The organism is Phytobacter sp. RSE-02 (assembly GCF_040578655.1).
Classification (GTDB): domain Bacteria; phylum Pseudomonadota; class Gammaproteobacteria; order Enterobacterales; family Enterobacteriaceae; genus Phytobacter; species Phytobacter diazotrophicus.
In genome coordinates, this window is record NZ_JBEULY010000009.1 from 1 (window position 1) to 115,343 (window position 115,343).

Annotated in this window: 104 protein-coding genes, 1 tRNA gene and 1 riboswitch (1 of these 106 running past the window's edge); of the genes, 58 read left to right on the forward strand and 47 right to left on the reverse strand. The window is 53.5% G+C overall.

From position 1 onward, the window contains the following. Positions 1 to 378 precede the first annotated feature (378 nt). Positions 379 to 1,740 carry a lysine-sensitive aspartokinase 3 gene (lysC, locus tag ABU190_RS18095; protein ID WP_071194369.1) on the reverse strand — a complete coding sequence of 454 codons (1,362 nt, stop codon included), beginning with the start codon at positions 1,738 to 1,740 and terminating at the stop codon, positions 379 to 381. 114 nt (positions 1,741 to 1,854) lie between these two features. Next, a riboswitch (Lysine riboswitch) is annotated at positions 1,855 to 2,050 on the reverse strand. 243 nt (positions 2,051 to 2,293) lie between these two features. Here lysC and pgi point away from each other — a divergent pair. The 5 genes from pgi (at position 2,294) to ABU190_RS18120 (ending at position 8,108) form a co-directional block, all read left to right on the forward strand. Continuing rightward, positions 2,294 to 3,940, forward strand: a complete 1,647-nt coding sequence (gene pgi / locus ABU190_RS18100) for a glucose-6-phosphate isomerase (RefSeq protein WP_039077930.1) — start codon at positions 2,294 to 2,296, stop codon at positions 3,938 to 3,940. Between the two features lie 388 nt (positions 3,941 to 4,328). After that, on the forward strand, positions 4,329 to 4,571 hold the full coding sequence (gene yjbE / locus ABU190_RS18105) for an exopolysaccharide production protein YjbE (RefSeq protein ID WP_039077929.1): 243 nt from the start codon (positions 4,329 to 4,331) through the stop codon (positions 4,569 to 4,571). Positions 4,572 to 4,636: 65 nt separating this feature from the next. Continuing rightward, positions 4,637 to 5,275 (forward strand): YjbF family lipoprotein, encoded by a 639-nt coding sequence (locus ABU190_RS18110; RefSeq protein ID WP_354692058.1) that lies wholly within the window; start codon positions 4,637 to 4,639, stop codon positions 5,273 to 5,275. Next, positions 5,272 to 6,012, forward strand: coding sequence for a capsule biosynthesis GfcC D2 domain-containing protein (locus ABU190_RS18115; RefSeq protein ID WP_354692059.1), 741 nt, complete (start codon positions 5,272 to 5,274; stop codon positions 6,010 to 6,012). Before ABU190_RS18110 ends, ABU190_RS18115 begins: the two co-directional genes overlap by 4 nt. Next, positions 6,012 to 8,108 carry a YjbH domain-containing protein gene (locus tag ABU190_RS18120; RefSeq protein WP_354692060.1) on the forward strand — a complete coding sequence of 699 codons (2,097 nt, stop codon included), beginning with the start codon at positions 6,012 to 6,014 and terminating at the stop codon, positions 8,106 to 8,108. Before ABU190_RS18115 ends, ABU190_RS18120 begins: the two co-directional genes overlap by 1 nt. Before the next feature lie 509 nt (positions 8,109 to 8,617). Here ABU190_RS18120 and ABU190_RS18125 read toward each other — a convergent pair. Both ABU190_RS18125 and ABU190_RS18130 read right to left on the reverse strand, forming a co-directional pair. Beyond that, positions 8,618 to 9,076, reverse strand: coding sequence for an acyltransferase (locus ABU190_RS18125; RefSeq protein ID WP_354692061.1), 459 nt, complete (start codon positions 9,074 to 9,076; stop codon positions 8,618 to 8,620). Between the two features lie 9 nt (positions 9,077 to 9,085). Beyond that, positions 9,086 to 9,598, reverse strand: coding sequence for a GNAT family N-acetyltransferase (locus tag ABU190_RS18130; protein ID WP_354692062.1), 513 nt, complete (start codon positions 9,596 to 9,598; stop codon positions 9,086 to 9,088). A gap of 144 nt (positions 9,599 to 9,742) precedes the next feature. Between ABU190_RS18130 and psiE the strand changes: the two genes are divergently transcribed. After that, complete coding sequence (psiE, locus tag ABU190_RS18135) at positions 9,743 to 10,156, forward strand: phosphate-starvation-inducible protein PsiE (protein ID WP_039077938.1); 414 nt, start codon at positions 9,743 to 9,745, stop codon at positions 10,154 to 10,156. 338 nt (positions 10,157 to 10,494) lie between these two features. On the opposite strand, the gene malG is transcribed toward psiE, so the two are convergent. From malG to malE, 3 genes are all read right to left on the reverse strand, one after another. Continuing rightward, positions 10,495 to 11,385 carry a maltose ABC transporter permease MalG gene (gene malG / locus ABU190_RS18140; RefSeq protein ID WP_079497729.1) on the reverse strand — a complete coding sequence of 297 codons (891 nt, stop codon included), beginning with the start codon at positions 11,383 to 11,385 and terminating at the stop codon, positions 10,495 to 10,497. 14 nt (positions 11,386 to 11,399) lie between these two features. Beyond that, positions 11,400 to 12,944 carry a maltose ABC transporter permease MalF gene (malF, locus tag ABU190_RS18145; RefSeq protein WP_039077923.1) on the reverse strand — a complete coding sequence of 515 codons (1,545 nt, stop codon included), beginning with the start codon at positions 12,942 to 12,944 and terminating at the stop codon, positions 11,400 to 11,402. 189 nt (positions 12,945 to 13,133) lie between these two features. Then, entirely contained in the window at positions 13,134 to 14,324 is a 1,191-nt protein-coding gene (gene malE, locus ABU190_RS18150; RefSeq protein ID WP_354692063.1) for a maltose/maltodextrin ABC transporter substrate-binding protein MalE, read from the reverse strand. Between the two features lie 369 nt (positions 14,325 to 14,693). Here malE and malK point away from each other — a divergent pair, with 369 nt between their 5' ends. The 5 genes from malK (at position 14,694) to ubiA (ending at position 19,852) form a co-directional block, all read left to right on the forward strand. Continuing rightward, complete coding sequence (gene malK, locus ABU190_RS18155) at positions 14,694 to 15,803, forward strand: maltose/maltodextrin ABC transporter ATP-binding protein MalK (RefSeq protein ID WP_039077921.1); 1,110 nt, start codon at positions 14,694 to 14,696, stop codon at positions 15,801 to 15,803. A gap of 109 nt (positions 15,804 to 15,912) precedes the next feature. Continuing rightward, a complete protein-coding gene (locus ABU190_RS18160) occupies positions 15,913 to 17,220 on the forward strand; it encodes a maltoporin (protein ID WP_354692064.1) in 1,308 nt (435 codons plus the stop codon). Between the two features lie 108 nt (positions 17,221 to 17,328). Next, a complete protein-coding gene (gene malM, locus ABU190_RS18165) occupies positions 17,329 to 18,294 on the forward strand; it encodes a maltose operon protein MalM (protein WP_354692065.1) in 966 nt (321 codons plus the stop codon). A gap of 179 nt (positions 18,295 to 18,473) precedes the next feature. Next, positions 18,474 to 18,971: a chorismate lyase gene (gene ubiC / locus ABU190_RS18170; protein WP_039077918.1), complete on the forward strand. Its 498-nt coding sequence runs from the start codon at positions 18,474 to 18,476 to the stop codon at positions 18,969 to 18,971. An 11-nt stretch (positions 18,972 to 18,982) separates the two neighbouring features. Then, complete coding sequence (ubiA, locus tag ABU190_RS18175) at positions 18,983 to 19,852, forward strand: 4-hydroxybenzoate octaprenyltransferase (protein WP_354692066.1); 870 nt, start codon at positions 18,983 to 18,985, stop codon at positions 19,850 to 19,852. 117 nt (positions 19,853 to 19,969) lie between these two features. On the opposite strand, the gene plsB is transcribed toward ubiA, so the two are convergent. Then, positions 19,970 to 22,390 (reverse strand): glycerol-3-phosphate 1-O-acyltransferase PlsB, encoded by a 2,421-nt coding sequence (plsB, locus tag ABU190_RS18180; RefSeq protein WP_354692067.1) that lies wholly within the window; start codon positions 22,388 to 22,390, stop codon positions 19,970 to 19,972. Between the two features lie 130 nt (positions 22,391 to 22,520). Between plsB and ABU190_RS18185 the strand changes: the two genes are divergently transcribed. After that, positions 22,521 to 22,889, forward strand: coding sequence for a diacylglycerol kinase (locus tag ABU190_RS18185; protein ID WP_079497650.1), 369 nt, complete (start codon positions 22,521 to 22,523; stop codon positions 22,887 to 22,889). Between the two features lie 108 nt (positions 22,890 to 22,997). After that, complete coding sequence (lexA, locus tag ABU190_RS18190) at positions 22,998 to 23,612, forward strand: transcriptional repressor LexA (protein ID WP_039077914.1); 615 nt, start codon at positions 22,998 to 23,000, stop codon at positions 23,610 to 23,612. Here lexA and ABU190_RS18195 read toward each other — a convergent pair. Further along, positions 23,587 to 23,775 carry a hypothetical protein gene (locus ABU190_RS18195; RefSeq protein ID WP_354692068.1) on the reverse strand — a complete coding sequence of 63 codons (189 nt, stop codon included), beginning with the start codon at positions 23,773 to 23,775 and terminating at the stop codon, positions 23,587 to 23,589. The two genes, lexA and ABU190_RS18195, sit on opposite strands and share 26 nt — an antisense overlap. Positions 23,776 to 23,872: 97 nt before the next feature. Between ABU190_RS18195 and ABU190_RS18200 the strand changes: the two genes are divergently transcribed. Continuing rightward, entirely contained in the window at positions 23,873 to 24,082 is a 210-nt protein-coding gene (locus ABU190_RS18200) for a CsbD family protein (RefSeq protein ID WP_039077936.1), read from the forward strand. Between the two features lie 100 nt (positions 24,083 to 24,182). Here ABU190_RS18200 and zur read toward each other — a convergent pair whose 3' ends face one another. Then, complete coding sequence (zur, locus tag ABU190_RS18205) at positions 24,183 to 24,704, reverse strand: zinc uptake transcriptional repressor Zur (protein ID WP_354692069.1); 522 nt, start codon at positions 24,702 to 24,704, stop codon at positions 24,183 to 24,185. 272 nt (positions 24,705 to 24,976) lie between these two features. Here zur and traF point away from each other — a divergent pair, with 272 nt between their 5' ends. The 3 genes from traF (at position 24,977) to pspG (ending at position 27,769) form a co-directional block, all read left to right on the forward strand. Then, complete coding sequence (gene traF / locus ABU190_RS18210) at positions 24,977 to 26,293, forward strand: conjugal transfer protein TraF (RefSeq protein WP_354692070.1); 1,317 nt, start codon at positions 24,977 to 24,979, stop codon at positions 26,291 to 26,293. Positions 26,294 to 26,376: 83 nt separating this feature from the next. Beyond that, a complete protein-coding gene (gene dusA, locus ABU190_RS18215) occupies positions 26,377 to 27,375 on the forward strand; it encodes a tRNA dihydrouridine(20/20a) synthase DusA (protein ID WP_354692150.1) in 999 nt (332 codons plus the stop codon). Positions 27,376 to 27,526: 151 nt separating this feature from the next. Then, positions 27,527 to 27,769 (forward strand): envelope stress response protein PspG, encoded by a 243-nt coding sequence (pspG, locus tag ABU190_RS18220; RefSeq protein WP_039077907.1) that lies wholly within the window; start codon positions 27,527 to 27,529, stop codon positions 27,767 to 27,769. 276 nt (positions 27,770 to 28,045) lie between these two features. Here the strand turns inward: pspG and ABU190_RS18225 are convergent, their stop codons facing one another. After that, entirely contained in the window at positions 28,046 to 29,029 is a 984-nt protein-coding gene (locus ABU190_RS18225; protein WP_039077906.1) for a quinone oxidoreductase, read from the reverse strand. Between the two features lie 58 nt (positions 29,030 to 29,087). Here ABU190_RS18225 and dnaB point away from each other — a divergent pair, with 58 nt between their 5' ends. From dnaB to ABU190_RS18255, 6 genes are all read left to right on the forward strand, one after another. Next, positions 29,088 to 30,494 (forward strand): replicative DNA helicase, encoded by a 1,407-nt coding sequence (gene dnaB, locus ABU190_RS18230; RefSeq protein WP_039077905.1) that lies wholly within the window; start codon positions 29,088 to 29,090, stop codon positions 30,492 to 30,494. 124 nt (positions 30,495 to 30,618) lie between these two features. Continuing rightward, a complete protein-coding gene (gene alr, locus ABU190_RS18235) occupies positions 30,619 to 31,698 on the forward strand; it encodes an alanine racemase (RefSeq protein ID WP_354692071.1) in 1,080 nt (359 codons plus the stop codon). A 220-nt stretch (positions 31,699 to 31,918) separates the two neighbouring features. Next, on the forward strand, positions 31,919 to 33,112 hold the full coding sequence (gene tyrB, locus ABU190_RS18240; RefSeq protein WP_354692072.1) for an aromatic amino acid transaminase: 1,194 nt from the start codon (positions 31,919 to 31,921) through the stop codon (positions 33,110 to 33,112). A 183-nt stretch (positions 33,113 to 33,295) separates the two neighbouring features. Beyond that, positions 33,296 to 34,000 (forward strand): acid phosphatase AphA, encoded by a 705-nt coding sequence (gene aphA / locus ABU190_RS18245; RefSeq protein WP_108702192.1) that lies wholly within the window; start codon positions 33,296 to 33,298, stop codon positions 33,998 to 34,000. Positions 34,001 to 34,103: 103 nt separating this feature from the next. Further along, positions 34,104 to 34,520 carry a secondary thiamine-phosphate synthase enzyme YjbQ gene (locus tag ABU190_RS18250; RefSeq protein WP_354692073.1) on the forward strand — a complete coding sequence of 139 codons (417 nt, stop codon included), beginning with the start codon at positions 34,104 to 34,106 and terminating at the stop codon, positions 34,518 to 34,520. 2 nt (positions 34,521 to 34,522) lie between these two features. Continuing rightward, on the forward strand, positions 34,523 to 34,891 hold the full coding sequence (locus ABU190_RS18255; RefSeq protein WP_039077900.1) for an MmcQ/YjbR family DNA-binding protein: 369 nt from the start codon (positions 34,523 to 34,525) through the stop codon (positions 34,889 to 34,891). Positions 34,892 to 34,905: 14 nt separating this feature from the next. Here ABU190_RS18255 and uvrA read toward each other — a convergent pair whose 3' ends face one another. Beyond that, entirely contained in the window at positions 34,906 to 37,731 is a 2,826-nt protein-coding gene (gene uvrA / locus ABU190_RS18260) for an excinuclease ABC subunit UvrA (protein ID WP_039077899.1), read from the reverse strand. A gap of 251 nt (positions 37,732 to 37,982) precedes the next feature. On the opposite strand from uvrA, the gene ssb1 reads away from it, so the two are divergent. Continuing rightward, entirely contained in the window at positions 37,983 to 38,519 is a 537-nt protein-coding gene (ssb1, locus tag ABU190_RS18265; protein WP_354692074.1) for a single-stranded DNA-binding protein SSB1, read from the forward strand. Between the two features lie 173 nt (positions 38,520 to 38,692). Here ssb1 and ABU190_RS18270 read toward each other — a convergent pair whose 3' ends face one another. Then, a complete protein-coding gene (locus tag ABU190_RS18270) occupies positions 38,693 to 38,974 on the reverse strand; it encodes a YjcB family protein (protein ID WP_039077897.1) in 282 nt (93 codons plus the stop codon). Positions 38,975 to 39,528: 554 nt separating this feature from the next. Here ABU190_RS18270 and ABU190_RS18275 point away from each other — a divergent pair. Next, complete coding sequence (locus ABU190_RS18275) at positions 39,529 to 40,932, forward strand: sensor domain-containing diguanylate cyclase (RefSeq protein ID WP_354692075.1); 1,404 nt, start codon at positions 39,529 to 39,531, stop codon at positions 40,930 to 40,932. 340 nt (positions 40,933 to 41,272) lie between these two features. Further along, on the forward strand, positions 41,273 to 42,844 hold the full coding sequence (locus ABU190_RS18280) for an EAL domain-containing protein (RefSeq protein ID WP_354692076.1): 1,572 nt from the start codon (positions 41,273 to 41,275) through the stop codon (positions 42,842 to 42,844). Positions 42,845 to 42,859: 15 nt separating this feature from the next. Here the strand turns inward: ABU190_RS18280 and soxS are convergent, their stop codons facing one another. Continuing rightward, the gene (gene soxS / locus ABU190_RS18285; RefSeq protein WP_039077894.1) at positions 42,860 to 43,183 is read right to left on the reverse strand and encodes a superoxide response transcriptional regulator SoxS; all 324 of its coding nucleotides are present in this window, start codon (positions 43,181 to 43,183) and stop codon (positions 42,860 to 42,862) included. 80 nt (positions 43,184 to 43,263) lie between these two features. On the opposite strand from soxS, the gene soxR reads away from it, so the two are divergent. From soxR to ABU190_RS18305, 4 genes are all read left to right on the forward strand, one after another. After that, positions 43,264 to 43,722, forward strand: a complete 459-nt coding sequence (gene soxR, locus ABU190_RS18290; RefSeq protein WP_039077893.1) for a redox-sensitive transcriptional activator SoxR — start codon at positions 43,264 to 43,266, stop codon at positions 43,720 to 43,722. A 310-nt stretch (positions 43,723 to 44,032) separates the two neighbouring features. Beyond that, positions 44,033 to 44,701, forward strand: coding sequence for a glutathione S-transferase (locus tag ABU190_RS18295; protein ID WP_354692077.1), 669 nt, complete (start codon positions 44,033 to 44,035; stop codon positions 44,699 to 44,701). A gap of 306 nt (positions 44,702 to 45,007) precedes the next feature. Beyond that, complete coding sequence (gene ghxP, locus ABU190_RS18300; protein WP_354692078.1) at positions 45,008 to 46,357, forward strand: guanine/hypoxanthine transporter GhxP; 1,350 nt, start codon at positions 45,008 to 45,010, stop codon at positions 46,355 to 46,357. A 141-nt stretch (positions 46,358 to 46,498) separates the two neighbouring features. Beyond that, on the forward strand, positions 46,499 to 48,145 hold the full coding sequence (locus ABU190_RS18305) for a Na+/H+ antiporter (protein WP_354692079.1): 1,647 nt from the start codon (positions 46,499 to 46,501) through the stop codon (positions 48,143 to 48,145). Between the two features lie 210 nt (positions 48,146 to 48,355). Here ABU190_RS18305 and ABU190_RS18310 read toward each other — a convergent pair whose 3' ends face one another. Next, positions 48,356 to 49,276, reverse strand: coding sequence for a LysR family transcriptional regulator (locus tag ABU190_RS18310; RefSeq protein WP_039077889.1), 921 nt, complete (start codon positions 49,274 to 49,276; stop codon positions 48,356 to 48,358). A gap of 103 nt (positions 49,277 to 49,379) precedes the next feature. Here ABU190_RS18310 and ABU190_RS18315 point away from each other — a divergent pair, with 103 nt between their 5' ends. Both ABU190_RS18315 and ABU190_RS18320 read left to right on the forward strand, forming a co-directional pair. After that, a complete protein-coding gene (locus ABU190_RS18315; RefSeq protein ID WP_039077888.1) occupies positions 49,380 to 49,790 on the forward strand; it encodes a CidA/LrgA family protein in 411 nt (136 codons plus the stop codon). After that, positions 49,783 to 50,472, forward strand: coding sequence for an LrgB family protein (locus ABU190_RS18320; protein ID WP_039077887.1), 690 nt, complete (start codon positions 49,783 to 49,785; stop codon positions 50,470 to 50,472). The genes ABU190_RS18315 and ABU190_RS18320 overlap by 8 nt, the downstream gene beginning before the upstream one ends. Here ABU190_RS18320 and ABU190_RS18325 read toward each other — a convergent pair. Next, on the reverse strand, positions 50,469 to 51,767 hold the full coding sequence (locus tag ABU190_RS18325) for a Gfo/Idh/MocA family oxidoreductase (RefSeq protein ID WP_354692080.1): 1,299 nt from the start codon (positions 51,765 to 51,767) through the stop codon (positions 50,469 to 50,471). The two genes, ABU190_RS18320 and ABU190_RS18325, sit on opposite strands and share 4 nt — an antisense overlap. Positions 51,768 to 51,814: 47 nt before the next feature. Here ABU190_RS18325 and ABU190_RS18330 point away from each other — a divergent pair, with 47 nt between their 5' ends. Further along, entirely contained in the window at positions 51,815 to 53,380 is a 1,566-nt protein-coding gene (locus ABU190_RS18330) for a hypothetical protein (protein ID WP_354692081.1), read from the forward strand. Positions 53,381 to 53,452: 72 nt separating this feature from the next. Continuing rightward, complete coding sequence (locus ABU190_RS18335) at positions 53,453 to 53,602, forward strand: hypothetical protein (protein WP_354692082.1); 150 nt, start codon at positions 53,453 to 53,455, stop codon at positions 53,600 to 53,602. Here ABU190_RS18335 and actP read toward each other — a convergent pair. The 3 genes from actP to acs all read right to left on the reverse strand — a co-directional run bounded on the left by actP (position 53,599) and on the right by acs (position 57,650). Beyond that, the gene (gene actP / locus ABU190_RS18340; protein WP_039077884.1) at positions 53,599 to 55,248 is read right to left on the reverse strand and encodes a cation/acetate symporter ActP; all 1,650 of its coding nucleotides are present in this window, start codon (positions 55,246 to 55,248) and stop codon (positions 53,599 to 53,601) included. The two genes, ABU190_RS18335 and actP, sit on opposite strands and share 4 nt — an antisense overlap. Continuing rightward, positions 55,245 to 55,559 (reverse strand): DUF485 domain-containing protein, encoded by a 315-nt coding sequence (locus ABU190_RS18345; RefSeq protein ID WP_039077883.1) that lies wholly within the window; start codon positions 55,557 to 55,559, stop codon positions 55,245 to 55,247. Before ABU190_RS18345 ends, actP begins: the two co-directional genes overlap by 4 nt. A 132-nt stretch (positions 55,560 to 55,691) precedes the next feature. Beyond that, positions 55,692 to 57,650 (reverse strand): acetate--CoA ligase, encoded by a 1,959-nt coding sequence (gene acs / locus ABU190_RS18350; RefSeq protein ID WP_354692083.1) that lies wholly within the window; start codon positions 57,648 to 57,650, stop codon positions 55,692 to 55,694. Between the two features lie 413 nt (positions 57,651 to 58,063). Between acs and gltP the strand changes: the two genes are divergently transcribed. Then, complete coding sequence (gltP, locus tag ABU190_RS18355; RefSeq protein WP_354692084.1) at positions 58,064 to 59,377, forward strand: glutamate/aspartate:proton symporter GltP; 1,314 nt, start codon at positions 58,064 to 58,066, stop codon at positions 59,375 to 59,377. Positions 59,378 to 59,418: 41 nt separating this feature from the next. On the opposite strand, the gene ABU190_RS18360 is transcribed toward gltP, so the two are convergent. Next, positions 59,419 to 60,189 carry a DeoR/GlpR family DNA-binding transcription regulator gene (locus ABU190_RS18360; protein ID WP_354692085.1) on the reverse strand — a complete coding sequence of 257 codons (771 nt, stop codon included), beginning with the start codon at positions 60,187 to 60,189 and terminating at the stop codon, positions 59,419 to 59,421. A 105-nt stretch (positions 60,190 to 60,294) separates the two neighbouring features. Here ABU190_RS18360 and ABU190_RS18365 point away from each other — a divergent pair, with 105 nt between their 5' ends. The 3 genes from ABU190_RS18365 to ABU190_RS18375 all read left to right on the forward strand — a co-directional run bounded on the left by ABU190_RS18365 (position 60,295) and on the right by ABU190_RS18375 (position 61,814). After that, positions 60,295 to 60,681 carry a VOC family protein gene (locus ABU190_RS18365; protein ID WP_354692086.1) on the forward strand — a complete coding sequence of 129 codons (387 nt, stop codon included), beginning with the start codon at positions 60,295 to 60,297 and terminating at the stop codon, positions 60,679 to 60,681. A 159-nt stretch (positions 60,682 to 60,840) separates the two neighbouring features. After that, positions 60,841 to 61,317 (forward strand): hypothetical protein, encoded by a 477-nt coding sequence (locus ABU190_RS18370; RefSeq protein WP_354692087.1) that lies wholly within the window; start codon positions 60,841 to 60,843, stop codon positions 61,315 to 61,317. Next, positions 61,317 to 61,814 (forward strand): hypothetical protein, encoded by a 498-nt coding sequence (locus ABU190_RS18375; RefSeq protein ID WP_354692088.1) that lies wholly within the window; start codon positions 61,317 to 61,319, stop codon positions 61,812 to 61,814. Before ABU190_RS18370 ends, ABU190_RS18375 begins: the two co-directional genes overlap by 1 nt. Positions 61,815 to 61,891: 77 nt before the next feature. On the opposite strand, the gene fdhF is transcribed toward ABU190_RS18375, so the two are convergent. Then, positions 61,892 to 64,039 (reverse strand): formate dehydrogenase subunit alpha, encoded by a 2,148-nt coding sequence (gene fdhF, locus ABU190_RS18380; RefSeq protein ID WP_296433586.1) that lies wholly within the window; start codon positions 64,037 to 64,039, stop codon positions 61,892 to 61,894. 269 nt (positions 64,040 to 64,308) lie between these two features. Here fdhF and ABU190_RS18385 point away from each other — a divergent pair, with 269 nt between their 5' ends. Beyond that, the gene (locus ABU190_RS18385; RefSeq protein WP_354692089.1) at positions 64,309 to 65,040 is read left to right on the forward strand and encodes a response regulator transcription factor; all 732 of its coding nucleotides are present in this window, start codon (positions 64,309 to 64,311) and stop codon (positions 65,038 to 65,040) included. A gap of 5 nt (positions 65,041 to 65,045) precedes the next feature. Here ABU190_RS18385 and ABU190_RS18390 read toward each other — a convergent pair whose 3' ends face one another. From ABU190_RS18390 to ABU190_RS18415, 6 genes are all read right to left on the reverse strand, one after another. Then, the gene (locus ABU190_RS18390) at positions 65,046 to 66,053 is read right to left on the reverse strand and encodes a carbohydrate kinase family protein (protein ID WP_354692151.1); all 1,008 of its coding nucleotides are present in this window, start codon (positions 66,051 to 66,053) and stop codon (positions 65,046 to 65,048) included. Beyond that, positions 66,050 to 66,910, reverse strand: a complete 861-nt coding sequence (locus ABU190_RS18395; protein WP_039077872.1) for a ketose 1,6-bisphosphate aldolase — start codon at positions 66,908 to 66,910, stop codon at positions 66,050 to 66,052. The genes ABU190_RS18390 and ABU190_RS18395 overlap by 4 nt, the downstream gene beginning before the upstream one ends. A 10-nt stretch (positions 66,911 to 66,920) precedes the next feature. Beyond that, a complete protein-coding gene (locus ABU190_RS18400; RefSeq protein WP_354692090.1) occupies positions 66,921 to 67,607 on the reverse strand; it encodes a D-lyxose/D-mannose family sugar isomerase in 687 nt (228 codons plus the stop codon). A 155-nt stretch (positions 67,608 to 67,762) separates the two neighbouring features. Further along, positions 67,763 to 68,704, reverse strand: coding sequence for an ABC transporter substrate-binding protein (locus tag ABU190_RS18405; protein ID WP_354692091.1), 942 nt, complete (start codon positions 68,702 to 68,704; stop codon positions 67,763 to 67,765). Positions 68,705 to 68,743: 39 nt separating this feature from the next. Then, the gene (locus tag ABU190_RS18410; protein ID WP_039077869.1) at positions 68,744 to 69,754 is read right to left on the reverse strand and encodes a ribose ABC transporter permease; all 1,011 of its coding nucleotides are present in this window, start codon (positions 69,752 to 69,754) and stop codon (positions 68,744 to 68,746) included. Further along, positions 69,747 to 71,270 (reverse strand): sugar ABC transporter ATP-binding protein, encoded by a 1,524-nt coding sequence (locus ABU190_RS18415; protein WP_193794917.1) that lies wholly within the window; start codon positions 71,268 to 71,270, stop codon positions 69,747 to 69,749. The genes ABU190_RS18410 and ABU190_RS18415 overlap by 8 nt, the downstream gene beginning before the upstream one ends. A 222-nt stretch (positions 71,271 to 71,492) precedes the next feature. Here ABU190_RS18415 and ABU190_RS18420 point away from each other — a divergent pair, with 222 nt between their 5' ends. Next, complete coding sequence (locus ABU190_RS18420; RefSeq protein WP_354692092.1) at positions 71,493 to 74,057, forward strand: ATP-binding protein; 2,565 nt, start codon at positions 71,493 to 71,495, stop codon at positions 74,055 to 74,057. Between the two features lie 30 nt (positions 74,058 to 74,087). Here the strand turns inward: ABU190_RS18420 and ABU190_RS18425 are convergent, their stop codons facing one another. Both ABU190_RS18425 and ABU190_RS18430 read right to left on the reverse strand, forming a co-directional pair. Then, a complete protein-coding gene (locus tag ABU190_RS18425) occupies positions 74,088 to 74,417 on the reverse strand; it encodes a phosphotyrosine protein phosphatase (RefSeq protein ID WP_039077866.1) in 330 nt (109 codons plus the stop codon). Then, positions 74,395 to 74,640, reverse strand: a complete 246-nt coding sequence (locus ABU190_RS18430) for a hypothetical protein (RefSeq protein WP_071194333.1) — start codon at positions 74,638 to 74,640, stop codon at positions 74,395 to 74,397. The genes ABU190_RS18425 and ABU190_RS18430 overlap by 23 nt, the downstream gene beginning before the upstream one ends. A 318-nt stretch (positions 74,641 to 74,958) precedes the next feature. Between ABU190_RS18430 and ABU190_RS18435 the strand changes: the two genes are divergently transcribed. The 3 genes from ABU190_RS18435 to yjdP all read left to right on the forward strand — a co-directional run bounded on the left by ABU190_RS18435 (position 74,959) and on the right by yjdP (position 79,532). After that, on the forward strand, positions 74,959 to 76,803 hold the full coding sequence (locus ABU190_RS18435; protein WP_354692093.1) for an ATP-binding protein: 1,845 nt from the start codon (positions 74,959 to 74,961) through the stop codon (positions 76,801 to 76,803). A gap of 1 nt (position 76,804) precedes the next feature. Continuing rightward, positions 76,805 to 79,120, forward strand: coding sequence for a hypothetical protein (locus ABU190_RS18440; protein ID WP_354692094.1), 2,316 nt, complete (start codon positions 76,805 to 76,807; stop codon positions 79,118 to 79,120). 91 nt (positions 79,121 to 79,211) lie between these two features. Then, a complete protein-coding gene (yjdP, locus tag ABU190_RS18445; RefSeq protein ID WP_354692095.1) occupies positions 79,212 to 79,532 on the forward strand; it encodes a DDRRRQL repeat protein YjdP in 321 nt (106 codons plus the stop codon). A 23-nt stretch (positions 79,533 to 79,555) separates the two neighbouring features. Here yjdP and ABU190_RS18450 read toward each other — a convergent pair whose 3' ends face one another. Next, positions 79,556 to 79,891 (reverse strand): zinc ribbon domain-containing protein YjdM, encoded by a 336-nt coding sequence (locus tag ABU190_RS18450; protein WP_354692096.1) that lies wholly within the window; start codon positions 79,889 to 79,891, stop codon positions 79,556 to 79,558. A 611-nt stretch (positions 79,892 to 80,502) separates the two neighbouring features. Here ABU190_RS18450 and crfC point away from each other — a divergent pair. Then, positions 80,503 to 82,848 (forward strand): clamp-binding protein CrfC, encoded by a 2,346-nt coding sequence (gene crfC, locus ABU190_RS18455; protein WP_354692097.1) that lies wholly within the window; start codon positions 80,503 to 80,505, stop codon positions 82,846 to 82,848. A 2-nt stretch (positions 82,849 to 82,850) separates the two neighbouring features. Continuing rightward, on the forward strand, positions 82,851 to 83,729 hold the full coding sequence (locus ABU190_RS18460; protein WP_354692098.1) for a diguanylate cyclase regulator RdcB family protein: 879 nt from the start codon (positions 82,851 to 82,853) through the stop codon (positions 83,727 to 83,729). A 101-nt stretch (positions 83,730 to 83,830) separates the two neighbouring features. Here ABU190_RS18460 and kdgT read toward each other — a convergent pair whose 3' ends face one another. Further along, complete coding sequence (gene kdgT / locus ABU190_RS18465; protein WP_354692099.1) at positions 83,831 to 84,829, reverse strand: 2-keto-3-deoxygluconate transporter; 999 nt, start codon at positions 84,827 to 84,829, stop codon at positions 83,831 to 83,833. Between the two features lie 684 nt (positions 84,830 to 85,513). On the opposite strand from kdgT, the gene proP reads away from it, so the two are divergent. Further along, positions 85,514 to 87,016: a glycine betaine/L-proline transporter ProP gene (proP, locus tag ABU190_RS18470; protein ID WP_039077934.1), complete on the forward strand. Its 1,503-nt coding sequence runs from the start codon at positions 85,514 to 85,516 to the stop codon at positions 87,014 to 87,016. Positions 87,017 to 87,053: 37 nt separating this feature from the next. Here proP and ABU190_RS18475 read toward each other — a convergent pair whose 3' ends face one another. Further along, the gene (locus tag ABU190_RS18475; RefSeq protein ID WP_354692100.1) at positions 87,054 to 88,010 is read right to left on the reverse strand and encodes a nickel/cobalt transporter; all 957 of its coding nucleotides are present in this window, start codon (positions 88,008 to 88,010) and stop codon (positions 87,054 to 87,056) included. 629 nt (positions 88,011 to 88,639) lie between these two features. Beyond that, positions 88,640 to 88,715 (reverse strand) — tRNA-Phe (locus ABU190_RS18480). Positions 88,716 to 88,896: 181 nt separating this feature from the next. Here ABU190_RS18480 and ABU190_RS18485 point away from each other — a divergent pair. Together ABU190_RS18485 and ABU190_RS18490 are read left to right on the forward strand one after the other, a co-directional pair. Then, positions 88,897 to 89,742, forward strand: a complete 846-nt coding sequence (locus ABU190_RS18485; RefSeq protein ID WP_354692101.1) for an AraC family transcriptional regulator — start codon at positions 88,897 to 88,899, stop codon at positions 89,740 to 89,742. A gap of 44 nt (positions 89,743 to 89,786) precedes the next feature. Continuing rightward, entirely contained in the window at positions 89,787 to 90,383 is a 597-nt protein-coding gene (locus ABU190_RS18490) for a LysE family translocator (protein WP_354692152.1), read from the forward strand. Here the strand turns inward: ABU190_RS18490 and ABU190_RS18495 are convergent, their stop codons facing one another. The 5 genes from ABU190_RS18495 to aspA all read right to left on the reverse strand — a co-directional run bounded on the left by ABU190_RS18495 (position 90,384) and on the right by aspA (position 95,943). Continuing rightward, entirely contained in the window at positions 90,384 to 90,959 is a 576-nt protein-coding gene (locus tag ABU190_RS18495) for a transcriptional regulator (RefSeq protein ID WP_039077853.1), read from the reverse strand. Positions 90,960 to 91,007: 48 nt separating this feature from the next. After that, entirely contained in the window at positions 91,008 to 92,723 is a 1,716-nt protein-coding gene (locus tag ABU190_RS18500; RefSeq protein ID WP_354692102.1) for a protein-disulfide reductase DsbD, read from the reverse strand. Further along, entirely contained in the window at positions 92,699 to 93,022 is a 324-nt protein-coding gene (gene cutA / locus ABU190_RS18505) for a divalent cation tolerance protein CutA (protein ID WP_354692103.1), read from the reverse strand. The genes ABU190_RS18500 and cutA overlap by 25 nt, the downstream gene beginning before the upstream one ends. 81 nt (positions 93,023 to 93,103) lie before the next feature. Further along, on the reverse strand, positions 93,104 to 94,405 hold the full coding sequence (locus ABU190_RS18510; protein WP_354692104.1) for an anaerobic C4-dicarboxylate transporter: 1,302 nt from the start codon (positions 94,403 to 94,405) through the stop codon (positions 93,104 to 93,106). 101 nt (positions 94,406 to 94,506) lie between these two features. Further along, positions 94,507 to 95,943 carry an aspartate ammonia-lyase gene (gene aspA / locus ABU190_RS18515; RefSeq protein WP_039077849.1) on the reverse strand — a complete coding sequence of 479 codons (1,437 nt, stop codon included), beginning with the start codon at positions 95,941 to 95,943 and terminating at the stop codon, positions 94,507 to 94,509. A 337-nt stretch (positions 95,944 to 96,280) separates the two neighbouring features. Between aspA and ABU190_RS18520 the strand changes: the two genes are divergently transcribed. After that, positions 96,281 to 96,745, forward strand: a complete 465-nt coding sequence (locus ABU190_RS18520) for an FxsA family protein (protein WP_039077848.1) — start codon at positions 96,281 to 96,283, stop codon at positions 96,743 to 96,745. A gap of 37 nt (positions 96,746 to 96,782) precedes the next feature. On the opposite strand, the gene yjeH is transcribed toward ABU190_RS18520, so the two are convergent. After that, positions 96,783 to 98,030: an L-methionine/branched-chain amino acid transporter gene (gene yjeH / locus ABU190_RS18525; protein ID WP_165159358.1), complete on the reverse strand. Its 1,248-nt coding sequence runs from the start codon at positions 98,028 to 98,030 to the stop codon at positions 96,783 to 96,785. Positions 98,031 to 98,295: 265 nt separating this feature from the next. Between yjeH and ABU190_RS18530 the strand changes: the two genes are divergently transcribed. The 4 genes from ABU190_RS18530 (at position 98,296) to ABU190_RS18545 (ending at position 102,910) form a co-directional block, all read left to right on the forward strand. Next, positions 98,296 to 98,589 carry a co-chaperone GroES gene (locus ABU190_RS18530; RefSeq protein ID WP_007372708.1) on the forward strand — a complete coding sequence of 98 codons (294 nt, stop codon included), beginning with the start codon at positions 98,296 to 98,298 and terminating at the stop codon, positions 98,587 to 98,589. 44 nt (positions 98,590 to 98,633) lie between these two features. Continuing rightward, complete coding sequence (gene groL / locus ABU190_RS18535) at positions 98,634 to 100,280, forward strand: chaperonin GroEL (RefSeq protein ID WP_071194324.1); 1,647 nt, start codon at positions 98,634 to 98,636, stop codon at positions 100,278 to 100,280. A 254-nt stretch (positions 100,281 to 100,534) separates the two neighbouring features. Then, on the forward strand, positions 100,535 to 100,888 hold the full coding sequence (locus ABU190_RS18540) for a DUF4156 domain-containing protein (RefSeq protein WP_039077845.1): 354 nt from the start codon (positions 100,535 to 100,537) through the stop codon (positions 100,886 to 100,888). A 375-nt stretch (positions 100,889 to 101,263) separates the two neighbouring features. After that, the gene (locus tag ABU190_RS18545; RefSeq protein WP_354692105.1) at positions 101,264 to 102,910 is read left to right on the forward strand and encodes a methyl-accepting chemotaxis protein; all 1,647 of its coding nucleotides are present in this window, start codon (positions 101,264 to 101,266) and stop codon (positions 102,908 to 102,910) included. Positions 102,911 to 103,003: 93 nt separating this feature from the next. Here ABU190_RS18545 and yjeJ read toward each other — a convergent pair whose 3' ends face one another. Together yjeJ and epmB are read right to left on the reverse strand one after the other, a co-directional pair. Next, entirely contained in the window at positions 103,004 to 103,882 is an 879-nt protein-coding gene (gene yjeJ / locus ABU190_RS18550) for a YjeJ family protein (protein WP_354692106.1), read from the reverse strand. 228 nt (positions 103,883 to 104,110) lie between these two features. Continuing rightward, on the reverse strand, positions 104,111 to 105,139 hold the full coding sequence (epmB, locus tag ABU190_RS18555) for an EF-P beta-lysylation protein EpmB (protein WP_354692107.1): 1,029 nt from the start codon (positions 105,137 to 105,139) through the stop codon (positions 104,111 to 104,113). A 41-nt stretch (positions 105,140 to 105,180) separates the two neighbouring features. Between epmB and efp the strand changes: the two genes are divergently transcribed. The 3 genes from efp (at position 105,181) to ecnB (ending at position 106,312) form a co-directional block, all read left to right on the forward strand. After that, positions 105,181 to 105,747 carry an elongation factor P gene (efp, locus tag ABU190_RS18560; RefSeq protein WP_039077842.1) on the forward strand — a complete coding sequence of 189 codons (567 nt, stop codon included), beginning with the start codon at positions 105,181 to 105,183 and terminating at the stop codon, positions 105,745 to 105,747. A 176-nt stretch (positions 105,748 to 105,923) separates the two neighbouring features. After that, complete coding sequence (gene ecnA / locus ABU190_RS18565) at positions 105,924 to 106,058, forward strand: lipoprotein antitoxin entericidin A (protein WP_039077841.1); 135 nt, start codon at positions 105,924 to 105,926, stop codon at positions 106,056 to 106,058. 107 nt (positions 106,059 to 106,165) lie between these two features. Further along, positions 106,166 to 106,312 carry a lipoprotein toxin entericidin B gene (ecnB, locus tag ABU190_RS18570; protein ID WP_039077840.1) on the forward strand — a complete coding sequence of 49 codons (147 nt, stop codon included), beginning with the start codon at positions 106,166 to 106,168 and terminating at the stop codon, positions 106,310 to 106,312. A gap of 36 nt (positions 106,313 to 106,348) precedes the next feature. Here ecnB and ABU190_RS18575 read toward each other — a convergent pair whose 3' ends face one another. Then, positions 106,349 to 106,972: a LuxR C-terminal-related transcriptional regulator gene (locus tag ABU190_RS18575; protein WP_271848617.1), complete on the reverse strand. Its 624-nt coding sequence runs from the start codon at positions 106,970 to 106,972 to the stop codon at positions 106,349 to 106,351. Positions 106,973 to 107,235: 263 nt separating this feature from the next. Here ABU190_RS18575 and sugE point away from each other — a divergent pair, with 263 nt between their 5' ends. Further along, positions 107,236 to 107,553, forward strand: a complete 318-nt coding sequence (gene sugE / locus ABU190_RS18580; protein WP_039077838.1) for a quaternary ammonium compound efflux SMR transporter SugE — start codon at positions 107,236 to 107,238, stop codon at positions 107,551 to 107,553. Here sugE and ABU190_RS18585 read toward each other — a convergent pair. From ABU190_RS18585 to frdA, 5 genes are all read right to left on the reverse strand, one after another. Further along, positions 107,550 to 108,080 carry a lipocalin family protein gene (locus tag ABU190_RS18585; protein ID WP_039077837.1) on the reverse strand — a complete coding sequence of 177 codons (531 nt, stop codon included), beginning with the start codon at positions 108,078 to 108,080 and terminating at the stop codon, positions 107,550 to 107,552. The two genes, sugE and ABU190_RS18585, sit on opposite strands and share 4 nt — an antisense overlap. 83 nt (positions 108,081 to 108,163) lie before the next feature. After that, entirely contained in the window at positions 108,164 to 108,523 is a 360-nt protein-coding gene (gene frdD / locus ABU190_RS18590) for a fumarate reductase subunit FrdD (protein ID WP_354692108.1), read from the reverse strand. An 11-nt stretch (positions 108,524 to 108,534) separates the two neighbouring features. Further along, positions 108,535 to 108,930: a fumarate reductase subunit FrdC gene (gene frdC / locus ABU190_RS18595; RefSeq protein WP_039077835.1), complete on the reverse strand. Its 396-nt coding sequence runs from the start codon at positions 108,928 to 108,930 to the stop codon at positions 108,535 to 108,537. Between the two features lie 10 nt (positions 108,931 to 108,940). Then, positions 108,941 to 109,675, reverse strand: coding sequence for a succinate dehydrogenase/fumarate reductase iron-sulfur subunit (locus tag ABU190_RS18600; protein ID WP_354692109.1), 735 nt, complete (start codon positions 109,673 to 109,675; stop codon positions 108,941 to 108,943). Further along, complete coding sequence (gene frdA, locus ABU190_RS18605; RefSeq protein WP_039077833.1) at positions 109,668 to 111,458, reverse strand: fumarate reductase (quinol) flavoprotein subunit; 1,791 nt, start codon at positions 111,456 to 111,458, stop codon at positions 109,668 to 109,670. The genes ABU190_RS18600 and frdA overlap by 8 nt, the downstream gene beginning before the upstream one ends. A 309-nt stretch (positions 111,459 to 111,767) precedes the next feature. Between frdA and epmA the strand changes: the two genes are divergently transcribed. Then, positions 111,768 to 112,745: an elongation factor P--(R)-beta-lysine ligase gene (epmA, locus tag ABU190_RS18610; protein ID WP_354692110.1), complete on the forward strand. Its 978-nt coding sequence runs from the start codon at positions 111,768 to 111,770 to the stop codon at positions 112,743 to 112,745. Between the two features lie 129 nt (positions 112,746 to 112,874). On the opposite strand, the gene mscM is transcribed toward epmA, so the two are convergent. Next, positions 112,875 to 115,343, reverse strand: the 3' portion of a protein-coding gene (gene mscM, locus ABU190_RS18615) for a miniconductance mechanosensitive channel MscM (protein WP_296433626.1). 864 nt of this gene lie beyond the right edge of the window; 2,469 of the gene's 3,333 nt are visible here — the last part of the coding sequence; its start codon lies off the right edge, out of view — the gene reads right to left on this strand; the stop codon is at positions 112,875 to 112,877.

Genomic DNA, 115,343 nt, shown 5'->3' on the forward strand with positions numbered 1-115,343 from the left:
CGAGTTACTCGCCCCATCCCTGGGGCTCGCCCTTCGGGCCAACGCGTTGCGTTGTTCAAAATCGTTCCGGACGATTTTGTCCTGTCTCGACAAACCTCAGTCCGCCATCCCTGGCGGCCTGACCTTGCCATCGGGTCTTCGTCTCACCGATTTCAGCGGGGACTCAACCCCCTCGCTGCACGCTCTGCGCCAGGGGGGCACAAAGATGTCGCTGTGGTTGTCATGCGGGAAAACGAGTCAGCCATGGCTAAAAAGGTTGAAGGCGTTCACAGTATCTACGGCTGGTTGCTTCGGTAAATTACGGTTGCCCCGGATGCGGCGTAGACGCAGTCCGTAGCCCCGGTAAGCGTAGCGCCACCGGGGAAACAACGCCTGCGATTACTCGAACAAATTATGATGCAGCTTCTGCACCACCTGCTCAGCTTCGGCGCCCGGCACCAGGAAACAGAGGTTGTGGCTGGACGCGCCGTAGCAAATCATGCGGATATTGAACGGGTCCAGCACGCCGAAGACCTCTTTGCCAACACCGCAGGCTTTCGACAGGTCATTACCAATTATCGCTATCAGCGCGAGGTTCTCTTCCACTTCCACACGACAGAGTGACGAAAGCTCGGTCAGCAGACCCTGCGTGAGCAACGTATCGCCGGTTGACGTGGACCCGGTGGTATCCAGCGTCAGCGCCACGCTCACCTCCGAGGTGGTGATCAGGTCAACCGAAATGCTGTGGCGCGCCAGAATGCCGAATACCTCCGCCAGGAAGCCACGAGAGTGCAGCATATTCAGGCTGTGTAGCGTCAACAATGTCTGCCTGCGACGTAACGCCAGCGCGCGGAACAGCGGCGGGTTACTGGTTTTGTTGCACACCAGTGTACCGCCGGCTTTGGGATCTTTGCTGGAACCGACAAACACCGGGATATCGCTACGAACGGCAGGCAGCAAGGTTGCCGGGTGCAGAACTTTCGCGCCGAATGTCGCCATCTCAGCCGCTTCTTCAAAGGCAATCTCGTCAATGCGTTTGGCGGCAGGCACCACGCGTGGGTCGGTGGTGTAAATGCCGGGGACATCGGTCCAGATATCAACGCGGGTCGCATGCAGCGCTTCGCCGAGCAGCGCGGCGGTGTAGTCACTACCGCCACGTCCCAGCGTGGTGGTGCGGCCTTTCGCTTCACTGCCAATAAAGCCCTGCGTAATAACGATGGTGTCGGCCAGGCGCGGCGCGAGCTGCTGGGTCGCCAGTTCTGACAGGGCTGCCACATCGGGCTCGGCGCGGCCAAAGCGATCGTTCGTACGCATCACTTTACGCACGTCAAACCACTGCGCCTGCACATTGCGTTCACGCAGAATTTCAACAAACAACAGGGTGGACATCAGTTCGCCGTGGCTGACCAGCTCATCGGTCAATGCATTAGAGGTTGCCAGCGAAGCGGCTTCTGCCAGAGTGGTGATATTTTCCAGCAGACGTTCGATCTCTTCACGAATAACGTTTGGATTCGCCAGACGCTCCAGAATATCGAACTGAATTTTGCGAATCGCATCGAGCTTAACGAAACGCTCGCTAGCCTCAAGCCCTTCGGCAAGCGCGACCAGCAAATTGGTAATACCGGCAGAGGCGGAAAGCACGACCAGACGTACGCTCGCATCGGAAAGCACCACGTCCGCACTGTGGTTCATTGCATCAAAATTTGCCACGCTGGTACCGCCGAATTTGGCGACGACGAGCGGGGAAACGGAGTGACTCATTGTTATAACCTCGTGTCAGGGAAGCCTGGCGTGTGACGTCAGACAAAATTATTCAGCCATGGCACAAGGGAAGAGCGAAAAGGGGTAGGCGCAGAGCAAAAGACAACTACGATTACACCCAGAAGTGCTCCACCACTTGTGAAACGCCCGACTGCGAACGTTTCTGGTGACAACTCAAGGGATTCAGCCCCTGTAGCCGATGATGAATGCCGCCATGCACTTCACCACCTCGGCGTTACTCCCCCTCAGGTGTTTTCTTTAGATTGGCTCTTCCAACACCGTACCTGGGTAACGCGCCTCTTCTGGCCCGCGCACGCGCGGGTAGCGCCCTAATAAATAAAGGCTAGCGGCACCGCTGTCAATGTTACGATTATGCGGATTTTTCATGCAGACGAATCGATTAGAAAAACGTCTTATGTTAGACATATTTATCGCGTAAAAAAGGCCGTTTTAGCAGCGCTGCTGGACAGCGACACAAAAACCATCACAATTTTCATTCGCAGGCGCTACAATCGACCGCAGTCACAATTCTCAAATCAGAAGAGTATTGCTAATGAAAAACATCAACCCAAAGCAGACCGCTGCCTGGCAGGCATTACAGAAACACTTCGATGAAATGAAAGACGTTACTATCGCGGATCTGTTCGCGAAAGATGCCGATCGTTTCTCTAAATTCTCCGCGACCTTCGATGACTTAATGCTGGTGGATTTCTCCAAAAACCGCATCACCGAAGAGACCCTGAGCAAACTGCAGGATCTGGCCAAAGAGACCGCTCTGGCGGATGCGATCAAGTCCATGTTCTCCGGTGAGAAAATCAACCGTACCGAAGATCGCGCCGTGCTGCACGTGGCGTTGCGTAACCGTAGCAATACCCCGATTATTGTTGACGGCAAAGATGTGATGCCGGAAGTCAACGCGGTGCTGGAAAAAATGAAAGCGTTCTCGGAAGCGATCATTTCAGGTAGCTGGAAAGGCTACACCGGCAAAGCGATTACTGACGTGGTGAACATCGGTATCGGCGGTTCCGACCTCGGCCCGTTCATGGTGACCGAAGCGCTGCGCCCGTACAAAAACCATCTGAATATGCACTTCGTTTCTAACGTCGATGGTACCCACATCGCCGAAGTGCTCAAGAAAGTAAACCCGGAAACCACACTGTTCCTGGTAGCGTCTAAGACCTTCACCACTCAGGAAACCATGACCAACGCCCATAGCGCGCGCGACTGGTTCCTGAAAACCGCTGGCGACAACAAGCACGTGGCGAAACACTTCGCGGCGCTCTCCACCAACGGCAAAGCGGTTGGCGAGTTTGGTATCGACACGGCGAACATGTTTGAGTTCTGGGACTGGGTCGGCGGCCGTTACTCTCTGTGGTCCGCAATCGGCCTGTCTATCATCCTGTCCGTTGGCTTCGACAACTTTGTTGAGCTGCTCTCCGGCGCGCACGCGATGGACAAGCACTTCTCCACCACGCCGGCTGAGAAAAACCTGCCGGTGCTGCTGGCGCTGATCGGTATCTGGTACAACAACTTCTTTGGTGCGGAAACCGAAGCGATTCTGCCGTACGACCAGTACATGCACCGCTTTGCCGCTTACTTCCAGCAGGGCAACATGGAATCCAACGGTAAATACGTTGACCGTAACGGCAACGCGGTGGATTACCAGACGGGCCCCATCATCTGGGGTGAGCCGGGTACTAACGGCCAGCACGCGTTCTATCAACTGATTCACCAGGGCACCAAAATGGTTCCTTGCGATTTTATCGCTCCGGCGATTACCCACAACCCGCTGTCGGATCACCATCCGAAACTGCTGTCTAACTTCTTCGCCCAGACCGAAGCACTGGCGTTCGGGAAATCCCGCGACGTGGTTGAGCAGGAATATGCGGACCAGGGCAAAGATCCGAAGTCGCTGGAACACGTTGTGCCGTTCAAAGTGTTCGAAGGCAACCGTCCGACCAACTCCATCCTGCTGCGCGAAATTACCCCGTTCAGCCTTGGGGCGTTGATCGCACTGTATGAGCACAAAATCTTTACTCAGGGCGCAATCCTCAACATCTTCACCTTCGATCAATGGGGCGTCGAGCTTGGCAAACAGCTTGCTAACCGTATCCTGCCTGAACTCGGTGATGATAAAGAAGTCAGCAGCCATGACAGTTCCACGAATGGCCTGATTAATCTTTATAAAGCCTGGCGTTAATATCGTTCATCGATAAGGATGAGCGAAATACGCAAAATAAAATGCCGACATAACGTCGGCATTTTATTATCGGATAATTCTTGTTGTTCCGGCATCGACATAATTCTTCATTATGAGGTTATTCTGAAAAAACAGAATATCCGGTTAATTCCTCAGTGTTATTTTCAGATGTTACGTATACTTCCAGGTTGTTTATGTAATTGTAACTAAATGAAATATAATGATTTTATATTAAACTAATATCGGCAGTTTATCGTTTTTATCCAATTTTCTTAAAACTTCCCGCTGCGTTTCCCATTCGACAAATAGCCTGCTTTAGTTGTGTATACTCGTTCTCGCCTGTTTATTTTCAGGCAAATCTCCATTCATTCAATGAAGGGAAATTGATATGAAAAAAGCACTGTATGGCATTTTTGCCATTACCGCGCTTGCGGCGAGTTCTGCTTTTGCGGCACCGATTGAAGTCGGTGATGCGGCAGGGTCGGCAGCGACGACAGTTTCTGCGGGTAGCTCCTCAGCAACCAGCGTCAGCACCGTAAGTTCTGCGGTAGGTGTTGCCCTTGCGGCAACCGGTGGCGGTGATGGTTCCAATACCGGAACCACGACCACCACGACCACCAGTACTCAATAACGGCGAGTACTTTAATCATAACCACACTTCGGTGTGGTTATTTCGTCCCCCTCTGGAGAAGAGTCGTGAAGCGACCCGCAATCATCCTGATTTGCCTGCTGATTCAGGCCTGTTCATCCACCACGAAAGGGCTGGGCCATTCGCTCTGGAATAGCGTGTTCGGCACGCCGGGCGTCCAGTTAACCGATGACGAAATCCAAAACATGCCCTACGCCAGCCAGTATGTGCGGCTCAATGGCGGGCCGCAGCTTTTCGTTGTGCTCGCCTTCTCAGAAGACGGGCTGCAGAAATGGGCAACGCAGGATCAGGCCATTTTCGTTACACAGCATTATCGCATTGTGAAAACCCTGACCAACGGCGACAACCTGCTGGAGGTGAATAACCTGGCGGCAGACCCGTTAGCCAATCCGAATCAAATTATCGACGGCGCGAGCTGGACCCGCACAATGGGCTGGACGGAGCACAAACAGGTGCGTTACGCGACGGCGCGCTCGGTCTTCCACTGGAATGGCTCTGACTCGGTCACGCTGGGCAGCGAATCCACGCATGTGCGCATTCTTGATGAAGAGATTACGACGGACCAGACCCACTGGCGCAACCGTTACTGGGTGGATGAAGACGGATTAATTCGTCAGTCGGAACAGTACCTGGGGGCGAACTGGTTCCCGGTCAGAACCACGCTTATCAAGGCGGCGAAATCATGAGGCTCTTATCCGCAACCGCGCTATTACTCTGTTTCACCTCTTCACTGGGGCAGGCCGCTGGCAACGTCAATGTCTACATGGCAGGCGACAGTAAACCCAAGGTACTCACCAACGCGGCACGTCTGATTGATGTCGTGGGGCAGCCTCGTCTGGCACAAAGCTGGTGGCCGGGGGCGGTCATCAGCGAGCGGCAGGCCACGGCTCTTGAAGAGCAGCGCCAGCAGGCATTACTTGGCCGCCTTAGCGCGTTGGCCGCCGAGGAAGAGGGCGACGATGCGGCAGCGATAAACAGCATTCGTCGCCAGGTTCAGGCGCTGCGTGTGACGGGGCGGCAATTGATCAATCTCGACCCGGATTATGTGCGAATTAAAACGCGTGCTAACCCTCCGCTGGAGGGCGAATACAGCTTGTGGGTAGGCCCCCGGCCTGCGACTGTCACCGTGCTGGGGCTGGTAAGCCAGCCGGGTAAAAAGCCTTTTACACCAGGACGTGACGTGGTGAGTTACCTCGATGAGATGAGTTTGCTGAGCGGGGCGGAAAAAAGCGACGCCTGGTTGATTTATCCCAATGGCCGGACAGAGAAAGTGCCGGTGGCGTACTGGAACCGACGCCATGTTGAACCTATGCCGGGCAGCGTGATTTTTGTCGGCTTCGCTCCGGCGTTATGGGGCGATCGCTACGAAGTGCTGAACGCTGACATTCTTCGCTTACTGACGCATCGGATACCGGAAGAATAATGAAAAAATCGTTTGTCATCAGTGTCCTGGCGCTGAGTGTGAGTGCCGCCTGCCAGGCTGAAACGTATCCGGCACCTGTTGGGCCCTCGCAATCGGATTTTGGTGGCGCAGGGCTGTTGCAAACCCCGACGGCTCGTATGGCGCCTGCGGGGGAGATCAGCCTTAACTACCGCGACAACGACCAGTACCGCTACTATTCAGGCTCGATGCAACTTTTCCCGTGGCTGGAAACCACACTGCGTTATACCGATGTGCGTACCCGGAAATACAGCAGCGTGGAGGCCTTCTCCGGTGAGCAGTCGTATAAAGATAAAGCCTTCGACCTGAAAGTGCGTTTATGGGAAGAGGGATACTGGTTGCCGCAGGTGGCGGTTGGCGCGCGCGATATCGGTGGTACTGGCCTGTTTGACGGCGAGTACATTGTGGCGAACAAAGCCTGGGGACCTTTTGATTTCTCCCTCGGGCTTGGCTGGGGATATCTGGGTACCTCTGGCAATATCAAAAATCCGCTGTGTACCTATAAGCAAAAATTCTGCTATCGCGATAACAGCTATAACCAGGCGGGCTCTGTGGATGCCAGCCAGATGTTTCACGGCCCGACCGCGCTTTTTGGCGGGGTGGAATACCAGACGCCGTGGCAGCCGCTGCGTCTGAAACTGGAATATGAAGGCAACAACTATCAGCAGGATTTTGCCGGTAAGCTACCGCAAAAGAGCAAGTTTAACGTTGGCGCGATTTATCGGGTGACGGACTGGGCCGACGTGAACCTGAGCTATGAGCGTGGGAATACGGTGATGTTCGGTTTTACCCTGCGTAATAATTTCAACGAGTTGCGTCCGAATTACAACGATAACTCACGTCCGAAGTATCAGCCACAACCCCAGGATGCCATTCTGCAGCACTCTGTCGTGGCCAATCAATTGACCTTGTTGAAGTACAACGCCGGGTTTGCCAATCCACAAATTCAGGTGAAGGGCGATACGCTCTACGTGACCGGGGAGCAGGTGAAATACCGTGACTCCCAGGAAGGCGTGGTGCGTGCAAATCGTATCATCATGAACGATTTACCGGAGGGTATCCGCACGATCCGCGTGACGGAAAACCGTCTGAATATGCCGCAGGTGACCACCGAAACCGATGTTGCCAGTCTGCAACGTCATCTTGAAGGTGAGCCACTGGGCCAGGAAACGCAGCTCGTGCAACAGCGTGTTGAGCCGATTGTGCCGGATAAGCCGGAGCAGGGCTGGTATATCGAGAAATCGAGCTTTGATTTCCACATCGACCCGGTATTAAACCAGTCTGTTGGGGGGCCGGAAAGTTTCTACATGTACCAGCTTGGGGCGATGGCGACCGCCGACTGGTGGCTGAGCGATCACCTGCTGACAACCGGCAGCCTGTTCGCCAACATTGCCAACAACTACGACAAATTTAACTACACCGATCCGCCGCGAGACTCGAAACTGCCGCGTGTACGCACCCGCGTGCGTGAGTATGTGCAAAACGATATCTACGTGAACAACCTGCAGGCCAACTACTTCCAGTACATGGGTAACAATTTCTATGGCCAGGTGTACGCCGGTTATCTGGAGACGATGTACGGTGGTGCGGGGGCAGAGGTGCTGTGGCGTCCGGTTGACAGCAACTGGGCCTTTGGTATTGACGCCAACTACGTGAAACAGCGTGACTGGCGTAGCGCGCAGGACATGATGAAATTTACGGATTACAGCGTTAAAACCGGGCACTTAACGGCCTACTGGACACCCCCGTTCGCCCAGGATGTGCTGATCAAAGCGAGCGTCGGGCAATATCTGGCGGGTGATAAAGGCGGCACTCTGGAAGTGGCTAAACATTTCGACAGCGGGGTGGTTGTCGGGACGTATGCCACCATCACCAACGTGTCGCCGAAAGAGTACGGAGAGGGGGATTTCACCAAAGGGGTGTATGTGTCTATTCCAATGGATCTCTTCACTTCTGGCGCTACCCGCAGCCGTGCGGCCGTGGGCTGGACGCCACTGACGCGTGATGGCGGACAGATGCTGGGACGTAAGTTTGATCTTTACAGTATGACCAGCGATAAGAGTTTGAATTTCCGTTAATTCCCGGATGCGGCGCAAACGCCTTATGCGGGCTACGACCGGTTTTCTCCCTCTTCCCCGGGGACAGAGAGGGGGGTGAGGGGAATATGCGGCTCAGGAGGAGGGTTCCGTTCCCCTTATGTTCATGGCGAAATGTCACCACCGGACACGTGAACGGGTAAAGGGGAACACCGCGTTCCCCTTTACAATCCCCGCGGCCCCGCAAAGAAATCGGTGCTTCGCACTGCGTTCGCCTCCCGCCCCGCTGCCTGCGGTCGGTTTGACTCGACGTCCTGTCTCGACAAACCTCAGTCCGCCATCCCTGGCGGCCTGACCTTGTCATCGGGTCTTCGTCTCACCGATTTCAGCGGGGACTCAACCCCCTCGCTGCATGCTCTGCGCCAGGGGGCACAAAGTTGTCGCTGTGGTTGTCATGCGGGAAAATGAGTCAGCCGTGACTAACAAGGTTGAAGACGCTCACTATCTACGACTGGGCGTGTAGCCCCGGCAAGCGCAGCGCCGCCGGGGGTCTACAAGCGCCGCAACAGCTTCGCCGGATTGCCCGCGTAAACCCCTTTCTCTGTAATCGATTTGGTGACCACGCTGCCCGCACCAATCACCACGCCATCGCAAATGGTCACTGCCAGAATGGTGGCGCCGCTGCCAATCGACACATCATTACCCACCACGATCCTTCCCCAGCTATCCCTGTCCGGGTTGGGTTTGCCTTCACGAAACATATCGTTGGCGAACATCACGCCATGACCAATAAAACAACGCTCGCCAATGGTCACATATTCGCAGATAAAACTGTGGGACTGGACTTTGCTGCCCTTGCCGATTTTCGTATGCCCCTGGATTTCGACAAAAGGCCCGATGAAAACGTCTTCTGCCAGTTCGCAGTCATACAGATTTACCGGGTCATAGATCACTACATTTTCACCGCACATCACGTTACGGATTGCGGCCTGCCGCATCTTCGCACCCATCCCATCTCCTTAAATGACTTTGCCCAGAATATGCAGCGTGCTCTGCTGCGAGGCGGTACTGAACACGGTATCCCGCACATGTTCAAAGCCCTGGCGTTCATAGAATCGACGGGCCTGCGGGTTGGCATCCAACACTTCCAGCCACAGGAAGCGTTCGCCATGTTCCCGCGCGCGACGGGTTACCTCCTGAATAACACTTTCCCCATAACCTTTACCGGTCGCCTGCGGCAGAAAATAGAGTTTATGCAGTAGCGTTCCTGACGGGCCCTGGGGACCGGTGGCAGCATGCCAACTGAATTTGGCAAAGCCGACCGGGATACCATCGCTGGCAGCAATCAGCCAGCAGCACCCCTCGTCCTGCAGACTCTGCTGTAAAACGGGCAGCGCGTATTCTTGCGCGAGAAAATTCGCCAGTTCATCTTTTTCCTGCCACAAATGGGCGAAATGATGGGTGTAGCTGGCATATGCCATATCGTGGAGCAGTTCAGCATCGTTAACCTGTGCCTTACAGATTGTAAGCATTACGTTTTTACTCCCTGTTGCTGTGCTTGCAGGGCGATATGTCACCACGATACAGAACAAAATATAAGCAAAAAATCTAGATCTGGATCACATTTTTGCGTTATACAGAGAGCTCGCCACTGAGAATGAGGTGCCGGTATGACAATGCCATCGCTAACTGTTCGTCCACGCGTTGAGTTTATCTCCACCGTTCTCCAGACCGTGTTGAATCTGGGTTTGCTGAGTCTTGGCCTGATTCTGGTTGTCTTTCTGGGTAAGGAGACGCTGCATCTGGCGGATGTCCTTTTCGCGCCTGAACAAACCAGCAAGTATGCGCTGGTGGAAGGACTGGTGGTCTACTTTCTTTACTTTGAATTTATCGCGCTGATTGTGAAGTACTTTCAGTCCGGTTTTCACTTCCCGCTTCGTTATTTTATCTACATTGGGATCACCGCGATTGTGCGGCTGATCATCGTCGATCATAAATCGCCAATGGACGTGCTGATCTACTCTGGCGCGATCCTGCTTCTCGTGATCACTTTGTGGTTGTGTAACTCTAAACGTCTGAAACGCGAATAAAAAAATGGCGCTCCGGGGAGCGCCTAACAACAGTCACAAGTTAACTCGCCATATATCGGTTTGCAGGGGGGGTCGGCGGCCTCGTTTACCCCCGTCACCTACGTTTGGTAAGTTTCCGGGGATGCTCTCTCTTGCCGCCTTCCTGCAACCCGAATTATTTAGAGTTCGGGTCAATATTCCAATGAGGACTACAGTGGCATATATACTCGTCATACTTCACGTTGCAGATGCGTTGGCTACACTCGTTTACCCCGGTCACTCACTCCAGTAAGCTCCCGGGGACTCTCTCATTTGCCGCCTTCCTGCCACGCGAATTATTTAGCGTATGACGATGAAAATTAACCTTTTACACCGCCTGCGGTGAGGCCGTTAACCAGCCAACGCTGCGCAAGCAGGAAGACAACCGTAATCGGTATTGCTGACAGCACCGCAGCGGCTGCAAAGTCGCCCCACAGATAGTTTTGCGGGTTGAGGTATTGCTGCATGCCAACGGCCAGGGTGTAGCTGTTGACATCGCGCAGTAGCAACGAGGCTACTGGCACTTCGGTGATCGCGGCGATAAACGACAGAATGAACACGACCGCCAGAATCGGTACCGACAACGGCAACAGCACCAGACGGAATGCCTGCCATGGCGTTGCGCCATCCAGCGCTGCCGCTTCCTCCAGCGAGTTGTCGATCGTTTCGAAATAACCTTTAATCGTCCAGACGTGCAGGGCGATGCCGCCCATATAGGCGAAAATAACCCCGCCGTGCGTGTTCAGGCCGATAAACGGAATGTACTGGCCCAGACGGTCAAACAAGGCATACAGAGCAACCAGTGACAGCACCGCCGGGAACATCTGGAAAATCAGCATCCCTTTCAACAGCGTCGCTTTGCCAGGAAAGCGCATACGGGCAAAGGCATACGCACAGGTAGTTGAGAGCGCCACTACACCGATGGCGGTAATCGCTGCGATCTTGATGGAGTTCCACAACCACAGCAGCACCGGGAAGGGGGGCGGCGTCACGCGGCCATCGGCGTGCTCCACGCTAAAGCCCAGCGCCAGTTTCCAGTGTTCCCACGAGATGCTTTCCGGAATCAGGCTCCCGGTGGCGAAGTTGCCTTCACGCAGAGAGATGGTGATCACCATCAGCAGCGGGAACATAATTGCGGCGATAAACACCAGCAATAACAAATGGGTAACGAATAACCTTACTTTTTGCGATTTCGCCTGGACCATTGCCATAATCATCGCCCTCCTTAATCAAATTTCATGCGTGTGGCTTTCAGGTTGATGATGGCAAGCGCGCCAACCAGCAAGAAAATCAGCGTGGCGATAGCGGCCGCGAGGCCAAAATCTTGCCCACCGCCACCCTCAAAGGCAATGCGGTAGGTGTAGCTGACCAGCAGGTCGGTATAGCCCGCAGGCGTGGTGGTGCCGATACGGTCCGGGCCACCGTTGGTCAACAACTGAATCAACACGAAGTTATTAAAGTTAAAGGCGAAACTGGCGATCATCAGCGGCGTGAGCGGCTTGATCAGCAGCGGGAAGGTGATGCGGAAGAAATTCTGGAACGGCCCGGCGCCATCCATTGCCGAGGCTTCATACAAATCGTCCGGAATCGCTTTCAGCAGCCCCATGCACAGAATCATCATGTACGGATAACCGAGCCAGGTGTTGACGATGATGATCATCGAACGTGCCGTGGTCGGGTCGCTAAACCACGCCGGTTTGATACCAAACAGCGCGCTAAGCATCATGTTGATCTCACCGAAGCTCTGGTTAAACAGCCCCTTGAAGATCAGAATGGAGATAAAGGACGGCACGGCGTAAGGCAGAATCAGCAGGACGCGGTAGATGGCCTTGCCTTTCAGCGATTCCCACTGCACCAGACAGGCCAGTACCATGCCGACGGCGACGGTCAACACGACGGTTAACAGCGAGAAGACCACCGTCCAGACGAAAATCTCAATAAACGGTTTCTGGATACCTTCATCGGTAAAGACGCGCATGAAGTTATCCCAGCCAATGGTCACGGTGTAGCCTGGGCTGAGTTTTTCATCGCCCCAACTGTTATCAGCGTTAATAGCCTGATAGAAACCGAGAGTGTTATTGGGACGGTATTTCACACCGCTCTGCTTATTGGTGAGCGTGCCATCTTCCGCCATGCTGTACAGCGGCGTGGTACCAGAGAACTGACGCAGTGAGCTCATCACAACATTGCTGTTATCTGGCAATACGGCGGTAAGCTGGTTAAGCGCGGTGCGGTTTTGCGTGACGTCACGCAGGGTGCCACGTTCGCCCGCAGGCAGGGTATCCGTCTCTTTTAAGACGATTTTTTGCTCGCCACCGAGTTTAAAGGCGTCAGAAAGGTAGTTTTTACCGCTTTCACCGTCGGTCAGCGCCAGTCGCCAGCTTCCCTCCGCCGGGAAAAGCGCAAAGTTATAGGTTTTGCCCGCCTGATAAGAGCGGTCCATCAGCACCTGCTGCGCGCGTTCTTGCGTGAGCTGGTGGGTGCTGCTGTAGTTCGTGAACGCAATGGCGATGGTACAAATCAAGGGAAACAGGACAAACAGCCCCATCCCGGCAAGGCCTGGATAGACATAGCGCCAGGCGTAGGTTTTACGGTTCGCAAAAATGTACAGGCCAGCCGAGCTTAAAATCAGCGTCGTGATGGCGAAAAGATATTCCCCTTGTGCATACATTAAAACTACAAGGTACCCCACCAGTAAGCCCAGCAGACCTATCACTGACCATTTCAGCGCGTCACTTTGCCACCAGTGCTTCTTTTTAATGACATCCATGGGGGAGCTTCCTCTTTACACTTCATCATTCGCGCTGCCTCTTTGTTGGCTGCGGATGCGCACCCCAGTCACTTACTTTTGTAAGCTCCTGGGGATTTGCATCCTTGCCGCCTCGATGCAACACGAATGATTTCGTGTAAACAACGTATTTAACAATCCTTACTTCCTGAGAAATAAGGGACTACAGTCTTACTTAGTAATACGACCCTGTGCGTCTTTCAGCGCGGCATCGACGGTCTGACGACCACTCACTGCGTTGATCACGGCGGTGCGGGTGGCGTACCAGAAGGCGGCCATCTGCGGGATGTTCGGCATGATTTCGCCTTTCTGGGCGTTATCCATTGTTGCCGCGATACGTGGATCTTTCGCTAACTGGTCCTGGAAGGATTTCAGTGCCACCGCGCCGAGTGGTTTGTCTTTATTCACTTCATCCAGACCCTGATCGGTCAGCAGGTAGTTTTCCAGAAACTCTTTTGCCAGTTCTTTATTCGGGCTGGCGGCGTTAATACCGGCACTCAGCACACCAACGAACGGTTTGGACGCCTTGCCTTTAAAGGTGGGCAAAGAGGTCACGCCGTAGTTGATTTTGCTCTTATCAATGTTGCCCCACGCCCACGGACCGTTAATGGTCAGCGCAGTTTCGCCTTTGTTAAACGCGGCTTCGGCGATGGAGTAATCCGTATCCGCATTCATATGTTTGTCTTTGATGAGCTTAACCAGGAAGCTCAGACCCGCTTTCGCGCCAGCGCTGTCCACGCCAACGTCTTTCACGTCATATTTGCCGTTTTCAAACTTGAAGGCGTAACCGCCGTCAGCGGCAATCAGCGGCCAGGTGAAGTACGGCTCTTGCAGGTTGAACATCAGCGCGCTCTTACCTTTCGCTTTCAGCTCTTTATCCAGCGCCGGGATCTCTTCCCAGGTTTTTGGCGGGTTCGGCACGAGATCTTTGTTGTAAATCAGTGAGAGGGATTCCACGGCGACCGGGTAGGCGATCAGCTTGCCGTTATAACGCACTGCATCCCAGGTGAACGGGAATAACTTGTCCTGGAAGGCTTTATCCGGGGTCACTTCCGCCAGCAGGCCAGACTGTGCGTAGCCGCCAAAACGGTCATGAGCCCAGAAAATAATGTCCGGGCCATCGCCGGTCGCTGCAACTTGCGGGAATTTCTCTTCCAGCTTGTCCGGGTGCTCAACGGTGACCTTAATACCGGTATCTTTCTCGAATTTTTTACCCACTTCGGCCAGACCGTTATAGCCTTTGTCGCCGTTGATCCAGATAACCAGCTTACCTTCTTCAATCTTTGCGAGGGCAGAAGCGGAGAACATCATCGTCGTCAGTGCGGACAATGCGAGGATGCATGCGCCTGTTTTGAATTTCATATATCCCGTCCTTTAGGTGATGTGCTCGTGGATATGTTTGGTGGTCTAACGGGGTGTAGTCTCCTTTGTTGGCAAGCGCTTCTCATCCTCCTTACCCCTACGCCCCTGGGTGGATTTGTGTGATCTCTGTTACATAAAGTTTCTTTATGTGTGTCAGCGCACATAAAAACACACCGATTTTTGCCGTCTGCGTCACGAAAATCGCCTCAGCCCCCGGCAACGCGGGGCAGACTCGTCCCTCTCATCCTCCCGTCTCCTCCCCCATAAAAAAGCGAGGGGGTGGAGGATTCGCCAGCGTTATCAATAGCCCATAGTCAGCCCATCTTGAATGTTTCTGTAAGTGACAGGTTGTAACGAAGGGAGAGGGGCATGGCGAGCGTACAGCTGCGGAATGTAACGAAAGCCTGGGGCGATGTGGTGGTGTCAAAAGACATCAATCTCGACATCCACGAAGGAGAATTCGTGGTGTTTGTCGGTCCGTCAGGCTGTGGGAAGTCGACGCTGCTGCGCATGATTGCGGGTCTGGAAACCATTACCAGCGGCGATTTGTTTATTGGCGATGCTCGTATGAACGATATCCCACCCGCCGAGCGCGGCGTGGGCATGGTGTTTCAGTCTTATGCACTTTATCCGCACCTTTCCGTGGCGGAGAACATGTCATTCGGCTTAAAGCTGGCCGGGGCGAAAAAAGAGGTCATCAACCAGCGGGTCACCCAGGTAGCAGAAGTCCTGCAACTGGCGCATTTGTTGGAGCGTAAACCGAAAGCCTTGTCTGGCGGCCAGCGTCAGCGCGTGGCAATTGGTCGTACGCTGGTGGCAGAACCGCGCGTTTTTCTGCTGGATGAACCGCTTTCCAACCTCGATGCCGCGCTGCGTGTGCAGATGCGTATTGAGATTTCGCGTCTGCATAAGCGCCTCGGCCGCACGATGATTTACGTCACCCACGATCAGGTAGAAGCGATGACGCTCGCTGACAAAATCGTGGTGCTGGACGCCGGTCGCGTCGCGCAGGTGGGTAAACCGCTTGAGCTTTACCACTATCCGTCAGATCGCTTTGTCGCCGGGTTTATTGGTTCGCCAAAAATGAATTTCCTGCCGGTGAAGGTAACGGCCACCGCCATTGAACAAGTCCAGGTCGAGCTGCCTAACCGCCAGCGGGTCTGGCTGCCTGTCGACAGCGCCAATGTGCAGGTCGGCAGCAATATGTCACTCGGTATTCGTCCTGAACACCTGCTGCCAAGCGACATCGCTGATGTCACCCTGGAAGGCGAAGTTCAGGTCGTCGAACAGCTAGGCCACGAAACGCAAATTCACATCCAGATCCCCGCCATCCGTCAAAACCTGGTCTACCGCCAGAATGACGTGGTGTTGGTAGAAGAGGGGGCCACATTCGCTATCGGCTTGCCGCCAGAGCGCTGCCATCTGTTCCGCGAGGATGGTACGGCCTGTCGTCGGTTGCATAAAGAGCCGGGCGTTTAAGGTCTCCCATTAAAAAAGCAAAACGCCAAACCGTTCGCGGTTGCAGCCAACGAAGAGGCAGCCCGAGAGGTGAGGTGTTTAAAGAAAAGCAATGATCTCAGGAGATAGAATGATGACTACTCTGCGCAAAGTTCCACTGGCAATCGCCATCGCCGCGGGCATTTTGTCTGCTCAGGCGGGCGCTGTCGATTTTAAAGGCTATGCCCGTTCGGGTATTGGCTGGACCGGCAGCGGCGGCGAGCAGCAGTGCTTCCAGGCCACCGGTGCTCAAAGTAAGTATCGTCTTGGTAACGAATGCGAAACCTACGCCGAACTGAAACTGGGCCAGGAAGTATGGAAAGAAGGCGACAAGAGCTTCTACTTCGATACCAACGTAGCCTACTCCGTTGCCCAGCGTAATGACTGGGAAGCGACCAGCCCTGCGTTCCGTGAAGCCAACGTTCAGGGTAAAAACCTGATCGACGCGCTGCCGGGCTCCACCATCTGGGCAGGTAAACGCTTCTATCAACGTCATGACGTTCACATGATCGACTTCTACTACTGGGATATCTCTGGTCCTGGTGCAGGTCTTGAAAACGTTGATGTTGGCTTCGGTAAATTCTCTTTAGCAGCAACCCGTTCGTCTGAAGCGGGTGGTTCCGGTACTTTCGCTGACCGTGACTCGTTTGGTAATCGCGTGTATGACAATCTGGTGCCGAACGATGTCTTCGACGTGCGTTTAGCGCAAATGGCTGTCAACCCTGGCGGTACGCTGGAGTTTGGTGTGGATTACGGTCACACCAACCTGCCGGACAAATATGATCTGGCGCCGGGCGCATCGAAAGATGGCTGGATGTTCACCGCTGAACATACCCAGAGCATGATGAAAGGTTACAACAAGTTTGTACTGCAGTACGCAACAGACTCCATGACCTCTAACGGTAAAGGTATTCCGCAGGGCGGCAGCATCAACAACAACGGTTCACTGTGGCGCGTGCTGGATCACGGGGCAATCAGCCTCGCTGACAACTGGGACCTGATGTATGTCGGTATGTACCAGGACATCAACCGTGACGACAACAACGGTACCAAGTGGTGGACCGTGGGCGTACGTCCTATGTACAAATGGACACCGATCATGAGCACCCTGCTGGAACTGGGTTATGACAACGTCAAATCCCAGCGCACCAGCGACACCAACAACCAGTACAAAATCACCCTGGCCCAACAGTGGCAGGCTGGCGACAGCATCTGGTCTCGTCCGGCAATTCGTCTTTTCGCAACCTACGCGAAGTGGGATGAGAAATGGGGCTATGCCAGCGAAAACGGTAATGGTTACACCTCTGGCGTAGCGTATCGCGATACCTCCGCGAAAACCTTCAGCCGTGGTGATAACGACGAGTGGAGCTTCGGCGCCCAGATGGAAATCTGGTGGTAATTCTCACCACCTGACGTACCGAAACAAGAGGGGCGCAAGCCCCTCAATTCTTCGAGACAGTGCGCTATTGCCGGGCGTTAGTTGTCTCTCGTAAAGAAGGTGATAACAATGAAAATGAAAAAAAGTTTCGTCGCCCTGTGCCTGACCGCGGGTTTACTCGCCGCAGCGCCTGGGGTTAGCTTCGCAGATGTTAACATCGTCCCGCAAAATACCACGGCGGCGCCGGCCATTCCGGCTTCCGCACTCCAGCAACTGAGCTGGACGCCTGTCGATCAAAGCAAAACACAAACGACCGAACTGGCCACTATGGGCCAGCGCCTGAATGTAGCGGGGATCAGTGGCCCGGTGGCCGCCTGGAGCGTCCCGGCGAACATCGGTGAACTGACGCTCACGCTCAGCAGTGAAGTGAATAAACAAACCAGCGTTTTTGCGCCCAATGTGTTGGTTCTTGACCAGAACATGTCACCTGCCGCGTACTTCCCCAGCAGCTTCTTTACCTATCAGGAGCCGGGAGTGATGAGTGCCGACAGGCTGGAAGGGGTGATGCGCCTGACGCCTGCGCTGGGCCAGCAAAAAATCTATCTGCTGGTCTTCACAACCGAAAACGATCTGCGCCAGACCACCAAACTGATGGACCCGGCCAAATCCTACGCCAAAGGAACGGGTAACGCGGTACCGGATATCCCCGATCCGATAGCCCGTCACGTTACTGAGGGCGTGGTGAAACTGAAAGTGAAAACCAACAGCGGTTCCAGCGTGCTGGTTGGCCCGTTGTTTGGTTCATCCGGACCAGGACCGGTGACGGTGGGTAACACCGCCGCGCCTGCCACAGCTTATAGCGCACCGGCGGCCTCACCTGCTGCGGTGGCTGCCGCGCCGACCTCTGCGCCTGCACCTGCCGCGAAAAGTGAGCCGATGCTGAATGACACTGAAAGCTATTTCAACCAGGCCATTAAACAGGCCGCTGCAAAAGGTGATATCGATAAGGCCCTGAAATTACTGAATGAAGCTGAGCGTCTCGGGTCTACATCCGCCCGGAAAACCTTTATCAGCAGTGTAAAAGGCAAGGGGTAACCGTCTCCCCGCAATGCTGATGTTTGCAACAACTGGTGCGTCGCCTGACGCACCCTTTTTTCTGGCGCAACGACGCTGTTGCATATCTGTTGCGCTTATGAAAACTGAATGAAGTTCCCCGCACGAGGCAGCCTGTTCTGCGATACAATAATGTGACGTTATGTATTGGAGAGTAAGGCATGTCACACCCCGCGCTTACGCAACTGCGTGCGCTACGCTATTTTGACGCACTTCCCGCGCTCGACCCGCAGCAACTGGACTGGCTGTTGCTGGAAGATTCCATGACGAAACGTTTTGAGCAACAGGGGAAACAGGTGTCTGTGACGCTTATCCAGGAAGGGTTTGTGACGTCCGATATGCTTGATGGCGAGCGCCATTTGCTGCCTGACGATACGCGGTACTGGCTGCGGGAGATCCTGCTGTGCGCTGACGGCGAACCCTGGCTTGCCGGGCGAACCGTGGTGCCGGAGTCTACGCTGACCGGGCCGGAACTTGCGCTGCAGAAGCTGGGTACCACGCCGCTTGGGCGTTATCTCTTTACATCATCTACGCTGACACGAGATTTTATTGAAGTTGGTCGCTATGACACGCTGTGGGGAAGACGCTCCCGCTTGCGCCTGGGGGGGAAACCTCTCCTGCTGACCGAACTGTTTTTGCCTGCGTCACCGCTGTACTAAGAGGAAAAAAAATGGAGTGGAGTCTCTCGCAGAATAAGCTGCTGGCCTTTCATCGACTCATGCGCACGGACAAGCCCATTGGTGCGTTGCTGTTGCTCTGGCCAACGCTGTGGGCACTGTGGGTTGCAACGCCGGGCGTTCCTCCCCTGTGGATCCTGCTGGTGTTTGTGGCAGGGGTCTGGTTGATGCGTGCGGCAGGCTGTGTGGTAAATGACTATGCGGATCGTAAATTTGACGGCCATGTGAAACGTACGGCCAATCGTCCGCTGCCTAGCGGGGCGGTTACGGAAAACGAAGCGCGCGTACTGTTTGTGGTATTGGTGGTGCTGGCGTTTGCACTGGTGTTGACGCTTAACACGATGACCATTCTGCTCTCCGTTGCGGCGCTTCTGCTTGCCTGGGTTTATCCGTTTATGAAGCGTTATACCCATTTGCCGCAGGTGGTGCTGGGGGCGGCGTTTGGCTGGTCGATTCCGATGGCGTTTGCCGCAGTGAGTGAGTCGGTACCGCTGAGTTGTTGGGTTATGTTTCTTGCCAATATCTTGTGGGCGGTGGCCTACGATACGCAGTACGCCATGGTGGATCGCGACGATGATCTGAAAATCGGTATCAAGTCGACCGCTATTCTCTTTGGACGCCACGATAAATTAATCATCGGCATATTACAGGTGGCGGTGCTGGCGCTGATGGTGGCGATCGGTGCGCTCAATGGCTTAGGCTGGCAATTCTACGGGGCGGTTATTATTGCGGGGGCGCTGTTTGTTTATCAGCAGAAGCTGATTGCGAATCGCGATCGCGACGCCTGTTTTAAGGCGTTTATGAATAATAACTATGTGGGGCTGGTACTGTTTATCGGTCTCGCGGCAAGTTACCTGGCGTAATTCACCTCTTCCCGGATGCGGCGTTGCCTTATCGGGGCTACCTTAAGCGCCAGGCTCAGCGTAGCCCCGATAAGCAAAGCGCATCGGGGACGTTATTCCCGGATGCGGCTGCTTTATTCACTCTGCCTGGGTTGCGCTCTCAATCGTCAAGCGCACATCAGAGGTAATCAGCTCAGCTAACAGTTGATACACCGCCAGCGTCTGCTCAGGCTCGGCATCTCCGGTATCGCTGATATACCCTTCGTCACGCAGCGTCAGCACCAGGGTGCTGAATACCGCCTTATCGAAGAATTCCGGCGCATTGATGCCGTGCAGAACAGACAGACGCTGTGCCAGCGTGCGGCTCTCTTTCTCCAGCGTACTGCGGTTCATTGCCGGATTGGCGCTCAGCAGCCAGAAGGTGATGGCATAGCGTTGCAGCGTTTCGCGCGCACCCGCCGCCAGCAGTTGCAGAGTACGGGAATGTGCCGGGCTGATATAGAGCTGGCCATCTTTCATAGTGATCAGCCCCTGGCGCAGCAATTCCTGAGCAAGGCTTTCCAGCACGCCTGCCAGTTCTTCTTTTTCCCAACGTAAGAACAGTTCGGCTTTCAGCATCGGGTAAAGCAGTTCAACATGGCGCAGCATTTCGTCCTGAGAGATATGACGATGCTGGGTAATAATGGCCGCCATCAGCGAGGGCAACATCAGCATATGCGCAATGTTGTTGCGGTAGTACGTCATCAGAACCGCCTGCTCGCGCGGCAGAATGATGATATCGCCAATCGTGTCTTTCTCTACTTCGAACTTGTTCATCTGCAACGCATGCTCAATAAGCGCGTCCGCACTTACGGTGGGTACCGTTGTGTCGGCGGCATAGGGCACATTGCGCATCAGGTTGAGGTAGCAATTCAACTGCTCGGTGAGCTGTTCACGGGTCAGAGAACGCTGGCGAGAGGCCAGAAGCGCGGTACAGCAGAGGTTCATGGCGTTTGCCGCCCCGGCATTGTTAATGCGTACCATCAAATCGGCAGCAATAGCGTTCACCGTCGGCGTCAGCCAGGCAGGACGTACCGCTTCGATAGGATCGATAGACTCGCGCCATTCCGGCACCCGGTGATTCAGGTAGTTCATCAGCGGGATAGGCTCGCCGAAGTTCACATAACCCTGACCGAGATTACGCAGCTTACTTAAACCGCGTATCATCTGGGCAAAACCTTCTTTCTCTTTCGTCGCGCCGCGCAGCTCTTTGGCGTAAGTCCCCACTTCCATGACATGCTCATAACCAATGTAGATTGGCACCAGCGTGATCGGACGGGTACCTCCGCGCAGCATGGCCTGAATCGTCATAGAAAGCGTGCCGGTCTTCGGATCCAACAGACGGCCCGTACGGGAGCGCCCGCCTTCAACAAAGTATTCCACTGAGTAGCCACGGTTAAACAGTTCGCCCAGATACTCGCGGAAAACGGTCGAATAGAGCTTATTACCCTTAAAGGTACGGCGAATAAAGAACGCGCCCAGACGACGGAAAATGGGGCCCGCCGGCCAGAAGTTCAGGTTGATCCCGGCGGCAATATGCGGCGGTACCAGCCCCTGGTGATAGAGCACGTAGGAGAGCAGCAAATAGTCCATATGGCTGCGATGACAGGGCACATAGACAATTTCATGGCCATCATGGGCGAGCTGACGAACACGCTCCGCGTTATGCACATTAATGCCCTGATACAGACGGTTCCAGGTAAAGCCGAGGATACGGTCTGACAGACGGATCATCTCGTAGGAGAAGTTCGCCGCAATCTCTTCCATCAGCGCAATTGCATTTTGTTGCGCTTTATCATGGGAGATTTTTTTGCTGCGCGCTTCGTCTTCTACGGCGCGAGCGATGGCTTTGGAGGAGAGCAGCTTATTAAACAGGTCCTGACGGGCAGGTAAACGCGGTCCCACGGCGGCCAGGCGCTGACGGGCAAAGTGCATACGCGCTACGCGCGCCAGCTTTTGCGCAATGGTTTTGTCCGTGCCGTGCTCGGTTGCCATACGACGCAGCGAAACCGGCGGGGAGAAACGCACAAAGCTGTCGCGGCCAAGCCACGAGATCGCGAAAAATTTCTGAATACCGTTTAGCATACGCAGCGGCGGGTTGACCTCGCCCTTTTCGCGACCTGGAGAACGGCCGAACATCATCGACACAGGCACCATCTGAACATCCAAATCGGGATGGCTGCGGTGCAGATCGAGATAGTCATGGAATAGCTTGATCGACTCTTCTTTCGGCGTGTACCAGGTAAAGACACGCGGTCCACCGTGAATAAAGATATAACGCGGCAGCTCCGCTCCGTCGATTTCAAGCGGTTCGAGGGGGTCGGGCAAATCGTGTGCCAGACACTGAGCGCGCAAGGTCAGCAAATCTGCCTTCGAGTTATAAGGCAAAACGTACATAATAGGGCGCGACGTATCGAGCCCTAATTCCTGGGCGGGTTCCGCCGGGATAGACTTGCTTTTTACCAGCACGCTTAATGGTAAATTAAGTAATTTGTAGTAAATTCGTGGCCAGCCGGACATAAACGATGTAAAGCCTCTGGTTAATAATGCCATTGCGCGGCAAGAATATCAGAAAGTCCGCAGAATTTCTTTTCTACCTCTATAAGCTTACATAGACATTGACGTTCATTACATAAAAAGGTTGTTTTTGATGGCCAACAATACCACTGGAATTACCCGCATCATTAAAGCGGCAGGCTATTCATGGAAAGGGGTGCGCGCAGCGTGGATTAACGAAGCTGCTTTTCGTCAGGAAGGTGTTGCGGTCGTTATTGCCATCATCATTGCGGCTTTTCTGGATGTAGATGCGATTACGCGCGTTCTGCTGATTGGCTCTGTCGTACTGGTGATGATTGTGGAAATCCTTAATAGTGCGATTGAAGCCGTGGTTGACCGTATTGGGTCTGAATTTCACGAACTCTCGGGGCGTGCGAAAGACATGGGGTCTGCTGCGGTATTGATGGCCATTCTCCTGGCACTGTTTACCTGGGTTTCTCTGCTGTGGGGCTATTTTCGATAGCGCTTCCAGAAATGCGTTAAGTCCGCGTTTTTTGCTTAATTTTGGTTTCAAAATCGCCTTTAACTGTATATACTCACAGCATAACTGTATATACACCCAGGGGGCGGAATGAAAGCTTTAACGGCCAGGCAGCAAGAGGTGTTCGATCTGATTCGCGATCGAATCAACCAGACAGGTATGCCGCCGACGCGTGCGGAGATCGCGCAACAGTTGGGGTTCCGTTCCCCAAACGCGGCAGAGGAACACTTGAAAGCGCTTGCGCGTAAGGGTGTTATCGAGATTGTATCCGGCGCGTCTCGCGGTATTCGTCTGTTGCTTGAAGAGGAAGAGGATATTGGGTTGCCGCTTATCGGGCGCGTCGCTGCTGGCGAACCTTTGCTGGCGCAACAGCACATTGAAGGGCACTATCAGGTCGACCCTTCTCTCTTCAAACCTAACGCTGATTTTCTGCTGCGCGTAAGCGGTATGTCGATGAAAGATATCGGCATCATGGATGGCGATCTGCTGGCGGTGCATAAAACCCAGGATGTTCGCAACGGGCAGGTTGTTGTAGCGCGTATTGACGATGAAGTGACAGTCAAGCGGCTGAAAAAGCAGGGTAATACCGTGCAGCTATTGCCTGAAAACAGTGAGTTTTCCCCTATTGTGGTCGACCTGCGCGATCACAACTTCACCATTGAAGGTCTGGCGGTTGGCGTTATCCGCAATGGTGAATGGCTGTAATAGCCTTCTGAGCCGTGGCGGCATGCCTGCTGTCACGGTTGCTTGCTTTTCCTGACAAAGCTTTAACCTCTTTTTTATCCCTCTGATCTCGCTCGGTTTTGCTCCGCATATCTATTCCGGTAATTTGCTTTCCGATGGTTAAAAATTCCGAATAAAGAATCATGGCCGCTATCCTTAACTACAATAATTATCACGTTCAGGATATTAAGAGCGTAACGAAAGGAATAACGCTGTTCATGACCAATGATGAGGAGACGACGATGAATAAAGACGAAGTCAGCGGCAACTGGAAACAATTCAAAGGTAAAGCGAAAGAACAGTGGGGTAAATTGACCGACGATGATATGACCATCATTGAAGGTAAACGCGACCAGTTGGTCGGTAAAATTCAGGAACGCTACGGCTACGCCAAAGATCAGGCAGAAAAAGAAGTCGTGGATTGGGAAACGCGGAACGATTACCGCTGGTAGCCTTCACATCCCCCCAATGTGTAACCCTCAATGGCTACCCTGCCCGAACGGTACATGGATGTACCACCCTCGATTGCCTTTCCTGCTTAAAAGAGAAAAATCACGCCTGGCGCGATTTTTTTTTCAACTGAATTGTGTGGTCATGATGACATTCGCCGGGATGTCGACACGCTTCAACTTCCGCGCAATCAGCGCATAATCCATGTGCTTCTATGACATTATGGCGCAGCGCAAAACCGCGTTTTGCCGCCAGCGCATGCATGATGTCTTCCACGCCCTCCGCTTGCTCCTCTTTTACCACACCACAACGGTCACAGATAAACATCGCGGACGTGTGCGTCGGCTGATCGAAAAGATGACAAAGTACGTAGCTGTTAGTGGACTCTACTTTATGCACAAACCCTTGCTCTAAAAGGAAATCCAGCGCGCGATAGACGGTAGGAGGTTTGGCTTGCGGTTCTGCCTCACGCAGAAGATCGAGCAGGTCATAAGCGCTGATTGCCCCCTGCTGCAGACTCATCAGGCGTAACACTTCGAGGCGCTGAGGAGTCAGGCGCACATTGCGTTGCACACACAGTTTTTCGGCCTGCGCGAGCATCTCTTGCGAAGTGGACTTATCCATAGGCGTTCTCTCATGAAATGGCAATATAAGGCCCCACTTTACCATGTTCTGTACAAAACGCCGAGATCACGACCGCGCCTTCACCTTTCGCAATCGCCATGTGTCTTCTATAAATATTGATGGTCACTTCATATAACAACATCTTCTGTAACGATTTATTACATTCAGTAGAAATAGGATATTTTTTGGATGTTATTCGCAGCAATAGAGCCTCCCTGTCCATGTCACAACTAACAGGGTAATAAAACTCATTTGATTACGAGACGCATACTGTGAAAAACAATCTTAAACTTTCGGTGGTCGCTATCGCTGTCTCCTTTTTCGTGGCAAATCAAGCCGGAGCGGCAAATACCTGGGCAGAGGCACGTAATGATGCGATGGGGGGAACAGGTGTTGCCTCCGCAAATTACGGCAGTGGTGCATTCATTAACCCGGCGTTGCTGGCAAAAGCAAAACCGGAAGACAATGTTACGGTCATCTTACCGACCGTGGGTGCGCGCATAACTGATGAGGACAACCTGCGTGATGAAATTGATGATATCAGTAATAAGATCGATTATTACAAGGACATAGTTAATAACCTCACCTTGCGGGAAGTGCTGCTTAACCCCGTTAGTACTGTTGATCAGTTCCAGTCAGCGGCAAAAGATCTGGCGGATTCGCTTGATTATCTGGAGGGTAAAACCGCGAGTGCGAATGCCGGGGCCGGTATCGCCGTCACGATTCCTAACGATGTGCTGTCTGTTGCCTTTGTGACCAAAGGTTACGCGCATGCTCGCGTCAATTCGAATATTGATCAGGACGATATCACCTACCTTCGCAATATCCAGAACAGTGATACGGTAGCCACAGGCGTTGCCCTGGGGGCAGTACTTTCACCTAATGGCTCAGGCGAAATCACAAAAAATCTTAACTCCACGGCATCAGGCCGTGCGGCCATCATTACGGATTTTGGTATCGCCATGGCGCACCAGTTTGACGTGGGCGGTGTTCCGCTTTCCGTGGGCGTTACGCCAAAACTGCAAAAGTCGTGGATCTATAACTACACCACATCGATTTATGATTACGACAAAAACCAATGGAACAACAGTAAGTACCGCAAGGACGACACGGGCTTTAACATTGATGTTGGCCTGGCGGCAGATTTAACAGATAACGTCACTGTCGGTCTGAGTGGACAAAACCTGGTCTCGCGTAACATCGACACCAAAGATGTATTTATCACCAATGGCAGAACCGGTGAGGTTAAAAACTACAAAGATACCTACCAAATAAGCCCATTAGTCACCGCGGGTGCGGCGTGGCATAACGATCTGCTGACGCTAAGCGCTGATGGTGATCTGACGGAAACCAAAGGCTTTAAGAGCGAGAAAAACTCGCAGTTTGTTGGCGTCGGTGCGGAGGTTCGTCCTCTGAGTTGGCTGGCGGTTCGTGCCGGTTATCGCGCTGATGTCAAAGGCGATGAAAGCAACGTCTTCACCGGCGGTGTCGGTTTTGCGCCATTTAACCGCGTGCACGTTGATTTTATGGGGTTAGTGGGTGAGAACAAAACCTGGGGTGCCGGTGCGCAGTTGAGCATGACATTCTGATGCACAATCGGAGGCCTTGCGCCTCCGGTTTTTCTTTGTGCTATAGTAGCGCCCCTTTTTTACCTAAAGCCTATTTATTCGCCATGTCGCCAGAAAATCAGCCTGCTGCTTATCCTGCTCACCGTTTCTCCATTGCGCCGATGCTCGACTGGACGGATCGCCATTGCCGCTATTTCCTGCGCCTGCTTTCACGCCATACGCTGCTCTATACAGAGATGGTGACGACGGGAGCTATTATTCATGGCAAGGGCGACTATCTGGCATACAGCGAAGAAGAACACCCGGTAGCATTGCAGTTGGGGGGGAGTGACCCGGCGCAGCTTGCGCATTGCGCGAAACTGGCAGAACAGCGCGGTTATGATGAGATCAACCTGAACGTAGGTTGCCCGTCCGATCGCGTGCAGAACGGCATGTTCGGCGCGTGCCTGATGGGCAATGCGCAACTGGTGGCCGATTGCGTCAAAGCGATGCGCGACGTGGTATCCATTCCGGTGACGGTGAAAACCCGCATCGGCATTGACGATCAGGACAGCTACGAATTTCTCTGCGATTTTATCAGCACGGTTTCCGGCAGGGGCGAATGTGAGATGTTTATCATCCATGCGCGTAAAGCCTGGCTTTCCGGCTTAAGCCCGAAAGAGAACCGTGAAATCCCCCCGCTGGACTACCCACGTGTCTACCAGCTTAAACGCGATTTCCCGCATCTCACCATGTCGATTAATGGCGGTATCACTTCGCTGGAGGCGGCCAAAACCCACCTGGAGCATATGGATGGTGTGATGGTTGGACGCGAGGCGTATCAGAATCCGGGCATTCTGGCGCGTGTTGATCGGGAAATATTCGGCGCGGATGCGGTGGATGCGGATCCTGTAGCAGTGGTTCGGGCAATGTATCCCTATATTGAGCGTGAACTGCAGCAGGGGACCTACCTCGGACATATTACCCGCCATATGCTGGGCCTGTTCCAGGGGATCCCAGGGGCGCGCCAGTGGCGTCGCTATCTGAGCGAAAACGCACATAAAGCCGGGGCCGACGTCTCAGTGCTGGAACACGCGCTGAGTCTTGTGGCAAACCGCGAATAATTTCGCTAAAAAATGGTCAAATTCACCAGGCTCTGCATCACTATGCGGGGCTTTTTCTTTTATAAATCAATAAACTAAAAGTGGCACGCTTCTTGTAATGCATTTGGTAAGTCATCGTCCCGATGCCATTATCTGTTTACCAGGAGACGCCATGTTGGAATTACTGTTTGTTATCGGCTTTTTTGTTGTGCTACTTGCCACCGGTGTTTCATTGCTGGGTATTCTGGCTGCACTGCTGGTGGCAACCGCAGTGATGTTTTTGGGCGGCCTTTTTGCGTTGATGATCAAGCTGTTGCCCTGGCTGTTACTGGCGGTTGCGGTGGTGTGGATTATCCGGGCAGTCAAAACGCCAAAAATTCCTCAATATCAGCGCAATAACCGTTGGCGTTACTAAAGTATTGAGTACTTGATCACAACCTCGACACTTTTCCGGGCGCTTTGCTAAGAACCGAATAGGATTTACTTATCAAATCTGTCACTATCGCCGCGTTAACGAATTCATCGAGCTGTACCCTACATACAGCCGAACTAAAAAAAGAATGGGCTTCCTTCGGGAAGCCCTAATTCTTTCTACCGACGCCACACTTCAGGCCGTAGATACATTACCTGCGCTCATTCATCCCGTTCACTGACTTGAGTAAGCACCCAGGCCGCCGCCTGCCTGCAACGTTTACGGAATCAACAGGCTCGACCCTTGCGTTGCGCGGCTTTCCAGAACCTCGTGTGCGCGTCGTGCGTCGGTGAGGGCAAATTTCTGCGATTGCGCCACTTCCACTTTGATCACGCCGCTGGCAATCAGCGAGAACAGTTCATTGCTGGCCTCTTCAAGCTCTTCGCGATTTGTTACGTAGCCGTTGAGGGAAGGGCGGGTCGCATACAGCGAACCTTTCTGGTTGAGAATACCCAGGTTGACGCCTGATACCGGTCCGGAGGCGTTACCAAAGCTCACCATCAGGCCACGGCGCTGCAGGCAATCGAGGGAGTCTTCCCAGGTGTCTTTACCCACCGAGTCATACACGACGCGGACTTTTTTCCCGTTGGTTATCTCTTTTACGCGCTCAACAATGTTTTCTTCGCGATAGTTAATCACCTGCCATGCGCCAGCCTGTAAGGCCCGCTGTGCTTTCTGCGCGGAGCCGACAGTACCGATCAATTTTGCCCCCAGCGCCTTCGCCCACTGGCAGGCAATCAGCCCTACGCCACCCGCCGCCGCATGGAACAGGAATGCTTCATCAGGTTTAATTTCGTACGTTTTGCGCAGCAGATAAAAGACAGTGAGCCCTTTCAGGAAGGAGGCAGCCGCCTGCTCGAACGAGATGGCATTGGGCAGAATAGCGACTTTGTCTGCCAGGACATTGTGCACGGAGCTGTAGGCACCAAGCCCGGATTGGGCGTACACCACGCGATCGCCCGCTTTGACATGTTTGACGCCAGAACCCACTTTACTGACCACGCCAGCCGCCTCGGTCCCCAGACCGCTCGGCAATGACGGGGGTGGATACAGCCCACTGCGAATATAGGTGTCGATATAATTAATCCCTATGGCTTTGTTTTCGACCTGGACTTCATTTTCCGCCGGATCGGTGGGATTAAACTCGACAGCTTGCAATACCTCAGGGCCACCATGCTTGTGAAATTCAATTCTTGTCGCCATGCTTCCTCCCGAATGATAATCTTTCGAACCATTCATTACGTTGGTAACTCCATTCACTATGGCAGGAAATAAACCCTTCAACAAACAGACTGAACCCCGCGATTTTCAGGTCGAGGGGATGAAAGTGCCGCCCCATTCCATTGAAGCGGAACAGTCGGTGTTGGGCGGTTTAATGCTGGATAACGAGCGCTGGGACGATGTTGCCGAGCGCGTTGTGGCGGATGACTTCTACACCCGCCCGCATCGCCATATCTTTACTGAGATGCACCGTCTACAGGAGATGGGTAAACCCATTGACCTGATTACGCTGGCAGAATCGCTGGAACTGCAAGGGCAGTTGGATATCGTCGGCGGCTTTGCTTATCTGGCTGAACTGTCCAAAAACACGCCAAGTGCGGCGAACATCAGCGCTTACGCAGACATCGTGCGTGAACGTGCCGTTGTGCGCGAGATGATCTCCGTTGCCAATGAGATCGCCAATGCGGGTTTCGACCCTCAGGGGCGCACCAGTGAAGACCTGCTCGACCTTGCTGAGTCACGGGTTTTCAAAATTGCGGAAAGCCGCGCCAATAAAGACGAAGGCCCGAAAAACATCGCGGATGTGCTTGAGGCGACCGTTGCGCGTATTGAGCTGCTGTTCCAGCAGCCTCACGACGGCGTTACTGGCGTGAATACGGGCTACGATGACCTCAACAAGAAAACGGCGGGTCTGCAGCCATCAGATCTGATCATTGTCGCCGCGCGTCCATCCATGGGGAAAACCACCTTTGCGATGAACCTCGTTGAAAACGCGGCGATGTTGCAAGATAAACCGGTTCTCGTCTTCAGTCTTGAGATGCCCTCAGAGCAGATTATGATGCGTTCTCTGGCCTCCCTGTCACGTGTGGACCAGACGCGCATTCGTACCGGTCAGCTTGATGACGAGGACTGGGCCCGTATTTCCGGCACCATGGGCATCCTGCTGGAAAAACGCAATATCTATATTGATGACTCGTCCGGCCTGACGCCGACCGAGGTGCGTTCCCGTGCCCGACGTGTTGCCCGTGAGCATGGTGGGATCGGGCTTATCATGATCGACTACCTGCAACTGATGCGCGTGCCGTCGCTGTCCGACAACCGTACTCTGGAGATCGCGGAGATTTCCCGCTCTCTGAAAGCACTGGCGAAAGAGTTGCAGGTGCCGGTTGTTGCGCTGTCGCAGCTTAACCGCTCACTGGAACAGCGTGCGGATAAACGCCCGGTCAACTCCGACCTGCGTGAGTCCGGCTCTATCGAGCAGGACGCCGACTTGATCATGTTTATTTATCGTGATGAGGTTTATCACGAAAACAGCGACTTAAAAGGGATCGCTGAAATCATTATTGGTAAGCAACGTAACGGCCCGATCGGTACGGTACGTTTGACCTTTAACGGACAGTGGTCCCGTTTTGATAATTATGCGGGTCCACAATACGACGACGAATAATCCTCGTCATCCTTTGAGCTGCAGCGGTGTTGGCTACGTCCCCGGAGATGCATGGCCTTGCCGCCTTGCTGCAACTCAAATGATTTAGAGGATGGTTTATTTTTCTTAAAGGCAAGGAATTCAAATGCAAGCGGCAACTGTTGTAGTCAACCGCCGCGCTCTGCGACACAACCTTCAACGTCTGCGCGAACTGGCTCCCGCCAGCCGCCTGGTTGCGATTGTGAAAGCGAACGCCTACGGACACGGTCTTCTTGAGACCGCGCGAACGCTCCCCGATGCCGATGCTTTCGGCGTCGCCCGTCTCGAAGAGGCCCTTCGCCTGCGTGAGGGGGGCATTACCCATCGCATCCTGTTGCTCGAAGGGTTTTTTACCGCTGACGAGCTCCCTCTGGTGTCTGCTCACCATCTTGATACGGTGGTGCATAGCGTGGAACAACTCACGGCGCTGGAAGTGGCGCATCTGGATGAGCCTGTTACCGTGTGGATGAAGCTTGATACCGGTATGCACCGTCTGGGCTTTCACCCGTCTGAGGCCGAGGCGTTTTACCAGCGTCTGAGCCAGTGCAAAAATGTGCGCCAGCCGGTGAATATTGTCAGCCACTTTGCCCGTGCCGATGAGCCGGACTGTGGTGTGACAGAACGTCAGCTCGATATTTTCACCACCTTTAGCGACGGCAAACCGGGGCAGCGTTCTCTTGCTGCATCCGGTGGCACGCTGCTGTGGCCGCAGGCCCATTTTGACTGGGTGCGCCCCGGCATCATTCTGTATGGTGTTTCGCCGCTTGATCGCCACCCGTGGGGGGAAGATTTTGGCTTCCAGCCCGCGATGACGTTGACCTCCAGCCTGATTGCCGTGCGCGAGCATAAAGCGGGGGATGCGGTCGGTTATGGCGGAACCTGGGTGAGTGAGCGCGACACGCGCCTTGGGGTGGTGGCGATGGGCTATGGCGATGGTTATCCGCGTTCGGTGCCGTCTGGTACGCCTGTGCTGGTTAACGGTCGCGAAGTCCCGATTGTTGGTCGGGTGGCGATGGATATGATTTGCGTCGATTTGGGCCCGGATGCGCAAGATACCGCCGGAGATCCGGTAGTGTTTTGGGGGGAAGGTTTACCCGTCGAGCGCATTGCGGAAGCCACCGGGATCAGTGCCTATGAATTAATTACGCGCCTGACATCGCGCGCTGCCCTGAAATACGTCGATTAACGCAGCGTCGACTCTCCCCGGATGCGGCGCAAGCGCCTTATCCGGGATATGATTTTGCCCGCGCTGGCGTTTGGTTTTCTCCCTCTCCCTGTGGGAGAGGGCCGGGGTGAGGGCATCAGACGACATTGCCCGAACTCAGTACACACATCCCGCTCGACCTTCTCTCGCTTCCGGTTTATTGTGTCTTATCCTTCCTACTGTAAACCTGGAGAACCACCTCGTGTTTCAAAAAGTTGACGCCTACGCTGGCGACCCCATCCTTAGCCTGATGGAGCGTTTTAAAGAAGACCCGCGCAGCGACAAAGTTAACCTCAGCATCGGGTTGTATTACAACGAAGATGGCATCATCCCGCAGCTACAGGCTGTTGCCGAAGCGGAAGCCCGCCTCAATGCCCAGCCGCAGGGTGCGTCTCTCTATCTGCCGATGGAAGGTCTGACTACTTATCGCCACACCATTGTGCCGCTATTGTTTGGTGCGGAACATCCGGTGGTGGCGCAAAAACGCGTTGCAACGATCCAGACACTGGGCGGCTCCGGTGCGCTCAAAGTGGGTGCTGATTTCCTGAAACGCTACTTCCCGGAGTCCGGTGTGTGGGTCAGCGATCCCACCTGGGAAAACCATGTCGCCATTTTTGAAGGCGCGGGCTTTAAGGTCAGCACCTATCCCTGGTTCGACAGTGAAACCAATGGCGTGCGCTTTACCGCGCTGCTGGAAAAACTCGCTACCCTGCCGGAGAAGAGCATCGTTCTGCTGCATCCGTGCTGCCACAACCCAACCGGTTCAGATTTAACGAATGCGCAGTGGGATGAGGTGGTAAACGTGCTGAAAGCCCGCAACCTGATTCCTTTCCTCGACATTGCCTACCAGGGCTTTGGCGGCGGTATGGAAGAAGACGCCTATGCGATCCGGGCGATTGCTAATGCGGGTTTACCAGCGCTGGTCAGCAACTCGTTCTCCAAAATTTTCTCACTCTATGGCGAGCGCGTAGGCGGTCTCTCCATTGTCTGCGAAGATGCGGAAACGGCCTCTCGCGTCCTGGGGCAGTTGAAAGCGACGGTGCGTCGTAACTACTCCAGTCCGCCGAATTTCGGTGCGCAGGTTGTTGCGACGGTGCTCGGCGATACGGCGCTGAAAGCCTCATGGCTGGCAGAGGTCGAGACAATGCGTACGCGCATACTGGCTATGCGTCAGGAACTGGTGAACGTGCTGAAAGAGGCCGTTCCGGGGCGAAATTTTGACTATCTGCTTAAACAGCGCGGCATGTTCAGCTACACCGGTCTGAGCGCTGCACAAGTTGATCGTCTGCGTGAAGAGTTTGGTGTCTACCTCATTGCCAGCGGGCGTATGTGCGTTGCCGGGCTTAATAGCCGCAATGTGCATCGCGTTGCTCAGGCATTTGCTGCTGTAATGTAAACGACGCATATTTTCCTCCCGTCAGGGAGGAAAATGGCGCGATCCTGCTACAAATATTCCGGTTTATGATGATGAAACCGCAGAAACGCCTTTCTTTCACCCGTCCCTGAGGGTATGGTCAGAGAGCTTTTTGATGCTTAGCACGCTATCTGACAATAACGGACTGAAAATTTAGGGATAAACATGCGAAAGTTCACATTAGCCCTCTGCTTATCGTTTTCGCTCACCGGTGCTTTCTTTGCTCAGGCTTCTACGCCGACTCCGGATAGCACTGGCACCAACGTTGCCAAACTGGCCGAACAAGCGCCCATTCACTGGGTCTCCGTCGCACAGATCGAACACAGCCTGGTGGACCGCCCTCCGATGGCCGTCGGGTTTGATATCGACGATACGGTCCTGTTTTCCAGCCCCGGCTTTTGGCGCGGTAAAAAAATGTACTCCCCGGACAGTGAAGCCTATCTCCAGAACCCAGAGTTCTGGGAAAAAATGAACAACGGCTGGGATGAGTTCAGTATTCCTAAAGAGATCGCACGGGCGCTGATCGCGCTGCATGTGAAACGCGGCGACAGCATTTACTTCATTACCGGACGCACGCAGACGGCGACGGAAAGCGTGACCAAAACCTTGCAGGACGATTTTTTGATTCCGGCGGCGAATATGAATCCGGTGATTTTTGCCGGCGTGAAAGACGGGCAGAACAGCAAGACGCAGTGGCTGGCCGACAAGCAAATCAAAATCTTTTACGGCGATTCGGATGAAGACATTACGGCGGCGAAAGCGAGTGAAGCCCGCCCGATACGTATCCTGCGCGCTTCGAATTCAACCTACCGCCCGCTGCCACAAGCCGGGGCGTTTGGTGAAGAGGTGATCGTAAATTCCGAATATTAAGATTGAATTGTTGTTTTTTTAAGCAAATCTGTTCTGTCGGGTTTTACCTTTCGCCGACTTGCTGCACACTTAAAAAGATTCGTCTTTTAAAAGGAAGCAGCAGATGTGGTATCAACAGACTCTTGTTCTCGGGGCAAAACCCCGGGGTTTTCATCTGATCACTGATGAGGTGCTGGGGCAGATCCATGATCTGTCCCGCATCAGAACAGGCTTGTTGCATCTGCTCCTCCAGCATACTTCCGCTTCTCTCACCCTCAATGAAAACTGTGACCCCACCGTACGTCACGATATGGAGCAGCATTTTCTGCGAGCGGTGCCGGATAACGCCCACTACGAGCATGACTACGAAGGCGCGGACGATATGCCTTCGCATATCAAGTCTTCCATGCTGGGTGTGTCGTTATTACTTCCTGTCGCCAGCGGGCGCGTTCAGCTTGGGACGTGGCAGGGGATTTGGCTGGGAGAGCATCGTATCCACGGCGGTTCGCGAAAAATCATCGCGACGCTACAAGGGGAATAAAGATGACAATTTCGGAGTTATTGCAGTATTGCATGGCGAAGCCGGGTGCAGAGCAGAGCGTACACAGCGACTGGAAGGCCACGCAGATAAAAGTGTCTGACGTGCTGTTTGCGATGGTGAAAGAGGTGGAAGGCCGCCCGGCTGCGTCCTTGAAAACCAGCCCGGAACTGGCTGAACTACTGCGTCAGCAGCATAGCGACGTGCGCCCAAGCAAACACCTGAACAAAGCGCACTGGAGCACCGTCTATCTCGACGGTTCGCTACCGGATTCACAGATTTACTACCTTGTGGACGCCTCATACAAACAGGCGATAGAACTGTTGCCTGAACAGATCAGGCAACAGCTTTACTCCGCATCATCCAGGGCGTAATTCAGCCCGGAAGATTATTTCAGCATCGGTTTCAGGAATCGCGCCGTGTGTGAGGCTTCACACTCGGCGACGGTTTCTGGTGTGCCGGAAACGAGAATTTCCCCGCCTCCGCTGCCGCCTTCCGGACCGAGATCGACAATCCAGTCTGCGGTTTTGATGACGTCCAGGTTATGCTCAATGACCACGATGGTATTGCCCTGGTCACGCAACTGGTGCAGAACGTCCAGCAGTTGCTGAATATCGGCAAAGTGCAGGCCGGTGGTCGGTTCATCCAGAATATAGAGCGTTTGGCCGGTGCCACGTTTCGACAGCTCGCGCGCCAGCTTCACGCGCTGCGCCTCACCGCCGGAAAGCGTGGTGGCTGACTGACCCAGACGGATGTACGTCAGGCCCACGTCCATCAATGTTTGCAGCTTGCGCGCCAGCGCCGGGACGGCATCAAAGAATTCACGGGCTTCTTCGATGGTCATATCCAGCACTTCATGGATGGTTTTGCCTTTGTATTTAATCTCCAGCGTTTCGCGGTTATAGCGCTTGCCTTTGCACTGGTCGCACGGCACGTAGATATCCGGCAGGAAGTGCATCTCAACTTTGATTACGCCATCACCCTGACAGGCTTCGCAGCGTCCACCACGGACGTTAAAACTGAAACGCCCTGGAGTGTAGCCGCGCGAACGGGATTCCGGCACGCCGGCAAACAGTTCACGAACCGGAGTGAAAACGCCGGTATAGGTCGCCGGGTTGGAACGTGGCGTACGGCCAATCGGGCTCTGGTCGATATCGATCACTTTGTCGAAATGCTCCAGCCCCTGAATATCACGATAAGGCGCGGGTTCGGCGATGGTGGCACCGTTTAACTGGCGCTGAGCGATCGGGAACAGCGTGTCGTTAATCAGGGTGGATTTACCCGAACCGGAAACACCGGTAATACAGGTGAACAGCCCTACCGGTAGCGTCAGCGTCACGTCTTTCAGGTTATTGCCGCGTGCCCCGGTCAGTTTAAGCACTTTTTCCGGATCGGCTTTAACGCGATTTTTCGGGACGGCGATCTGGCGTTTGCCGCTCATATACTGCCCGGTGAGGGATTCAGGCACTGCCATAATCGCCTCCAGCGGGCCTTCGGCGACGACCTGACCACCATGCACCCCTGCGCCGGGGCCAATATCGATCACGTGATCTGCGGCGCGAATGGCATCTTCATCATGTTCGACCACGATGACCGTGTTACCGAGATTACGCAGGTGGATCAGCGTACCGAGCAGACGTTCGTTATCACGCTGATGCAGGCCGATTGACGGTTCATCCAACACATACATGACGCCCACCAGACCTGCGCCAATCTGGCTTGCCAGACGGATACGCTGCGCCTCGCCGCCGGAAAGGGTTTCCGCGGAACGGGAAAGCGTCAGGTAATTCAGGCCGACGTTCACCAGGAATTTCAGGCGATCGCCAATCTCTTTGAGTACTTTTTCAGCGATTTTTGCGCGCTGGCCGGACAGCTTCAGATTATTGAAGAAGTCCATAGCGTGACCGATGCTCATGTCCGAGATGGTCGGCAGCGGCGTATTTTCAACGAAAACATGGCGGGCTTCGCGGCGCAGGCGCGTACCGTCGCAAGTGGCGCAGGGACGGTTGCTGATAAATTTCGCCAGCTCTTCGCGTACCGCGCTGGATTCCGTCTCTTTATAGCGACGTTCCATATTGTGCAGCACGCCTTCGAACGGATGGCGGCGCACGGAGGTATCGCCACGATCGTTCATGTACTTGAATTCAATACTCTCTTTGCCGGATCCGAACAGCACCACTTTATGCACGGTTGGGCTGAGGCTGTCCCACGGTGCTTCCACATCAAATTTGTAGTGGTCCGCCAGCGATTTCAGCATCTGGAAATAGTAGAAGTTACGGCGATCCCAGCCGCGAATTGCGCCACCCGCCAGCGATAGCTCGGGGTTCTGAATCACGCGGTCAGGGTCGAAATACTGCTGCACGCCGAGCCCGTCACAGGTCGGGCAGGCGCCTGCCGGGTTGTTGAACGAGAACAGGCGCGGTTCCAGCTCGCGCATGCTGTAGCCGCAAATCGGGCAGGCGAAATTGGCCGAGAAAAGCAGCTCTTCGGCTTTGGGATCGTCCATGTCGGCGACCACTGCCGTGCCACCGGAAAGCTCCAGCGCCGTTTCGAAGGACTCTGCCAGACGTTGCGCCAGATCCTCGCGCACTTTGAAGCGGTCAATCACGACTTCAATGGTGTGTTTCTTTTGCAGCTCCAGCTTCGGCGGATCGGAAAGGTCGCAGACTTCACCGTCAATACGCGCGCGGATATAACCCTGGCTTGCCAGGTTTTCCAGCGTTTTGGTGTGTTCGCCTTTACGTTCTTTTATTACCGGCGCCAGCAGCATCAGACGTTTGCCTTCCGGCTGCGCCAGCACATTGTCGACCATCTGGCTCACGGTCTGTGCCGCCAGCGGAACGTCATGGTCCGGGCAGCGCGGTTCACCTACACGGGCAAACAATAGACGCAGATAGTCATGAATTTCGGTAATGGTCCCGACGGTGGAACGCGGGTTATGCGAGGTCGACTTCTGCTCGATAGAAATAGCAGGAGAGAGCCCTTCAATGTGGTCAACGTCAGGCTTTTCCATCAGCGAAAGAAACTGACGGGCATAAGCGGAAAGAGACTCAACGTAGCGACGCTGCCCTTCGGCATACAGAGTGTCGAAAGCCAGTGACGATTTACCCGAACCCGACAGACCGGTAACGACAATCAGTTTGTCGCGTGGAATGACGAGGTTGATGTTTTTGAGATTATGGGTGCGCGCGCCCCGTACTTCGATCTTATCCATTCACCTTTCCCGGTAATAACTCGGCATGCCTGGTCGATTGGAAGGACAACCGGCGGTCAGAAACGGCTAATTATGACACAATTTAACCTGGCTGGATATACAGTATTGGAATGCAAATTCAGAGGGGATGTGCAACAATGTTGAGTCCGCGCGACAACTCTGGAAGATCCTTCGCAGCTATGAACATGTCGCATGGAAATGGTACACTCCCGCGCTTACACTATTTAGAAATGTTTTCAGGAGACACGATCATGGCCAGCAGAGGCGTAAACAAGGTGATTCTCGTCGGTAATCTGGGCCAGGACCCGGAAGTACGCTATATGCCGAGTGGTGGTGCAGTGGCCAACATTACGCTGGCGACTTCCGAATCCTGGCGTGATAAAGCGACCGGTGAAATGAAAGAGCAGACTGAATGGCACCGCGTTGTGCTGTTCGGCAAACTGGCAGAAGTGGCCGGTGAGTACCTGCGTAAAGGTTCTCAGGTCTATATTGAAGGTCAACTGCGTACCCGCAAATGGACCGATCAGTCCGGCGCCGAGAAATACACTACCGAAGTCGTGGTTAACGTGGGCGGTACCATGCAGATGCTTGGTGGCCGTCAGGGTGGCGGTGCTCCGGCTGGCGGCAATATGGGCGGCGGTCAGGGCCAGCAGGGCGGCTGGGGCCAACCTCAGCAGCCGCAGGGCGGTAACCAGTTCAGCGGCGGCGCGCAATCTCGCCCACAGCAGTCTTCGCCGGCACCGTCTAACGAACCGCCGATGGACTTTGACGACGATATTCCGTTCTGAGTGCAGGCCATCGGCCTTATCAGCGCGACCCGTTATGGGAAACGTATCGACAAAACCCCGCACTGCGGGGTTTTTTGTTATTTGCAGGCGTTATTTGTCACTTTTCGTGTCAGCGGAACTTTGACAATAAAAAAGCTCCACGCGGGAGCTTTTTACTAAAGAAGGGATTGCTGTCAGGTAATCACCATCGGCCATTCGGGGGAAGATTTCTCTGACATCTCCGTCATGATATTGATGACGTTGTGCCAGACGGCATGGACATCGACCATCGTAATGCCCAGCAGGCCCGTTGCGAACCAGCAGGCTGCTACCAGACCAAGGCCGCTGCTTATCACAGCCAGACCAATATAATCTGCTTTACGAAAGCGAATGTTCAATGTGCTGGCCATAAACATCAGCACTGCACTCAGTATCTGCCAACGAAGAAGAACGACACTGGTGGTTAATGTAGCCATGAAAACGATCCTCGAAAGAAAACTTTCAGGCACAGGTGGGTGACGCCATGAGCCTGAGCGATGTGTGCAGGCGCAGAAAATCTGCAGAAGTAACGTTCTACATTGAAACAGTGTTCCCTGTCTCAAGAATGTGTGAACTATATCACATTTGTTCTTTTATTCGCCAGTGTGCAAATGAGCAAAATTTTCTGTGCAAAGGGGCATTTTGTTAGAGGGCGTAGGGATTACCCGGACGTGATGATAGCGTTTTGCTATGAAGAATAAGAATGTTAATAAATTCATAAAGATAGTAACTTTATGATTTTTTGCATATTTTGCCTGGGTTGGCACTTTTTGGAAAGTCGATTATTCTTGATCGAATAGCTATATATATCTGGATGTCTTTTTAAGATTTCTGATCTGCATGGATATATCCTCAACTGGCGTCTTTTAAACGCATTTCGCTGCATTTTTTGTAAATCAGCGTTGGTCTTCTGAATTTAGTTTTTCGTTTTTTTCCTGTACAGCTCATTGTGGGTATGGTCCGGTGTTTAATCATCTGTGACTGAAAAAAAATGAAAAAAGAAAATACCGCCATTCCTGTGGATGATGGCGCGGTGGCGCTTACTATCCTGGCGAAGTTGATGCCATGCTTCAGTGCACAACGCACGCTAAAAGAAATTTTACAGGCAATTAATAGTGCCGTAGGTTCAACGCTTTCTTGGGTTGTGGTAGAACAGGATGGAGATTTCCAGCATGAGAGCGCGGGGCAGATTCCATGCACCCTGGGCGATGCGCAAACCTTTCTGGAACAGTCGCAATTGCGGCGCAACCAACATGCGTGGCGTGTTATTTGTTGGCGACGACAGGTTGGCACAATATTATTTTCGCCTACTCACCATGCTGCTGATAAATTTCACGGTGGTATTCTTTGCAAATTAATTTCAAGTGCTCATGGAGTAGAAGGATATTTCTTTCTGGCGTTTCCGCAGCCGTTATTTTCAATGAGTATCATTAAAAGTGTGGTGATCATTCTTGTCGAGAAATTAAAAGATTATCTCGCCGGTATTATTGCTAAAGAACGCATGACCAGAGAAATGCATCGCATTGTCGCGCAATATAAAGTCTTATTTGACCGCGCCCCTGTATTAATGAATTCATTCGATAAAAACAACCGCTGTATATTATGGAATGGGGAGTGCGAACGGCTGTTTGGTTGGTCAATTGAGGAGTTAAACTGTGAACCTGATCCATTAGCATTGTTTTTCCCTGATGATGAGGTCCGTCATAAGGTCCGGGCTTCTGTCAGCGCTTCGCCTGCAGTGGATATGTATGAATGGCATCCGGTAAGGCGCACGGGCGAAGTATTAACCGTATTGTGGTCAAATATTTTGCTTCCGGATAAATCCATTCTCAGTATTGGGCTGGATATTACCGAACGTAAGAAGGCTGAGCAGCAACTGGCGGTGAAAGCGACGACCGATGATCTGACGGGGTGCTTTAACAGGTTCTCTATATTACGGCAGTTCAGAGAGGCGCTTGCCGCCTGTGAGCCGGGAGATCCCGAAAGTCATTTCAGTATCCTCATGTTGGATCTGGACCATTTTAAAAACATCAACGATCGCTGGGGCCACCTTACGGGAGATGCGGCACTGCATCATTTTTGCGAGAAAATCCGTGAGCTCAGCACGCCGGAATACGCGTTAGGTCGTCTGGGAGGAGAGGAATTTCTGATTTTATTACCGCAAACTGACAGTCAGACTGCGCTGCGTTTTAGCCAAAAGATTCGCGCTGCGCTGGTCGATAAACCGCTTTTTAACGGGGATGAAAAGATCACCTTATCCTTTAGCGCAGGTGTTGTGTTTGTCACCGGAGGGGTGTCCGATACTTCAGTTTTGCTTACGCTTGCGGACGATGCACTGTACGACGCGAAGCGTACCGGACGTAGCCGAACTGTGATTGCAGAAGCAATTTTATAAATATTCCCGGCTCCCTTCCGGAAGGCTACGCAATAGATGAAAAAATACCCGATCGGCCTGTCTTTTTTTTATCCTGCGGAGAGTTTGACTTAATCAACTATTGTCTGTTGCGTAAACTAAAAACCCTGACTGGCGACTGGATAAATATTTTCCTTAATATAAACACAACGCATACTTTTAGTTTGCCTTACGGGCAAATATTATCGTCATAACCAAATATTAGGTTTTTAATGAAAAAAGTAAGTTGCTAATGTCGTATGATTCATGCAACGTAATCACCTGTTTATCAAAGCATCCTGCCTTCATTACAGGCACACTAAATGCAGGGATATAGGCGGAAATGAATCATAGCGCGCAGCGTAAGATGCTGAGAGTCGTCGGGATCATCATGGTAGTGCTCCTACCGGTGATGCTGTCGCTATGGTTTGCTCACATCCGTGCAGTAAAAGAAACAGGTATACATCTTCGTTCTTTTGCGCAACTTGCTTTAGATAAAACTGAACGGGTTATCGGACAAGTCGACCTGGCCCGAAGCTCCGCTGAAAAATATCAAGGTCAGGTTTGTTCCCCTGAGCATCGTAACTACATGCTCAATATCATTCGCGGTAGCCTGTATGTTGCCGATTTAATATACGCGCGCGGCGAACAGTTTTTATGCTCGACAGCTTTTTACCCTACGCAATCGTATGCTATTTCGCCTCCCGAGTATAAAAAAAAGCCAGCCATCTCTATTTATTACTATCGTGATACGCCATTTTATCCCGGATATAAAATGGTCTATATGCAGAAAGGAAATTATGTCGCGGTAGTTAATCCGCTTTCCTACAGCGAGGTGATGTCAGACGACAGCACGCTGGCTTATGGTATTTACGATACGGTAACGGGTCTCTTTTTTTCCGTCAGTGATCAGGCCGATCTACAAACGCTGGATAAGCTCGTCCGTAAAAATGATCTTACTTTTCAAGAGAATGGTCGCTTTTACACAATAGACCATTCTGATAAACGTCCAATTGCAATCATTGTTTCGACCTCCAGCGACACTTATTTTCAGTATCTTTATCATCAGGCGACATTAACACTGCCGTTAGGCATGATTTGTAGCATTATTATTTTATTGATGTGGTCGCGAACACGGCAGGAGTTTAACTCTCCACGACGAATGCTGCACAGAGCATTAACCAAACACCAGCTTGAACTTCATTACCAGCCCATTATTGATATCAAAAACGGCCAATGCGTAGGCGCAGAAGCATTATTGCGCTGGCCGGGTTTTAATGGTCCGGTAATGAGCCCGGCGGAATTCATTCCGCTGGCAGAGAAAGAAGGAATGATTGAGCGGGTTACCGATTATGTCGTTGATGAAGTCTTTAATGATCTAGGAGAATTCTTAGCGGCATGGCCGCATCTTTATATTTCGATTAATCTGTCAGCCGTCGATTTCCATTCTTCCCGCCTGATTGCACTTATTACCAATAAAACCAGGGAACATTCTGTTCGCGCGGAACAAATTAAAATCGAAGTAACCGAACGTGGGTTTATTGATGTTCCTAAAACCACGCCGGTCATTCAGGCGTTTCGCCATGCGGGTTACGAAGTGGCGATTGATGACTTCGGAACCGGTTACTCGAACTTGCACAATCTGTACTCCCTCAACGTCGATATTTTAAAGATTGATAAATCCTTTATCGATACGCTGACGACCAACAGTACCAGCCACCTGATCGCCGAACACATCATTGAGATGGCGCACAGTCTGCGTCTGAAAATTATCGCGGAAGGGGTGGAAACAGCAGAACAGGTAACCTGGTTACTTAAGCGCGGTGTGCAGTACTGTCAGGGCTGGCATTTTGCGAAGGCTCTGCCGCCGCAGGAATTTAAAGCCTGGGTCGCGCAGCCACCTTCGCTAAAGTAATCATCCCGGCGACACTTACGCCTGGTGGCGATAGTCGCTGGGAGTCCGATCAAATTCCCGACGAAACACGCGTGAAAACGTTTGTTGCGAAACGTAACCCAGATCCATCGCAATATCAAAAATGGGACGCCGCGTAGTACGCAGTGCTTCCGCAGCCAGTAACAGACGGCGCTGACGAATGTAATCTCCCAGCGTCTGATGCATCACGGTACGAAACATTCTCTGCAAATACCATTTTGAATAACCTGACTTTCTGGCGACTACATCAATGTTCAACGGTTGGTCGATATGTTCATCAATCCATTCCGTAAGGGTCTGAATAATTTGCTGATGGGACATAGAGCTGCCTCTTTCTCGATTCGTCGTTTTGTCTGCGGTGGAGTATAATTCCTCAAGTTAACTTGAGGTAAAGAGGTTTTATGGAAAAGAGAACACCACGTCTCAAGGCGCTGCTCACACCGGGTGAAGTGGCGAAACGCAGCGGGGTGGCCGTTTCCGCACTGCATTTTTATGAAAGCAAAGGGCTTATAAAAAGTACCCGTAATGCCGGTAACCAGCGGCGCTATACGCGCGATGTGCTGCGCTATGTGGCGATCATTAAAATCGCCCAGCGTATTGGTATCCCTCTGTCGACCATCGGCGATGCGTTTGGTGTATTGCCGGAAGGACATACGCTGAGCGCGAAAGAGTGGAAGCACCTTTCGTCGCAGTGGCGCGAGGAACTGGACAGACGTATTCACACGTTGGTGGCGTTACGTGATGATTTGGATGGGTGTATTGGCTGTGGTTGTCTGTCGCATAGTGATTGCCCGCTGCGAAACCCAGGAGACCAGTTAGGCGCTCAGGGGACAGGGGCAAGGCTGCTGGAAGGCGATTAGCCAAAGAGACATATTCCCCCGGTGGCGGTGGCGCTTACCGGGGCTACAGCAATACAAAAAACTAAAGCGCCCAACTGGGGCGCTTTAGTCGGTCCGGTCTTTGTCTTTCTCTCTATCCCATTCTGTTATGGGAGGGTTTCCCCCGACATCAGCACCCCTCATCATGTTGGAGGTTCCGGATTGTGCTGACACTTTTAGTCTAGGCAATGGCGAAAATTTCGCCACATCATGACGCTTTTTTTTAGGAAATTTTTCATCCAAAGAGCAAGCTTTTCTATAGTTAATTCGAATAACTCAGCGGGAGCCTGCCATGCTTAAAGTTCACCACCTGAACCAGTCTCGTTCTCAGCGCATTCTGTGGGCGCTGGAAGAACTGGGTTTACCGTATCAACTCATTCATTATCAACGTGAAAAAACCATGCTGGCCCCTGCGTCACTTAAGAAAGTGCACCCGCTGGGCAAATCACCGGTACTGGAAGACGACGGTCTGATCCTCGCTGAATCCGGCGCAATTCTGGAATACCTGCAGGAGACCTACGATACAAACAGCCTGCTTAAGCCTGAAGATAGAGAGATGCGTCAGCAGTATCGCTTTTGGCTGCACTACGCCGAAGGATCGCTGATGCCTTTATTATTGATGAAGCTGGTTTTTGCCAGTCTAGGTAAACCACCCGTACCGTTTGGTGTGCGAACGATAGGAAAAATGCTTGGTCAGGGCATCCAGAAAGCCTGGCTAAACAAGCAAATTGAAACCCACGCGCGTTATATCGAGTCGCAACTTGCCGCGAAGCCCTGGTTTGCCGGAGAGCAGTTAAGCATGGCCGACATTCAGATGAGTTTTCCGATTTTCGCGTTACTGTCACGCGGCGGCATTGCCGATCTTCCGCATACCCAGTCATGGAAAAAGAGAGTTGAAATGCGCCCGGCCTGGCAACGGGCGATTGAGCAGGGCGGCCCTTTGGATCTCCCCGGTACGTAATATTGATCGTGAAATGTTGCAAAGTTGCGCAGGGACGATAACGTTTGCGCATCGGTCGGTCAATTCTTCGTCGTCATAAGCGAAAATTAGCAAAAAGCGGCAAAGTTCAGTTGAAAAGCGGTATCTAAACGCTGGATAATCGTTTGCCTTTTTTGACCAACCGTTTTGTATGCGCGGAGTTAATCGTTTGCTTTTTGTGACACCCCTTCGTCACATCGCAGCTCAGGGAGACGACGTTTAACAGGCAGTGGACACTGTCCGCCTCGCATATCAACGAAAGATAAAAACTCTCAGGGGATGTTTCCTATGTCTACGCCTTCTGCGCGTACCGGCGGTTCGCTTGACGCCTTATTTAAAATTTCTACTCGCGGCAGTACTGTTCGTCAGGAAATCGTTGCTGGTTTAACCACGTTTCTGGCGATGGTCTATTCCGTTATCGTTGTGCCTGGCATGCTCGGTAAAGCGGGCTTCCCGCCAGCGGCGGTGTTCGTCGCTACCTGTCTGGTTGCCGGTGTAGGTTCGATCGTCATGGGCCTGTGGGCAAACCTGCCACTGGCTATCGGTTGCGCTATCTCCCTGACCGCGTTCACCGCGTTTAGCCTGGTGCTGGGGCAACATATCAGCGTTCCGGTCGCTCTGGGTGCCGTGTTCCTGATGGGTGTGCTGTTTACCGTCATTTCCGCAACAGGCATTCGTAGCTGGATCCTGCGCAACCTGCCGCAAGGTGTTGCGCATGGCACCGGTATCGGTATCGGTCTGTTCCTGCTGCTGATCGCGGCGAACGGCGTGGGTCTGGTTATCAAGAATCCGCTGGACGGCCTGCCCGTCACGCTGGGTCATTTCGCCAGCTTCCCGGTGATCATGTCGCTGATTGGCCTGGCGGTCATCATCGGTCTGGAAAAACTGAAAGTACCGGGCGGCATCCTGCTGACCATCATCGGTGTTTCTATTGTCGGACTCATCTTCGACCCGAGCGTGCACTTCTCCGGTATTTTCGCTATGCCATCGCTGAGCGATGACAAAGGCAACTCCCTGATCGGCAGCCTGGATATCGTTGGCGCGCTGAATCCGGTCGTGCTGCCAAGCGTACTGGCGCTGGTGATGACGGCGGTGTTTGATGCGACCGGTACTATCCGTGCGGTAGCCGGTCAGGCGAACCTGCTGGATAAAGACGGCCAGATTATCGATGGCGGCAAAGCGCTGACTACCGACTCCCTGAGCAGCGTGTTCTCCGGTCTGGTGGGCGCGGCGCCTGCGGCGGTATACATCGAGTCTGCGGCAGGTACAGCGGCAGGCGGTAAAACCGGCCTGACAGCGATCACCGTTGGCGTGCTGTTCCTGCTGATTCTGTTCCTCTCTCCGCTCTCTTACCTGGTTCCGGCGTATGCGACTGCGCCAGCGCTGATGTACGTAGGTCTGCTGATGCTGAGCAACGTGGCGAAAATCGACTTTGCCGACTTTGTTGATGCGATGTCCGGTCTTATCACCGCAGTATTCATCGTGCTGACCTGTAACATTGTTACCGGCATCATGATCGGCTTTGCCTCTCTGGTAATTGGCCGCGTGGTCTCAGGTGATTTCCGTAAACTGAATATCGGTACCGTGGTTATCGCCGTGGCGCTGGTTATCTTCTACGCAGGCGGCTGGGCAATCTAATTCCCTTGTCTCATGTGTAAAACGGGTGGCTCAGGCCGCCCGTTTTCATTTTTTGCGCACATCCTGTTTCCTTTGCGTTAAGCTGAATGTTCTATCATCAAGGCATGACGCCTTAATAAGAACATCGCAAACAGGGAACGCATGGAAATCTTTTTTACCATCCTCATCATGACCTTAGTGGTTTCGCTCTCGGGCGTGGTCACGCGAGTAATGCCATTTCAAATCCCACTTCCACTTATGCAAATCGCCATTGGTGCGCTGCTGGCTTTCCCCACGTTTGGGTTGCATGTGGAGTTCGATCCGGAGCTGTTCCTCGTCCTGTTTATTCCGCCATTACTGTTTGCCGATGGCTGGAAAACGCCCACGCGTGAATTTCTTGAACATGGCCGGGAGATCTTTGGCCTGGCGCTGGCGCTGGTGGTAGTCACCGTCGTCGGGATCGGTTTTCTGATTTACTGGCTGGTACCGGGCATTCCGCTGGTGCCTGCTTTTGCCCTGGCGGCAGTGCTGTCGCCCACCGATGCGGTGGCGCTGTCTGGCATTGTGGGGGAAGGGCGTATTCCGAAGAAAATCATGGGGATTTTACAGGGCGAAGCGTTGATGAACGACGCATCCGGTCTGGTCTCGCTCAAATTCGCCGTGTCGGTAGCGATGGGTACGATGGTGTTTACCATTGGCGGCGCGACGGTTGAATTTTTGAAAGTGGCGATTGGCGGTATTTTCGCCGGGTTCGTGGTGAGCTGGCTGTACGGTCGTTCACTGCGTTTTCTGAGTCGCTGGGGTGGCGATGAGCCCGCTACACAAATCGTGCTGCTGTTCCTGCTGCCGTTCGCTTCTTATCTGATTGCGGAACACATTGGCTTTTCCGGTATCCTCGCCGCGGTGGCCGCCGGTATGACGATTACCCGCTCCGGCGTGATGCGCACTGCGCCGCTCGCTATGCGTTTGCGTGCCAACAGCACCTGGGCGATGCTGGAGTTTGTCTTTAACGGCATGGTGTTCCTGTTGTTAGGCCTGCAACTGCCGGGCATTCTCGAATCTTCGCTGGCAGCAGCAGAAGCCGATCCGAATGTGGAAACCTGGATGCTGTTTACCGACATCGTGCTGATTTACTGCGCGCTGATGCTGGTGCGTTTTGGCTGGCTGTGGACGATGAAAAGATTCAGCCTGCGCTTTTTGCACAAAAAACCGATGGAGTTTGGTTCCTGGAGTACGCGTGAACTGCTGATTGCCACCTTCGCAGGTGTGCGCGGTGCGATTACGCTGGCCGGTGTGCTGTCTATTCCGCTGTTTTTACCTGATGGCATCGGTTTTCCGGCACGTTATGAGCTGGTGTTCCTTGCCGCCGGGGTGATTTTGTTCTCGCTGTTTGTTGGCGTTGTGGCGCTGCCGTCTCTGTTGCAGCATATTGAAGTGCGTGACCATTCCCAGCAGTACAATGAAGAACGACAGGCGCGGGCGATCATTGCCGAGGTAGCGATTGTCGCGATTCAGAAAATGGAAGAGCGTATGGCAGCCGATGCCGAAGAGAATATCGACAACCAATTGCTCACCGAAGTGAGTTCCAGGGTGATTGGTAATCTACGTCGTCGTGCGGATGGGCGTAATAACGCCGAAAGCTCGCTGCTGGAAGAGAACCTTGAACGCCGTTTCCGCCTGGCGGCCCTGCGTGCGGAACGCGCCGAGCTTTACCATCTGCGCGCGACACGGCAAATCAGCAATGAGACGTTACAGAAGATGCTGCACGATCTTGATTTGATGGAAGCGCTGTTAATCGAGAAAAAGTAAGTTTCCTCTCCCTTATCCCCACAAAATGCGAGCACGAACGGTCCCCTTTCCTCTTTGGGGAGAGGGTTAGGGTGAGGGGGAAAATGCGGCTCTGATGGTCATTCCGTTCACCTCCTGAGCCGCATATTCTCCTTGCCCCAAAGGGGAGAAGACAATGGATTATGCTCGCTGTGGCTATAGCATTCACTTATCGGGGCATTCCAGGTCTGATTACTTCTTTCCTTCGCCCAGCGGCACATCCGCAATATCCATATTCACCCAGAACCCTTCACAGCATTGCAGCCAGGCTTGTGCACTGCGGGAAAGATAGCTTCCTTCACGCCAAATCATCCCCAGATGCCAGCGTAAATCACTCTCCAGCGGAACCCAGCGCAGCGTCTGTTTATCCAGGCGCTGGCAAATGGGCTCCGGTAAAATCGCGATCCCTACGCCGGCCTGTACCATCGCAGCCAGGAAATCCCACTGCCCGCTACGCACGGCAATCCGCGGTTTCACGCCGTGGTCGTTAAAGAGCTGCATAAGCTGGCGGCTGAGGGCGAAATCTTCGTTATAGATGAGCAGCGGGTGCCCGGCCAACTGTTCAGGTGTGATGGACTGAATGTTGAGCCAGTCGCCGGAGCGCGGCACCAGCACACAGAGCGGATGGCTGAATAGCGGCAGGGTAGAAAGGCCGCTATCCTCCTCGACAGGCAGGGCGGTCATCGCCAGGTCCAGTTCGCCATTGGTGACCGCCTGCTGGACCGTCAGGCCGCCAAACTCGGAGATTTTCAGCTCAACGCCGGGATAGCGCTGGCGAAACAGGCCTATCGGCCCGGCCATCAGCATTCCGACCATTGGGGGGATGCCGAGGCGCAGCAGCCCTTTATTTAAATGGTTGATATCACCAAGTTCTGCCTCAAGCTGGCGAAACTCAGCAAGGATAGCCAGCCCGCGCTCGAACACCACGCGCCCGGTATCGGTGAGAAGTAATTTGCGTCCATCGCGAATGAGTAGCGTGCAGTTCAACTCATCTTCAAGATTTTTCAACATTTTACTGATTGTCGGCTGGGTGACGAACAACCGTTCCGCTGCGCGAGTGAAACTTTGCTGACGCACCACTTCCACAAAATAGCGCAGCGTTCTGATGTCCATAATTATTCCTTTAAACTATGCCTGCGATGAGTTTAATTCATTTCAGTATGGAGTAGCGGCTCCCTATACTGTGCTCTCTGTCTCATTTCCGCGAGAATTATCTATGGATATGGCGTTAGGTCGTATTACGCCTGCCATTGTGCGTCGACTGCAGGTGCCGGTTCAGGTTGTTATCTATGCCGGGCTGTTTATCGTGGCGCAATATCTGGTGCAGTGGCTGCATCTTCCCCTTCCCGCTAACCTGGTTGGCATGATCCTGATGCTGGCGCTGATTGTCTGTCGCGTGGTTCCCCTTAGCTGGGTGAGGGCCGGTGCGCGCTGGCTACTGGCCGAAATGTTACTGTTCTTTGTGCCTGCCGTCGTCGCCGTGGTGAATTACACTCAGCTTTTGATGGTGGAAGGCTGGCGTATTTTTGCCGTGATTGCCCTGAGTACCCTGATGGTGCTGGGGGCCACAGCCTGGGTGGTTGATAAGGTTTATCGCTTCGAAATCAGCAGGCTGAATCATGAATGATTTTGCCCTGAGCGTGCTCTGCCTGGTCATGACGCTGGTTATCTATTTTCTCAATAAGCGCCTGTACCGCCGGTTCCATAAACTCCCGTTAATGCCGTTAGTCTTCACCCCGATATTACTGGTACTGATCCTGGTGTTCGGGCATATCTCCTGGCAGCGTTATATCGGTGAATCTCACTGGCTGCTTTGGCTGTTAGGCCCGGCGACTATCGCCTTTGCCGTACCGGTGTATGACAACCTTGCGGTGATTCGTCGCCACTGGATGTCGCTTTCCGCAGGCGTTATCACCGCAACGGTGGTCGCCGTAACCAGTTCGGTCTGGCTGGCGCGTCTCTTTACCCTGCCGGATGACATTCAGCGCAGCCTGGCGGTGCGTTCGGTGACGACGCCGTTTGCGCTGGCGGCGGCAGGGCCATTGGGCGGACAGCCGGATCTGGTCGCTTTGTTTGTGGTGATTACCGGGGTATTCGGCATGGCGGTGGGGGATGTGCTCTTTTTGCGCCTCTCCATTCGCGAAGGAATGGCAAAAGGCGCGGGGTTTGGTGCGGCGTCTCACGGCGCGGGAACCGCCCGCTCCTACGAGCTGGGCCAGCAGGAAGGCGTCGTCGCCAGCCTGGTGATGATGCTCTCCGGCGTGGTGACGGTATTGGCCGCGCCGCTGGTGGCGCGGCTACTGTTTTAGCCCTCTTTTTTCAAACGCGATACCAGTTCGAACTCACGGAAATTGACCGGGCGCTGCTGTTGCATGGAAATATTGCCCGCGATGCCCGTCAGGATCGACATTGCCCCGGCGCGGTGATCGGCGGCACGTCTGAGCGGATCGTTACCCGGCGTGCCGAACAGATCGGCAAGCATCGCGTTATCACCGCCGCCGTGGCCGCCTTCGCCGAGGGTAAAACTGGCCTCCCGGGGGGCGGCAAACATCGGGAAGACAGTAATATTGCAGGACTCCAGACTTCCCTCGTTTGCGCGCTCGCCCCCGGCGTTCACATACGATTTTTCGACGATTTTCATCTCCAGTCGGCCTTCGCTGCCGTTAAACACCACATTCAGCCCTTCCCATGGCAAATACGTATTCAGCGAATAGCTGAGCTGGCACTGGTTCTGGTATTTCACCAGCACCGAAAGGGTATCTTCGATGGTGATGCCATCACTGAATACGCTCTGATCGCGCCAGTAGTGATCTTCATGCTCCGCGTCCAGATAGAGCGCCTTAAGCTGCGGATTGTCCGCCATGTGCAGCGCAAACGGGTCTTCTTTGGCCATCGCATAGCCGTGGGCGCGTGGATAGAACCCGGCCACGCCCCGTTTTTCCGCGTTCTCTTTGCCGTAAAAACGCAGGCTGCCTTCGGCGTAGACGCGCTCCGGGTAGCTATCGAGCCAGAAGTTCATTAAGTCGAAGTGGTGGGTGGATTTGTGGACCAGCAAACCGCCGCTGTTGCGTTTTTCCCGGTGCCAGCGGCGAAAATAATCGGCGCCGTGCTCGGTGTTGAGCAGCCATTCGAAGTGGACGGAGTAAACCTCGCCAATGGTGCCGTTCATCAGCAGTTCGCGCACTTTGCTGTGGTGCGGCGCATAGCGGTAATTAAACGCCACGCGAACGGTGTGCCCGGTCTCTTCAATGGCATCGAGAATACGGAGCGCCCGTTTTTCATCAATGGTCATCGGCTTTTCAGTGATCACATCGCAGCCCGCTTTCAGCGCCCGTACGATATAGTCGTCATGGGTGCGGTCCATGGTGGTGACGATAATAATGTCCGGACGCGTCTCGCGGATCATCGCCTCGAATTGCGCGGCTTTCCAGGTGGATACCGGAGCAGCGCCTTCGTTTTTTAATAATGTATTGGCGTAATTCATTCGCGTTTGGTTGGTATCGCAAAACGCCACCAGTTGCGCATTGTCTTTCCACTGACCGCCGATCGCAGAAATATATAATCCGGCGCGCCCACCTGTGCCGACCAGGGCATATTTTTTCATACTATCCTCAATTATTATCTGTGAGAGTAAATGACCTGGATGAAGTCATGAAACGTATTGCCCATCAATTAATGGAACTCAACAGCACCTTTATCTGGCACTGGCCATGGTTGATGCAAGGTGTTGAAAGCGCTAAGCAACACGGCTTTACAGGCATCATTCTTCATCAGCAGGAGTTATTTTCACTGCTGGCAACGCCCTCGCCATTGAGTCAGAAATTGAATGTGGAAAATCTCATTCATCAACAGCACTACGCGTTGCACTATTTAAAACGGGTGAACCAGTATCTGGCGGCGAATAATTTGTCTTTTTGGTTGCAGGGGGAGGCCGCGCCCGCTGACGATATTATTAAGCGTAAATTCCCGGAGCTTGCTTTCGACGATAAAAGCACGCCGGATTTCTGGAACCACTTTTATTCCACAACGCTGGCGCCGTTATTAAACGAATTACCCCATCTGAGCGGTATCATCCTTAGTCTGACGACCCCGTCTTTTCAGACGGTAGAGTGGCAAAAAAGTCTGCGTCAGGTCTGGCGGCAATTGCGCGGCGCCGGAAAAAAACTGATCCTGCGCGACTTTATTGATGACTCCTGGCCGCGCCAGCAGTTGTCGGGCGTACTGGCAACGCTGCCTCATGACGTTCGCGCCTCGATCAAAGCCACGGAACTCGATTACCACCCCGGTTTTGCCAATCACCCGCATATCGTCACCCTGCCGGATCATAAAAAATGGATCGAATACGATCTCTTTGGCATCGGTTACGGCTGGACAGCGCTGCCGTGCTGGCTTGCCGATGAAATCAGCGGACGGCTGAGCTGGGCCATCGGCGCGACGGACAACAGCGTAGAAGCCATTACCTGCCGGGTAAGCTGGCAGTGGCTACCGGACAGCCGCGTCATGGATTCGGTCAATGCCATCAATCTGCTGGGCCTGGCGGCGGCCAATCAGACGCAGGGCCACGTTTTTGACGACTGGGTCGAACTGCATGGGCTGCGCTTTCGTCAGCCGCAGGATAAAACCCGTCTTGCCGCGTTATTCCATTCCAGCTACGACTGGCTGTGTAAAACCCCTAATCTGCTGGGGCGACGCCTGCATTACCAAAGCCAGATCCCGGAAAGCCTGGCGCAGGCGCAACAATTGCTGCATATGGACACGCGCAGCGCCAACTGGCTGCAGGCATATCAGCCGCTGATGCCACCGGACGATCGTGACCTGGGCGGCGAACAGCGCCAGCTTATTGCGCTGGAAAAGCAAAATGCCTGTTTCCTGGCGGCCAATGCCGTACAAACCCTGCGTGAGCTGTTGCCGCGAATCACCTGCCCGGATGATTCGATGGAAACGTTAATGGCCGCCTGGCGCAATGCGGATATCTATAGCCAGATGTTCAGCCGGGTCACAGAGGTCGTTACCGATGTGCTGTGGCGCGATCATTATGGCGACGACGCCCTGCCTGCCAGAGCGCTCGAAAAGCATCAGCAATCTCTGCTGCGCTACGCCGATACGCTTGCCGCCTGGGTGAACAACCCGCCACCCGGTAGCCCGCTCTTTCTGCCGTTGCTACTGAGCCCCCAGCGTCTGGCGGCCTTTGCCGATACTCTGGAGGCGTCGCTGTGAAATAAGCATAAAGGGGCGCCGTCGGGCTGTCGTGTACCCGTCGACGACCTGCGTGTCGGGAAGGAGCAGGAGATGCAAAAGCGTGATGTTGCTTGCAAAGCAGGGGAAATGTTTGTGACAGGGATCGGCTTTTGGGCGGCAAAGAAGGTGATGTCTGTCACCTGTGGCGGGAAAAACTGTGATATTGCCCCGGTCATGGCTGACCGGGGCAGAGGGGCTTAGTGCGCGCGGCCCTGTGCGATGCCGACACCCGTTTGTGAACGGATGAACTGCGCACGGAACTGCTCACGCTCGCGAATACCTTCTTGCGTGTTGTCGGTAATCGAGAAAATCCAGATACCGATAAAGGCTACGGCGATAGAGAACAGCGCCGGGTATTCATATGGGAAAATCGCCTGCGCGTGGCCGAGGATTTGTACCCAAATGGTCGGGCCGAGGACCATCAGAATCACCGCCGTCAGCAGGCCCAGCCAGCCGCCAATCATTGCGCCACGGGTGGTCAGCTTTGACCAGTACATGGAGAGCAGAATGATGGGGAAGTTGCAGCTCGCCGCGATGGAGAACGCCAGTCCCACCATAAAGGCAATATTCTGCTTCTCAAACAGAATACCCAGCAGGATGGCGACCACACCGAGCACCAGTACGGTGATTTTCGAGACTTTCAGCTCCTGACGTTCGGTGGCGTCTTTACGAATGACGTTAGCGTACAGGTCATGAGAGACCGCCGAGGCGCCCGCAAGCGTCAGCCCGGCAACCACCGCCAGGATGGTGGCGAAAGCCACAGCGGAGATAAAGCCGAGGAACAGGTTGCCACCGACCGCATCCGCCAGATGCACCGCCGCCATGTTATTGCCGCCAATCAGCGCGCCCGCCGCATCTTTAAAGGCCGGGTTCGCCCCAACCAGCATGATGGCGCCGAAGCCAATGATAAAGGTCAGAATGTAGAAATAACCCATAAAACCCGTGGCGTAGAACACGCTCTTACGGGCTTCACGCGCATCTGACACCGTGAAGAAACGCATCAGAATATGCGGCAAACCTGCCGTACCAAACATCAGCCCCAGGCCCAGCGACAGTGCGGAGATCGGATCTTTAACCAGACCGCCCGGACGCATAATGGCTTCCCCTTTCGGGTGAACCGCCATCGCTTCGCTAAACAGGCTATTGAAGCTAAAGCCGACATGCTTCATCACCATAAAGGCCATAAAGCTTGCGCCGAATAGCAGCAACACGGCTTTGATGATCTGTACCCAGGTGGTGGCGAGCATACCGCCGAAGAGAACATAGAGCACCATCAGCACGCCGACCAGCACGACCGCAACGTGGTAGTTGAGGCCGAACAGTAACTGAATAAGCTTACCTGCCCCGACCATCTGGGCTATCAGATAGAGCGCTACCACCACCAGCGAACCGCAGGCGGAGAGGGTGCGAATCGGCCCCTGTTTGAGGCGATACGAGGCGACGTCGGCAAAGGTGTAACGCCCCAGATTACGCAGACGTTCGGCAATCAGGAACAGAATAATTGGCCAGCCGACGAGGAAGCCCAGCGAGTAAATCAGCCCGTCGTAGCCGGAGGTGTAAACCAGCGCGGAAATGCCGAGGAACGACGCGGCTGACATAAAGTCACCAGCAATCGCCAGGCCATTCTGGAAGCCCGTAATATTACCGCCTGCCGTGTAGTAATCGTTACGTGAACGCACGCGTTTTGACGCCCAGTAAGTGATATAGAGCGTCAGCGCCACGAAGATCAGGAACATGATGATCGCCTGCCAGTTGGTTGGCTGGCGTTGGACCGCGCCGGTAATGGCATCGGCGGCGTTGGCCGTAAAAGGCAGTGTGGCGGCGAGCGCCGTCAGAACACGCTTCATGATGCTTTTACCTCTTGCAGAACGGTTTTTGTCAGACGATCAAACTCGCCATTTGCCCGCCAGACGTACACGCCGGTCAGCAAAAACGAAATCACAATCACACCAATGCCAATCGGAATACCCCGCGTGACGCTGCTGCCCGCAGAGATCGGCGTACCGAGCCAGCCTGGCGCAAAGGCGATCAGCAGAATAAAACCGACATAGATAATCAGCATGATGATGGAAAGAATGAAGGCAAACCGTTGCCGCTTTTCGACGAGCTCCCTGTAATGCGCATTGTTTTCTATCCGTTGATAAATGGTGTCATTCATCACAGAACTCTCCAGAGGTAAGGTAGGGTTTGTTGTTATTCCCTCTCCCTTGAGGGAGAGGGTTAGGGTGAGGGGGTGGTTTGCGATGCCCTCACCCCGACCCTCTCCCACGGGGAGAGGGGGAATGCGAGGTTACGATGGCATGGTGATGGCCTGCTTCTCTTCGAGCAGTTTCTCCACGACACCCGGATCCGCGAGGGTCGAGGTATCGCCGAAATTGCTGGTATCCCCGGCGGCAATTTTGCGCAGAATACGGCGCATGATTTTGCCGGAACGGGTTTTGGGCAGAGAGTCGGTCCAGTGCAGGACATCCGGCGTTGCCAGCGGGCCAATCTCTTTACGTACCCAGTTGCGCACCTCGGTATAGAGCGCGGGGGTCGGCTCTTCACCGTGGTTCAGGGTGACGTAAGCGTAGATGGCCTGGCCTTTAATATTGTGTGGAATGCCCACCACCGCGGCTTCGGCGATTTTCGGATGAGAGACCAGCGCCGATTCAATCTCCGCGGTCCCCAGACGGTGGCCGGAAACGTTCAGCACGTCGTCCACGCGGCCGGTTATCCAGTAATAACCATCTTCATCGCGGCGCGCGCCATCGCCACTAAAGTACATGTTCTTGAAGGTTGAGAAGTAGGTCTGCTCAAAACGCTCGTGGTCGCCAAACAGGGTACGCGCCTGGCCCGGCCAGGAGTCGGTAATCACCAGGTTGCCCTCGGTGGCCCCTTCCTGCGGATGACCTTCGTTATCCACCAGCGCAGGCTGCACGCCAAAGAACGGACGGGTCGCGGAACCCGCTTTGAGCTGTATTGCACCCGGTAACGGGGTGATCATAAAGCCCCCGGTTTCGGTCTGCCACCAGGTGTCCATGACCGGGCATTTTTCGTTGCCGATTTTCTTCCAGTACCACTCCCAGGCTTCCGGGTTGATGGGCTCGCCGACGGAACCGAGAATGCGCAGCGAAGAGCGGTCCGTACCGTCAATTGCTTTGTCACCTTCCGCCATCAGTGCGCGGATAGCCGTAGGCGCGGTATAGAGAATATTGACCTTGTGTTTGTCCACAACCTGGCTCATACGCGCTGGCGTCGGCCAGTTCGGCACCCCTTCGAACATCAGGGTAATCGCGCCGCAGGCCAGCGGTCCGTACAGCAGGTAGCTGTGGCCGGTGACCCAGCCGACATCGGCTGTGCACCAGTAGACGTCGCCGTCGTGATAATCGAAGACATACTTAAAGGTGGTGGCTGCATAAACCAGATAGCCGCCGGTGGTGTGCAGTACGCCTTTAGGCTTGCCTGTAGAACCGGAGGTATAGAGGATAAACAGCGGGTCTTCGGCATTGACTTCAACCGGCTGGTGTTGCGGGCTGGCATTGGCGGTGAGCGCATCCCACCACAGGTCGCGGCCTTCGTGCCAGTCGATGTTGCCGCCGGTACGTTTAAGTACCACGACATGCTCAACGGTTTTTACATTCGGATTTTTCAGCGCATCATCGACGTTCTTTTTCAACGGGATATTACGCCCGGCACGTACGCCTTCATCGGCGGTGATCACCAGCCGGGAGCTGGAATCCACAATGCGTCCGGCAACGGCTTCCGGCGAGAAGCCACCGAAAATGACCGAGTGGACGGCACCGATACGCGCACAGGCCAGCATCGCGACTGCGGCTTCCGGAACCATGGGCATATAGATAGCCACCACGTCGCCTTTTTTAATGCCCAGATCTGTCAGTACATTGGCAAAACGGCAGACATCTGTATGCAACTGGCGATAGGTAATATGTTTACTTTGGCTGGCGTCGTCGCCTTCCCAAATGATGGCGGTTTGGTCGCCACGTTCGACAAGATGGCGGTCAAGGCAGTTGGCCGCAAGGTTCAGCGTGCCATCTTCGTACCATTTAATGGAGACATTACCCGGGGCGAAGGAGGTGTTTTTCACTTTCTGATAGGGTTTAATCCAGTCAAGGATTTTGCCTTGTTCGCCCCAGAAGGTATCAGGGTCGGTAATGGATTGCTGATATTTAGCCTCGTACTGCTCCGGATTGATCAGGCAACGTTCCGCAATATTTGCGGGAATATCGTGTTTATGGATTTGGCTCATGGCTTTTGCTCTCCTTGTAGGATGTTAATAATATGTCAAATAAACGTTAATTATAGGGGCTTTGCCTGGTTTGTTTATTATTTGCGCTATAGATCACGCATTGACTGAACAGTATGAAAACTGAACAAATGAATCTTTGAAGGAAAATAATTGCCGGAATTAATTATCTAAAAATGGCTGAAAAAAAGTTTTTTCATAACAAATGGTTATGTATGATAAATGGCATAAAAAAGCGTTTTTATGCATAAATTCAGTCAATCCCCCTTCTTGTAAAGGGTTGCGCCCTACACCCTGCAAATGGTACTGATAATGCGCGTTAAAAAACCCCGCAAGAGCGTGTGACGCTAACCATACCCTTTCCGTATGAGTCGTTCCCCACCGGGAAGGTCGCTTCATTGAGGATGTCTCGAGTTATGAAAAATTTGAAAGTCAGCCTGGCCTGGCAGATTTTGCTGGCCCTGGTGCTGGGTATTCTTCTGGGCAGTTACTTGCATTATCACAGCGACAGCCGCGAATGGCTGATTGCGAATCTTCTGTCTCCGGCAGGCGATATCTTTATTCATTTGATCAAAATGATTGTTGTGCCGATTGTTATCTCCACGCTGGTGGTGGGTATTGCCGGTGTGGGTGATGCGAAACAATTGGGGCGTATTGGCGCCAAGACCATTATTTATTTCGAAGTGATCACCACGGTGGCCATTGTGCTGGGTATTACGCTGGCGAATGTCTTCCAGCCGGGGTCGGGCATTGATATGTCACAACTCGCGGCGGTGGATATTTCGAAATATCAGAGCACCACGGCAGAAGTGCAAAGCCACGCGCATGGCTTGATGAACACGATTTTGTCTCTGGTGCCGACCAACATCGTGTCTTCGATGGCGAAGGGCGAAATGCTGCCGATTATTTTCTTCTCGGTACTGTTTGGCCTGGGGCTCTCTTCACTGCCTGCCACGCACCGCGAACCGCTGGTTACGGTGTTCCGTTCTGTCTCTGAAACCATGTTCAAAGTAACCCATATGGTGATGCGTTACGCGCCGGTCGGCGTATTTGCGCTGATCTCCGTAACGGTCGCGAACTTCGGTTTTGCGTCCCTGTGGCCGCTGGCGAAACTGGTAGTGCTGGTTTACTTTGCGGTGCTGTTCTTTGCGCTGGTGGTGCTGGGACTGGTGGCGCGGATGTGCAAACTCAGTATCTGGACGCTCATCCGCATTTTGAAAGATGAGCTGATCCTGGCCTACTCCACTGCAAGCTCCGAAAGCGTGCTGCCGCGTATCATTGAGAAGATGGAAGCCTATGGCGCGCCAGCGTCCATCACCAGCTTCGTGGTACCGACCGGTTACTCCTTTAACCTCGACGGTTCTACGCTGTACCAGAGTATTGCTGCCATCTTTATTGCACAGCTTTACGGTATCGACCTGTCGCTGGGCCAGGAGATCATTCTGGTGCTGACGCTGATGGTTACCTCTAAAGGTATTGCCGGTGTGCCGGGCGTTTCGTTCGTGGTGTTGCTGGCAACGCTGGGCAGTGTAGGCATTCCGCTGGAAGGTCTGGCCTTTATCGCCGGTGTTGACCGTATCCTTGATATGGCGCGTACTGCCCTGAACGTCGTGGGTAATGCGCTGGCGGTACTGGTTATCGCCAAGTGGGAACATAAGTTTGACCGTAAAAAAGCCGCGGCTTACGAGCGTGAAATGCTCGGCAAGTTCGACAAGACGGCCGATCTGTAATCGTCACGCCGCCTTCCGTCCGGGAGGCGGCGCTTCTTGTTTCAGGCCGTGATAACGGTAATCTGTTGTTCCTTTAATACGGTACGCAGTGCATCGCTGATATTCGCTTCAACGATTATCACGTCAAGCGCCTGAGGCCGTGCCACAACATAGCGCGCCACGCCGGGCAGTTTATCTGCCGTCAGGGCAACAACCGTCTGGTTACTCTGTTTCAGCACCGCTTTTTTAAATTCGCAGTCGGCAAAATCAAACCCCGTCAGCCCAATTTCCGGGTCCATAGCGCAACCGCCAATAAACACCTGATCGAATAACATCTCCTGAATCTGTGCAACGGCACCGCTACCGACGCATCCTCCCGTGGCCTGATGAATCTGTCCGCCCAGAAGGATCACTTCGCTGTGCGAGCGTTTCATAAGTTCGACGGCGATTTCGGGTGAGTTCGTCACCGCTGTGATGCGGATATCCGCAGGCAGGGCTCTGGCGATGGCCAGATTCGTCGTACCGGCATCAATGAAAATACAGGTGTCTGGCTTCACCAGCGCTGCGCATTGCTGCGCGATCTTGTCCTTTTCTGCACTATTTTTTACTTTGCGACTGTGAAAATTCCCGGCCTCCGGCAACTGTAGTACCGCGCCTCCATAGACCTTTTTGCACACGCCTGAATTACTAAGTTCTTGTAAATCCCTGCGAATCGTATGTTCAGACACCTGCATCTGGTTGGCGAGTTCTGCACAGACAACGCGTCCGTTTTCCTGCAAAAGCTGGCGAATACGTGCTTGTCGCTGTTGCGGAAAAGCTGCATAATCGAGCATAAAGCCTCTTTATTGAAATGCCATCGAGCAATAATGAGCATAATCCAGCATTGTTAACCGCCTTGTCAATGCGGCTACCGGGCATAACCACTGTGGAGATAAAAGATGAAAATTGCACACGTCGCGCTCTGGACGCGCAACCTGGATGCGCAGGTCGCTTTCTGGCAGGAAGTGTTCGGCGGGCAGAGCAACGAACGCTATCTCAGTAAAAACCGTCCTGGCTTCGCCTCGCACTTCATTTCCCTGAGCGAGGGGCCGACCATTGAACTGATGGCCTTGCCTGAGCTTGATGATGCGCCGGTTAATCCGGAGTTTGTCGGCTGGGCGCATATCGCGATTACCGTTGGCAATGTCAGTGAGGTGGACGCGATGGCGCAAAAAGCACAGGCTAACGGGTGTTTACTAAGCCCGGCGAGATGGACCGGCGATGGGTTTTATGAAGCGGTGATTGCCGACCCGGACGGCAATCGCATTGAGCTGGTCGCGGCGTAATCTCCCTTATCGGGCCATATAATATATGCACGCTGACTGTCGCCTCCTAAATTGCGGGGCGATTTTTTTATAGCAGATTAAGTAATTGTAGCCATAATACGTCTGTCGCGGATATTAGCACGCGTTTAACGTTACCCTGATGATACGGAGAGTTCAGGAATGTCAGACTTTTATCTACATGAAGGCAATCGCTATATTGTTAAAAATCAAAAGGGATTGAAAATAGCCCTGGCGATCGCGTTTGCTGCGATGGGTGTTTATGCCTATTTCAAACATGAATCATCACTGCGCGGTATTATTGTCGCGCTTGTTTTATTTGCCATTGCCGGCGTGATGCTGGCGACGCTGCGCATCAAGATGGTATTTGATTTAGATAAACGCATTTTTTATATCCAGAACGGCGGCGGCAAAACGACATACAACCAGTCGTTGGATAATTTCACCGGGCTTGAGTTGATTCGCCAGTACCGCTTTTTTGGCCTTATTCGTAACAGTATTGTCAATGTGGTCTTTAACGTTGACGGTAAAACCTCGAAAATGCCGATAAGGCAGTTTGGCCCCGGCCAGAAAGCGCCGCAGGCTATGATGGAAGAGACGGAAGCCTTTCTGGGTATCAGCCCGCGAGGAGATGCCTGATGCCAGCCCCTTTGCTGGTGGAGTTGACCGACCGGCGCCTGGTCTATCGCCCGTGGAAGGTCGGTAGTGCACTGGTATTTGTCGCGGCCGGTATTGCCCTGCTGGTCGGCACGTTTATTTGGACGCAAATGAACGACAGGACACTGCAATCCGTCATCGTGTTTCTGCTTTTCGGTGCCGTTCTGACGGGGTACGGGCTTATCTACACCCTAAAGAATGCGGAAGTGCTTATTTTTGATGTCGCCACCGGGCGAATAACGAAGAAAGCTCCCTTTCTGCCGGAAAAAGATCTCAGCCGCTTTAATGAGATCTACTCCATTTCGCGCGTCGGCGAGATGCGGACATTTCATTATGCCCTGAGCCGTAAGAGTGAGCACGGCGGCGGTAATATTGCCATTTCTGACGATTTTTTAAGTGAAAAACGCGAACCTGAACGCGCTGCGTTTGAAGAGAATATTTTGCCTGTTATTTCAAGGCTGCTTAATTTAAAACCATAATCATTTAATGGTTATGTCATAAGTAACAAAATAAAACGGGGTGCGATAATCACACCCCGTTTTTTTGTAGGCCGCTATTAGCCCAGTGCGCTTTCGCGCAGACGCGATTTCAGTTTGTTGTACTCGTCGATCACATACTGCTCGGCAGCACGCTGGTCGGGAATACGTTCTACATTCACCGCGCAGTACTTGTACTCTGGCGTTTTGGTAATCGGACTCAGATTCTCCGTCACCAGCTCGTTACAGGCACCAATCCACCACTGGTAGGTCATGTACACCGCGCCTTTATTCGGGCGTTCACTGACCTGCGCACGGGTGATAATCCGGCCTTTACGCGAGTTCACCCACACCAGCGCTTCATCTTCAATACCGAGGCGTGCGGCATCGGCGGTGTTGATTTGCGCGTAGCCGGGTTCATCTGCCAGCGCCGACAGCGCCGCACAGTTGCCGGTCATCGAACGACAAGAGTAGTGGCCCACTTCACGCACGGTAGAGAGCACCATCGGGAACTCGTCGTTGAGTTTGTCGATTGGCGCGACCCAGTCGCAGGTGAAGAACTTCGCCAGCCCGGTATCGGTGTCGAACTTCTCTTTGAAGAGATACGACGTCCCCTGATCGGCATCCGATGTATCGCGACACGGCCACTGAATGTAGCCCAGCTCACCCATTTTCTCATAGGTGGCACCGTAGAAATCCGGGCAGAGATGACGCAATTCGTCCCAGATTTCCTGCGTGTTGTTGTAATGCATCGGGTAGCCCATACGGGTGGCAATCTCACTGATAATCTGCCAGTCCGTTTTCAGATCCCACTTCGGTTCTACCGCTTTAAAGAAGCGCTGGAAGCCACGGTCAGCCGCTGTGTACACACCTTCGTGCTCACCCCAGGAGGTGGATGGCAATATGACGTCCGCCGCCGACGCGGTTTTGGTCATAAAGATATCCTGCACAATGACCAGTTCCAGATCCTCAAACGCTTTACGCACGGCGGAGAGTTCTGCATCGGTCTGCAGCGGATCTTCCCCCATGATGTACGCGGCGCGCACTTCACCATGCGCCGCGCGGTGCGGCAGTTCGCTGATGCGATAGCCGGTATGCGCGGGCAGCTCGGCCACGCCCCAGGCTTTCGCAAATTTATCGCGGTGAGCCTGTTCTTTGACGAACTGGTAGCCTGGGAAGGTATCCGGCAGCGCACCCATATCGCAGGCGCCCTGGACGTTGTTCTGCCCACGTACCGGGTTCACCCCCACATGCGGTTTGCCCAGGTTGCCCGTCAGCATGGCGAGACTGGTCAGTGAACGTACCGTCTCTACGCCCTGATAGAACTGGGTTACGCCCATGCCCCACAGGATGCTGGCATTTTTCGCACCGGCATACATGCGGGCGGCTTTACGGATATCCGCAGCGCACACGCCCGTGATCTCTTCCACCGACTCCGGCGTATAGCCTTCGACGATTTTTTTGTACTCTTCAAAACCCTGGGTACGCGAGGCCACGAACGCCTGGTCGTACAGGTTTTCTTCAATAATCACATGCCCGAGTGCGTTTAACAGCGCGATGTTCGAGCCGTTTTTCAACGCAACGTGCATATCAGCAATACGCGCGGTTTCGATTTTGCGCGGATCGCAGACGATGATTTTTGCCCCGTTCTGTTTCGCCCGAATCACGTGGTTAGCGACGATAGGGTGCGAATCCGCCGGGTTATAGCCAAAGATAAACACGAGATCCGTGTTATCGATTTCGTTAATGGCATTACTCATTGCGCCATTGCCGACCGACTGGTGCAGACCTGCAACCGATGGGCCGTGTCAGACGCGTGCGCAGCAGTCCACGTTATTGGTACCAATAACGGCGCGCGCAAATTTTTGCATTATGTAGTTGGTTTCGTTCCCCGTACCGCGGGACGAGCCGGTTGTCTGAATCGCATCCGGGCCATACTTCTCTTTAATGGCGCTCAGGCGAGTGGCAACGTAATCCAGGGCTTCATCCCAGGAGACGGCTTCCAGTTTGCCGCCACGCTGGCGACGGATCATTGGGGTTTTCAGACGAGGCGTAAGGATCTGTGTATCGTTAATAAAATCCCAGCCATAGTAGCCTTTCAGACACAGGGTACCCTGGTTGGTTTTTCCTTGCGCAGCCTCCGCCCGAACGATTTTTCCGTTATCCACCACCAGGTTAATCTTGCAACCTGAGGCGCAATACGGACAAACCGTGACGACTTTTTTCATCGCTATCGCTCCAGTTAAGAAAGATCGCGCTTTGCGCGCTCACTCGACCCATTATGCATCTTCTATGCCATGCTTCTTTTGTGGGTATTGCCTGATTTTACGTCCGAATTTTGGTCAAAATACTGACGAAGGGCAGGCCATCGTCAAATTTGACGTGACGAAGGCGAGGGGATGTGACCGCGATTATAAAAACAGCATTAATTCACCGCCTTTATGGTTCTGCCAAATAAAATAAAGCAACGAGTCACTTTTCCTGACGGATGCGGACAATGAAACCTGCGATTCTGGTAGTGGATGACGATGTGGCGGTCTGCGAACTGCTCAGGGATGTGTTGAGCGAGCACGTCTTTACGGTATACGTGTGTCATAACGGGCTGGATGCGATTGCCGCGACAGCAAGGCATCCTGAGATTGCGCTGGTGTTGCTCGATATGGTTCTGCCGGACATCAACGGCCTGATGGTGCTTACCCAACTGCAGAAACAACGCCCTGATCTGCCGGTGATTATGCTCACGGGGCTGGGCAGTGAATCGGATGTGGTAGTGGGGCTGGAAATGGGGGCTGATGACTATATTGGCAAACCCTTTACCCCACGGGTGCTGGTGGCGCGCGTGAAGGCGGTGATGCGCCGCACGGGCGCGCTGGCGGCGGATGTGCAGACGATGAAAATGGCCGGGTATGCCTTTAATGGCTGGCATCTTGATCCCGCACGCTGCCAGCTTAGCGACCCCCGTCGGCAAACCGTTGATTTAACCCAGGGGGAATATAGCCTGCTGCTGGCACTGGTTCAAAACGCGCGTCGTGTACTCAGCCGTGAGCAACTGCTGGAATTGACCCACAGTGAAAGCATTGAGGTGTTTGACCGCACTATCGATGTATTGATCATGCGCCTGCGCCGCAAAATTGAGATCAACCCGCATCAACCCGCGTTAATCAAAACAATACGCGGGCTGGGCTATGTTTTTGCGGCGGATGTCGTACACAGCGAACAGGCGGCGTAGCGGCGCTATGGCGCGCCGTCGATCTCTTGTTTTAATTCTTCCAGCGATTTCGCCCCGTCGATGGCGTTCGCGCAAAGCAGGCTTGCTCGGGCGCAGGCGTGGGCCAGTTGAATGCTTTGCGCCAGCGGCCAGTGTTCGTGGCAACCGTAGAGCAGCCCGGCGCAAAACGCATCTCCCGCACCGACGCTACCGATGATCTCCTCCTGCGTGAGCATCTGGGTGGCTATCCACTGACCCTCGCGGCCAGGTTCCTCCCCCCATGCCCCCTCCGGGCAGTGGATCACCACGCGCTGGCGTACCCCGGCGGCGAGCAACTGCGAGGCGGCCGTGGCGATGTTGGCAATATGCGGCGAATCGTCAGGCAGGCGCATCTCCAGCCCGCTAAATTCTCCCGCTTCCATCTCGTTGATGACCAGATAATCCAGATGCGGCAGGCAGGGCATCACCAGCGGCTGATAACGCGGATCGCCCTTGCGGGAGACCAGATCGAGCGACGTTTCGTAACCCTGCTCGCGCATCTGTGCCAGCAGGCGGGCGCTGCGGGTACCAAACTCCTCATCCGGCAGGTCAAGGCTGTCGAGCAGCAACAGATAGCCGAGATGGAAGATTTTCATGGTCTGGTCCAGGCTGTCGAATGCCGGGAGATCCAGAAGACGGTTTGCGCCGGGGGAGTGGAAGAAGGTGCGTTGGCCGGTTGGATCGGTCATGACCTGCGACATGGAAGTCGGGGCAGAATTGGTGCGCTGCACATGCTGGCGATTGACATGATACTGGTCGAGCATCGCCATAATGTAATCCCCGTCGCTGTCTTCACCCACCAGCCCCACTGCCTGAAGCGGCATGCCCGTGCGCATTTTGGCCAGCGTCAGCAGGACATTGAGCGGCGCTCCACCGGTAGAACGCTCGCTTTGCGTGATCTCCGCTAGCCAGCCACGCTCCGGCCATTGCACAATCTGGTGTACATGATCGACCAGCATGTTTCCGGCGGCGATAACTCCTTTTCTTTCCATCAGAGTTGCCCCGCGCTGCCAAAGACGCGCATCTGCCCGGCAACGGTGTCGGTGATGGCCTCTTCCACGCTCAGCAAGAGCTGGGCGAATTCGTCGTAGAGAGGCTGGCGGTTGGCCATGCGTGCTTCAATGGTGTCCAGCGCCGCTTGCGACATCCCGGTATAGAAATTGATTTTATGGATGCCAAGCCCGATAGCGCGCCGGAAATCCGCGTCACTGATGCCAGAACCACCGTGGAGCACCAGCGGCAGGCCGGTTTGCTGGCGAATCGCCTCCAGGCGAGCAAAGTCGAGCTTCGGTTCCCCTTTGTATTTACCATGGGCGTTACCAATGGCGACGGCGAGGGTGTCGATACCGGTACGGTCGACAAAATCACGCGCTTTGGCGGGGTCGGTAAACCAGGCTTCATCCGCATGACCATACAATGCGCCACCTTCATCGCCGCCAACGGCCCCGAGTTCAGCTTCCACCGAGACGCCCACCGCATGGCACATCTTCACCACTTCCCGCGTCTGGCGAATATTCTCTTCATATTCCAGCGTAGAGCCATCAAACATCACCGAGGTAAAACCCAGCCTTAAGGCGCGCACCACGGATTCAAAATGCAGGCCGTGATCGAGGTTAAGCACCACCGGAATGTCATGGTGGGCGGCTTCGTATTTTACCGCTTCCACCAGAGATTCGAGGGAGACATATTTGAAGTGCACCTCGGCGATATTGATGATGAAAGGCGAACGCTCCTGTCTCGCCGCAGCATACAGCGCGCGTAAAAAGTGGGAGTCGAGCACGTTGAACGCGCCCAGCGCGTAGTGATGTTCACGGGCGTGCGCCAAACCCTGGGCAAGCGAAATCAAAGCCATCGTATTCTCCTTAGCTCAGAAACAGACCATATTCGTTACACAGCACTAGCTGCGCGGGTTCGTCTTCCAGAATGTCGTTAAAGCGATCTACCGGGTGCAGGAAATGGTTGTCATGTTCGTCATCGTTGACCGACGACACTTCGCCGACCAGCACATCGCCGAAACCGGATTCGCCCCAAAAGCTGTGGTACAGACCGGGCGGCAGGCAAATGCTTTCCCCTGGTGAGAGGCGTAACTGGCTGCCCGCTGAATGTGTCTGGAGACAACCGTCGATAACCACGCTCACGTTGGTATACGTCGTCTCTTCATGCGCGCCGGCGTTCCACAGCTCGATAATCAGATTGCCGCCGCCACGGTTAATAATGTCTTCGCGTTTGCGCCAGTGAAAATGCATGGGTGTGACCTGCCCGTCGCGCACGTGCATGATTTTTTCCGCATAGCATTTGGCGTAAGGGGTGCCATTTGGCGAACCATTGCGCAGGGTGAAAAGGGTGAGTCCCTGGGTGTAAAAATTATCACCGCCGAAAGCGGTGACATCCCAACCCAGCTTTAAGTCGAAGACTTCGCGCCAGCTATCGTGATCAAGTTGATGCCATTTGGTTGGGGGAAAACTGGCGAAGGGCGGCAAGTGGACGTCATGCATGGAAAAGAATTGCCGGGTATGGCCGAGGATTTCATTGATTTCGGAGCGTTTCATGACTATCTCCTGATGGCATTTGAGCGCGTTGTGCCCCTCACCCTAACCCTCTCCCCACAGGGGCGAGGGGATGGTTTGCTCCCTCTCCCCATAGGGGATGGTTTACTCCCTCTCCCCTATGGGGAGAGGGCAGGGGTGAGGGGAAAAAATCGCACTTATTTAACCGTCCAGCCCTTATAGGTACTGACGTTTTTCTTGTCGATCATCGTCACCGGGATCAGCACAGGCTCTTTCGGCGCGGGTTTCCCCTGCAGAATGTCATAGCCGATTTCCACCGCTTTGGCCGCCATTACCTGGGGATCTTGCGCCGGGGTCGCGACAAACAGCGAGTTCTCGCGTTTCAGCGCCTCTTCACCGTCCGGGCTGCCGTCCACGCCAACGATAAAGAACTCGTTACGTTGTGCCTGTTTAGCAGCCAGATCGGCGCCGATCGCCGTTGGATCGTTAATCGCAAACACACCGTCGATCTTCGGATTCGCGGCCAGCAGAGAGGTCATCACTTCCAGACCCCCTTCGCGGCTGCCTTTGGCGTTCTGGTTAGACGACAGCACTTTGATATCCGGGTGGCGCTTGAATTCGGTCTGGCAGCCTTCCACACGGTTCTGTACCGCAGAGACCGGCGGTCCGTTGATGATGACTACATTGCCTTTACCTTTCAAACGGTCGGTAATGTACTTACAGGCCATCTCCCCGGCCTGGGTGTTATCCGAGGTAATGGTGGCATCTGCCCCTTCCGCCGCAACGTCAACGGCGACCACGACGATACCGGCATCTTTCGCGCGTTTGACCGCAGGCCCAATGCCTTTCGAATCCGCGGCGTTGAGGATAATCATGTCCACTTTGGCGGCGATAAAGTTATCGATTTGCGCCACCTGTTGGCCAAGGTCGTAGCCGCTGGAAACCAGCGTTACTTTCACCTTATCGCCCGCCAGTTTACGTGCTTCCAGCTCCGCCCCTTTGGTGATTTGCACGAAGAACGGGTTGGCAAGGTCGCCTACCGTTACCCCGATCGATTTCAGTTCTTTTGCCTGCGCAAATGGCGCTGTGGCAAGCAGTGCGCCAGCACAGAGCGCGGTGACTAACGGCTTCAAACGCATATTCTTTCCTCACGTAGGGTTTTCAGGGAAATCTTGTTGTTATGCACTTTGATGATGTCGGGTACGGTATTTGTCTATCAGCACTGCAATGATGATCACCGCCCCTTTGATCACCAGTTGCCAGAAGTAAGAAACGCCCATCAATGTCATGCCATTGTTCAGGGTGGCGATAATCAGCGCCCCGACCAGCGTACCGGTGATGGTGCCGATGCCGCCGACGAAACTGGTGCCGCCGAGGATGACCGCCGCGATGGCGTCAAGCTCGTAGCCCATACCAAGGTTACCGTTGGCGCTGTACAGACGAGACGCGCTCATCACCCCGCCAAGGCCAGACAGCAGGCCGCTCATGCCGTAGACAAACAGCAGTACCAGCCACACTTTGATACCGGTAAGACGCGCCGCCTGCATGTTGCCGCCGACGGCATAAATGTGCACGCCCAGGGTGGTACGACGCAGGATGAACCAGCAGACCACAATCACCGCCAGCGCAATCACCACCAGCCAGGGGATCGGCCCGAGATAGTTATTGCCAATCCACTCAAACCCGATACTGGAGTTAATAACCGTGGTGCCGTCCGCCAGCAGGTAAGCCGCGCCGCGCAGCGCCGTATAGGTGCCAAGCGTAACGATAAAGGGGGGAAGCCCGGCGAACGCGACCAGTACGCCGTTAAACAACCCCAGCACCAGACCGAGCATCAGCGCGGCGGGTACGGAAAGGAAAGCCAGTTCCGGGATCAGCGACACCACCATCGCCGCCACCGCCGTGGTGCCGAGGATGGACCCGACTGACAGGTCAATGCCGCCGGTCAAAATGATAAAGGTCATCCCTGCCGCCAGCACGATGTTGATCGACGCCTGGCGGGTGATATTCAGCAGGTTGCTTTCTGTAAAAAAGTTTGGTGCGATAAAGCCAAATACTGCGACAATCAGGATCAAGATTGGCAAGATGCCGACTGTTTGCATCAGATCGCCCATCAGCATTTTTTTCGCCGAGGCCGATTTCGCCACCTGTTGTGGCGTGGTGGCAGAGGTCTCTTTCGATTCAGTCATGGTGCACCGCCTGATGATGGGATTCGTTCACGCCGGTCGCCAGCGTCATAATGTTTTCCTGGGTAATACGTTCGCCTTCCAGTTCACCGGCGATACTGCCTTCATGCATCACATATACGCGGTCGCTCATACCGACCACCTCCGGTAACTCGCTGGAAATCATCAGAATAGCCACCCCTTTACGCGCCATCTGGCTCATGATGCGATAGATTTCGCTCTTGGCCCCGACATCGACGCCGCGTGTGGGCTCATCGAGAATCAGGATGCGCGGCCCGATGGCGACCCAGCGGGAGATCAGCAGTTTTTGCTGATTGCCGCCGGAAAGACCACCCGCCCGCACCTGAGAGTGGGGCACGCGGATATTGAGTAACTTGATGGCGTCATCGGAGATGGATTGCGCTTTCTTGCGGTCGAGCAGGCCGTAACTGGCATCGCGCTCAATGGTCGCCATCGTGATGTTTTCCTGCGCGGCCAGCTCCAGAAACAACCCTTGTTCTTTGCGGTTTTCGGTGAGGAAGCCGATGCCTAAATCAATGGCGGCTCGCGGGGAGTGGATAACCACCGGTTCGCCATCGATTTCAATCACCCCGCCGGTAGCTTTACGCACGCCAAAAATCAGTTGTGCGAGCTCTGAACGACCTGCGCCCACCAGTCCGGCAAGGCCGACGATCTCTCCGGCGCGTACCTGCAGGCTGACCGGCTGGATTTTTTTGCCGTCGGTGAGGTGATGAATGTTCAGACGGACATCGCCCCGTGGAATATCGCGTTCTTTATTGAAGAGATCGCTGAGCGGGCGGCCCACCATCATGCGTACCAGTTCTGAGGCGTTGAGTTTGTCGCGGGTCAGGCTGCCCACATACTGACCATCACGCAGGACGCTAACCCGGTCGGAAAGCTCATACACTTCTGCCATGCGGTGGCTGATATAGATGATTGCCATCCCTTCGTCGCGCAGACGCATGATCAGTTCAAACAGGCGGTGTGTTTCACGAGAGGAGAGGGCGGCGGTGGGTTCATCCATCACCAGAATACGGCTGTTACGATGCAGGGCGCGGGCGATTTCGACCTGTTGCTGTTCGGCGATGGTCAGTTTCATCACCAGGTCGCTGGCTTTGAACTGAGCGCCGAGGCGGTCAATCACGCTTTGCGCCTGAGCGACCATGTCCCGGCGCTGAATTAGCCCACCGCGGGAAATCTCACTGCCCAGAAAGATATTTTCGGCGACGGTCAGATTGGGGGCTAACTGCATCTCCTGATAGATCAGTGTGATGCCCGCCGCCAGCGCGTCTTTTGGCCCTTTGATATTAAATGACTGTCCGTCAATTAATATCTCGCCGCTGGTGGCGGTGTATGCCCCCGCGAGGATCTTCATCAGGGTGCTTTTACCCGCGCCGTTTTCCCCCATCAGTGCGTGGATTTCGCCAGGATATACCGTCAGATCCACGCCTTTGAGCGCGTAAAACTTGCCAAACGCTTTGGCAATATTGCGCATCTCCAGAACCGGCGTCTTGCTCATGGCTTACTCCTGCAAGGGTTATCAATACTTGCAGTCCACCACGATGAAATAAATGCAGAATGACATTGGGCGTTCATATTTGTCATATTGCTGAATAGTTAACGAAGATCACAGTTACGCAACATAACTTCCTTCACCCTCACCCCAGCCCGCACCGAACAGTCCCCTCGCCCCTCCGGGGAGAGGGTTAGGGTGAGGGGAACACAGACAACGGAGCCCGCTATGCCCTATCGGCACAACTCGTTTTTCGCCAGCGCGCGCGGGCGGTTACTGTTCTTCAACTTGCTGGTGATGGCCGTGACCCTGATGGTTTGCGGCGTTGCGGTATTGGGATTTCGCCATGCCAGCCAAATCCAGGAGCAGGTGCAGCAGCAGACGCTGGATGACATGACTGGCAGCATGAACCTTGCGCGTGATACGGCAAATGTCGCCACGGCGGCGGTGCGCCTTTCGCAGGTAGTGGGGGCGCTGGAATATAAGAGCGAAGCGGAACGGCTCAAGGCGACCCAAATGGCGCTGCAAAAATCGCTGGAACAACTCGCCCGTGCCCCGCTGGCCCAACTGGAACCGCAACTGGTGGAGCGCATTACCTGGCGCAGCAATGAACTGGAACAGAGTGTGACGCAGATGCTGGAGCGTGGTCAGCGCCGCCATCTTGAACGTAATGCGCTACTCAGTTCGCTGTATCAGAATCAAAGTTATCTGCGCCATTTGCAGGAGATTAACCTGCGCGATGGCATTGCCATTGGCGATCCCCGTTTACTCGGCGAAATGGACAGGCTGCTGGCCGCTGCCATCCGTACCCCCTCGCCACGCCCGACGATCCAGCAACTGACGGAGATCCGCACACAGTTGCCAGAGCGCACCGACAACCCGGTGGTGAATGGCATTTTGCAGGATTTCAACGATGAGCTGGCAAAGCTCGGCCCGCTGGCGGCGCAACTGGATGAGAGCGATCTGGCGATAAGCTGGTTTATGTTTCATATCAAAGCGCTGGTCGCCATTCTCAATACCGATATCAATCAGTACGTTGCCCAGGTGGCGCAGGCTTCTGAGCAACGGACCGCGCAAAGTCACAGTGAAATGCGCTCGATCATTATCTTTATCAGCGCCTTTGCTCTGCTGGCGCTGGTGATTACCGGGTTTGCTGGCTGGTATATCTACCGCAATCTGGGGTCGAATTTAACGGCGATTTCCCGTGCGATGTCCCGTCTGGCGCGCGGTGAGCCGGATGTTCCTGTACCAGCGCTGCAACGACGTGATGAACTGGGCGAACTGGCGCGCGCCTTTAACGTCTTCGCCCGCAATACCGCCTCGCTTGAGCACACCTCTAAGTTGCTCAAAGAGAAAAGCACCCAACTGGAGACCACCTTCCATGCCATGCGTGATGGCTTTGCGCTGTTCGATAGTCAGGGCTGCCTGGTGGTGTGGAACCCGCAGTATCCGTTGCTGCTTGGCCTCTCTGTCGAGGCGCTGCAACGCGGGCAGCACTATCAGAGCCTGCTGCGTCAGGTGAGTGAGCTGCCGGACCATGTGCAGGAGAACCTGGCGCGACCCATGCCAAAACCGCAGGAGCTTCGTCTGGCGGATAACCGCACTATTGAGCTGCGATTTAGCCCGGTGCCGGGGCGCGGAATGGTCAACGTCGTACTGGACAGAACGGAACGTAAGGGGCTGGAAGAGGCGCTGTTGCACAGCCAGAAAATGAAAGCCGTCGGTCAGCTTACCGGTGGGCTGGCACACGATTTCAATAATTTACTGGCGGTCATTATCGGTAGCCTGGAACTGGTGAACCCGCAATCGCCGGATGCCCCGCGTATCTCTCGCGCGCTAAAAGCGGCTGAGCGTGGGGCGATGCTGACCCAGCGTTTGCTGGCCTTCTCGCGTAAGCAATCTCTGCACCCCCATGCAGTAGAGATGCAGCCGCTGCTGGAGAATTTAAGCGAGCTGATGCGTCATTCTCTTCCTGCCACGTTGACGCTGGAGATTGAGGCTCAGCAACCTGCCTGGCCTGCATGGATTGACGTTGGACAACTGGAAAACGCCATTATCAATCTGGTGATGAACGCGCGGGATGCGATGGAAGGGCAGAAAGGGACGATCAAGATCCGTACCTGGAACCAGCGTGTGACGCGCAGCGACGGACGCAGGCAGGATATGGTGGTACTGGAAGTGATCGACAGAGGTTGCGGCATGTCCGAAGAGGTGAAGGCCCGCGTCTTCGAGCCGTTCTTCACCACCAAGCAGACCGGCAGCGGCAGCGGCCTGGGGCTGTCGATGGTATACGGCTTTGTGCGCCAGTCCGGTGGACGGGTGGCTATTGATAGCGCGCCAGGTCAGGGAACCACGGTGCGTTTACAGCTTCCACGCGCATCGGTACAGGTCGTTAGCCCGGTCGAGCAGGCGCTCACACAGGAAGCTGACCGTACTGATAAGTTAATCCTGGTGTTGGAAGATGAAGCGGATGTACGACAGACCCTCTGCGAACAGTTACATGGGTTGGGGTATTTAACGCTGGAGGCGGAGTGCGGTGAACAGGCGCTGGCGCTGCTGGCGGCATCGGAGGACATCGGCATGCTGATCAGCGACCTGATGCTGCCGGGGCAGATGAGTGGCGCGGAAGTGATTAATTTCGCCCGTCAGCACTACCCGCATTTGCCGCTGTTACTGATTAGCGGCCAGGATTTACGCCCGGCGCATAACCCTGCGCTACCGGATGTTGAACTGTTGCGAAAACCCTTTACCCGCGTGCAACTGGCACAGGCGCTGCGACGGATTGCGGCGTAGCGGCCATTGATGCGCCCCTGAACTCTGGGACTATGTGGCGAGGCCAAGTACCGGGGGAACGATCTCTTCGAGCAGCGCGATCAACGCAGGGTCCATGTAGCGGTAGTCATCGGGGATATCGAGAACGTGAAGCGGTTTATTGTCGATGATACGACGATAGTCGGCCATTAAGCGGTTTTTATGTTTCTGCTCCATCACACAGATAACATCTGCCCACTGCAACCCTTCGGCGCAGACCGTTTTTTTGGCATTGCGACTGGTCCCCGCAGAACGGACGTTAAGCCCGGGATAACGGCGGAACACCTGTTCCGCCGTGGGGCTGCGCCACTGATTACGACTACATATGAAAAGGACGTTCATTGGCAAACAGATACTCTTCCAGGCCGCGCCTCGTCCTTTGTTGACGGGTTACGCGTGGATACTCAATCCCCAGTTGTGCGGCCCGCGTTACTTTTTCAGAACGCAGATACAGCATCTTCCAGTTTTTTTCGCCACGAAAACGTAAAAGCGCGGTGTGAACATCTCGGGATTTATTGCGCCGCTTTTGGGCACGGCGCCAGTCCCGGCTACGGGGTGTTTCCATTGTTTTTTCTCTCTTCGATTGATCGGGTTCAGCAGCCGCGATAATACGGAGAGAGCAAACAGCGAAATTCTATTCCATTTCGTTATGGCGTGCGATAGCAATTAATGAACTTGTCATTTTACTCAGATATGTTGCGTCACATAACAGGGAAAAGTATCAGCCGAAATAATTCATATTCTATTAATCAATATCCTTTAAGATTTTATCGATTTATTCTTCCTGGCTGAAAATAATAATATGTAGCCGCGATTTTTTTGTAGCTGCACCTATACTTACCTGTTTGCAATGTAATTGAAAAACCAGAGATCTGAAAAAATTATGGATAATAAGATCGTCGCTATTGAGCAGCATGATACAGCGGTAAATCTGCATGGCCTTATGCAGGTGTTAAGTAAACATCTTTACTCCACGCCCATGGTTGCGTTGCGTGAGCTTGTACAGAATGCGCATGATGCGATAGTCCGGCGCAGACTGGAGGAGGTTGATTCTTCCTTCACGCCTGAAATTCGGGTTACCGGCAACCCGCAGAATAAAACGATTACCATTTATGACTCGGGTGCGGGCCTGACAAAACAAGAAATCCATGAATTCCTGGCAACAGTCGGCATCGGTTATACGCGGCAATTGCGCCAGGAGGATGATGATACCGGCCTCATCGGTATGTTCGGTCTGGGTTTCTTATCTTCTTTCGTGCTGGCACAACAGGTTGTTGTCCATACCACGTCCTGGAAAACGCCGCAGGAAGGTTGGGTTTATCGTTCCGATAACGGCGAGACGTATCGCATCGAATCTGCCCTGCCCAGGGAACCTGGCTTTACGGTCACGCTCAACCTTAAAGATGAGTTCAGCTACCTGGCGGATAATCCGCTGCTGGAAACGCTGCTTGGCCGCTACTGCGTGTTGATGCGCGAACCGCTGTTTGTGGGGCAATCGGAGACGGCGGTCAACCATCTTTCGCCACCCTGGCGCCGTGACTCAGACTCGGCGGTCGTACTCCATCCGGGGCTTCGGCAGAAGCAGAACATTGAGTTTGCCAGCCGTTTTGAACGTACTTTTACCCCTATTTGCACCATCGATATCACCCCTTCTGGCAAAAGCGATGTGGTCGGCATTCTCTGGATCCAGGATGGCGCGACTTATGGCACCAGCGATAACCGTAATTTGTCGCTCTTTTTGCGTGGCATGCTGCTTGACGATCAGGCACACGACTTGCTGCCGCTGTGGGCCGGTTTTGTTGGCGGCGTCGTGGAGTCCAGCGTCCTGACACCCACGGCGAATCGGGAAGATTTACAACGTGATGACGCCTATTTCGCCACCCAGCATGCATTAGCCGAAGGGTTAATTAAAGGGCTGGGTGAACTGGCGAAAAACCAGCCGGCTATCTGGCGGCGTGTGCTGCTTCGTCATAATGAAGCGCTGCTAGGTGCAGCGATCTGCGACGAAAGGCTATTTGATCTGCTCAAAGATGATTTGCTCATTCCGACTTCGAAAGGCGAAATTCCGGTTCGCAGTCTGCGCCAGCAAAATACGCTACTGGTGATGCCGGGAGAAGAGAGTTCTTTCGAAGAGATGTTATTTCGCCTCTCCGGGCGCCCCGTCGCGCTGGGGCATCGTTATGCCGTTATACCGTTTCTTCGCCGTTGGGCCACACTCTATTCAGCGCGGTTAATTGAAATTGGCACCACGGGTGGCAACCAGTCATTATTCTCCTGTCATGAAATTAGCCAGCAGGAAGAACAGTGGTGGCGTGAACAACTGGCCGATGATGAAGAGTGCGTTATTTCACGATTTGAGCCCGCGGTGCTCCCCTTTGTGGTGGTACCGAATCGCGAGGTGGAATTAAAACAGCGGCTGGAACAGGATGACGCCGACCGACGCATGAGTACTGCGGCGCTGATGCTGGCACGGCAGTTTACTCAACGGATCAGCGAGCAGTCCGATAAACAGCTCTATATTAATTTTAATAATCCGGCCATCAAGGCGCTTTCTGCTTCCTGGCAAAACGGGAAAAACACTGACGTTGCCTGTCAGTTATTGAAAAGCATGAAGGTCATCTTATCTTTTCAGTTACAACGTTCGGGACCCAATGATTTTCATCAGGCGTTGGATAATATTAACCAGATAATAATGACGCAGTTTCTTGCAAATAAAGGGGAGCAATAAAATGGATATATGGCAATGGTATAACCAATATGAAAGGGATCTTCACGCTGCAGGCCAACCCTATATTACCGATCATTTGAATAAATTGATTAACGCCATTTGTGACGTTAAGCCCGATGTGAGCGAAGCGTTACTGCCGGAAGCGCGATCATTTAAGAAAACGGCCGGCAATCCCTGGCTTGAGGTCTTTATCGGCCACTGGGAGATGCGCCACCGGCTGGGGATGGGCGAAGGCGAGACAGCGCTGGGAGATGCGGTGACCTTCTTTGAGCGTGCCCATCAGCCGGATGCGATTGATTGCCCGCAATCCGTTTGCGTGACTCAGGATCTCAGCGATTGCTACGGCAATATCGACGGTCCGGGCTGGGCGGATGAACGTATTGCCGTGTGTCAGGAAACGATGGGACGGATTACGCCGTTATGGAGCTGCTTCCAGTGCTTATCGGACGAGCAATTCTGTGCCATGGTCGATAAAGGCGAGAAGCAGCAGGCGCTGGATTACATTCGGGGGCAGATAAAGAAAGTACGTGATGCAGGGGAACCTGATGTCACTGGCCTGCTGGAAAACGAAGCCGAAGCATTGATCTATTTGGGGCGCTATGAAGAAGCGCTGGCGGTGATTGAACCCCTCTGCGAGCCGGACGAACTGGAAGGCAGCGCCGAACAGATACGGCTTACCCGAATGATGATCCGCGCTGAGGCCTATGCCTGTATGGGGCGGCTGGATGACGCCTGCAACAGCCTTATCCACTGGAAACAACTGCAAACGCGCGGCGTCGTCCGCTGGGTAAGGATCATCGACCAGCTTTGCCGCCACGATGCCTCTTACAACAACTGGCAGACGGGCGTCTCATTACAGCAAATCCTTGAACAGCGTATCGCCCGGCAGGCCTGGCGGGCTGCAATAGATACCGCAATTGTACATATTCGTCTGGCGCTGGCGCGTAATGCGACCTGGATTGCCCACCGGGCGTTAGGGCAGGCAAAAGCCTGTTTGCCACGTTTACGTAAACAGATGGGGGCTGACCGTGTTCTGGCCGATCTTGAACGTGAGATTGCTGGCATGGAAAAAGAGGTGCTGCTCCCGGTTCCTGCCCATGAATTGTATGACTGGCTTGACGAGCGCAGTAAACAAAATGAGGCGCGTGACCCTGAACAGGAAGCGGAGTGGCTGAAACTGGCGGCCATGCAGTTGCCAGATAATGAACAACTGGTTGCGCTGGCGTCATCCGCCCTGGAGGCGTGCCATGCTGCTGATGAAGCCATCGCGCTGCTGCAAACCTGGCGGTCGCGCCATCCACACACTGAATCTCCTCTTCTGTTCGAGTTGCTGGGTGTGCTATTGCGTACGCGGCGCTTCGATGAGGTTTTAACCCTCGCTAAGGACTATCACGAGACGCTCCCCCATGTCGCGTACTGGTTCGAAATGCAGGTAGCCTTTGGCAATGAGGATTGGGCGGCGCTGGAATCCCTGAGTGAGTCGATGCTCGCGACGCCAGAAGGCAGCACTAAGATCGCACCGCTGTTAATGGCGAGCCGCGCGGCAATGAAACTACGCGCCAGCGAGCGGGCTATCCCTCGTCTTCAGCGCGCTATTGCGATGCTTGAGGAACAAGAACAAGAGACAAACAATGTTCTGTGGGATCTGATCACCGCGGCGAGTATTCAGCAGGAGTGGGCGCTGGTGCGTGAGGCCGGAACGAAGTTGGGGATGAAATTCGACAGCGAAGATGGCCCCATTGAAGAAAACTGGGGAGCGGTACGGCTACGTTTCCGGGAAGAGCACGACTACGTTTACTACCTTGCCCAGCGTACCGGGCCTGCGACGGCCAGAGTCTTCCAGCCAGCCTGGCCGAAAGCGCAGCAGCATTTAGGCGACAGCGTAGTATTTGATGTCGAACTGCTCAATACCCCTCCGGAAGATGAAGCCGAGCGGGAGTATTTTATCGGTCTTTATGACGCTGTCGAAATCATTGAAGAGGGTGAATATGCCCCATCATGGTTTGTTGATGGCGTTTATCCGGGCGAGGAGCTGTTTGGTCAGTTTGAGAATAAAGTTCGCGAGTTGGGTGGGCAAGTATGGGTGAGTAGCGAAGGCGACTATGAAATAACCGACCGCGAAAATCCTGAAGAGCCGCTGCCTGGCGTGTACTTTAATCTGGCTACGCCGCTTTCGATGCTGCCGCAGGAAGTGGACAGTATGTTGCTCACGCTCACACGGGACTGGCCGCATCCGGTGCACTGGCTTGGCGTTGCCATTAAAGGCGGGCTGGATGAACAGCGTCATCGGCAGATTATTGACCGCTACGGTTTGTAAACTGTTACCCGGCGTAGTTTGAGATTCCTCCGCTACTCGTGAGAACAGCGCTTGATTAACGTAAAGCCAGCCCACTGTTGAGACTGGCTTTATGAAACGTTACGCAACCCTGCTGTTTATCAGCGCACTCTCTCTTACCAGCCACATCGCCCGTGCTGATATTGTCGATGACGCCATCGGCAATATTCAGCGGGCAATTAATGATGCGTATCACCCCAGCGATAGCCGTGATGACGATGATCGGCAGTATGATGACGATCGCCGTCGAAGTGACGAGCAGAGCAGACGCTATGAAGACCGGCGCAGACAGCTTGAAGACCGCCGCCGCCAGTTAGATGACCGGCAGCGCCAGCTCGATCAGGAGCGTCGCCAACTGGACGACGAAGAACGCCGACTGGAAGACCAGTTCTAATCCGCAGGCGCGAAAGAGGGCTATCAGTTCTTTTTAACGAACTCGGATTTCAACTTCATTGGGCCAAATCCGTCGATTTTGCAGTCAATGTTATGATCGCCTTCGACCAGACGGATATTCTTCACTTTCGTGCCGATTTTCAGCATGGAAGAACTCCCTTTTACTTTCAGATCTTTAATGACAGTGACGCTGTCGCCATCGACCAGTAAATTGCCGTTGGCATCTTTGACAATCAGTTCATCGCTTTCGGCAGCAGCTTCGTTGTCATTCCATTCATGGGCGCATTCCGGGCAGATGAACATGCCATTATCTTCATAAGCGTATTCGGAATTGCATTTCGGGCAGTTTGGCAGTTGCATGGGGGTATCCTCAAAAAGTACGTATGATGCTGGAAACAGGCCAGCGAAAAAGGCGGTTTATGCCAGAAAAGTCCGCGATTATACAGCATGTCCGTATAATTACTGTTGCTATTCTTTTTTTCAGAAAAAGATAAAAAAGGTGATACAGGTGACATATCCTGTCATTAGCTTAAGCGATGCTAGCCCCAACTGAGTAGGGGTAAACCCTTATGTATGTTATTTAGAATATTTTCGACGGGAAATTGCTACCCATTGCCAATTCAGATAAGGTGAGGTGACGCAACCGGTGTTAATAATTAGCATACTGTCATATCAGCAGGGTCTTCTACCGAAGACAGTTAATTACCTCGCAAATTGGGGGGGTAAATAAATGACGATATATCCTGGTCGTTCTTGAAAATGAGCTACGCTCTCTATCTCCCAGCCATTTTATGTCCGGGACGGCGTGCTCTGTCAGTCTCTACCGAGAAAATGCATTTTTCCTGATTTTCATCAGGCATTTATCTTCTATAAGATATTTTCCACACGTAATTATAAAAGCCGAAACTTCACAAATAAAACATCACGGCTTAATAAAAGTAAGAAATTTGCGTTAAGGAAAGACTTTTATCATGCACACACAGACAATTTTCGAATTAAGCCAGGAAGCAGAGAGATTGTTACAGCTCTCCTTGCAGAATCTGCAGGCGCTCAAAGCACTGCCAATTGCAACGCTTGATGAGACGGCTTCCGGCAAAGCAGATAACGCAAATGTACTGCCATTACATTTTAGTGCTCGCGGCATCGAGACGCAGCAAGCCACTCTGCACAACGAATTACGGAAAATCACCCGGCTGGAGATGGTGTTAGCGATTGTCGGGACGATGAAAGCGGGTAAATCGACCACGATCAATGCGATTGTGGGTACTGAGGTTTTGCCTAATCGTAACCGTCCGATGACGGCGCTGCCGACATTAATTCGCCACACGCCGGGCCAGAAAGAGCCTGTACTGCATTTCGCCCATGTAGGGCCAATCGATACGTTGACCCAGCAACTCCAGATGCGGCTTTATACCTATGACCGTGAAAAGCTGGCGCAAAAACTCGAAATTGATAAAGACATGAGTGCCCTGCTCGAACGCATCGCACAAGGGGATGCGTTCGACAAACATTATCTGGGCGCGCAGCCCATTTTCCATTGTTTAAAGAGCCTTAACGATCTGGTGCGCCTGTCGAAAGCGCTGGATGTTGATTTTCCCTTCTCCGCTTACGCCTCCATAGAGAATATCCCGGTTATTGAAGTTGAGTTTGTTCACCTGGCAGGCCTTGAAAATGATCTGGGCCAGTTGACGCTGCTCGACACCCCAGGGCCAAACGAAGCTGGGCAGCCGCATCTGCACAAAATGCTCAATGAGCAACTGGCGCGAGCGTCTGCGGTTCTGGCGGTAATGGATTACACCCAGCTTAAGTCGATCTCTGATGAAGAGGTGCGCCACGCGATTTCCGCCGTTGGGCGCTCCGTTCCGCTGTATGCGCTGGTTAATAAATTCGATCAGAAAGACCGTAACAGTGATGACGAAGAACAGGTGCGGGCGCTGATCGCCGGGACATTAATGAAAGGCTACATTAATCCGACGCAGATTTTCCCCGTCTCCTCGATGTGGGGCTATCTGGCGAACCGCGCCCGCCATGAAATCAAACAACAGGGGAAATTACCCGACCCGCAAGAGCAGCGTTGGGTGCAGGACTTTGCCGAAGCGGCGCTGGGCCGACGCTGGAGAATGGCTGACCTGGATGATGTTGAACATATCCATCACGCCGCCGATCTGTTGTGGGAAGATTCGCTATTTGAGCAACCTATTCGCAAGCTGTTGCATGCTGCACATGCCAACGCGTCGCTGTATGCCCTGCGTTCGGCGTCGCATAAGCTGCTTAACTACGCCCAGAGCGCCCGGGAATATCTTGATTTCCGCTATCAAGGGCTGACGGTTGCGTTTGAGAACCTTGAGCACAATATCAGCCGCCTTGAAGAAGATATGACGCTACTGAAAAGCTGTCAGGAGCGCGTCAGCGATGAGATTAATCATGAGGTGGATGAAGCGCTGGCGGCGGCGGACCTCTTCATTAATAGCCAACAAGTGGAAATCGTTGGAGCCATTAATGCCTGGTTTAGTGATGGCAGGATCATGGAAATGGCCAACGAAAGTCAGGCCGACCTGCGTCTTGATGTGGGAGTTTCGCCAGGCCAACTGGTGCTGGAAGATGAGGGACAGGCGCAGATTGTGCTGAGCAAAATGCGCTCCTCCTGCGAAGCGATTTTTGTCACCGCGCAGGAGAAGATCGGTCGCGAACTGGCGATGCGTTTTGACCAACTGGAAAATACCCTGACCCGCTCACTCAATGATGCGATGCGCCCGATCGAGATGCGCATTAAAGAAGAGCTCAGCCACGCGGGTTTCCGGGCGCGTATCAGTTTCCCGGCCTTCCAGGCAAGCGCACTCAATTTTAATACCCGCCAGCTCTTTACCAACGCGATCGCGCCGGAAGACACCCCGGCAGGGCAGGTGCCGCGTAGCGGAAGCGTACGGGAAACGGTTTCTCGTTGGTTAAATAATCCGAGCTGGGGATGGGATGATTACGTGGTGACCCGTACCCGTTATGTCATTGATGTGGCGTCATTGCATACCAAGCTCATCCAGCATGTTGCTCATTTTTGTGAACAAATTCGTAAAGCTTTGGCTGCGCAGGTCGATGTTTCTGTTACGGCGGGAATGGCAACCTTCTTTGCCGAGTTCTCGCTGAGCCTGGCGGGGCTACAAGATAGTTTGCGTGACAGTTTGGCGATTCGTCAGCAAAACGAGTCGTCAGTGTTAGCATTGCGGCAGCACCTGCGACACTGCATCAAAACAGCTAACTGGATTCAGGAAGATGCACGTCTTTTACGCGATGATATCCAAACACTATTCGCAGCAGAGTAATTATGAAAAATCGACTACTGGAAGGGCCTGGGCGAACGCTTGAGTGCATTCATCCGAAGTTCATTGTGGATTTAGTGCAGGGGGCAGATGCGCCTCGCCAGAGTCAGATTGTGCCCCAACAGCAGTTGTTTCGTGAAAGACTGACCCAGGAAGTGATGGCGCAGACCCAACTGCGTCCGTGGGCTATGTCCGGCGTATTAAATGAGAATGACTCGTTGCGTCTGGGGCTTGCGGAAAAACTCGCCAGTATGCTCGATCCCGGCCATCTTGCGCTGACGCGTATCACCCAGCGTCTGGTCTCATTACAGCAGGCTGAGCAGCGCCGTCCCGCCAACACACCGGGCAACCAGCAGCAATATGATGAGTTAATTGAGCACTTTAGCCAGCGAGCGAACTGGAAAGAGAAAGCGCTCGGCCAGCGTGGCTTAACGGTACAGGCGGGAAATCACAGCGAACAAATTTTTACCCGCTGGCGGGCGGGGAATTACAACGGCTGGTCGATGGCGGGGCGCTGCTATGTTGCGCTGGAAGAGTTACGCTGGGGCGCTTTTGGCGACGCCTGCCGCCTGGCGAGTAGCGAGGTGGCTTCCATGCTGAAAGATAACCTGCGTGCGATGGCCTCTGATTTTCTGGCGCAGGGTATTAATGCTGCGCCTGCCACTCGCCATTTTTATCACCAGTGGCTGACAACGCCTGCGACACCGGGCCTGATGGATTATAAAGATCTGCTGGGCTGGCTTGGTGACTGGTGCGATGCGGATCGTCACCCCATTTGCTGGTCGGTGACCCAAAGCTGGCAGACAGTCGCGTTAGGTATGCCAAGGCTCTGTTCGGCATCGCGCTTAGCCACTGCCATGGTGGACGAGATTTTCGGTGAGTAAAAAGGTGTGTCCTGCAATTAACCAATGTTGATGGCTAATTGCAGGACATAGCGAGAAACAGGTAAAGAGAAGCCCCCGGCGTTTCACGTCGGGGGCTTTTTTTAATGATTGAGCGATGCGGCGGGGTTGTCTGCCGCTTTTGTCGTCTCAGGCACTTCGCCAAACCGTCTGGCGTACAGTGCGGTGATGATAGGCACCAGAATCGCCGTTACAATCACGCTTGCTGCCACCAGCGCCGTTGCGGAGGCGGCTACCGGTTCAAACGCCGGGTTGATTTGGGCAATGATCACCGGGTTTGCTACCGCAGCCCCGGCTGCCGATGAGGCGGCGACACCTGCCGTACCGTTACCGCCACCAATGACTTTGTCGGCAATAATCAGTGGAATACCGGTGATGATGATAACCGCGACACCCAGGACGATACCCAACAGACCGGTATCGAGGATCACTTTCAGGTTGATGGTATTACCCAGCGCGAACCCGAAGAACGGGATCAGTACTGGTGTGGCTTTACTAAAGAACGCGCGCAGGTCGTGGTCGAGGTTGCCCAGCGCAAAGCCAATCAGGAACGGCAGTACAGCTCCGATAAAGTGGTGTGGTTCGAAGGATGCCAGGCCCGCAGATCCCAGAATGACCATGGTCATCAGTGGACCGGATTCCAGTGACATCAGCACGAATGCGCCCGATTCTTCTTTGGTGCCGTACTGGTTCATCAGGCTGGCATACAGGCCGCCGTTGGTCATGTCCATCGCGGAAACTATAGCCAGTACGGAGATACCGGCGAAGAAACCGGTTTGAATACCACCTTCCGGGATAAAGGTGGCGGCGATCATTGCCACTACCCAGGCAACGGCGATTTTTGTCAGCACCAGCGTGCCGGATTTGCGTAAGACGGTCCCGGTGGCGCGTAAATCAATTGACGCGCCGATACAGAAAAACCAAACGGCAAGAATAGGTACCGTACCTGTGATCATACCCTTGGTGAAAGAACCGAAATAAGCGCCTGTGTTAGGTGCCAGCGTATTTAAAATTGCCCCAAGCAGCAAAGGTATTAACATCATCCCACCGGGGATGCGTTCAATGGTGGCTTTGATTTTCATTATGAATCCTCATATCTCATCATGTGCAATGACCGAGAAAATAAAAACATGCTATTCAATGAGTTAAACCTTCCTGGTTTGAATTTGTTCAATGTCCGGAGCTGTTATTCCTTTCCGGAGAGCACCCTCGCTATCCTTGTCTGTTTTGTGTCTGGACGTATGATGCGATCATTGGAATATTGATTCAATGAAAATAAAACACTGTTTTAGTTATCTTCATCACATATTCCGTGTAAAGATTTATATGTGAACAATTAAATAACTTTGCGTTACATAGTTTCTGTAAAAAGGTGAATGGATACAGCTAGCAGAATAATAATCACGGAGGGTATGGCATATCGGTATAAATAGCGACCGCGGACATTCTATAAGTTAAAAACGTTTTTTCTCGTTAAGTAAAACGCAGTTCCGAGAGAAAGAGGTATGGATTGCCAGAATTGTGGGTGTTATCACAGGGATATTTTGTGTGAAGTTGATCACGTTTTTAAACCCTGTTAGGGTAAAAGGCGGTTAAACAACGCTCTGCCAGGCGTCAACAGGTTCGGTTGTACAGGCTGTAACCAGCCAGTGTAAGTAAACCTGCTACGCTTGAACAAGGTAAGTCGACATGTACGGCTTAATACGCGCAATGCTGTTATGGCATATCAAATGCGCGGTTCAGGGCGAAAGTCAAAAGAGGACATCATGTTAAAAAGGAAGAAAGTTAAACCTATTACGCTGCGCGATGTAACCATCATTGATGACGGTAAGTTGCGAAAAGCAATAACAGCCGCTTCACTCGGTAACGCGATGGAATGGTTTGATTTTGGCGTATATGGGTTCGTAGCTTACGCACTGGGTAAAGTGTTTTTTCCTGATGCCAACCCCAGTGTGCAAATGATTGCCGCGCTGGCGACCTTCTCCGTTCCGTTCCTGATTCGCCCGCTGGGTGGTTTGTTTTTCGGAATGCTTGGCGATAAATATGGGCGGCAGAAAATTCTCGCTATCACCATTGTGATTATGTCCGTCAGTACATTCTGTATTGGGCTTATTCCCTCGTATGCCTCTATTGGTATTTGGGCGCCTATCCTGCTTTTGCTGTGCAAAATGGCACAGGGGTTCTCAGTGGGCGGGGAATACACCGGGGCATCGATTTTCGTAGCGGAATACTCTCCGGACCGTCGACGCGGTTTTCTGGGCAGTTGGCTTGATTTTGGTTCGATAGCGGGCTTCGTTATCGGTGCGGGCGTCGTTGTGCTTATCTCCACCGTCGTTGGTGAAGAAAACTTCCTCAGTTGGGGCTGGCGTATTCCCTTCTTCCTGGCGTTGCCACTGGGGATAATCGGTCTGTATTTGCGCCATGCGCTGGAAGAGACTCCGGCGTTCCAGCAGCACGTGGATAAACTGGAGCAGGGCGATCGCGAAGGGCTGCAAAACGGCCCGAAAGTCTCCTTCAAAGAGATTGCGACAAAGCACTGGCGTAGTTTGCTGATCTGTATCGGTATGGTGATTGCGACCAACGTTACCTATTACATGTTGTTGACGTACATGCCGAGCTATCTGTCGCATAACCTGAACTATTCAGAAGACCACGGCGTGCTGATTATTATCGCGATTATGGTCGGTATGCTGTTTGTTCAGCCTGTGATGGGCTTACTCAGCGACCGTTTTGGCCGCCGTCCGTTTATTATTCTGGGGAGTGTGGCGCTGTTTGCGCTGTCCATTCCGGCATTTATCTTGATCAACAGCAACGTGACGGGGCTGATTTTCGCGGGATTGCTGATGCTGGCCGTGATTCTCAACTGTTTCATTGGCGTGATGGCATCGACATTGCCGGCAATGTTCCCGACGCATATTCGTTATAGCGCACTGGCGAGTGCCTTTAACATTTCGGTGCTGGTAGCTGGTCTGACCCCGACACTGGCCGCCTGGCTGGTTGAAAGTACTCAGAACTTGATGATGCCAGCTTATTATCTGATGGTTGTTGCGGTGATAGGCCTGATCACTGGGCTTACGATGAAGGAGACGGCGAACCGCCCATTAAAAGGTGCGACGCCTGCGGCCTCCGATATCCAGGAGGCAAAAGAGATCCTGCGCGAGCACCACGATAATATTGAACAGAAAATCGAAGATATTGATGCGGAAATTGCTGAGCTACAGGCGAAACGCTCACGCCTTGTCGACCAGCACCCACGGATTAACGAGTAACAGACAAAGCCCGGTTCACGTACCGGGCTTTTTTTTATCAGCAGCCCGCCGCAATATAATCACCGCCAGGACTGACCGGAACGACGGTTAAGAACAACACCACGGCGAACAAAATCAGCGCCAGGCCGCCGACGATATTCAGTGCCGGTACCAGCCATGGTATGCTGCCGCTCTCCGCACCAAAAAAGGCAGCCGTCCGGTTGCGGGCATAACGCACTGCCAGTGACAGACCCATAATCGACAATGCGGTACCGAATGCCATTGTCATTACGGCTGCGATCCCCCAGCTCACAATGCCCAGCGCGTTAGAAAAGAGCAAAATCATGATTGCGCCGCTACAGGGGCGTGCGCCAATGGCGAGTATGACGCCCAGACGTGTTTTCCAGTCGCCCTGCGTACTGATTCCCACACCGTGGTTTCCGCAGCCGCAGTCGTCAGAATGCCGGTGAGGCAGAGGCCTCATGGCAGTGATTTTCATTTTTTGCGGTCTGATGGTTTTTATCGCTTTGACGATGAGCCAGACGCCAAACCCACCCACCATAAACGCGCTGATTTTCTCTACGTACCAGCGACTCTCACTGAGATCGCCTGAGGCGAGGTTAAAACCTACCGCGAGGACAAAGACAAAAAGAATGGCGCTCACGCCTTGCATCAGGCTGCCAAGAAACGGGATGACGCGGGCGGCGGTTTGGCTCTCCAGGTTGGCGCTGAGATAGGTTGTGACGATAAATTTTCCGTGACCCGGCCCAACCGCATGTAACACGCCATAAAAGAACGAACCGGTCAGTAGCCACAGTCCCCCGGCATACTGATGGTTATTCAGTTGCAGCAGGTACATCACCAGATAACGATGCAGCGTAATCTGGGTTGCCAGGCACCACTGGATAAAGGCATTCCAGTGCGCATGCAGCGTGAAGGCGGCGGCCAGCAATAACATCACTGCTACGATGGCGCCAGGCAGACGCCATTGACGGGTAAGCGTTTGGGTTGTCATAAGCTTTGGGGGAATGGTTAAAGCATGACCGCAGTATAGGTGCTGCTTGTGGGGAGCTCCAGCCAGGAGGGAAATATGCGGCTCGGGAGGTGGGTTCCGTTCACCTTACGTTCATGGCGAAATGCACGCTCTGTGCCAGCGGGTTATAAAGTTGTCGCTGTGGTTGTCATGCGGGAAAACGAGTCAGCCGTGGCTAAAAAAGGTGGAAGACATTCACCGTATCTACAAAACGAACGGAGTTCGATGGAGAGTCCGGTCGTAGAAAAGCAAAAACCCAGCCATAGGCTGGGTTCTCTGAATAAGTGGTGCCCGGATCCGGACTAACGCCGGAGGCGTTGAACAGCGCGCTTGTCGCGCTGGCCCCGGAGGGGTGAGCCGCTTGCGGCGAATAATCGAACGGAGTTCGATGGAGAGTCCGGTCGTAGAAAAGCAAAAACCCGCCTTGTGGGCGGGTTCTCTGAATAAGTGGAGCCCGGACTCGGACTAACGCCGGAGGCGTTGAACAGCGCGCTTGTCGCGCTGGCCCCGAAGGGGTGAGCCGCTTGCGGTGAATAATCGAACGGAGTTCGATGGGGAGTCCGGTCGTAGAAAAGCAAAAACCCAGCCATAGGCTGGGTTCTCTGAATAAGTGGTGCCCGGACTCGGAATCGAACCAAGGACACGGGGATTTTCAATCCCCTGCTCTACCGACTGAGCTATCCGGGCAACGGGGCGCATTAAACCCTAATCAATGTAATGCGTCAACTCTATTTCAAAAAATGCTGTTCAGTTGCTCAAGTTTGCGGCAGTCTGAGTGATTCTGCGCCACAAAACGGCGTATTGCACAAATCTTCCAGATTTTTCCGCACGGGAGAGTAATGCTGTTCCCGGGGATTTCGGAGGCAATATGGCTAATGACTGGCTGGAACTGCGGCAACATGCGGACACCGGCATCGAAACAATTCGCGCCCACTTTGAGGGCCATGCGTACGATCCGCACTGGCACGACAGCTATCTGGTGGGTATCACCCTCAGCGGAACGCAGGAATTTCATTGCCGTCGTGAACGTCATCGCAGTACGCCGGGAGATGCTTTCTTACTCGAGCCTGGTGAAATTCACGATGGTGACGCGCCGGTTGAAGGCGGTTTCACCTACCTGACATTCTACCTCGATGAAGCGTGGCTCAGTTCCACCCTCCGGGGGTTGTACGAGTCCGTCCCTTCCAGTTATTCGCTGCATTTTTCCCGCACGATGGCGCGCGAGCCACTGCTTGCTGGCGCGATTGCCCGGACCTTTCATTCACTGCACAGCGAAGAGATGCGCATTGTGCAGCAAAGCACCATGGATGATCTGCTCGGGCAGCTTACCCGGCACAGCCAGTGGCGCAAGCGCCTGCCGTCGCATCTGCAAAGCGCAGCGGTGGCCCATCGCGCACGGGACTATTTGCATGCGCATATGGGGGAAAACATCGGCCTGTCCGATCTGGCCCGCGAAACGGGTACCGACCGGTTTACCCTGACCCGTTGTTTTAAGCGCGAATTTCATCTCTCCCCCCATGCCTGGCTTATTCAACTGCGGCTGGCCAATGCCCGAAGCAAGCTGGCGCGCGGCGAACAACCGGCGGACGTGGCGGCTGCGCTGGGCTTTGCCGATCAAAGCCACCTGGGACGCTGGTTCCAGCGGGCATATCGGCTATCGCCAGCCCACTACCGGAAACTTTGCACAAATCTTCCAGACGACATCCGTAAATAACGCCAAAGTCACAGGACGGAGAATAAGGAGTCCCGACTGTGAACATGCTCTACAGCTACCTGCCATTTATGTTGTTTGCCTTTGTGGCGTCGATAACGCCCGGCCCGACCAATATTCTGATCCTTGCCAGCAGCCAACGCTATGGCATCAGAGCCACGCTACCTGCGGTGCTCGGGGCATGTGTGGCAGCAAGTCTTATTGTGTTTATCTCCGGGGCGGGGGCAGGAGAGATATTGCGAGGGTATCCATTGCTACGTGAGGGGATGAGTTGGGCCGGTGCATTATGGCTAAGCTGGATGAGCTGGCAGCTCTTTACCGCACCGGCAGCGGATCTGAACGAGAAGAGTGGTGAACCCTTTAGCGGCAAAGCGGCGGCCATGTTGCAGCTAATTAATCCCAAAACCTGGATGATGGCGCTGGCCGTGGTCAGTCTGTTTGCCCCGAACGGCGCGCATCCCGTGCGCGAAGTGTCATTTTTGTCACTGAGCTTCCTGCTCATTTCGGTGCTCTGCCTGGGCGCGTGGACACTACTGGGCAAAGCGGTAAACCGACTCTTTCGCAGTGCGGCATCGCTGATTTGGTTTCAACGGGCGATGGCGCTTTGCCTGCTGATTTCCGCATGGGCCGGGTTTATGCACTGATCAGGTTAATGCACCGCCCGTGCGACAACATGCAAAACGAAGAATATCTTCTGCCAGTTGTCGGGCGGTATCGACGTCAGTCTGGCTGCGATTGACCAGCATCCTGCTTAGACAACCCTCCAGCACCAGCTCCATCTGTTTCGCGACCATTGTCGGGTCGTCCACCTCCAGTTGGGTTAACAGGTCATGGGTGAAGTCAAAGGCCGCCTGCTTTTGCTGATCCGCCAGTTGGTGTATCGGATGGTCCGGGTCGGGGTAAAAGGTGCAGGCGGCGATAAACAGGCAGCCCGGATAGCGATTGTTACTAACGCAATCCGTCAACGCCCCATAACGCGCCAGCAATTTTTGCTCTTTTGTCAGCTCTTCATCGAGTAATAACTGCCTGCGCCAGATATCAACCTGCTGGCTGAGATAGCGTAGCGCATCGTAAAACAGCGCTTCTTTATCCGGCCAGAAACGCAAAAACTCCTCTAACGGGTAGTCAATGCGCTCTGCGACCATTTCCGGCGTGGTGTCAGCAATCCCTCTTAATTCAAATAATTGAAGTGTCTGACTTAAAACATCTTCACGTTGCACGGTAAGTTCCTCCGTTGTCAGAAGCCTGCGTCCCCAACCAAGTGTTGTTTACGGTGTGTGATTGCGCAAATGTGTCGTAAAGGCAGGTGCATCCATAAACCCCGTGACCCGCTGTGCCGGTTGCTCGTGGCCTTGTGCATCAAAAAACACAATGGTGGGTAAGCCCAGAACCTGTAAATGGTGCAGCAGCGCTTGATCCTGTGCGTTATTGGCTGTGACATCCACCTGTAATAACACGGAATTTTTTAATGCTGCCTGAACCCGCGTATCGCTAAAGGTGTACTTCTCAAACTCTTTGCACGCCACGCACCAGTCGGCGTAAAGATCCAGCATCACCGGGCGACCTTTGGCCTGTGCCAGCGCCTGATTAAGGTCATCCACGGTTTTGATGGTAGTAAACGGCAGGTGCGCCTGGTTTTGCGCCGCTGGCTGACCAAAGGCCCAGTCCTGCAAGGGACGAGCGCAAACCAGCGCCGCACCTAACAGGACGATTTGCACAATGCGCATTACCGGACGAGTTGCGCCGAGGCTGGCAATAAAGGCCCAGGCGAAAAAGGCGACGCCGAGCAGCGACCATAAGCGTAAACCCCAGTTATCACCCAATACTCGCTCGAGCAGGAAAACGGGTAACGCCAGGATCACAAAGCCAAAGGCGATTTTGACCTGCGCCATCCACGGGCCGCTTTTCGGCAGCAGGCGATTGCCAAAGACGGTAACCAGAATCAGCGGCAATCCCATCCCCAGGGCGTACAGATACAGCGTGCCGCCGCCAAGCCACAGATTACCGCTTTGGGCGATATAGAGCAGGATGGCGCTCAGCGGCGCCGTGGTGCAGGGGGAACAAATCAGCCCGGCAATCGCCCCCATAGCAAACACACCGCCTGCAGAACCACCTTGTTGGCGGTTGCTCATCAGCGTTAAGCGGGTTTGCAGCGAGGAGGGCAATTGCAGGGTGAACAGGCCAAACATCGACAGCGCCAGCACAAGAAAGACCACCGACAGGCCAATCAGCACGTACGGATGCTGGAGTGCTGCCTGGAACTGGAGACCGGCCGCCGCCACGACCAGGCCCAGCGCGGTATAGGTCAGCGCCATGCCCTGCACATAGATAAATGCCAGCAGCAGCGCGCGGGGCGTTGAAAGACGTTGTTTGCCCCCCAGCACGATGCCTGAGATCAGCGGGTACATCGGTAAGACGCAGGGGGTGAAGGCCACGCCAATGCCAATCAGCAGCGCCCAGAGGGCGGAGAAGGGTAGCGCGGCTGGAGCCGTATCGTCATTGTCCCTCACCACGGCCCTCTCCCCGGAGGGGCGAGGGGGGATGGATTGGGCAGTGGTTTTCACCTCACTCAACGGAATCACTTTGGTTTCCGGCGGGTAACAGAACCCGGCGTCCGCACAGCCCTGGTAGATCACCGTCAGGGTCGCGCCTTTGGCCGCCTCGGTGATGGTCACCGGCAGGTGCAACTGTTGGCGATAAATCTCGCTCTTGCCATAAAACTCATCGTTATGCGGCTCGCCGAAAGGCAGTTGTGGCGGGGTGATCTCCGCCTGCTGCGCAGTGAGTTTGATTTGCTGGCGATAGAGGTAATAGCCCTCTTTCACCTGCCAGTTCAGCTTGAGTTCATTTTCCTGTTGCTGGAAATCAAACATAAAGGCCTGATCGGCCGGAACAAAACTGGACCGTCCGGGGGCGTCAAATAACCCGGCAAGGGCCGGTGTGCTGCATAACAGCAGAATCAGCGTAAGGATGCGTTGAGCCATGAGAGGTAATCAAAATCTCCGTGAGTAACCGGTATAGCGAGTAATTCTGGGGTCTGATAAGGGTGATGCGATTTTATGCAGGCGAAGAGATCTTCAAGGTGTGCAACGTCGGTTTTGAGCAACAACTGTACTTCATATTCCTGTTCCAGCTTCCCCTCCCAGTAGTACATAGAGGTGGCACCGGGGAGGAGGGTCACGCAGCCAGCCAGCTTATCGGCCAGCGCTTTGGCGGCCAGCTCCTGGGCCGTCGCTTCATCCGGGGCGGTACAGAGCACAACAACAGTATCAGGCGTGTTCATCGTTAACCTCTTCGCAGCGAAAAGGGGACTATATCACGCACACGAAAAACGGGCCGCAGTGCGGCCCGTTTTTAACCACTTTTACAACAGAATACCGCCAATTACGAAACCGAGTATTACGCACAGGGTGATGGCGATGACGCCCGGAACCAAAAAGGCATGGTTAAACACATAGTTGCCGATACGCGTTGAACCCGTATCGTCCATTTCCACTGCCGCAAGCAGCGTTGGGTAGGTTGGCAGGACAAACAATGCAGATACCGCAGCAAACGATGCCACGGCGGTCAGCGGGCTGACACCCAGCATCAGTGCCGCAGGCATCAGCGCTTTCGCGGTTGCTGCCTGAGAGTAAAGCAGGGTAGAGGCGAAAAACAGCACCACTGCCAGCAGCCACGGGTAGCTGTTGAGCAGGTTGCCGGCCACAGTCTGGATATCCTGAATGTGGTTTTTCACAAAGGTATCGCCCAGCCAGGCCACGCCCAGGACGCAAATACAGGCGCTCATACCGGATTTGAAGGTACTGGCGTTGAGAATATCGCCCGTGTTGATTTTACAGGTCAGGCAAATCAGCGTGGCGATGGTTAACATGAACACCACAATCGCTTCGTTACGTGGCAATACCGGGTTCGTGATAAGACCTACGTTCGGACTGATTGCCGTGGCGTACAGCATGACGGCGATAATCCCAACCAGGAACAGCAGCACGGAGCGTTTGGCATGCGGTTTCATCTCGAAAACTTTGCTGCCGCGCAGTTTGACTTCCCCTCTTGCCAGACGCTCCTGGTAAACCGGATCATCTTTCAACTCAGCGCCGAGGAAGTTACACACAATAGCCGTCAGCATAACGGCAATCAGCGTAACGGGAATACAGACCGCCAGCAGCGTAAGATAACTCACACCGAGCGGTTCCAGGATGCCGGCAAAAAAGACGACAGCCGCAGAGATGGGGGAGGCGGTAATAGCGATTTGCGAAGCCACGACGGCAATGGAGAGTGGACGGGAAGGTCGAATCCCTTGCTCTTTCGCCACTTCGGTAATGACCGGCAGCGTAGAAAACGCCGTATGGCCAGTACCCGCCAGGATGGTCATAAACCAGGTGACCAGCGGGGCGAGAAAAGTAATGTATTTAGGATGACGGCGCAGCATACGCTCCGCAAGACTCACCAGGTAATCCATGCCCCCTGCCACCTGCATCGCGGCAATAGAGGCGATAACCGCCATGATGATTTCAATCACATCGAAGGGTATAGCGCCGGGTTTGATTTGAAAAAAGAGTGTCAGTACAAGCACCCCGAAACCACCGGCAAAACCGATGCCGATACCGCCGAGTCTGGCCCCCAGGTAAATAGCAAGCAGGACGAGTACAAGTTCTGCAGCAAACATAATTGCCTTCCTTGTTGATGAAATGAGAATGATTTTTTTTACTGCAGGCTAAAAAAAAGGCACGTCAGAGCTGACGTGCCTTGTGGCTTTAGCCGTCAGTGTTACTGTTCGCTTTCATCGGTATAACGCTTCGCCTTATAGGCCGGATGCATCAGGTTCTGGGCGGAGAAAATGTCATCCAGCTCCGCTTCCGTCAGCAGACCGCGCTCCAGCACGACCTCGCGCACACTCTTGCCCGTTTCGGCGCAGATTTTGCCGACGATGTCACCGTTATGGTGGCCAATAAACGGGTTGAGGTAGGTCACAATACCAATCGAGTTATAGACATAGCCTTCACATACAGACTTGTTAGCCGTGATACCGCTGACGCATTTTTCCAGCAGGTTGTAGCAGGCGTTGGTCAGAATGTGGATGGACTCAAACATGGCCTGGCCAATCACCGGCTCCATCACGTTCAACTGTAACTGGCCCGCTTCGGACGCCATGGTTACGGTGGTGTCGTTACCGATGACTTTGAAGCACACCTGGTTCACCACTTCCGGCACGACCGGGTTCACTTTAGCCGGCATGATGGACGAGCCTGCCTGCAGTTCCGGCAGGTTGATTTCGTTCAGACCCGCACGTGGACCCGAAGAGAGCAGTCGCAGGTCATTACAGATTTTGGACATTTTGACGGCCAGGCGTTTCAGCGCACTGTGTACCATCACGTAAGCACCGCAGTCGGAGGTCGCTTCAATCAGGTCTTCTGCCGGTACTACAGGCAGGTTGCTCACTTCCGCCAGTTTTTGCACCGCCAGTTGCTGGTAGCCATCCGGGGTATTCAGACGTGTGCCGATAGCCGTTGCGCCGAGGTTCACTTCCAGCAGCAGCTCGGAAGTGCGCAGCAGGTTTTTCGTCTCTTCATTCAGCAGTACGTTGAAGGCGTGAAACTCTTGTCCCAGCGTCATCGGAACGGCGTCTTGCAACTGCGTACGGCCCATTTTCAGGATGTCACGGAACTCATCCGCTTTGTGTTCAAAACCTTCACCTAACTGAGTGATGGCATCGACCAGCTTGAGGATGGAGGTATATACCGCGATACGAAAACCGGTCGGGTAGGCGTCGTTGGTGGACTGGCATTTGTTAACGTGGTCGTTCGGGTTGAGGTACTGGTATTCGCCTTTCTGGTGGCCCATGAGCTCCAGACCGATGTTGGCCAGTACTTCGTTGGTGTTCATGTTTACTGATGTCCCTGCGCCGCCCTGATAGACGTCGACCGGGAACTGGTCCATGCATTTGCCGTTATTCAGGACTTCATCACATGCCGCCACGATGGTGTTCGCAATGCTCTTAGGAATGGTTTGCAGCTCCTTGTTGGCCAGAGCAGCCGCTTTTTTCACCATTACCATTCCCCGGACAAACTCCGGGATGTCGCTGATTTTGCTGTTACTAATGTAGAAGTTCTCAATCGCTCTAAGAGTATGTACACCATAATAGGCATCCGCTGGAACTTCCCTTGTGCCCAACAAATCTTCTTCGATACGAATGTTGTTTAACATGTGAACCTTCTTTATCAAGCTACGAATGAATACACCAAACACACAGTATATATGTGGTTATGTGTGATTTCGGGCCGACGATTATCCCCTTAATCGGCCAGATATCTGCGATCATATGCTGATCCGAGCGAAAAGCCGTAATCTGGATCACTTATTATCTTAGCCGCTTTATCAGAATCATTAATCTGTGAAATGAATCACCGCTATCGCAGCGCTGGAAAAAATAGTTTCCGCGGAAAATTGAATTTTCCGGCGGTTGTCACCATCTCAGTAACTATGCGAATCGCAAAAATTTACCGACAGGCGCCAGTGGCGTCTGTTCACTGAGGAGAAACCAGTGCGCTGGATACCGCTGATTGCTGTTTTTTTATACGTCTACATCGAGATATCGATTTTCATTCAGGTAGCGCATGTGTTTGGCGTGCTGATGACGCTTATCCTGGTCATTTTTACTTCGGTTATCGGGATGTCTCTGGTGCGTAACCAGGGCTTCAAAAACTTTCTGTTGATGCAGCAAAAGCTGGCGACAGGGGAAAGCCCGGCGGCCGAGATGATTAAAAGCGTGTCGCTGATTATTGCAGGTTTACTGCTGGTGCTGCCGGGGTTCTTTACCGATTTCCTCGGCTTACTGCTGCTGTTGCCGCCGGTACAAAAACATCTGACGCTTAAGCTGATGCCGCATTTACGTTTTTCCCGTATGCCGGGCGGCGGCTTTAGCACCGGGCCTGGTAATACGTTTGAAGGGGAGTACCAGCGCAAAGATGATCAGCGCGACCGCCTGGATAACAAAGACGATCGCTAAACATTTGTAGCCCGGAAGGCGAAGCCGTCTTCCGGGTTTACGACCGCTGAACCGCCACGCCACGCCTGGGTAAAAATGCCCACAGACCTGCCAGCATCACAATCGCATACAGACTCTTCCAGCCAGGAATGGCCAGCAGCAGTAAGCACAGAATGCTGCCCACCCAGGCCAGCACTTTATAACGCCCTTTCAACAGGCGGCACCCTGCCAGCATGCATAGCAAATAAATCAGAATGAAAATGCCGTTGGCATAAATGATGAGCGTGTCGAGATTAATGGCAAATGCGTAGATACCCAGCGTACAGATAACGCAGCAAATCAGGACGGCATTCAGCGCGTTAAGCGGGATTTGTCGGGAGGACAAACGCGCCAGCGGGCTTTGCGGCTTGTATTGTGCCTGCGACCAGACCAGCCGGGCGAAGCTCTGAATATAGATATTAAGACTGGCAAAACAGGCCAGATAACCGATGATGCAGGCAATCCACTGCGCCTGCTTGCCGAACAGCTCAACGACGATGATCGGTAAGGACGCCGCGGCCCCTGCGCTATGCCAGAGCGGGAAATGCAGCACCACCACGGTACAGGCCCAGTAGACTGAGCCGGCCAGAATCAGGCCAATCATCAGTGCGCGGGGGAAGTCGCGTTCAGGATGCTTAAACTCCGAGGCCAGATGGGCAAAGGCTTCCAGGCCGACGAAGCACCAGAACATCACCGCCAGCGAGGCGGTCATGCCGGAGAGGGGAACCTCGGCCGGAGCCGGAAAAGACAGGGCGCTAAAGGAGAGCCCACCACGCCACCAGATGGCGATGATCAATGCAACGATAAGCCCGGCAATGATGGATTGCAGGTTAGCGCTGGAACCCGCACCGCGCGTCCCGATGAGCCAGATAAATGCCAGGGTGGCAAGCTCGGCTATCAGCAGTTGCGCGCCCTGCCAGCCAAACATACCCTGCCAGAAACCGGCGGCGATATGCAGCGCCGCGGGCAACCCCACCGGGATCACTGACAGAAACAGCCAGCCGGTGACGCGCTCCAGTCGTGAGCCAAACGCCATGCCGACAAAGTGGGCGACGCCGCCCGCGCTGGGAAACTGACGACCAAGAACAGCGAAGACGATAGCGACCGGAAAGACCAGCAGAATGAGCACAGGCCAGGCCCACAGGCTGCTGTCACCTGCCGCCAGCGCAGCCAGCGCCGGAACGGCAAAAACCCCTGTGCCCAGTAACGATGTTGAAAGTAACCCAATTCCCTGAGCCAGCCCCAGCTCCTGTTTCAGTCCACTCATGGCCCGTATCCCGCACGTCATCGCAAAGTAAAGTGGGATAATGCTATCACAATCAATTTTACTTATGGCTGTTGGTGCGCCTGCCTCTTCTCACGGATTGCGTTTTCCTTTTCTTGCCGACCTGGGGCTTTGTGCGAATTTTTTTTAAAGTCCCCCCTTGAAGGGGGAAAAACCCATCCCCATCTCTCTGGTCACCAGCCGGAGAACCGATTGCGGGCCGGCGTCACCCATAACTGATAATGACTTTCTCAAAGGAGAGCTATCAATGAGTATTCGTCCGTTACATGATCGTGTGATCGTCAAACGTAAAGAAGTTGAATCTAAATCCGCTGGCGGCATCGTTCTGACCGGTTCTGCAGCAGGCAAATCAACTCGTGGCGAAATCATCGCTGTCGGTAAGGGCCGCATCCTGGAAAACGGTACAGTGCAGCCACTGGACGTGAAAGTGGGCGACATCGTGATTTTCAATGATGGTTACGGTGTTAAAGCTGAGAAGATCGACAATGAAGAAGTGTTGATCATGTCCGAAAGCGACATTCTGGCAATTGTTGAAGCGTAATCCGCGAACGACACTGAACATACGAATTTAAGGGAAAGATTAAAATGGCAGCTAAAGACGTAAAATTCGGTAACGACGCTCGTGTGAAAATGCTGCGCGGCGTAAACGTACTGGCAGACGCAGTTAAAGTGACCCTGGGCCCGAAAGGCCGTAACGTAGTGCTGGATAAATCCTTCGGCGCGCCGACCATCACTAAAGATGGTGTTTCTGTAGCACGTGAAATCGAACTGGAAGACAAGTTCGAAAACATGGGTGCTCAGATGGTGAAAGAAGTGGCCTCTAAAGCGAACGACGCTGCAGGCGACGGTACCACCACCGCTACCGTACTGGCGCAGGCTATCATCACCGAAGGCCTGAAAGCTGTTGCTGCAGGCATGAACCCGATGGACCTGAAACGCGGTATCGACAAAGCCGTTCTGGCCGCTGTTGAAGAGCTGAAAGCACTGTCCGTACCGTGCTCTGACTCTAAAGCGATTGCTCAGGTTGGTACTATCTCCGCTAACTCCGACGAAACCGTAGGTAAACTGATCGCAGAAGCGATGGACAAAGTCGGTAAAGAAGGCGTGATCACCGTTGAAGACGGTACCGGTCTGCAGGACGAACTGGACGTGGTTGAAGGTATGCAGTTTGACCGCGGTTACCTGTCCCCTTACTTCATCAACAAGCCGGAAACTGGCGCAGTAGAACTGGAAAGCCCGTTCATCCTGCTGGCTGACAAGAAAATCTCCAACATCCGCGAAATGCTGCCGGTTCTGGAAGCCGTTGCGAAAGCAGGCAAACCGCTGGTTATCATCGCAGAAGACGTTGAAGGCGAAGCGCTGGCGACCCTGGTTGTCAACACCATGCGTGGCATCGTGAAAGTGGCTGCGGTTAAAGCACCGGGCTTCGGCGACCGTCGTAAAGCTATGCTGCAGGACATCGCTACCCTGACTGGCGGTACCGTGATCTCCGAAGAGATCGGTATGGAGCTGGAAAAAGCGACGCTGGAAGACCTGGGCCAGGCGAAACGCGTTGTGATCAACAAAGACACCACTACCATCATTGATGGCGTGGGCGACGAAGCGGCAATTCAGGGCCGTGTTGGTCAGATTCGTCAGCAGATCGAAGAAGCGACTTCCGATTACGACCGTGAAAAACTGCAAGAGCGCGTAGCCAAACTGGCTGGCGGCGTTGCGGTTATCAAAGTCGGTGCTGCTACCGAAGTTGAAATGAAAGAGAAAAAAGCACGTGTTGAAGATGCCCTGCACGCGACCCGTGCTGCGGTAGAAGAAGGCGTGGTTGCGGGTGGTGGTGTTGCGCTGATCCGCGTAGCAAGCAAAATCGCTGGCCTGAAAGGTCAGAACGAAGACCAGAACGTGGGTATCAAAGTTGCGCTGCGCGCAATGGAAGCTCCGCTGCGTCAGATCGTGCTGAACTGCGGTGAAGAGCCGTCTGTTGTGGCTAACACCGTGAAAGCGGGCGACGGTAACTACGGTTACAACGCATCTACCGAAGAATACGGCAACATGATCGAGATGGGTATCCTGGATCCGACTAAAGTGACCCGTTCTGCGCTGCAGTACGCGGCATCTGTAGCCGGCCTGATGATCACCACCGAGTGCATGGTGACCGACCTGCCGAAAGGCGACGCGCCTGACTTAGGTGCTGCTGGTGGTATGGGCGGCATGGGCGGTATGGGCGGTATGATGTAATTTAATCTTCATACTTCAAGCCGCAGGTGCGTTGGCTGCGCTCATTCCCCCCAGTCACTTACTTATGTAAGCTCCCGGGGATGAATGGACTTGCCGCCTGCCTGCAACCTGAACTATTCGATTAAATAAGCATCTCGCTAAAAATGAGAAACCCCCGGGCAGAAATGGCCGGGGGTTTTTCTTTTGGTCATCTTTTTAGTATAAGATTCAGACACGGACGCAAGACGTCCAGCTCATTGATTGTGGGGAATAACATGCACGTTAAATATTTAGCAGGGATTGTCGGCGCAACGTTGTTACTGGCAGGCTGTAGCGCCGGTAATGAGCTGTCTTCGGGCGGGCAGAATGTTCGCTTCGTAGAAGATAAACCTGCAGCAAATTGTCAGTATCTGGGCACCGCAACGGGTAAACAAAGCAACTGGCTTTCTGGCCAGCATGGCGAAGAGGGTGGTTCAATGCGCGGTGCGGCTAACGACCTGCGTAACCAGGCTGCGCAAATGGGCGGCAACGTGCTGTTCAGCGTCTCCAGCCCGACACAAGGCTTTATGTCCAGCTTCGTGCCGACAGCCAGCGAAATGACCGGTCAGGTTTATAAATGCCCGCAGTAACGTAAACTGCATTGCTCCCATTTATAAATGGGAGCAGTGATCCTGATGTTGTTTGTATGTTTTATTATTCATATTATTTTTCTAAACTCACGTTTTAATAGTAACCATTTGACTTTTAATGGTGTTTTTTATTGGGGTATAAATTAAAATTTAACGTCTTTTATTTTCTTTTCCCACGTATATTAAGATTTCTTAAGCTTTCGCTTGTGTGAGAGTTTTCACATCTTTTTATCAATTCATAAAGTAAAAGTTAACCTAACGCTAAAGTTTTAATAAAGCGTTCCGATAAATAAAACCGAAGTGTGAAAGGACTCTCCCTCATGGTGGGTTGTTCATCATGATATATCAAAGATACTAAAGTTAAATTGGAGAGGTATGATGAACATCACCAAACGGTTATTACTCGCTTTTTCTCTACTTATCATTAGCTTGATTGGCACGAATATCATTGCAATGATTTCTTTATCAAAAATTAGTGAGGACACTAATTATTTCCAGGAAAATATTCTTCCCAGCCTGACGACAATGAATAAGGAAATGATTCAGGCTACAGGTGTTCGTTCGCAACTTTATTTGCATGGTTTAACCGAAGACCAGGCGCAAATGGATGTCATTAAACAAAATGCCAACAAAATTTATGATGAGCTCCTTGCAAAACATCAATACTATCTTAAAGAATTAGCTTCTGACCCGCGTGACGTAGAACTGAGCAATAAAACACTGGCGGATTTACAGGCGTTCCGCGGAGCAATGGACCAATATTTTAAAATATCAGAATCGAATGATCGCAAGGCGATTATCCAAAGCATGCAAAAAGGCGGATTAATCGCAGAAAAAATTGCTGCATTACTTGCTGATTTTAATGACCAGATTGACTACAACACCTCTTTAGTTGTACAGGCGAATGCGGCCAGTAAATCGCTTATTAGCAAAGCGCTGATTTTATCAGTGAGCGCAACGCTGGCTGCAACCATTCTTCTTGGGCTGTTTGGTCTGCTTACGGTTTTAAATATTCGTCGCCGTTTAAATGCCATGAGAGATGGCATGGTGCAGATCAGTGAAGACCTTGATCTGAGCAAAAATCTGCCGGCCGGCCGCCAGGATGAAATTGGCCATGCCATCACGGCATTTAACCATCTCGTTGAGCGGGTGGCGGAATCCCTCAGTATGGTGAGAAATGCTTCTGCTTCGGTAAATACTGCGGCAAACGAAATTTCTTTAGGCAATGATGAGCTGTCAGCGCGTACTGAACAACAATCTGCCGCCGTTGTTGAAACTGCGGCCAGTATGGAAGAGCTGAGCTCGACGGTAAAACAGAATGCGCAAAACGCCCAGCAGGCGAGTTTACTGGCTGTTACCGCATCCGATACGGCAAGTCAGGGTGGCACTGTTGTGAGTAATGCCGTGAGCCGGATGAAAGATATTATTGAAAGCTCACGCCGCATCTCTGAAATTACCACGGTTATTAACGGTATCGCATTCCAGACCAATATTCTGGCGCTTAATGCCGCCGTTGAGGCTGCCCGTGCGGGCGACCAGGGGCGTGGGTTTGCCGTTGTTGCCGGAGAGGTTCGCTCATTAGCTCAGCGCAGCTCACAGGCTGCAAAAGAGATTGAAGCGCTCATCGGCGAGTCAGTCCATTTTGTAGAAGAAGGCGCAAAACAGGTCGATCTGGCGGGTGAAAGTATGAGTGGGATTGTTCACTCCGTCACCCAGGTTAAAGATTTGATGCAGGAAATTGCCGCAGCGTCTGACGAGCAAAATCGGGGTATTGCGCAGATTGCTCAGGCCATGTCTGAAATGGACACGACAACACAGCAGAACGCCGCTCTGGTTCAGGAATCGTCTGCTGCTGCGGGAAGTCTGGAAGATCAGGCGGTCAAGCTGCAACAACTGGTTGATGTATTCCGTTTACCCGGGGTACAAACGGCGGCCGCCGCGCCTAAAGCCCCTAAACGTCCTCTAAAAATGTCCCCTGTGTCTGCGGCTGCAGGCCATGATGCAGGTTGGGAGACGTTCTAAAGCAGGGCCTTACTGTAATAGCGTCGCACCTTTTGTTCAGGTGCCGGTAATTCCAACGCTGCCACGGAATATCGTGGCAGCGTTTTCGCTATATTATTTTTTGGCTTTTTTTACCGATGGTTTCACCGTGACCTGATGGCGTATCTGGTTCAGCGTATGCATGCATCTATCCAGATTAAGCGGTTCACCCTGTTGCACGTTAATAGCCTGAATGTGTACCTGACAGGCTTTACTGGCGAGTTTTCCCAGCCGTGGGCTGAAAGCCAACAGTCTTTTGGCGATCGCCTGGGTTTCAGGAGTATCGGGAAGGCTTCTGGTTTTGATCACCGTACCGCAGAAAGTGGATTTTTTCTTTGTCCCGGCATAATAGTGGTACAGAAGAATTAAATAGTGATCAAACAATGCCGTTTTCCACTCTGGCTGGGTATAGGTATCGTAAATCATCTTACCGTCAGGCTGGCAATCAACATCATATAGTGGAAGAAAATCCAGTAACGAAGAGATACGCAATGCCAGGTCGCGCATACCAGCGTTATTAATGGCATGAATTAAAACATGGGTAAGTAACTCTATTTGCAGCTCATGAACTTCGAAGGTGAACTTTTCATTATTATGTAACTGCAACGTGAAAATGAGTTTCCCTTCATCGTAGGTGAAATTATCAATGGCGTTTACGCGATAATTTATATCTGCATTTACCAGTTCTTCCCTTTTTAACTCAGGAATATGGGCGTGCATTGCTTTGGTTACCGCAGTTTGCGCTGCGATGAAATCATCCCGTTGAGTACCGTCCAGTTCTTTTTGCTTAGAGAGATGATATTCCATGGCGACAAAAAGATCGCGTAAAGTTAAAGCCGGAAAGAAAAGCAGCTTCGTGTCACTCTTTTTAATGTTTAGTTTTAGCGCGACGGCGAGAAACTCGTCATTGTTACGTATTACGCCTGCGTTGACACCCGTAATATTCATTTCCATTATGGTTCTCCATAACCATTGTTAAAAACTATATATCCAACTGAACAATAGAATTGGTGAATATATTCTCTGCTATACTCTTAAAAAGAGGATTAAAATACCATAATAAATGCAGTGAACAATCAGATATGCTAAAAAATAGAGCCTGGATGAGAAAACACTATCGTTTTCTTAGATACAGAAAAGCGATGCATTCCTGCACCGCTTTTCTGTTTGAACGGTTAGCTTCTATTGTTGCCGTAACTGCAAATCCAGCGGCGTTTTGCTGGGCTCACCGCCAATTTCCCGGGCCAGTTTCGGCACCATATAGCCTGAGATCAGCGTCAACAACTCCCGCATAATTTCCCGCGCTTCATCATCGCTGACCATGAAATGGGCCGCGCCCTGAACTTTATCCAGCACATGCAGGTAGTAGGGCATCACGCCAGCATCAAACAACGCGTTACTGAGGTCTGCAAGCGTGCGGGCATTATCATTAACGCCGCGCAACAACACGCTCTGATTAAGCAGTGTTACACCTGCATGACGCAGTTTTGCCATGGACGCGCGAAAGTCGTCATCGATTTCCTGGGCATGGTTGATATGGTTCACCAGCAGAATCTGCAGAGAAGAACCTGCAAGGCGGGAGACGAGTGTGTCAGTGATCCGCGCAGGAATGACAATCGGCAGCCGGCTGTGAATACGCAAGCGCTTGATATGTGGAATGGCTTCAAGCTGCGCGATCAGCCAGTCCAGTTCATGATCTTTCGCCATCAGCGGATCGCCACCGGAGAAAATGATCTCATCAAGTTCCGGTTGCTGGGCAATATAATCCAGCGCAACCTGCCAGTTGCGTTTATTGCCCTGATTTTCCGCATACGGGAAGTGGCGGCGGAAGCAGTAGCGGCAGTTTACCGCGCAGCCACCTTTAACCAGCAGCAGTGCACGGTTACGGTACTTATGCAGCAAGCCAGGCACCACACTTTCCTGCTCTTCCAGCGGATCGGTGCTGTATCCTGGGGCGGCAACAAACTCTTCTCTCGCCGTCAGGACCTGACGTAAAAGCGGATCGTTGGGGTCGCCTTTTTTCATTCTCGCGGCAAAAGCACGGGGCACGCGCAGCGGGAACAGGCGTTTTGCTTCGCGTCCGGCGGTTAAATTTTCGTCAGTGTCTATATTTAAAACACGCAAGAGTTCATCTGGATCGGTTATTACATCGGCAAGTTGCACTAACCAATCTTCTCTGGATGGGGTATTTAGGGTTACAATATGCGCCATTTTGTGGCTTAGCTACCAGTTAACATTTTTAGAGGGCCTTTATGGCGACTTACTATAGCAACGATTTTCGTGCCGGTCTTAAAATCATGCTCGACGGCGAACCTTATGCAGTTGAAGCCAGCGAATTCGTTAAACCAGGCAAAGGTCAGGCATTTGCACGCGTTAAACTGCGCCGCCTGCTGACTGGCACCCGTGTAGAAAAAACCTTCAAATCTACTGACTCTGCCGAAGGCGCAGATGTTATCGATATGAACCTGACTTACCTCTACAACGACGGTGAATTCTACCATTTCATGAACAACGAAACCTTCGAGCAGTTGGCTGCCGATGCGAAAACCGTTGGTGACAGCGCGAAATGGCTGCTGGATCAGGCTGAGTGCATCGTGACGCTGTGGGATGGCCGTCCGATCGCTGTGACTCCGCCGAACTTTGTTGAACTGGAAATCATTGAAACCGATCCAGGTCTGAAAGGTGATACCGCGGGTACCGGTGGTAAGCCGGCTACGCTGAGCACTGGCGCAGTGGTTAAAGTTCCGCTGTTCGTACAGATCGGTGAAGTGATTAAAGTGGATACGCGTTCCGGCGAATATGTATCCCGCGTGAAGTAATTCACTTTATCTTTTAGGCTGCCTCTTTGTTGGCTGTGCTTAGAGAAACCCCAGTTAACCCGTTAAATAGTTTGCTGGGATTTCTTGCTTGTCGCCACAATGCAGCCTGAATGATTTGTCTATTGTGAAATGTTGGTGCGCTCACCTTATTGCACCTTTGCTTTTCCAGGGCAGGAATGATGAAACGTCTTCTCAGTCTTGTAGCACTCTTTCTTCTCACCACTACTTTGCTGGCGGGCTGTAATACCGCGCGTGGCTTTGGTGAAGACATCAAACATCTCGGCAACTCTATCTCGCACGCTGCCAGCTAATTTCTTCCTGTCGTCCTAAAAATCGCCGATATTCCGCCAGGTTGCGCAATCTTGTCTATTCTTAAGTGGCTATGCACAAACAATATTGGCTACATAAGGAAGATATTATGGTTAAGAAGACATTTGCTGCGATCTTTACTGTACTGGTTCTTTCCTCAGCGCTGACTGCTTGTAACACCACGCGTGGTGTCGGTCAGGATATCTCTGAGGGTGGTAGCGCTATTTCTGGCGCAGCGACAAAAGCGCAGCAGTAATTCCTGCCAGTACGCGGTACGGCCAGTGCCGTACCGTTAATTCAGGTTGTCTTGCAAGTTGTCCGGGGCTTCGGGGAGCGAAAGGAACGGTGTAAAGCGGTTACCCATTCCCAACTTCATCCGAATATTGCGCTTGTAGGTATACACCGTCTTACCATTTATGCTCATTTTGGACGCAATGGACTGATTGCTGCGGCCTTCCATCCATAACGACAGCACTTTTTCTTCCTGGCGTGTGAGCAGCGGGGTGGCTATCTGTGGCCCGGTTCTCACGGGGCGGGACAGAACGGCATGATCAATGACTTTGGCCAGCGTTTCCATCGGCTCGCTTTTTTGCAGCGTTGCCTGTACCTGATACTGGGCACAATACGCCTTCAGTTGTGCATCTTCCCCTGACTGCAAAAGGATAAGGTGGTTATCTTTACCGCAGGCGGTGAACAGGGAGGAAAGTTGCTGAATATGGTGGAGATCATTCTTAAAGCCGTAAAGATCGGCAATGATCAAGTCCGGCTGCCATTGCACAATATGCTCTTTTGCCAGCATCAGGTTATTCAGCGAAGTCACAAGGAATGAAGCCGGGAAAAAATCAGTCTGATTGAGCCAGCTTTCCAGCCCCGTACGGGTGAAGTAACAACGGTCAATCAAGAGAATTTTGAACATATTTTTCTTCGCAGTATGAATATTGACGCACGGCTTCCCGTTGCTGGCAGCACTTCATCATAGGGGGTACTTATGGGGAATAAATGCGCGAACTGCGTTGCTATCTGTAGCTATTTCTTGCTTTAAGTCACTTAAATCTGCGCAATTCGGCAAAAATTGCATTCCGTTTGTAACCAGGTCAAAATTTATCTCTCTCAACCAGCCTGTCGGGACGACCCGATTGCGCAACACTCAATGGGGACGGCCCCGCACTGGAGCCACCTATGTCATGGATAATTCTTTTTATCGCTGGTCTTCTTGAAGTCGTTTGGGCTATTGGCCTGAAATACACGCACGGTTTTACCCGCCTTGTACCCAGCGTGATTACCGTAACGGCGATGATCGTTAGCATCGTGATGTTGTCATGGGCGATGAAAAGCCTGCCCACAGGAACGGCGTATGCCGTCTGGACAGGCATTGGCGCCGTGGGGGCAGCTATCACGGGGATTGTGTTATTCGGTGAATCGGCCAATCCCGCGCGCCTGCTAAGCCTGGCACTGATTGTCGCGGGGATTATCGGCCTTAAGCTCAGTACGCCTTAAAGGGTCTGATTTATCCACAGAAGTTTTTCTACCGCAAAACCTTCGCGGGCTGCGATATCAACGAGCTGTTTTTTCACCGCATCCGGAAGCGTCGGTGTGCGTGACAAAATCCACAGATAGTCCCGATCCGGCCCGCATACCAGCGCATATCGGTAATCTTTGTCCAGCGCAATGACGTTATAGCCGCCATAGAAAGGACCGAAGAACGAGACCTTAAGTGCGGCCTTACGCGTATCACCGGTAAAGTACGCCTTCCCGACCGATTGTTGCCACATGCCGCGTTCCGGATTGTATCCTTTATTGATGACCTGAATGCCGCCGTCATCCATTGTGCTATAGGTCGCGGTCACCTTTTCCAGGCCACGTTCGAAGCGGTGGTCAAAGCGGGCAATTTCATACCAGCGGCCAAGGTAACGTTGCGCATCGAAGTTATCCACCACGGTGACGCCAGAAGGGGGAGTAGGAGAGCTACAGGCTACAACCAAAAATGCAGCAGCAGCCGTTGCGATAATCGGCAACAAACGCATGATTTTTTCCTTCCAGTTTTTTACTTAAGTGTAGAAGCTGGCGGGAAAAATGCTCTCCCGCCAGAGCGGGAGAGCGAGGTGAATTAAAGGAAGATGACCCCGATCAGGGTGACCACTGTCAGAATAGCGGCGAGGCCATAGAAGACCCATTTCCCGCTGGGGATATGGATTTTAATATCATGCATGGCATGGTGCAGACGGTGCAGCCCGCACCATAGCGGCAGAACAATCATCAGGAATAAAAATGCACGGCCAATGAAGCTTTGGGCGAATGCCAGCACACGTTCGTAGCCGAGCGCTTCACCGGGGTAGAGACCCAGCGGTAGCAGCACGCCAACCAGCAGAATCATCACCGGTGCGATAATCGCACTCCACATGCCGCCTGCGCCGAACAGCCCCCAGAAGACGGGTTCATCGGAACGTTTTGGGTTTGGATTGATCACCTTTGGCCTCCTTACCAGAACAGTGCAACGAAAAGAATGACCACCGTCGCCAGCACGGTCACGACCCACAGCCCCCTGATAACCGGCTCGGGTTTAAGCTTTTCGCTTTTGATGATGATATTTGACGCTTTTGGCGCCAGTTCAAACCAGGTTTTGGTGTGCAGCAACGCTGCCGCCAGGGCAATCAGGTTCAGGATCACCACTATTGGGTTTCGCAGGAAGGTAACAAATCCTTCCCAGGATTCCGGGCCATGTTTTAAGGAAAAAAGTCCGCAGATCAAAATGATGCTGAACCATACCGCCGGTAACGCTGTTCCTTCACGCAGCATATAGAAGCGATAAAACGGCAGCGATTTCCACCAGGTCGACGGCATTGGCCGGACATAGGGTTTGCGTTTAGTCGTCATGATGCGCTCCTTAGCGTGGTTTCAGAGTGGCGATAAGAAAGTCTTTCGAGCTTTCCACTTTGCCCTGCTGGATAGCGGCCGCCGGGTCGACATGTTTCGGGCACACTTCCGAGCAGTAGCCCACAAAGGTACAGCTCCAGACGCCATTTGGACTGTTCAACTGCGGCATACGCTGCTGTTTCCCGTGGTCGCGGTTATCCAGGTTGTAGCGGTGCGCCAGCGTGATGGCCGCCGGGCCAATAAACTCCGGATTGAGTCCAAACTGCGGACATGCCGCATAGCACAAGCCACAGTTGATACAGCCGGAGAACTGATGGTATTTCGCCATCTGCGCCGGGGTTTGCTTGTTCGGCCCCTGCTCCGGTGTCCGCGAATTGCCAATGATGTACGGCTTAATGGCCTCCAGGCTTTCGATAAAGTGGGTCATGTCGACCACTAAATCGCGCTCGATAGGGAAGTTGGCCAGCGCCTCGATTTTTAGCCCTTTCGTGTAATCACGTAAAAACGTTTTACAGGCCAGCTTCGGCACTTTGTTGACCATCATGCCGCAGGAGCCGCAAATCGCCATACGGCAGGACCAGCGATAACTGAGGTCCGGCGCCAGGTTATCCTTTATATAACCCAGCGCGTCCAGCAGCGACGTTTGCTCATCGTAAGGCACATCATAAAAGGCGCTGTGCGGAGCGGTATCCACTTCCGGGTTATATCGCACCACCTCAACTTTCAGGGTTTGCATCTCAGCCATGGGTCGACTCCTTCTTCTCAGCGGCTTCCGCTTCGCCACCGTAAACACGTTTCGCAGGCGGCAGCGTCGTTATCTTCACGTCGCTGTAATCGAGACGGGTAGTACCGTCTGCGTCCCGGTACGCCAGGGTGTGCTTGAGGAAGTTGACGTCATCGCGCTCCGTGCAGCCCTCATCCAGACGTTGATGCGCCCCGCGCGACTCTTTACGTGCCAGCGCGGAATGAGCCATACATTCGGCGACGTTCAGGCCGTGCCCCAGTTCGATGGTATAAAGGATGTCGGTATTGAACACGCTGGAAGTATCGGTGATGCGCACGCGTTTGAAACGCTCTTGCAGCTCCGCCAGTTTATCAACGGTTTTTTGCATCAGCTCTGGCGTACGGTAGATACCGCAGCCCTCTTCCATTGACTCACCCATTTCGTCGCGAATTTTCGCCCAGTTTTCCGTGCCTTCCTGATTAACCAGATTTTTCAGGCGTTGCTCAACGTCAGCGGCCTGTGCGTTCAGCGCAGCGTCGCTGGCTGCTGTCGCGGAGGCGGCGCGCGCCATTGCTTGTTCACCTGCCAGACGACCAAACACCACCAGCTCTGCCAGCGAGTTTGAGCCAAGACGGTTTGCGCCATGCAGACCAACAGATGAACACTCACCCACAGCAAACAGCCCTTTGATACGGGTTTCGCACTGCTGATCGGTTTCGATACCGCCCATGGTGTAGTGCGCGGTGGGGCGTACAGGAATCGGTTCTTTTACTGGATCCACGCCAACGTAGGCTTTTGCCAGTTCGCAAATAAACGGCAGACGCTCCAGCAGTTTTTTCTCACCCAGATGGCGCAAGTCGAGATGGACGACATCGCCGCGCGGGGTCGAAATGGTGTTGCCTTTACGCCATTCATGCCAGAACGCCTGCGACACTTTGTCGCGCGGCCCCAGCTCCATATATTTGTTCTTCGGTTCGCCCAGTGGGGTTTCTGGCCCCATGCCGTAATCCTGCAGATAACGGTAGCCGTTTTTGTTGACCAGGATACCGCCTTCGCCACGGCAGCCTTCCGTCATCAAAATACCGGAACCCGGCAGCCCGGTGGGGTGATACTGGACAAACTCCATATCACGCAGCGGTACGCCATGAGCAAGCGCCATGCCCATTCCGTCGCCTGTGACGATACCGCCATTGGTGTTGTAACGGTAAACGCGACCCGCACCGCCTGTCGCCATAACGACCGCGTTGGCACGAATCTGCACCAGCGTGCCTTCCATCATGTTCATCGCGACCAACCCACGCACCTGGCCATCGTCGACCAGAATATCCAGCACGAAGTGCTCGTCGAAGCGCTGAATTTGCGGGAACTGGAGTGATGCCTGGAAGAGGGTATGTAGCATATGGAAGCCGGTTTTATCTGCGGCAAACCAGGTGCGTTCGATCTTCATACCGCCAAAGCGGCGAACGTTGACGGAACCATCGGGGCGGCGGCTCCACGGGCAGCCCCAGAGTTCAAGCTGCGTCATTTCGGTGGGGCAATGACGGACAAAGTAGTCAACGACATCCTGCTCGCACAGCCAGTCGCCACCGGCTACAGTGTCGTGAAAATGGTACTCGAAGCTATCATGATCCTGTGCAACGGCTGCGGAACCGCCTTCTGCGGCCACGGTGTGGCTGCGCATGGGATAAACTTTTGAAATAAGGGCGATTTTAGCATTTGGATTTGCCTGGGCGGCTGCTATGGCGGCACGTAAACCCGCGCCACCCGCGCCAATTACAGCAAGATCGGCTTGAAAAGTTTGCACGACATTCCTCCTGATTATTGTTATTTCGCAACCCTTTCTGATCTGACCAGCCAGGGCCTCGAATACGATTCCACTGCTCCTTTATTGGTATGCATTATAATCTTAGGATGGTGAGGGAAATTTGACCTGTTCGATTTTTTTAACGTATGAATGGCCCAAAACATCATTGATTTTGATTAATTTAATTACAAAACCCCCAACCTTTAGTGATTTTACCTCCCGTCGCTGAACCTTATTCCGCTCAAAATTTGTCTCTCTGAGCCGATACGGGTAGACTTCGTGCCCTTGTTTGAATTCGGAGAACGTACCATGAGCGAGACGGCAACCTGGCAGCCGAGCGCATCCATCCCTAACTTATTAAAACGCGCAGCAATTATGGCGGAAGTTCGGCGTTTCTTCGCCGATCGCGGCGTGTTAGAGGTGGAAACGCCTTGTATGAGCCAGGCCACGGTAACCGATATTCATCTGTTCCCGTTTGAGACCCGTTTCGTTGGTCCCGGCCATTCGCAAGGGATGAATCTTTATCTGATGACCAGCCCGGAATACCACATGAAGCGTCTTCTGGCGGCAGGATGTGGCCCGGTTTTCCAACTGTGCCGTAGCTTCCGTAATGAGGAAATGGGGCGTCATCATAATCCTGAGTTCACCATGCTGGAGTGGTACCGTCCGCACTACGATATGTATCGTTTGATGAATGAAGTGGATGACCTTCTGCAACAGGTGCTGGAGTGTCCGGCAGCGGAATCACTCTCTTATCAGCAGGCTTTCCAGCGCTACCTGGAAATCGATCCGCTTTCTGCGGATAAAACTCAACTGCGTGAAGTGGCGGCAAAGCTTGATTTAAGCAATATCGCAGACACTGAAGAAGACCGCGATACCTTGCTGCAACTGCTATTCACCATGGGCGTTGAGCCACATATCGGCAAAGACCGTCCGGCGTTTGTCTACCACTTCCCGGCAAGTCAGGCCGCGCTGGCGCAAATCAGCACCGAAGATCACCGCGTGGCGGAACGCTTTGAGGTCTACTTCAAAGGTATTGAACTGGCAAATGGTTTCCATGAACTGACCGATGCCCGTGAACAGCAGCAGCGTTTTGAGCAGGATAATCGTAAGCGTGCCGCACGTGGTCTGCCGCAGCAACCGGTGGATACAAATCTGCTGGAGGCGCTGAAGGCCGGTATGCCGGATTGCTCCGGTGTGGCGCTGGGCGTTGATCGCCTGGTGATGCTGGCGCTGGGGGCGGAAAGCCTTGCTGAGGTAATGGCGTTTACCGTCGATCGCTCCTGATTTTTCGGCTTCACCATCCCGGATGCGGCTACGCCTTATCCGGGCAACGGTCTGATGGCGTTGATCATCGAAGCCTCTCCCAGTGGGAGAGGCTGTCAGAGTAGCCCCGATAAGCGCATCGGGGAAAGATTACACACTTCCCGCCGGACGATTCCCTCTCCCTGCCGATGTCAGCGTGCGCGCCGTGCGCTTGCCGTCCAGACTTTCAAGCCGCATCTGGAACGGTGGGAACGGCAGATCGATGCCATGTTCGCGGAAGCCTGCCAGAATCAATTGATGAATCTCGTGGCGCAGCGGCATACGGTGCCCCATCTCGGCGGCGTAGATACGCAGTTCAAATAGCTGAATCCCTTGCTGGAGGTCAACCAGGAACACTTCCGGGGCAGGGTTATCAATCACAAACGTACAACGTTCTGCGGCGGTATAAAGGATCTGCGTTACCTCTTCGCTGTTGGCATCGGCGGGTGCCGGAACCGTCAGCACCACACGCGTCACCGAGTCCGACAGTGACCAGTTGATAAACTGCTCGGTAATAAAGGCCTTATTGGGCACGATGATCTCTTTGCGATCCCAGTCGCTGATCGTCGTGGCGCGGGTATTGATCTTCGTGACACTACCGGTCAGATCGCGGATCGTCACGGTATCACCAATACGGATCGGCTTTTCAAACAGAATGATCAGGCCGGAAATAAAGTTAGCGAAGATCTCCTGCAGGCCAAAGCCCAGACCGACGCCAAGCGCGGCAACCAGCCACTGCAATTTAGCCCATTCGATCCCGATCATGGAGAATCCAACCAGCCCGCCAAACAGCATTAGCAGATATTTGGTGATGGTGGTGATGGCATAACCGGTGCCTGGGGTAAGATCCAGATGCTGCAACAGGGCAAGCTCAAGCAGCGCCGGAAAGTTACGCACCAGTTGCGTGGTGATGATAAACACCAGAATGGCAATCAACACCGCGCCGAGAGTGATGGGCTCAAGGCTTTCCACTCCTTGCACCGTGGAGGTGACATCCCACAGGGAAATGTTCTCCAGGAAGCCGAAAGCTGAGTGGATTTCTGACCACAGCACAATGACGGAGAGCAGCGCGATAAGCATCAGGATCGAGCGCACCAGGCGCAGCGATTGCACGCTGATGGCATCCAGATCGAGCTCTTTCTCATCTATCTCGACCGATCCTTCGGTACTGGTGGAGTGCGGCGTCTCATCTTCGCCTTTCGCGCGTTGGGCGAGGATCTCAGCGCGACGATGGCGGGCACGATCGAACGCCAGACGGCGGCGTTGGATCAGCATCCAGCGGCGGATAATGTGATAGACCACTAACAGCAGGAACCAGATGGCGACGGAGGTTTCCAGACGCGCCAGCAGGGCCTGCGAGGTGGCCAGATAGCCCACCGCAGCAGCGAGAATCGCAATCAGCGGGGCGCTTAACAGTAGGTTCCATAGCAGGCGGTTCGGCATGTTATCACCCGAACCGGTCTTATCGACATAGAGCGGGATCCCGGCGCGTTTAAGGCTGAGTGTGACGACCGCCAGCGCACCACAAATCAGAATAAAACAGAGCCTGCCCAGCGACCCGGAAAACTCCCGGTCATTGAGGTTATCGAACATGATCAGCGCCATAATCAATGGCACGATAAAACCAATGCTCATCAGGTAGTTGCGCATTCCACGCGCCACGCGATGACGCGGCCAGCCGAAATGGGCGACAAATAATCCGGTTGGGCGGGCGAAAGTGGCGCAAATCATCACAACCCACAGTAGCGGAACGGTCGCGGTGACGCCGTCGCCAATCGCTACGGCCAGGGGATACGGCCAGGCTTCCTGTAAGCCGTAACCCAGCGTTGCCCACAATACGGGAAGCGGAAGGGCGACCAGAATCGACCAGAACACCGTACGCATTGTCAGCCAGAAATGATCCTGAGTGACTTTGCCAACTTTGGCGCTGGAACGCTCAAGGAAACGGGTGAAGTGCTTACGCGAATAGAGGCTGAAACCTACGAGGATGAGCGCGCCAAAAAGCGGGAACAGCGTCTCTTTGCTGGTGAGCATCATTGCGCTGGCTTTGCCGAGTTGGCTAAAGGTATCCAGCGAGATGAGGCGCCGCAGATCCTGCACGATTTCAACCGGCCAGCTCAGGCTCATTGGACTGACGTCCGCCGTCCAGAAAAGGTAGCGGTGCGTGGCTTCATTCACCTCGCGCAGCGCATCCTCAAGCTGGCTATTGGAAACTTTAAGCTTTGTCAGTTCCAGAATCAGGGTATCGCCACCCTGTAGTAGCGACGAGAGCAACTCACGCTGCGTGCGCAACTGGGCATCGAGTATACGGCTCTGCTCCGCCGTCAGTTGCTGGCCGTCAGCCTGGCGAATCTGTCGCAACTGAGGCTGCTTGTTCACCAGGTCTTCATAGCGCATGCGGTGCACGCGAAGCTGCGCCATTTCTGTATCGAGCTGCTGGGGCTTAGGCATTTCCGGCAAGCGGGCCACCTGAGCGCGCAACGCTTCACCCAACATATTGGACGCGCCCAGCCACTGTGACTGCTCGCGCAGGGTGTTCAGTGCCTGACGGACCTGCAACATCTGATTTGTCGCCTGACG

Coding starts and splice junctions, on each gene's coding strand:
- lexA (WP_039077914.1), top strand. CDS start 22,998: ATGAAAGCTTTAACGGCCAGGCAGCAAGAGGTGTTCGATCTGATTCGC.
- aphA (WP_108702192.1), top strand. CDS start 33,296: ATGCGAAAGTTCACATTAGCCCTCTGCTTATCGTTTTCGCTCACCGGT.
- yjbE (WP_039077929.1), top strand. CDS start 4,329: ATGAAAAAAGCACTGTATGGCATTTTTGCCATTACCGCGCTTGCGGCG.
- ecnB (WP_039077840.1), top strand. CDS start 106,166: ATGGTTAAGAAGACATTTGCTGCGATCTTTACTGTACTGGTTCTTTCC.
- frdC (WP_039077835.1), bottom strand. CDS start 108,930: ATGACGACTAAACGCAAACCCTATGTCCGGCCAATGCCGTCGACCTGG.
- ABU190_RS18430 (WP_071194333.1), bottom strand. CDS start 74,640: ATGGAAACACCCCGTAGCCGGGACTGGCGCCGTGCCCAAAAGCGGCGC.
- malE (WP_354692063.1), bottom strand. CDS start 14,324: ATGAAATTCAAAACAGGCGCATGCATCCTCGCATTGTCCGCACTGACG.
- efp (WP_039077842.1), top strand. CDS start 105,181: ATGGCGACTTACTATAGCAACGATTTTCGTGCCGGTCTTAAAATCATG.
- dnaB (WP_039077905.1), top strand. CDS start 29,088: ATGGCAGGAAATAAACCCTTCAACAAACAGACTGAACCCCGCGATTTT.
- ABU190_RS18540 (WP_039077845.1), top strand. CDS start 100,535: ATGCACGTTAAATATTTAGCAGGGATTGTCGGCGCAACGTTGTTACTG.
- uvrA (WP_039077899.1), bottom strand. CDS start 37,731: ATGGATAAGATCGAAGTACGGGGCGCGCGCACCCATAATCTCAAAAAC.
- ABU190_RS18370 (WP_354692087.1), top strand. CDS start 60,841: ATGTCAGACTTTTATCTACATGAAGGCAATCGCTATATTGTTAAAAAT.
- psiE (WP_039077938.1), top strand. CDS start 9,743: ATGCCATCGCTAACTGTTCGTCCACGCGTTGAGTTTATCTCCACCGTT.
- alr (WP_354692071.1), top strand. CDS start 30,619: ATGCAAGCGGCAACTGTTGTAGTCAACCGCCGCGCTCTGCGACACAAC.
- ABU190_RS18305 (WP_354692079.1), top strand. CDS start 46,499: ATGGAAATCTTTTTTACCATCCTCATCATGACCTTAGTGGTTTCGCTC.
- crfC (WP_354692097.1), top strand. CDS start 80,503: ATGCACACACAGACAATTTTCGAATTAAGCCAGGAAGCAGAGAGATTG.
- actP (WP_039077884.1), bottom strand. CDS start 55,248: ATGAAGCGTGTTCTGACGGCGCTCGCCGCCACACTGCCTTTTACGGCC.
- ABU190_RS18500 (WP_354692102.1), bottom strand. CDS start 92,723: ATGGCTCAACGCATCCTTACGCTGATTCTGCTGTTATGCAGCACACCG.
- ABU190_RS18325 (WP_354692080.1), bottom strand. CDS start 51,767: ATGAAAAAATATGCCCTGGTCGGCACAGGTGGGCGCGCCGGATTATAT.
- ABU190_RS18425 (WP_039077866.1), bottom strand. CDS start 74,417: ATGAACGTCCTTTTCATATGTAGTCGTAATCAGTGGCGCAGCCCCACG.
- groL (WP_071194324.1), top strand. CDS start 98,634: ATGGCAGCTAAAGACGTAAAATTCGGTAACGACGCTCGTGTGAAAATG.
- ABU190_RS18490 (WP_354692152.1), top strand. CDS start 89,787: ATGCTCTACAGCTACCTGCCATTTATGTTGTTTGCCTTTGTGGCGTCG.
- ghxP (WP_354692078.1), top strand. CDS start 45,008: ATGTCTACGCCTTCTGCGCGTACCGGCGGTTCGCTTGACGCCTTATTT.
- plsB (WP_354692067.1), bottom strand. CDS start 22,390: ATGTCCGGCTGGCCACGAATTTACTACAAATTACTTAATTTACCATTA.
- ABU190_RS18345 (WP_039077883.1), bottom strand. CDS start 55,559: ATGAATGACACCATTTATCAACGGATAGAAAACAATGCGCATTACAGG.
- ABU190_RS18395 (WP_039077872.1), bottom strand. CDS start 66,910: ATGGCTTTGATTTCGCTTGCCCAGGGTTTGGCGCACGCCCGTGAACAT.
- ABU190_RS18310 (WP_039077889.1), bottom strand. CDS start 49,276: ATGGACATCAGAACGCTGCGCTATTTTGTGGAAGTGGTGCGTCAGCAA.
- ABU190_RS18185 (WP_079497650.1), top strand. CDS start 22,521: ATGGCCAACAATACCACTGGAATTACCCGCATCATTAAAGCGGCAGGC.
- ABU190_RS18575 (WP_271848617.1), bottom strand. CDS start 106,972: ATGTTCAAAATTCTCTTGATTGACCGTTGTTACTTCACCCGTACGGGG.
- ABU190_RS18270 (WP_039077897.1), bottom strand. CDS start 38,974: ATGGCTACATTAACCACCAGTGTCGTTCTTCTTCGTTGGCAGATACTG.
- ABU190_RS18510 (WP_354692104.1), bottom strand. CDS start 94,405: ATGTTTGCTGCAGAACTTGTACTCGTCCTGCTTGCTATTTACCTGGGG.
- ABU190_RS18295 (WP_354692077.1), top strand. CDS start 44,033: ATGCTTAAAGTTCACCACCTGAACCAGTCTCGTTCTCAGCGCATTCTG.
- zur (WP_354692069.1), bottom strand. CDS start 24,704: ATGGATAAGTCCACTTCGCAAGAGATGCTCGCGCAGGCCGAAAAACTG.
- ubiA (WP_354692066.1), top strand. CDS start 18,983: ATGGAGTGGAGTCTCTCGCAGAATAAGCTGCTGGCCTTTCATCGACTC.
- malM (WP_354692065.1), top strand. CDS start 17,329: ATGAAAATGAAAAAAAGTTTCGTCGCCCTGTGCCTGACCGCGGGTTTA.
- epmA (WP_354692110.1), top strand. CDS start 111,768: ATGAGCGAGACGGCAACCTGGCAGCCGAGCGCATCCATCCCTAACTTA.
- ABU190_RS18280 (WP_354692076.1), top strand. CDS start 41,273: ATGAATCATAGCGCGCAGCGTAAGATGCTGAGAGTCGTCGGGATCATC.
- gltP (WP_354692084.1), top strand. CDS start 58,064: ATGAAAAATTTGAAAGTCAGCCTGGCCTGGCAGATTTTGCTGGCCCTG.
- ABU190_RS18225 (WP_039077906.1), bottom strand. CDS start 29,029: ATGGCGACAAGAATTGAATTTCACAAGCATGGTGGCCCTGAGGTATTG.
- ABU190_RS18320 (WP_039077887.1), top strand. CDS start 49,783: ATGAATGATTTTGCCCTGAGCGTGCTCTGCCTGGTCATGACGCTGGTT.
- soxS (WP_039077894.1), bottom strand. CDS start 43,183: ATGTCCCATCAGCAAATTATTCAGACCCTTACGGAATGGATTGATGAA.
- ABU190_RS18255 (WP_039077900.1), top strand. CDS start 34,523: ATGACAATTTCGGAGTTATTGCAGTATTGCATGGCGAAGCCGGGTGCA.
- ABU190_RS18130 (WP_354692062.1), bottom strand. CDS start 9,598: ATGCTTACAATCTGTAAGGCACAGGTTAACGATGCTGAACTGCTCCAC.
- aspA (WP_039077849.1), bottom strand. CDS start 95,943: ATGTTAAACAACATTCGTATCGAAGAAGATTTGTTGGGCACAAGGGAA.
- ABU190_RS18115 (WP_354692059.1), top strand. CDS start 5,272: ATGAGGCTCTTATCCGCAACCGCGCTATTACTCTGTTTCACCTCTTCA.
- pspG (WP_039077907.1), top strand. CDS start 27,527: ATGTTGGAATTACTGTTTGTTATCGGCTTTTTTGTTGTGCTACTTGCC.
- ABU190_RS18335 (WP_354692082.1), top strand. CDS start 53,453: ATGCAAAAGCGTGATGTTGCTTGCAAAGCAGGGGAAATGTTTGTGACA.
- ABU190_RS18410 (WP_039077869.1), bottom strand. CDS start 69,754: ATGACTGAATCGAAAGAGACCTCTGCCACCACGCCACAACAGGTGGCG.
- ABU190_RS18160 (WP_354692064.1), top strand. CDS start 15,913: ATGATGACTACTCTGCGCAAAGTTCCACTGGCAATCGCCATCGCCGCG.
- ABU190_RS18365 (WP_354692086.1), top strand. CDS start 60,295: ATGAAAATTGCACACGTCGCGCTCTGGACGCGCAACCTGGATGCGCAG.
- ABU190_RS18545 (WP_354692105.1), top strand. CDS start 101,264: ATGATGAACATCACCAAACGGTTATTACTCGCTTTTTCTCTACTTATC.
- ABU190_RS18375 (WP_354692088.1), top strand. CDS start 61,317: ATGCCAGCCCCTTTGCTGGTGGAGTTGACCGACCGGCGCCTGGTCTAT.
- ABU190_RS18440 (WP_354692094.1), top strand. CDS start 76,805: ATGGATATATGGCAATGGTATAACCAATATGAAAGGGATCTTCACGCT.
- ssb1 (WP_354692074.1), top strand. CDS start 37,983: ATGGCCAGCAGAGGCGTAAACAAGGTGATTCTCGTCGGTAATCTGGGC.
- epmB (WP_354692107.1), bottom strand. CDS start 105,139: ATGGCGCATATTGTAACCCTAAATACCCCATCCAGAGAAGATTGGTTA.
- ABU190_RS18200 (WP_039077936.1), top strand. CDS start 23,873: ATGAATAAAGACGAAGTCAGCGGCAACTGGAAACAATTCAAAGGTAAA.
- ABU190_RS18385 (WP_354692089.1), top strand. CDS start 64,309: ATGAAACCTGCGATTCTGGTAGTGGATGACGATGTGGCGGTCTGCGAA.
- ABU190_RS18435 (WP_354692093.1), top strand. CDS start 74,959: ATGGATAATAAGATCGTCGCTATTGAGCAGCATGATACAGCGGTAAAT.
- ABU190_RS18195 (WP_354692068.1), bottom strand. CDS start 23,775: ATGATTCTTTATTCGGAATTTTTAACCATCGGAAAGCAAATTACCGGA.
- ABU190_RS18315 (WP_039077888.1), top strand. CDS start 49,380: ATGGATATGGCGTTAGGTCGTATTACGCCTGCCATTGTGCGTCGACTG.
- ABU190_RS18275 (WP_354692075.1), top strand. CDS start 39,529: ATGAAAAAAGAAAATACCGCCATTCCTGTGGATGATGGCGCGGTGGCG.
- kdgT (WP_354692099.1), bottom strand. CDS start 84,829: ATGAAAATCAAAGCCACCATTGAACGCATCCCCGGTGGGATGATGTTA.
- malK (WP_039077921.1), top strand. CDS start 14,694: ATGGCGAGCGTACAGCTGCGGAATGTAACGAAAGCCTGGGGCGATGTG.
- soxR (WP_039077893.1), top strand. CDS start 43,264: ATGGAAAAGAGAACACCACGTCTCAAGGCGCTGCTCACACCGGGTGAA.
- ABU190_RS18450 (WP_354692096.1), bottom strand. CDS start 79,891: ATGCAACTGCCAAACTGCCCGAAATGCAATTCCGAATACGCTTATGAA.
- ABU190_RS18460 (WP_354692098.1), top strand. CDS start 82,851: ATGAAAAATCGACTACTGGAAGGGCCTGGGCGAACGCTTGAGTGCATT.
- ABU190_RS18400 (WP_354692090.1), bottom strand. CDS start 67,607: ATGAAACGCTCCGAAATCAATGAAATCCTCGGCCATACCCGGCAATTC.
- ABU190_RS18600 (WP_354692109.1), bottom strand. CDS start 109,675: ATGGCTGAGATGCAAACCCTGAAAGTTGAGGTGGTGCGATATAACCCG.
- lysC (WP_071194369.1), bottom strand. CDS start 1,740: ATGAGTCACTCCGTTTCCCCGCTCGTCGTCGCCAAATTCGGCGGTACC.
- ecnA (WP_039077841.1), top strand. CDS start 105,924: ATGATGAAACGTCTTCTCAGTCTTGTAGCACTCTTTCTTCTCACCACT.
- ABU190_RS18420 (WP_354692092.1), top strand. CDS start 71,493: ATGCCCTATCGGCACAACTCGTTTTTCGCCAGCGCGCGCGGGCGGTTA.
- ABU190_RS18415 (WP_193794917.1), bottom strand. CDS start 71,270: ATGAGCAAGACGCCGGTTCTGGAGATGCGCAATATTGCCAAAGCGTTT.
- yjeH (WP_165159358.1), bottom strand. CDS start 98,030: ATGAGTGGACTGAAACAGGAGCTGGGGCTGGCTCAGGGAATTGGGTTA.
- proP (WP_039077934.1), top strand. CDS start 85,514: ATGTTAAAAAGGAAGAAAGTTAAACCTATTACGCTGCGCGATGTAACC.
- ABU190_RS18475 (WP_354692100.1), bottom strand. CDS start 88,010: ATGACAACCCAAACGCTTACCCGTCAATGGCGTCTGCCTGGCGCCATC.
- dusA (WP_354692150.1), top strand. CDS start 26,377: ATGTCGCCAGAAAATCAGCCTGCTGCTTATCCTGCTCACCGTTTCTCC.
- ABU190_RS18530 (WP_007372708.1), top strand. CDS start 98,296: ATGAGTATTCGTCCGTTACATGATCGTGTGATCGTCAAACGTAAAGAA.
- sugE (WP_039077838.1), top strand. CDS start 107,236: ATGTCATGGATAATTCTTTTTATCGCTGGTCTTCTTGAAGTCGTTTGG.
- pgi (WP_039077930.1), top strand. CDS start 2,294: ATGAAAAACATCAACCCAAAGCAGACCGCTGCCTGGCAGGCATTACAG.
- ABU190_RS18485 (WP_354692101.1), top strand. CDS start 88,897: ATGGCTAATGACTGGCTGGAACTGCGGCAACATGCGGACACCGGCATC.
- cutA (WP_354692103.1), bottom strand. CDS start 93,022: ATGAACACGCCTGATACTGTTGTTGTGCTCTGTACCGCCCCGGATGAA.
- malF (WP_039077923.1), bottom strand. CDS start 12,944: ATGGATGTCATTAAAAAGAAGCACTGGTGGCAAAGTGACGCGCTGAAA.
- yjeJ (WP_354692106.1), bottom strand. CDS start 103,882: ATGGAAATGAATATTACGGGTGTCAACGCAGGCGTAATACGTAACAAT.
- ABU190_RS18360 (WP_354692085.1), bottom strand. CDS start 60,189: ATGCTCGATTATGCAGCTTTTCCGCAACAGCGACAAGCACGTATTCGC.
- ABU190_RS18330 (WP_354692081.1), top strand. CDS start 51,815: ATGAAACGTATTGCCCATCAATTAATGGAACTCAACAGCACCTTTATC.
- ABU190_RS18120 (WP_354692060.1), top strand. CDS start 6,012: ATGAAAAAATCGTTTGTCATCAGTGTCCTGGCGCTGAGTGTGAGTGCC.
- ABU190_RS18250 (WP_354692073.1), top strand. CDS start 34,104: ATGTGGTATCAACAGACTCTTGTTCTCGGGGCAAAACCCCGGGGTTTT.
- yjdP (WP_354692095.1), top strand. CDS start 79,212: ATGAAACGTTACGCAACCCTGCTGTTTATCAGCGCACTCTCTCTTACC.
- ubiC (WP_039077918.1), top strand. CDS start 18,474: ATGTCACACCCCGCGCTTACGCAACTGCGTGCGCTACGCTATTTTGAC.
- ABU190_RS18125 (WP_354692061.1), bottom strand. CDS start 9,076: ATGGGTGCGAAGATGCGGCAGGCCGCAATCCGTAACGTGATGTGCGGT.
- malG (WP_079497729.1), bottom strand. CDS start 11,385: ATGGCAATGGTCCAGGCGAAATCGCAAAAAGTAAGGTTATTCGTTACC.
- ABU190_RS18405 (WP_354692091.1), bottom strand. CDS start 68,704: ATGCGTTTGAAGCCGTTAGTCACCGCGCTCTGTGCTGGCGCACTGCTT.
- ABU190_RS18585 (WP_039077837.1), bottom strand. CDS start 108,080: ATGCGTTTGTTGCCGATTATCGCAACGGCTGCTGCTGCATTTTTGGTT.
- acs (WP_354692083.1), bottom strand. CDS start 57,650: ATGAGCCAAATCCATAAACACGATATTCCCGCAAATATTGCGGAACGT.